General features: G+C 63.7%; 103 protein-coding genes, 2 tRNA genes, 1 other RNA gene and 4 pseudogenes (2 of these 110 running past the window's edge). 41 read left to right on the top strand and 69 right to left on the bottom strand.

The annotated features are described in order from the left end of the window. From ACVJGD_RS17300 to ACVJGD_RS17335, 8 genes are all read left to right on the top strand, one after another. Window positions 1-2,737, top strand: the 3' portion of a protein-coding gene (locus ACVJGD_RS17300) for an efflux RND transporter permease subunit (RefSeq protein ID WP_456635477.1). The gene continues 455 nt to the left of window position 1, outside the view; 2,737 of the gene's 3,192 nt are visible here — the last part of the coding sequence; its start codon lies off the left edge, out of view; the stop codon is at window positions 2,735-2,737. A 7-nt stretch (window positions 2,738-2,744) separates the two neighbouring features. After that, the gene (locus tag ACVJGD_RS17305; RefSeq protein WP_456635478.1) at window positions 2,745-3,305 is read left to right on the top strand and encodes a sigma-70 family RNA polymerase sigma factor; all 561 of its coding nucleotides are present in this window, start codon (window positions 2,745-2,747) and stop codon (window positions 3,303-3,305) included. A gap of 201 nt (window positions 3,306-3,506) precedes the next feature. After that, complete coding sequence (locus tag ACVJGD_RS17310; RefSeq protein WP_456635479.1) at window positions 3,507-3,794, top strand: hypothetical protein; 288 nt, start codon at window positions 3,507-3,509, stop codon at window positions 3,792-3,794. Between the two features lie 84 nt (window positions 3,795-3,878). Then, the gene (locus tag ACVJGD_RS17315) at window positions 3,879-4,130 is read left to right on the top strand and encodes a hypothetical protein (RefSeq protein ID WP_456635480.1); all 252 of its coding nucleotides are present in this window, start codon (window positions 3,879-3,881) and stop codon (window positions 4,128-4,130) included. A 151-nt stretch (window positions 4,131-4,281) separates the two neighbouring features. Continuing rightward, entirely contained in the window at window positions 4,282-4,923 is a 642-nt protein-coding gene (locus tag ACVJGD_RS17320; protein WP_456635481.1) for an NrsF family protein, read from the top strand. A 59-nt stretch (window positions 4,924-4,982) separates the two neighbouring features. Continuing rightward, window positions 4,983-5,687 carry a c-type cytochrome gene (locus ACVJGD_RS17325; RefSeq protein WP_456635482.1) on the top strand — a complete coding sequence of 235 codons (705 nt, stop codon included), beginning with the start codon at window positions 4,983-4,985 and terminating at the stop codon, window positions 5,685-5,687. Between the two features lie 10 nt (window positions 5,688-5,697). After that, window positions 5,698-6,309, top strand: coding sequence for a class I SAM-dependent methyltransferase (locus tag ACVJGD_RS17330; protein WP_456635483.1), 612 nt, complete (start codon window positions 5,698-5,700; stop codon window positions 6,307-6,309). Between the two features lie 57 nt (window positions 6,310-6,366). Further along, on the top strand, window positions 6,367-6,849 hold the full coding sequence (locus ACVJGD_RS17335; protein ID WP_456635484.1) for a DUF411 domain-containing protein: 483 nt from the start codon (window positions 6,367-6,369) through the stop codon (window positions 6,847-6,849). A gap of 31 nt (window positions 6,850-6,880) precedes the next feature. Here the strand turns inward: ACVJGD_RS17335 and ACVJGD_RS17340 are convergent, their stop codons facing one another. After that, window positions 6,881-8,170 carry an MFS transporter gene (locus ACVJGD_RS17340; RefSeq protein WP_456635485.1) on the bottom strand — a complete coding sequence of 430 codons (1,290 nt, stop codon included), beginning with the start codon at window positions 8,168-8,170 and terminating at the stop codon, window positions 6,881-6,883. 305 nt (window positions 8,171-8,475) lie between these two features. Between ACVJGD_RS17340 and ACVJGD_RS17345 the strand changes: the two genes are divergently transcribed. Beyond that, on the top strand, window positions 8,476-9,534 hold the full coding sequence (locus ACVJGD_RS17345) for an AI-2E family transporter (RefSeq protein ID WP_456635486.1): 1,059 nt from the start codon (window positions 8,476-8,478) through the stop codon (window positions 9,532-9,534). Window positions 9,535-9,733: 199 nt separating this feature from the next. On the opposite strand, the pseudogene ACVJGD_RS17350 reads toward ACVJGD_RS17345, so the two are convergent. Further along, window positions 9,734-12,386 (bottom strand): annotated as a pseudogene (locus ACVJGD_RS17350) (flavin-containing monooxygenase). Between the two features lie 350 nt (window positions 12,387-12,736). Then, window positions 12,737-13,327: a GNAT family N-acetyltransferase gene (locus ACVJGD_RS17355; RefSeq protein ID WP_456635487.1), complete on the bottom strand. Its 591-nt coding sequence runs from the start codon at window positions 13,325-13,327 to the stop codon at window positions 12,737-12,739. A 302-nt stretch (window positions 13,328-13,629) separates the two neighbouring features. On the opposite strand from ACVJGD_RS17355, the gene ACVJGD_RS17360 reads away from it, so the two are divergent. The 4 genes from ACVJGD_RS17360 (at window position 13,630) to ACVJGD_RS17375 (ending at window position 17,160) form a co-directional block, all read left to right on the top strand. Continuing rightward, a complete protein-coding gene (locus ACVJGD_RS17360) occupies window positions 13,630-14,448 on the top strand; it encodes a chromate resistance protein ChrB domain-containing protein (RefSeq protein ID WP_456635488.1) in 819 nt (272 codons plus the stop codon). Then, on the top strand, window positions 14,445-15,836 hold the full coding sequence (gene chrA / locus ACVJGD_RS17365) for a chromate efflux transporter (protein ID WP_456635489.1): 1,392 nt from the start codon (window positions 14,445-14,447) through the stop codon (window positions 15,834-15,836). The genes ACVJGD_RS17360 and chrA overlap by 4 nt, the downstream gene beginning before the upstream one ends. A gap of 82 nt (window positions 15,837-15,918) precedes the next feature. Beyond that, complete coding sequence (locus tag ACVJGD_RS17370; protein WP_456640278.1) at window positions 15,919-16,146, top strand: PepSY domain-containing protein; 228 nt, start codon at window positions 15,919-15,921, stop codon at window positions 16,144-16,146. A 69-nt stretch (window positions 16,147-16,215) separates the two neighbouring features. Then, complete coding sequence (locus ACVJGD_RS17375; protein WP_456635490.1) at window positions 16,216-17,160, top strand: DUF1259 domain-containing protein; 945 nt, start codon at window positions 16,216-16,218, stop codon at window positions 17,158-17,160. A 223-nt stretch (window positions 17,161-17,383) separates the two neighbouring features. Here the strand turns inward: ACVJGD_RS17375 and ACVJGD_RS17380 are convergent, their stop codons facing one another. Then, complete coding sequence (locus tag ACVJGD_RS17380) at window positions 17,384-17,536, bottom strand: hypothetical protein (RefSeq protein WP_456635491.1); 153 nt, start codon at window positions 17,534-17,536, stop codon at window positions 17,384-17,386. Window positions 17,537-17,767: 231 nt separating this feature from the next. Here ACVJGD_RS17380 and ACVJGD_RS17385 point away from each other — a divergent pair, with 231 nt between their 5' ends. Both ACVJGD_RS17385 and ACVJGD_RS17390 read left to right on the top strand, forming a co-directional pair. Beyond that, on the top strand, window positions 17,768-18,937 hold the full coding sequence (locus tag ACVJGD_RS17385) for an FAD-dependent monooxygenase (protein WP_456635492.1): 1,170 nt from the start codon (window positions 17,768-17,770) through the stop codon (window positions 18,935-18,937). A 527-nt stretch (window positions 18,938-19,464) separates the two neighbouring features. Beyond that, a complete protein-coding gene (locus ACVJGD_RS17390; protein WP_456635493.1) occupies window positions 19,465-20,445 on the top strand; it encodes a Bug family tripartite tricarboxylate transporter substrate binding protein in 981 nt (326 codons plus the stop codon). Between the two features lie 411 nt (window positions 20,446-20,856). Here ACVJGD_RS17390 and ACVJGD_RS17395 read toward each other — a convergent pair whose 3' ends face one another. Then, window positions 20,857-21,828, bottom strand: coding sequence for an MBL fold metallo-hydrolase (locus ACVJGD_RS17395; protein ID WP_456635494.1), 972 nt, complete (start codon window positions 21,826-21,828; stop codon window positions 20,857-20,859). An 89-nt stretch (window positions 21,829-21,917) separates the two neighbouring features. Here ACVJGD_RS17395 and ACVJGD_RS17400 point away from each other — a divergent pair, with 89 nt between their 5' ends. Continuing rightward, complete coding sequence (locus ACVJGD_RS17400) at window positions 21,918-23,579, top strand: winged helix-turn-helix domain-containing protein (protein WP_456635495.1); 1,662 nt, start codon at window positions 21,918-21,920, stop codon at window positions 23,577-23,579. A gap of 398 nt (window positions 23,580-23,977) precedes the next feature. After that, window positions 23,978-25,486, top strand: a complete 1,509-nt coding sequence (locus ACVJGD_RS17405; protein WP_456635496.1) for an amidohydrolase family protein — start codon at window positions 23,978-23,980, stop codon at window positions 25,484-25,486. Window positions 25,487-25,558: 72 nt separating this feature from the next. Here the strand turns inward: ACVJGD_RS17405 and ACVJGD_RS17410 are convergent, their stop codons facing one another. Next, complete coding sequence (locus tag ACVJGD_RS17410; protein WP_456635497.1) at window positions 25,559-25,918, bottom strand: YybH family protein; 360 nt, start codon at window positions 25,916-25,918, stop codon at window positions 25,559-25,561. Between the two features lie 215 nt (window positions 25,919-26,133). Further along, window positions 26,134-26,517 carry an SHOCT domain-containing protein gene (locus tag ACVJGD_RS17415; RefSeq protein WP_456635498.1) on the bottom strand — a complete coding sequence of 128 codons (384 nt, stop codon included), beginning with the start codon at window positions 26,515-26,517 and terminating at the stop codon, window positions 26,134-26,136. 909 nt (window positions 26,518-27,426) lie between these two features. On the opposite strand from ACVJGD_RS17415, the gene flhA reads away from it, so the two are divergent. Both flhA and ACVJGD_RS17425 read left to right on the top strand, forming a co-directional pair. Next, complete coding sequence (gene flhA, locus ACVJGD_RS17420) at window positions 27,427-29,655, top strand: flagellar biosynthesis protein FlhA (RefSeq protein WP_456635499.1); 2,229 nt, start codon at window positions 27,427-27,429, stop codon at window positions 29,653-29,655. Window positions 29,656-29,966: 311 nt separating this feature from the next. Further along, complete coding sequence (locus tag ACVJGD_RS17425; RefSeq protein ID WP_456635500.1) at window positions 29,967-30,161, top strand: hypothetical protein; 195 nt, start codon at window positions 29,967-29,969, stop codon at window positions 30,159-30,161. A 216-nt stretch (window positions 30,162-30,377) separates the two neighbouring features. Here ACVJGD_RS17425 and ACVJGD_RS17430 read toward each other — a convergent pair whose 3' ends face one another. The 4 genes from ACVJGD_RS17430 to fliI form a co-directional block, all read right to left on the bottom strand. Continuing rightward, complete coding sequence (locus ACVJGD_RS17430) at window positions 30,378-31,280, bottom strand: anti-sigma factor (protein ID WP_456635501.1); 903 nt, start codon at window positions 31,278-31,280, stop codon at window positions 30,378-30,380. 37 nt (window positions 31,281-31,317) lie between these two features. Then, window positions 31,318-31,863 carry a sigma-70 family RNA polymerase sigma factor gene (locus tag ACVJGD_RS17435; protein ID WP_456635502.1) on the bottom strand — a complete coding sequence of 182 codons (546 nt, stop codon included), beginning with the start codon at window positions 31,861-31,863 and terminating at the stop codon, window positions 31,318-31,320. 180 nt (window positions 31,864-32,043) lie between these two features. Further along, entirely contained in the window at window positions 32,044-32,460 is a 417-nt protein-coding gene (gene fliJ, locus ACVJGD_RS17440) for a flagellar export protein FliJ (RefSeq protein WP_456635503.1), read from the bottom strand. Between the two features lie 108 nt (window positions 32,461-32,568). Then, window positions 32,569-33,894, bottom strand: a complete 1,326-nt coding sequence (fliI, locus tag ACVJGD_RS17445) for a flagellar protein export ATPase FliI (RefSeq protein ID WP_456635504.1) — start codon at window positions 33,892-33,894, stop codon at window positions 32,569-32,571. A 369-nt stretch (window positions 33,895-34,263) separates the two neighbouring features. Between fliI and ctrA the strand changes: the two genes are divergently transcribed. Both ctrA and ACVJGD_RS17455 read left to right on the top strand, forming a co-directional pair. Next, entirely contained in the window at window positions 34,264-34,965 is a 702-nt protein-coding gene (gene ctrA, locus ACVJGD_RS17450) for a response regulator transcription factor CtrA (protein WP_016848562.1), read from the top strand. A 179-nt stretch (window positions 34,966-35,144) separates the two neighbouring features. Beyond that, window positions 35,145-35,729: a DUF4126 domain-containing protein gene (locus ACVJGD_RS17455; protein ID WP_456635505.1), complete on the top strand. Its 585-nt coding sequence runs from the start codon at window positions 35,145-35,147 to the stop codon at window positions 35,727-35,729. A gap of 37 nt (window positions 35,730-35,766) precedes the next feature. Here ACVJGD_RS17455 and ACVJGD_RS17460 read toward each other — a convergent pair whose 3' ends face one another. The 7 genes from ACVJGD_RS17460 to chpT all read right to left on the bottom strand — a co-directional run bounded on the left by ACVJGD_RS17460 (window position 35,767) and on the right by chpT (window position 43,462). After that, window positions 35,767-36,378, bottom strand: coding sequence for a dioxygenase family protein (locus ACVJGD_RS17460; RefSeq protein ID WP_456635506.1), 612 nt, complete (start codon window positions 36,376-36,378; stop codon window positions 35,767-35,769). Between the two features lie 359 nt (window positions 36,379-36,737). After that, complete coding sequence (locus ACVJGD_RS17465; RefSeq protein ID WP_456635507.1) at window positions 36,738-37,610, bottom strand: CheR family methyltransferase; 873 nt, start codon at window positions 37,608-37,610, stop codon at window positions 36,738-36,740. Further along, window positions 37,607-38,770, bottom strand: a complete 1,164-nt coding sequence (locus ACVJGD_RS17470) for a protein-glutamate methylesterase/protein-glutamine glutaminase (RefSeq protein WP_456635508.1) — start codon at window positions 38,768-38,770, stop codon at window positions 37,607-37,609. Before ACVJGD_RS17470 ends, ACVJGD_RS17465 begins: the two co-directional genes overlap by 4 nt. A gap of 85 nt (window positions 38,771-38,855) precedes the next feature. Continuing rightward, window positions 38,856-39,221 (bottom strand): response regulator, encoded by a 366-nt coding sequence (locus tag ACVJGD_RS17475; protein WP_027578766.1) that lies wholly within the window; start codon window positions 39,219-39,221, stop codon window positions 38,856-38,858. An 81-nt stretch (window positions 39,222-39,302) separates the two neighbouring features. Continuing rightward, window positions 39,303-39,773, bottom strand: a complete 471-nt coding sequence (locus ACVJGD_RS17480) for a chemotaxis protein CheW (RefSeq protein ID WP_456635509.1) — start codon at window positions 39,771-39,773, stop codon at window positions 39,303-39,305. Window positions 39,774-39,785: 12 nt separating this feature from the next. Next, window positions 39,786-42,527 (bottom strand): hybrid sensor histidine kinase/response regulator, encoded by a 2,742-nt coding sequence (locus tag ACVJGD_RS17485; protein WP_456635510.1) that lies wholly within the window; start codon window positions 42,525-42,527, stop codon window positions 39,786-39,788. Between the two features lie 290 nt (window positions 42,528-42,817). Next, window positions 42,818-43,462, bottom strand: coding sequence for a histidine phosphotransferase ChpT (gene chpT, locus ACVJGD_RS17490; RefSeq protein WP_456635511.1), 645 nt, complete (start codon window positions 43,460-43,462; stop codon window positions 42,818-42,820). Window positions 43,463-43,699: 237 nt separating this feature from the next. On the opposite strand from chpT, the gene cysQ reads away from it, so the two are divergent. Next, window positions 43,700-44,524 carry a 3'(2'),5'-bisphosphate nucleotidase CysQ gene (gene cysQ, locus ACVJGD_RS17495; RefSeq protein ID WP_456635512.1) on the top strand — a complete coding sequence of 275 codons (825 nt, stop codon included), beginning with the start codon at window positions 43,700-43,702 and terminating at the stop codon, window positions 44,522-44,524. Between the two features lie 28 nt (window positions 44,525-44,552). On the opposite strand, the pseudogene ACVJGD_RS17500 reads toward cysQ, so the two are convergent. Beyond that, window positions 44,553-45,078, bottom strand: a pseudogene (locus ACVJGD_RS17500) (YHS domain-containing (seleno)protein). A gap of 92 nt (window positions 45,079-45,170) precedes the next feature. On the opposite strand from ACVJGD_RS17500, the gene ACVJGD_RS17505 reads away from it, so the two are divergent. From ACVJGD_RS17505 to ACVJGD_RS17530, 6 genes are all read left to right on the top strand, one after another. Next, window positions 45,171-45,773, top strand: a complete 603-nt coding sequence (locus tag ACVJGD_RS17505; protein ID WP_456635513.1) for a DUF1134 domain-containing protein — start codon at window positions 45,171-45,173, stop codon at window positions 45,771-45,773. Between the two features lie 117 nt (window positions 45,774-45,890). Next, a complete protein-coding gene (locus tag ACVJGD_RS17510) occupies window positions 45,891-47,186 on the top strand; it encodes a hypothetical protein (RefSeq protein WP_456635514.1) in 1,296 nt (431 codons plus the stop codon). A gap of 128 nt (window positions 47,187-47,314) precedes the next feature. Further along, window positions 47,315-47,389 (top strand) — tRNA-Val (locus tag ACVJGD_RS17515). 657 nt (window positions 47,390-48,046) lie between these two features. Continuing rightward, entirely contained in the window at window positions 48,047-48,346 is a 300-nt protein-coding gene (locus ACVJGD_RS17520; protein WP_456635515.1) for a helix-turn-helix domain-containing protein, read from the top strand. Window positions 48,347-48,363: 17 nt separating this feature from the next. Then, complete coding sequence (locus ACVJGD_RS17525) at window positions 48,364-48,642, top strand: hypothetical protein (RefSeq protein WP_456635516.1); 279 nt, start codon at window positions 48,364-48,366, stop codon at window positions 48,640-48,642. 531 nt (window positions 48,643-49,173) lie between these two features. Continuing rightward, window positions 49,174-50,514 carry a hypothetical protein gene (locus ACVJGD_RS17530; RefSeq protein ID WP_456635517.1) on the top strand — a complete coding sequence of 447 codons (1,341 nt, stop codon included), beginning with the start codon at window positions 49,174-49,176 and terminating at the stop codon, window positions 50,512-50,514. A gap of 114 nt (window positions 50,515-50,628) precedes the next feature. On the opposite strand, the gene ACVJGD_RS17535 is transcribed toward ACVJGD_RS17530, so the two are convergent. The 17 genes from ACVJGD_RS17535 to ACVJGD_RS17615 all read right to left on the bottom strand — a co-directional run bounded on the left by ACVJGD_RS17535 (window position 50,629) and on the right by ACVJGD_RS17615 (window position 66,654). Continuing rightward, window positions 50,629-50,704 (bottom strand) — tRNA-Lys (locus ACVJGD_RS17535). Between the two features lie 169 nt (window positions 50,705-50,873). Next, on the bottom strand, window positions 50,874-51,428 hold the full coding sequence (locus tag ACVJGD_RS17540; protein ID WP_456635518.1) for a Spy/CpxP family protein refolding chaperone: 555 nt from the start codon (window positions 51,426-51,428) through the stop codon (window positions 50,874-50,876). A gap of 113 nt (window positions 51,429-51,541) precedes the next feature. Next, window positions 51,542-52,867, bottom strand: coding sequence for a TRAP transporter large permease (locus tag ACVJGD_RS17545; protein ID WP_456635519.1), 1,326 nt, complete (start codon window positions 52,865-52,867; stop codon window positions 51,542-51,544). Continuing rightward, window positions 52,864-53,439, bottom strand: a complete 576-nt coding sequence (locus tag ACVJGD_RS17550) for a TRAP transporter small permease (RefSeq protein WP_456640279.1) — start codon at window positions 53,437-53,439, stop codon at window positions 52,864-52,866. Before ACVJGD_RS17550 ends, ACVJGD_RS17545 begins: the two co-directional genes overlap by 4 nt. A gap of 149 nt (window positions 53,440-53,588) precedes the next feature. After that, window positions 53,589-54,590 (bottom strand): TRAP transporter substrate-binding protein, encoded by a 1,002-nt coding sequence (locus ACVJGD_RS17555; RefSeq protein ID WP_456635520.1) that lies wholly within the window; start codon window positions 54,588-54,590, stop codon window positions 53,589-53,591. A 1,122-nt stretch (window positions 54,591-55,712) separates the two neighbouring features. Next, window positions 55,713-56,309: a lytic transglycosylase domain-containing protein gene (locus tag ACVJGD_RS17560; protein ID WP_456635521.1), complete on the bottom strand. Its 597-nt coding sequence runs from the start codon at window positions 56,307-56,309 to the stop codon at window positions 55,713-55,715. A gap of 167 nt (window positions 56,310-56,476) precedes the next feature. Next, on the bottom strand, window positions 56,477-56,959 hold the full coding sequence (locus tag ACVJGD_RS17565; RefSeq protein WP_456635522.1) for a hypothetical protein: 483 nt from the start codon (window positions 56,957-56,959) through the stop codon (window positions 56,477-56,479). Between the two features lie 168 nt (window positions 56,960-57,127). Further along, complete coding sequence (locus ACVJGD_RS17570; protein ID WP_456640280.1) at window positions 57,128-57,490, bottom strand: tetratricopeptide repeat protein; 363 nt, start codon at window positions 57,488-57,490, stop codon at window positions 57,128-57,130. Then, window positions 57,439-58,998 (bottom strand): adenylate/guanylate cyclase domain-containing protein, encoded by a 1,560-nt coding sequence (locus ACVJGD_RS17575; protein WP_456635523.1) that lies wholly within the window; start codon window positions 58,996-58,998, stop codon window positions 57,439-57,441. Before ACVJGD_RS17575 ends, ACVJGD_RS17570 begins: the two co-directional genes overlap by 52 nt. A gap of 289 nt (window positions 58,999-59,287) precedes the next feature. Then, on the bottom strand, window positions 59,288-59,977 hold the full coding sequence (locus ACVJGD_RS17580) for a hypothetical protein (protein WP_456635524.1): 690 nt from the start codon (window positions 59,975-59,977) through the stop codon (window positions 59,288-59,290). 138 nt (window positions 59,978-60,115) lie between these two features. Then, window positions 60,116-61,675, bottom strand: coding sequence for a 2-isopropylmalate synthase (locus ACVJGD_RS17585; RefSeq protein ID WP_456635525.1), 1,560 nt, complete (start codon window positions 61,673-61,675; stop codon window positions 60,116-60,118). Window positions 61,676-61,784: 109 nt separating this feature from the next. Then, window positions 61,785-61,907 (bottom strand): hypothetical protein, encoded by a 123-nt coding sequence (locus ACVJGD_RS17590; protein WP_456635526.1) that lies wholly within the window; start codon window positions 61,905-61,907, stop codon window positions 61,785-61,787. Between the two features lie 261 nt (window positions 61,908-62,168). After that, window positions 62,169-63,107 (bottom strand): polyphosphate kinase 2 family protein, encoded by a 939-nt coding sequence (locus tag ACVJGD_RS17595; RefSeq protein ID WP_456635527.1) that lies wholly within the window; start codon window positions 63,105-63,107, stop codon window positions 62,169-62,171. Window positions 63,108-63,117: 10 nt separating this feature from the next. Beyond that, a complete protein-coding gene (locus tag ACVJGD_RS17600) occupies window positions 63,118-63,819 on the bottom strand; it encodes an NUDIX hydrolase (RefSeq protein ID WP_456635528.1) in 702 nt (233 codons plus the stop codon). 10 nt (window positions 63,820-63,829) lie between these two features. Continuing rightward, the gene (locus ACVJGD_RS17605; RefSeq protein ID WP_456635529.1) at window positions 63,830-64,858 is read right to left on the bottom strand and encodes an ABC transporter substrate-binding protein; all 1,029 of its coding nucleotides are present in this window, start codon (window positions 64,856-64,858) and stop codon (window positions 63,830-63,832) included. Window positions 64,859-65,041: 183 nt separating this feature from the next. After that, the gene (locus ACVJGD_RS17610) at window positions 65,042-65,830 is read right to left on the bottom strand and encodes an ABC transporter permease (RefSeq protein ID WP_456635530.1); all 789 of its coding nucleotides are present in this window, start codon (window positions 65,828-65,830) and stop codon (window positions 65,042-65,044) included. Continuing rightward, the gene (locus ACVJGD_RS17615; protein WP_456635531.1) at window positions 65,830-66,654 is read right to left on the bottom strand and encodes an ABC transporter ATP-binding protein; all 825 of its coding nucleotides are present in this window, start codon (window positions 66,652-66,654) and stop codon (window positions 65,830-65,832) included. Before ACVJGD_RS17615 ends, ACVJGD_RS17610 begins: the two co-directional genes overlap by 1 nt. Window positions 66,655-66,779: 125 nt before the next feature. Here ACVJGD_RS17615 and ACVJGD_RS17620 point away from each other — a divergent pair, with 125 nt between their 5' ends. Then, a complete protein-coding gene (locus ACVJGD_RS17620; protein ID WP_456635532.1) occupies window positions 66,780-67,568 on the top strand; it encodes an ATP-binding cassette domain-containing protein in 789 nt (262 codons plus the stop codon). Then, window positions 67,565-69,124: an ABC transporter permease/substrate-binding protein gene (locus ACVJGD_RS17625; protein ID WP_456635533.1), complete on the top strand. Its 1,560-nt coding sequence runs from the start codon at window positions 67,565-67,567 to the stop codon at window positions 69,122-69,124. The genes ACVJGD_RS17620 and ACVJGD_RS17625 overlap by 4 nt, the downstream gene beginning before the upstream one ends. Window positions 69,125-69,254: 130 nt before the next feature. Here ACVJGD_RS17625 and ACVJGD_RS17630 read toward each other — a convergent pair whose 3' ends face one another. From ACVJGD_RS17630 to ACVJGD_RS17650, 5 genes are all read right to left on the bottom strand, one after another. Further along, on the bottom strand, window positions 69,255-70,076 hold the full coding sequence (locus ACVJGD_RS17630; protein ID WP_456635534.1) for a DUF2182 domain-containing protein: 822 nt from the start codon (window positions 70,074-70,076) through the stop codon (window positions 69,255-69,257). Window positions 70,077-70,122: 46 nt separating this feature from the next. Beyond that, window positions 70,123-70,752, bottom strand: coding sequence for a DUF1326 domain-containing protein (locus ACVJGD_RS17635; RefSeq protein WP_456635535.1), 630 nt, complete (start codon window positions 70,750-70,752; stop codon window positions 70,123-70,125). 352 nt (window positions 70,753-71,104) lie between these two features. Then, window positions 71,105-72,814, bottom strand: a complete 1,710-nt coding sequence (locus ACVJGD_RS17640) for a sulfatase-like hydrolase/transferase (protein WP_456635536.1) — start codon at window positions 72,812-72,814, stop codon at window positions 71,105-71,107. Between the two features lie 177 nt (window positions 72,815-72,991). Then, the gene (locus ACVJGD_RS17645; protein WP_456635537.1) at window positions 72,992-73,243 is read right to left on the bottom strand and encodes a hypothetical protein; all 252 of its coding nucleotides are present in this window, start codon (window positions 73,241-73,243) and stop codon (window positions 72,992-72,994) included. Window positions 73,244-73,533: 290 nt separating this feature from the next. Next, on the bottom strand, window positions 73,534-73,785 hold the full coding sequence (locus ACVJGD_RS17650) for a hypothetical protein (RefSeq protein ID WP_456635538.1): 252 nt from the start codon (window positions 73,783-73,785) through the stop codon (window positions 73,534-73,536). 240 nt (window positions 73,786-74,025) lie between these two features. Between ACVJGD_RS17650 and ACVJGD_RS17655 the strand changes: the two genes are divergently transcribed. Beyond that, window positions 74,026-75,195 carry a DUF2336 domain-containing protein gene (locus ACVJGD_RS17655; RefSeq protein WP_456635539.1) on the top strand — a complete coding sequence of 390 codons (1,170 nt, stop codon included), beginning with the start codon at window positions 74,026-74,028 and terminating at the stop codon, window positions 75,193-75,195. Window positions 75,196-75,473: 278 nt separating this feature from the next. Here the strand turns inward: ACVJGD_RS17655 and ilvC are convergent, their stop codons facing one another. From ilvC to miaA, 9 genes and pseudogenes are all read right to left on the bottom strand, one after another. Next, window positions 75,474-76,493 (bottom strand): ketol-acid reductoisomerase, encoded by a 1,020-nt coding sequence (ilvC, locus tag ACVJGD_RS17660; protein WP_456635540.1) that lies wholly within the window; start codon window positions 76,491-76,493, stop codon window positions 75,474-75,476. Window positions 76,494-76,644: 151 nt separating this feature from the next. Next, window positions 76,645-77,250: a LysE family translocator gene (locus tag ACVJGD_RS17665; RefSeq protein WP_456635541.1), complete on the bottom strand. Its 606-nt coding sequence runs from the start codon at window positions 77,248-77,250 to the stop codon at window positions 76,645-76,647. Window positions 77,251-77,258: 8 nt separating this feature from the next. Then, window positions 77,259-77,378: pseudogene (locus tag ACVJGD_RS17670) on the bottom strand (EamA family transporter); the annotation flags it as partial. A 215-nt stretch (window positions 77,379-77,593) separates the two neighbouring features. Then, on the bottom strand, window positions 77,594-78,289 hold the full coding sequence (locus tag ACVJGD_RS17675; RefSeq protein WP_456635542.1) for a class I SAM-dependent methyltransferase: 696 nt from the start codon (window positions 78,287-78,289) through the stop codon (window positions 77,594-77,596). Between the two features lie 3 nt (window positions 78,290-78,292). Beyond that, window positions 78,293-78,835, bottom strand: a complete 543-nt coding sequence (ilvN, locus tag ACVJGD_RS17680) for an acetolactate synthase small subunit (RefSeq protein ID WP_456635543.1) — start codon at window positions 78,833-78,835, stop codon at window positions 78,293-78,295. 13 nt (window positions 78,836-78,848) lie between these two features. After that, window positions 78,849-78,986, bottom strand: coding sequence for a hypothetical protein (locus ACVJGD_RS17685; protein WP_456635544.1), 138 nt, complete (start codon window positions 78,984-78,986; stop codon window positions 78,849-78,851). Then, on the bottom strand, window positions 78,986-79,969 hold the full coding sequence (locus ACVJGD_RS17690) for a threonine dehydratase (protein ID WP_456635545.1): 984 nt from the start codon (window positions 79,967-79,969) through the stop codon (window positions 78,986-78,988). The genes ACVJGD_RS17685 and ACVJGD_RS17690 overlap by 1 nt, the downstream gene beginning before the upstream one ends. 9 nt (window positions 79,970-79,978) lie before the next feature. Beyond that, on the bottom strand, window positions 79,979-81,754 hold the full coding sequence (locus tag ACVJGD_RS17695; RefSeq protein ID WP_456635546.1) for an acetolactate synthase 3 large subunit: 1,776 nt from the start codon (window positions 81,752-81,754) through the stop codon (window positions 79,979-79,981). A 321-nt stretch (window positions 81,755-82,075) separates the two neighbouring features. Next, on the bottom strand, window positions 82,076-83,002 hold the full coding sequence (gene miaA, locus ACVJGD_RS17700) for a tRNA (adenosine(37)-N6)-dimethylallyltransferase MiaA (protein ID WP_456640281.1): 927 nt from the start codon (window positions 83,000-83,002) through the stop codon (window positions 82,076-82,078). Between miaA and serB the strand changes: the two genes are divergently transcribed. Further along, entirely contained in the window at window positions 83,001-83,891 is an 891-nt protein-coding gene (gene serB, locus ACVJGD_RS17705) for a phosphoserine phosphatase SerB (protein ID WP_456635547.1), read from the top strand. The two genes, miaA and serB, sit on opposite strands and share 2 nt — an antisense overlap. Window positions 83,892-84,024: 133 nt before the next feature. Here the strand turns inward: serB and ACVJGD_RS17710 are convergent, their stop codons facing one another. The 12 genes and pseudogenes from ACVJGD_RS17710 to ACVJGD_RS17765 form a co-directional block, all read right to left on the bottom strand. After that, entirely contained in the window at window positions 84,025-85,530 is a 1,506-nt protein-coding gene (locus ACVJGD_RS17710) for a Do family serine endopeptidase (protein ID WP_456635548.1), read from the bottom strand. Between the two features lie 347 nt (window positions 85,531-85,877). Beyond that, window positions 85,878-86,078 carry a DUF2065 domain-containing protein gene (locus tag ACVJGD_RS17715; RefSeq protein WP_456635549.1) on the bottom strand — a complete coding sequence of 67 codons (201 nt, stop codon included), beginning with the start codon at window positions 86,076-86,078 and terminating at the stop codon, window positions 85,878-85,880. Window positions 86,079-86,154: 76 nt separating this feature from the next. Beyond that, a complete protein-coding gene (gene hflC / locus ACVJGD_RS17720; RefSeq protein ID WP_456635550.1) occupies window positions 86,155-87,078 on the bottom strand; it encodes a protease modulator HflC in 924 nt (307 codons plus the stop codon). After that, the gene (hflK, locus tag ACVJGD_RS17725; RefSeq protein ID WP_456635551.1) at window positions 87,075-88,217 is read right to left on the bottom strand and encodes an FtsH protease activity modulator HflK; all 1,143 of its coding nucleotides are present in this window, start codon (window positions 88,215-88,217) and stop codon (window positions 87,075-87,077) included. The genes hflC and hflK overlap by 4 nt, the downstream gene beginning before the upstream one ends. 162 nt (window positions 88,218-88,379) lie before the next feature. Continuing rightward, entirely contained in the window at window positions 88,380-88,892 is a 513-nt protein-coding gene (locus ACVJGD_RS17730; RefSeq protein WP_456635552.1) for a dihydrofolate reductase, read from the bottom strand. Further along, a complete protein-coding gene (locus ACVJGD_RS17735; protein WP_456635553.1) occupies window positions 88,892-89,377 on the bottom strand; it encodes an N-acetyltransferase family protein in 486 nt (161 codons plus the stop codon). The genes ACVJGD_RS17730 and ACVJGD_RS17735 overlap by 1 nt, the downstream gene beginning before the upstream one ends. Before the next feature lie 10 nt (window positions 89,378-89,387). Beyond that, window positions 89,388-90,182: a thymidylate synthase gene (locus ACVJGD_RS17740; protein WP_456635554.1), complete on the bottom strand. Its 795-nt coding sequence runs from the start codon at window positions 90,180-90,182 to the stop codon at window positions 89,388-89,390. Between the two features lie 171 nt (window positions 90,183-90,353). Further along, the gene (locus ACVJGD_RS17745; protein WP_456635555.1) at window positions 90,354-91,337 is read right to left on the bottom strand and encodes a tripartite tricarboxylate transporter substrate binding protein BugD; all 984 of its coding nucleotides are present in this window, start codon (window positions 91,335-91,337) and stop codon (window positions 90,354-90,356) included. A 200-nt stretch (window positions 91,338-91,537) separates the two neighbouring features. Continuing rightward, the gene (locus tag ACVJGD_RS17750; RefSeq protein WP_456635556.1) at window positions 91,538-93,052 is read right to left on the bottom strand and encodes a tripartite tricarboxylate transporter permease; all 1,515 of its coding nucleotides are present in this window, start codon (window positions 93,050-93,052) and stop codon (window positions 91,538-91,540) included. Between the two features lie 7 nt (window positions 93,053-93,059). Further along, window positions 93,060-93,824, bottom strand: a complete 765-nt coding sequence (locus tag ACVJGD_RS17755) for a tripartite tricarboxylate transporter TctB family protein (protein ID WP_456635557.1) — start codon at window positions 93,822-93,824, stop codon at window positions 93,060-93,062. Between the two features lie 88 nt (window positions 93,825-93,912). Continuing rightward, window positions 93,913-94,445, bottom strand: a pseudogene (locus tag ACVJGD_RS17760) (chromate transporter). Continuing rightward, window positions 94,442-94,948 (bottom strand): chromate transporter, encoded by a 507-nt coding sequence (locus ACVJGD_RS17765; protein WP_456640282.1) that lies wholly within the window; start codon window positions 94,946-94,948, stop codon window positions 94,442-94,444. Before ACVJGD_RS17765 ends, ACVJGD_RS17760 begins: the two are co-directional and overlap by 4 nt. Window positions 94,949-95,143: 195 nt before the next feature. Between ACVJGD_RS17765 and ssrA the strand changes: the two genes are divergently transcribed. The 6 genes from ssrA (at window position 95,144) to ACVJGD_RS17795 (ending at window position 100,156) form a co-directional block, all read left to right on the top strand. Continuing rightward, window positions 95,144-95,506, top strand: a transfer-messenger RNA (tmRNA) gene (gene ssrA / locus ACVJGD_RS17770). A gap of 165 nt (window positions 95,507-95,671) precedes the next feature. Next, a complete protein-coding gene (locus ACVJGD_RS17775) occupies window positions 95,672-96,193 on the top strand; it encodes an SspB family protein (RefSeq protein ID WP_456635558.1) in 522 nt (173 codons plus the stop codon). A 72-nt stretch (window positions 96,194-96,265) separates the two neighbouring features. Next, entirely contained in the window at window positions 96,266-97,687 is a 1,422-nt protein-coding gene (fumC, locus tag ACVJGD_RS17780; protein WP_456635559.1) for a class II fumarate hydratase, read from the top strand. Between the two features lie 327 nt (window positions 97,688-98,014). Next, entirely contained in the window at window positions 98,015-98,203 is a 189-nt protein-coding gene (locus tag ACVJGD_RS17785; RefSeq protein WP_456635560.1) for a DUF4169 family protein, read from the top strand. Then, complete coding sequence (locus ACVJGD_RS17790) at window positions 98,200-98,463, top strand: ribbon-helix-helix domain-containing protein (protein WP_456635561.1); 264 nt, start codon at window positions 98,200-98,202, stop codon at window positions 98,461-98,463. Before ACVJGD_RS17785 ends, ACVJGD_RS17790 begins: the two co-directional genes overlap by 4 nt. 118 nt (window positions 98,464-98,581) lie before the next feature. Then, window positions 98,582-100,156: an ABC-F family ATP-binding cassette domain-containing protein gene (locus tag ACVJGD_RS17795; protein ID WP_456635562.1), complete on the top strand. Its 1,575-nt coding sequence runs from the start codon at window positions 98,582-98,584 to the stop codon at window positions 100,154-100,156. A gap of 77 nt (window positions 100,157-100,233) precedes the next feature. Here ACVJGD_RS17795 and ACVJGD_RS17800 read toward each other — a convergent pair whose 3' ends face one another. Beyond that, a complete protein-coding gene (locus ACVJGD_RS17800) occupies window positions 100,234-100,638 on the bottom strand; it encodes a nuclear transport factor 2 family protein (RefSeq protein ID WP_456635563.1) in 405 nt (134 codons plus the stop codon). 128 nt (window positions 100,639-100,766) lie between these two features. On the opposite strand from ACVJGD_RS17800, the gene ACVJGD_RS17805 reads away from it, so the two are divergent. After that, window positions 100,767-101,342 (top strand): bifunctional transcriptional activator/DNA repair enzyme AdaA, encoded by a 576-nt coding sequence (locus tag ACVJGD_RS17805; RefSeq protein WP_456635564.1) that lies wholly within the window; start codon window positions 100,767-100,769, stop codon window positions 101,340-101,342. Between the two features lie 142 nt (window positions 101,343-101,484). On the opposite strand, the gene ACVJGD_RS17810 is transcribed toward ACVJGD_RS17805, so the two are convergent. From ACVJGD_RS17810 to ACVJGD_RS17820, 3 genes are all read right to left on the bottom strand, one after another. After that, complete coding sequence (locus ACVJGD_RS17810; protein ID WP_456635565.1) at window positions 101,485-102,606, bottom strand: cysteine desulfurase family protein; 1,122 nt, start codon at window positions 102,604-102,606, stop codon at window positions 101,485-101,487. Between the two features lie 89 nt (window positions 102,607-102,695). Then, on the bottom strand, window positions 102,696-103,988 hold the full coding sequence (locus ACVJGD_RS17815) for an MFS transporter (protein WP_456635566.1): 1,293 nt from the start codon (window positions 103,986-103,988) through the stop codon (window positions 102,696-102,698). 4 nt (window positions 103,989-103,992) lie between these two features. Continuing rightward, window positions 103,993-104,733: an MBL fold metallo-hydrolase gene (locus ACVJGD_RS17820; RefSeq protein ID WP_456635567.1), complete on the bottom strand. Its 741-nt coding sequence runs from the start codon at window positions 104,731-104,733 to the stop codon at window positions 103,993-103,995. 73 nt (window positions 104,734-104,806) lie between these two features. On the opposite strand from ACVJGD_RS17820, the gene ACVJGD_RS17825 reads away from it, so the two are divergent. Then, the gene (locus tag ACVJGD_RS17825; protein ID WP_456635568.1) at window positions 104,807-105,475 is read left to right on the top strand and encodes an ArsR/SmtB family transcription factor; all 669 of its coding nucleotides are present in this window, start codon (window positions 104,807-104,809) and stop codon (window positions 105,473-105,475) included. A 336-nt stretch (window positions 105,476-105,811) separates the two neighbouring features. Here the strand turns inward: ACVJGD_RS17825 and ACVJGD_RS17830 are convergent, their stop codons facing one another. Continuing rightward, entirely contained in the window at window positions 105,812-109,501 is a 3,690-nt protein-coding gene (locus tag ACVJGD_RS17830) for an AsmA family protein (protein WP_456640283.1), read from the bottom strand. Between the two features lie 128 nt (window positions 109,502-109,629). Next, a complete protein-coding gene (locus tag ACVJGD_RS17835; protein ID WP_456635569.1) occupies window positions 109,630-110,862 on the bottom strand; it encodes a cytochrome P450 in 1,233 nt (410 codons plus the stop codon). A gap of 142 nt (window positions 110,863-111,004) precedes the next feature. Here ACVJGD_RS17835 and ACVJGD_RS17840 point away from each other — a divergent pair, with 142 nt between their 5' ends. Further along, window positions 111,005-111,643 (top strand): TetR/AcrR family transcriptional regulator, encoded by a 639-nt coding sequence (locus tag ACVJGD_RS17840; RefSeq protein ID WP_456635570.1) that lies wholly within the window; start codon window positions 111,005-111,007, stop codon window positions 111,641-111,643. A gap of 251 nt (window positions 111,644-111,894) precedes the next feature. Here the strand turns inward: ACVJGD_RS17840 and ACVJGD_RS17845 are convergent, their stop codons facing one another. Next, a protein-coding gene (locus ACVJGD_RS17845) for an MFS transporter (RefSeq protein ID WP_456635571.1) crosses the window boundary here: on the bottom strand, window positions 111,895-112,895 show its 3' portion. Its footprint extends 310 nt past the window's final position; the window shows 1,001 of its 1,311 coding nt (coding positions 311-1,311); the start codon falls outside the window, past its right edge — the gene reads right to left on this strand; the stop codon is at window positions 111,895-111,897.

The raw sequence follows: 112,895 nt of genomic DNA on the forward strand, positions 1-112,895 counted from the left end.
CGACACCCGCACGATCCAGGACTGGAATCTCAAATTCGCGCTCGCCAAGGCCGAGGGCGTCGCGGAGGTCGCTGGAATCGGAGGCTTCGTCAAGCAGTACAACGTGATCCTCGATCCGCAGCGGATGCGCGACCGCGGCATCACCATGCAAAGGATGCGCGAGGCGATCCGCGCCAGCAACGCCGATGTCGGCGGCCGCACCGTCGAACTGTCCGAATTCGAATACGTCATCCGCGGCAAGGGCTACATCAAGGATATCAACGACCTCGGCAATATCGTGCTCAAGACCAACAACGGCACGCCGGTGCTGCTGCGCGACGTCGCGCGCGTCGAGCTCGGCCCGGATGAGCGGCGAGGTATCGGCGAGCTCAATGGCGAGGGCGAGGTCGCCGGCGGCATCGTGCTGCAGCGCTTCGGCCTCAACGCGCTCGACGTCATCGAGAACGTCAAGAAGCGCTTCAAGGAGATCGCGACCAGCCTGCCGAAATCGGTCGAGATCGTGCCGGTCTACGACCGCTCGAACCTGATCAACGCCGCCATCGATACGCTGAAGCATACGCTGGTCGAGGAGAGCATCGTCGTCGCCCTCGTCTGTATCGTGTTCCTGCTCCATGTCCGCAGCGCGCTGGTCGCGATCCTGATGCTGCCGGTCGGCGTCTTGATGGCGTTCGGCGCGATGAAGCTGCTCGGGATCGGCTCCAACATCATGAGTCTCGGCGGCATCGCGATTGCGATCGGCGCCATGGTGGACGCGGCGATCGTCATGATCGAGAACGCGCACAAGCATCTCGAGCGTGCCAAGCCCGGGCAGTCGCGCGTCTCGATCCTGATCGATGCCGCCGCGGAGGTCGGGCCGGCGCTGTTCTTCAGCCTGCTGATCATCACCGTCTCCTTCATGCCGATCTTCACGCTGGAATCGCAGGAGGGCCGGCTGTTCAGCCCGCTCGCCTTCACCAAGACCTTTGCGATGGCGGCCGCCGCGCTGCTGTCGGTTACGCTGGTGCCGGCGCTGATGGTGATCTTCGTCCGCGGGAAGATCGTTCCCGAATACAAGAATCCGATCAATCGCGCCCTGATCTGGATCTATCGCCCCGTCATCAAGGGCGTGCTGCGTGCCAAGACGCTCGTTGTGCTGCTTGCGCTCGCCGTCCTCGCTGTCACGCTCTGGCCGGCGCGACAGCTCGGCACGGAATTCATGCCGAACCTGAATGAAGGCACCCTGCTCTACATGCCGACCACGCTACCCGGCATCTCCGTGACGAAGGCTGCCGAGCTGATGCAGATGCAGGATCGCATCATCCGCTCATTCCCCGAAGTTTCGTCGGTCTACGGCAAGGCCGGACGCGCGGCGACCGCGACCGATCCGGCGCCGACCGAGATGTTCGAGACCATCGTCAACCTGAAACCGAAGGAGCAGTGGCGGGCGGGCGTCACGGTCGACAGCCTGATCGCGGAGATGGACAAGGCGCTGCAATTCCCCGGCGTATCGAATGCCTGGACCATGCCGATCAAGGCCCGCATCGACATGCTCTCGACCGGCATCCGCACGCCGATCGGCGTCAAAGTGATCGGCACTGATCTCGTCGAGATCGATCGTCTCGCCAAGCAGATCGAGCAGGTCCTCAAAGCCGTGCCGGGGACATCATCGGCCTATGCCGAGCGCGGCATCGGCGGCTACTACCTCGAGATCACCCCGGACCGCACGGCGCTCGCGCGCTACGGCATCATGGTCCAGGACGTGCAGGACACGATCGCGACCGCGCTGGGCGGACAGACGGTGACGACGACGGTCGAGGGCCGCCAGCGCTTCACCGTCAACATGCGCTACCCGCGCGATCTCCGCGACAATCCGAAAGCGATCGGAAGCGATATCCTGGTGCCGATGCCGGCGGGAGGCGCGGTGCCGCTCGGCGAGGTCGCGACCATCCGGCCGGCGCGTGGGCCGACCTCGATCCGGACCGAGAACGGACAGCTTGCGACCTACATCTATGTCGACATCCGCGACCGCGACCTCGGCGGCTATGTCGCCGACGCGCAGCGCGCGGTGCAGGCGAGCATCCAGTTTCCGCCGGGCTATTACGTGATCTGGAGCGGCCAGTACGAATATCTCGAGCGCGCTATGGCGCGCCTGAAGATCGTCGTGCCGGCGACACTCGCGATCATCTTCGTCCTGCTCTACCTCAACTTCCGCTCGGCCACCGAGTCCATGATCGTGATGCTGTCGCTGCCGTTCGCGCTGGTCGGCGGCCTCTGGCTGATGTGGTGGCTCGGCTTCAACCTCTCGGTCGCCGTCGCCGTCGGCTTCATCGCGCTCGCGGGTGTCGCTGCCGAGACCGGCGTCGTGATGCTGATCTATCTCAACCAGGCGCTGGCCGAGATCAGGGAGCGCTGCGCCGCCGAGGGACGCGCCTTGACTAGGGCCGACCTGCGCGAGGCCATCATGGAAGGCGCGGTCGAGCGCGTCCGGCCGAAGATGATGACGGTGGTCGCGATCATGGCCGGACTGCTGCCGATCATGTGGAGCAGCGGCACCGGCTCCGAGATCATGCAGCGGATCGCGGTGCCGATGATCGGCGGCATGATCTCCTCGACGCTGTTGACGCTGATCGTGATCCCCGCGATCTTCGGCATCGTCAAAGGCTTCGGCCTGCCGTCGGACGACCAGAACCAATCACAGCCGCCGACCTCCACCGGATCGCGCGTGGAACGTGTCCGCGTTCCAGAGCCTGCAGAATGAGCGATCCATGACGACAGCTCATGAGACCGAGCTCAAGGCGCTGATGTTGGCGAGCCAGCGTGGCGATGCGGCCGCCTACCGCTCGCTCCTATCGAAGCTCGCCCCTCACCTGCGCGGCTACTACAAGCGGCGGCTTGCCGTTACCGGACGCAGCGCCGAAGAAGCGGAGGACCTGGTGCAGGAGACCCTGCTGGCGATACATCTCAAGCGCCACACCTACGATCCCGATGCGCTGTTCACGCCTTGGCTGCACGCGATCGCACGCTACAAGCTGATCGACCATCTTCGCCACGACAGGATATCGACAAGAGGCGTCCCGATTGACGACCATCAGGATCTGATGGCAGCCGACGATCACGCTTCGACCGAGGGGACGCACGACATGGCAAGACTGCTCGCTCGCCTGCCGGTGAAGACGCGTCAGGCGATCGAGGCCGTCAAGCTGGAAGGCAAGAGCGTCTCCGAAACTGCCGCGCGCCATGGCATGTCGGAATCTAACGTGAAGATCAGCATCCATCGCGGCTTGAAGGCGCTGGCCGCTTTCATCGGAAGGGACCGCGATGGCTGATCGAAGGTCAGGCCCTCCAATTTCCGCATATCAACCCGACGACGCACCGAGGCCGATGAACTCCGAGCGATCGAGGCCATCACGACGGCCTCGATCGCTCGTTTTCACCACCGCGTGATCACGTAACCGGCTGACGAAAAGCTTCGAACTCCTTTGCAGAAGCGCGCATGAGGCGCCCTTCAAATGACAAGGGAGCAGACAATGTCGACGAAGTTTACCAAACCCGTCCTTGCGATTTCATTCCTGGTATCGCTGGTGGCGATGTCGGCGACCGCGAATGCAGGCGCGACGATTTCCGACAAGCGCTATTGGCCGAGCGAGGTGGGACCCAGCTCCTACTACAACACCCAACATGCTTCGCGTAACGCGTTCGCCGCGATCGGGCCTGTCGCCTCGCCTGCCATCGCTGCGCCGCGCGTCGCCGGCGAATCCGCCTTGCGCCACGTGGGCGGGCCGAAATCCTCCGTTGCACCGTCGCGAGGCTTCTAGTGCGAGCGCGCTCACAGCGCTCTTCACCGACAAAATCCAACGCGCGGGGATCTGCCCGCCTTCTCCAATCCGGAGCTTGCCGAGATGACCACGCTGTCGAAGATCGTGATCGCCTACGTGTTGGTCCGCCTGGAAGACAGGTTCTTCCAGGCCGGAAGAATTCCGGCCGCGTTCCCGGGCGGAGGACTGGTGAGCGCCCTGTGGCAGTTCGACTGGTCGGCCTCCGCAAATCCGTTGCCACCAATCGCGTTCCTTGTGGGCCTCCTTCTGTTCACCAAGACGATCACCAGCGGCAACGAAATCGGTGGCCTGCCGGGTGTGCGGATGAAGGAGTGATGTCGCCGCGCCACGGCTCTGTGCCGATCTTCACGCTCGCGTGATCGCGTAACCGGATCATGAAAGGCATCGAACTCATCGGCAGGGGCGCCCCGTGATAGAAAGAATGAACCGCGGATGGCGCTCCGCCGGAGGGGCGGGAGAAGCGAGCATGAAGACCGACGACCTCGTTGATGCCTTGAGCGCGCGCATCGCTCCCGTGGACTCCCGGGCGGTCGGCCGGCGCATCGCCCTGGCGGCCGGCGTCGGATTGGTTCTTGCCGTCGCCGCTATCCTGCTCGGGCCCGGCCCGCGCACCAGTCTCGCCGCCGCTGGCGAATGGGCCTTCCTGCTCCTGAAGATCGCCTTCGCAGGGACCATCGCCTGCACCGCTGCAATCTATCTGACCAGGCTGTCCCGTCCGGGCACCACGCTGAAGCATGGCATGCTGGTCGTCATCCTGCCGTTCGTCGCGATCGTGGCGCTCGCGCTACTGAGCCTCGGCTCGGCGCCCGCCTCGCACTGGGATCAAATGGTGACGGGTGAGGCGTGGCTGGAATGCCTGCTGTCGATCCCGGTCATCGCGATCGTGCCGTTCGCGCTCACGATGTGGGCGGTGCGCCAGGCGGCGCCGACCGACCTGCGCCGGGCGGGCGCGTTCGCCGGCCTTGTCGCCGGCGGCATCAGCGCGGTGGCCTACGCGCTTCACTGCACCGACGATTCACTACCCTTCGTTGCGGTCTGGTACGGCGGAACGATCGTGCTGTGCACGCTCGCGGGGGCGGCGCTCGGGCCACGGCTACTGCGGTGGTGAACGCCTCTGCATACCAGGCTCAAATTTGGAGAAGCCGCCAGACGGTGAGGAGGAGTAACATGGATCGCATGCTTTTTGCGGCAATCGCGTTTGTTCTCGCCTCTTCGCCGGGCCGCGCGCAGCAGGACAGTCTATCTCGCGGCGAGCAGGATTTTCGCGCCTGTGCGCCGTGCCACTCGCTCGAGCCCGAGCGCAACATGACAGGTCCGAGCCTCGCAAATCTATGGGGCCGCAAGGCGGGCAGCCTGCCGAGCTTTGACCGCTACTCCGACGCACTGAAAGTTTCCGGGATCATCTGGGACGACCGTTCATTGGACGCTTGGCTGAACGCCCCCGAGCGCATGGTCCCGGACAATGCCATGCCGTTCGAAGGCATCAAGGATGCTCGCACTCGCGCCGATCTGCTCGCTTTCCTGAAGGAAGCCACCAAGCCCGGCGCCGCCCCCCTGCAGATGGCTCAGCGCGGCATGGGCGGTATGAGCGGAATGATGGGAGGTGGACGCGTTCCGAACCTGAAGAGCCTTCAACCTTCCGAGCATGTCACAGGCATCACTCACTGTCGGGACACCTATCGGGTGACCACTGCCGACGGCAAGACACGCGCATTCTGGGAACGCAATCTCCGGATCAAGACGGACTCCAGCAAGGACGGTCCGGAGAAAGGGATGCCGGCGACGGTTCCGGCAGGCATGATGGGCGATCGCGCAGACGTGATTTTTGCCGCACCCGACGAGATCAGCAAAATGATCGAACAGCGATGCTAGGACGAGCCGGATGGGTTTCTACAACGACGTCATTCTTCCGAGGCTTTGCGATCTTGCGATGCGTAACAAGGAGCTTCTGCCCTACCGGGAGAGGGCGATAAGGGCGGCAGAAGGCCGCGTGCTCGAGATCGGCATCGGGTCCGGTCGCAATCTCCCGTTCTACGGCGCGGCCGTGACGCAGGTTGTGGGGCTCGAGCCCGGTTCGAAGCTCCTCAACATGGCGCGCCACGCTCCACATCAGGATATTCCCATAGAGTTTGTCGAAGCTTCGGCCGAGGCGATTCCGATCGAGGGCCGTAGAATCGATACCGTCGTGACGACTTGGACAATGTGCAGCATTCCCGACGTCGACCGCGCTCTCGCGGAAGTCCGGCGGGTTCTGAAGCCGAGTGGAAAGCTTGTCTTCGTCGAGCACGGGCGCGCGCCCGAACCCCGTGTGCAATGGTGGCAAGATCGCCTGACGCCCGCATGGAGGCGCATCTCAGGCGGTTGCCATCTCAATCGGGACATTGCCGACGTCCTTCGCAGGAACGGCTTTCATGTCGAGGAGATGCGCACCGGCTACATGAATGGACTGAAGCCTATGACCTTTATGTATGAGGGCCTGGCAAACCCTCGTTGAGGGCGATCTGTGCAACCGGCAAAGCGAACGCCATGTGGACTGAAAGAGGAGCAGAACATGGGACACAGCGCATACCCCGTCACACGCCGATCGTTCGGGGGCATCCTGGCGACCTTAGCGGTGACGGCATCTACCGGCGCCGTAGACGCGAACGAAACCACCATCACGGTGCACAAGGACCCGAACTGCGGATGCTGTACGGGCTGGGTGCAGCATCTGCGCGACGCCGGATTCAAGGTGCGAGTGGACGAGACCTCCGACCTGGAGCCGGTCCGCGTCCGACTTGGAGTGCCACCGGAATTGGCCGCGTGTCACACGGCAGAAGTGAACGGCTACATCGTCGAGGGACACGTGCCGGCAGCGGCCATACGACGACTGCTTTCCGAGCGGCCAAACGTGAGGGGTCTCGCGGTGCCTGGAATGCCGGTCGGATCGCCGGGCATGGAAGGTGATCGGCCCGAGCCCTACACTGTAATCTCGTTTGGAGCGGATGGCCCCAAACCGTTCATGCGCTTCCTGGGCAAAGAGGCGATCGGCTGATTTGTCGTCAGTCGCCGACCGCGCCCTCACCTCACTTCGCCAGCGGCTTTCCCGCCGTCTCGGGCGCCATCGCGATGAACGGCAGGCCGATCACGTAGATCAGCGACAATAGCGAGATCGCGAGGGGATAGCTCCCGGTCGTTGCCGCGAGCGCGCCGATCAGGGTCGGGCCGGCCGCGCCCAATACACGCCCCATGCTGAAGGCAAAGCCGGAGCCGGATCCCCGCAAGGCGGTCGGAAACATCTCCGGCAGCCAGATCGTGAACAGGCCGAACACGCCATTGGTGAAAAAGCCGAGCACAGGAAGCAGGACCAGAAACAGCGCGAGGTTGTCGAGATGCTCGATGGCGATCTGATAGCTCACCACCACCGAGATCAGCGAGCCCATGAAGAACAGCAGCGCGGTCCGGCGGCGGCTTGCGAGATATCCGGTGATCCATGGCATCAGCAGGCAGCCGATCAGCGTGCCGACATTGGTGATGAGACCGGCCACCGCGCCCATCTGCTGCGCATGGGCTGGCGTCGCGCCTGCCGCAACAAGCTTGGTGATCACGACCGTCGGCGCCCAGAAGTTGGATGACCACAGGCCGAAGATGATGCAGGCCATCATCAGCGCGGCCGCCCAGGTGGTGCGCGCCTGCGCGCCCGAGAACAGCGCCACCACGGATGTGTTCGTCTTCGCGCGGCTGTGGGCCGGCTCGGGAATGTTGCGGCGCAGATAGGCGATCAAGAGCGCCGGCAGGATGCCGAGCATGAACATGCCGCGCCAGCCGAGCAGACTTCCGCCGATCAGCGTGACGGCGGCGGCGAGAAACAGCCCGGTCGGCGTTGCCGTATGCAGCCAGCCGGCCAGTCTCACCCTTGTGTGTTCGGGCACGGATTCCTGCAGCAGCGGCGTTCCCGCCGCCCATTCGCCGCCGACACCGAATCCGGCCATGAAGCGAAACAAGGCGAACATCACGACGCTGGTCGCAAGCCCACACAACGCCGTGAACAATGAATAGACCAGCACGGTCCAGCACATGATCCGGACGCGGCCATAGCGATCCGCCGCCCAGCCCCAGACCATCGAGCAGGCCCAGCCGAGCATGAAGATCGAGAACAGCAAGCCGCCATAGATGCCGATATTGGCGCGGCTCGCCTCGATCCCGCTCGCCGGCAGCAATTCCGAGAGCGCGCCGACCAGGATGTAGCTGTACATGGAGGAGTCGAAGCCATCGAGCATCCATCCGAACCAGGTCGCCCAGAACACTTTTCTGGGCGATACCGCCCCGCCCTCCTCGATCGGCGATGCGATCGTCTCGATGGTGCTCTCGGTCATGTTTCCTCCACGTTTCTTTTTCGGAGGAGACTATTACCGCGTTTGAAAGATGCGACATCTCCGGCAAACGGGACGGAGGCATCTTGTGGGAGAATGGCAGCAGGCTGCGCGTGAGCAAGTCATCTTCAGTCCGGGGCGATGCGCAGCATCGAACCCGGAATCTCGCGCCGCAATTTCGAGATTCCGGGTTCGCCGCTAGCGCGGCGCCCCGGAATGACGGTAGGAGATTGCAACCAGCGCTACGCGCGCGTCGCGTTCGTTGTATGATAGGCAGCAAAGCTGCAAGCAAGAGAGGCGGAAGGACCGTGCGACGGATTGAAGACCAAGGTTTCCTGCTGCTGCTGTTCGTCGTCACCCTGGCGTTCGCCTGGATCCTGCAGGCGTTTTATGGCGCCGTGCTCTGGGCCATCGTCGTGGCCGTCATCTTTGCGCCGGTCAACCGGGCGCTATTGAGGTCGGTAGGCGGAAGGCAGACCCTCGCCGCTTCGATCACGGTCCTGCTTATCATCGCGATGGTGCTGCTGCCGCTCGCGATCATCGCGACCTCCCTGGTTCGGGAAGCTACCGGTCTCTACGCGAAGATACAGTCCGGGGAATACGACTTCTCCGGTTACATTCAGCGGGTTTTCGATGCGCTGCCGGCGTGGGCGACCGGCTGGCTTGATCGGTTCAACCTGGGCGATCTTTCGGCGCTGCGCGAGACGTTGACGTCCGGCCTCATGAAGGGCGGACAGGTTCTGGCGCCTCAGGCGCTCAGCATCGGGATGAACACGTTCGACTTCGTGATCAGCCTCGGCATCATGCTGTATCTTCTGTTTTTCCTGTTGCGCGACGGCAAGGCGATAGCGGACCGGATCAAGGAGGCCGTTCCTCTTGAGGCCGATCGGAAGTCCGCGCTGTTCACGAGATTCGCCGATGTCGTCCGCGCCACCGTCAAGGGTGGCGTGCTGGTGGCGATGGCCCAGGGCGCACTCGGCGGCCTGGCGTTCTGGTTCTTGGGCGTTCACGCGCCAATCCTATGGGCCGTGCTGATGGCCTTCCTGTCGCTATTGCCGGCGATCGGCGCCGGGCTGGTCTGGATTCCCGTTGCCATCTATTTCCTGGCAACCGGCGCCATATGGCAGGGCCTCGGGCTGATCGCCTATGGCGTGCTCGTCATCGGCCTGGTGGACAATGTGCTGCGTCCCTTTCTGGTCGGCAAGGACACCAAGCTGCCCGACTACGTCGTGCTGATCTCCACGCTGGGCGGCATCGAGGTGTTCGGCCTGAACGGCTTCGTCATCGGCCCGCTGATCGCCGCCATTTTCATGGTGGCGTGGGACATCTTCGCCGCTTCGAGACGAACATCGCGCGACAACGCGTAGGATGGGTAGAGCGCAGCGAAGCAATCACGGCGTCGTCCCGGGCTTGACCCGGGACCCATAACCACAGGCCTTTGTTGTGCGGCTCCGCTGTAACTGCTTGCTCACGCCACAACAGCTCCCTGTGGTTATGGATCCCTGCTTTCGCAGCGACGACAGCCGTAGGATGGGTAGAGCGGAGCGAAACCCATCCTATGTTGTCCTACTCCGCGGCCGCAGCGATAGGCACCATCCCCTCCTCACCCAGCCCGGCAAACCGGCGCAAGGCTTCGGCCATCCGCACACGCCCGCTGACGCCGGTGATGATCACGTCAACCATCGTGAAGGAACAGTGGAAATGGCCGCGGGCGTCGAGCTGCTCGACCGGCACGCCGGCAGCAGCAAGCGCTTCGGCATAAGCGAGCCCCTCGTCGCGCAGCGGATCGAACTCGCAGGTTACGGCGAAGGCCGGGGGCAAAGCCCTCGAGCCTGCCGCGCAACGGCGAAGCGCGCGGATCGGTCCGATCCGCAGGCGAGCAGTAGATGTCCCAGAACCAATACATCAGCGAACGCGTCAGGAAGTAGCCTGTCGCGTTGTCGGTGTAGGATCGCCGGTCGAACGTGCAGTCGGTGACCGGACAGATCAACAGTTGCCCCGCGATTTCTGGACCGCCGCGATCGCGCGCGAGCTGGCAGGTGACGGCCGCGATGTTTCCGCCGGCGCTCCAGCCGGCGACCAGCACCGGTCCCGGCACGCCGCCGAGCTCGGCCGCATGCTCGGCAATCCAGCGCGTCGCGGCAAAGCCGTCCTCGGCCGCCGTCGGGAAGCGGTGCCAGGGCGCATGCCGATAGCCGACGCTGACGAAGATCATTCCGCTCCGCCGGCACATGTCGCGGCAGAACGGATCGTCAGATTGCTCGTCGCCCAGCACCCAGCCGCCGCCATGGAAATAGACCGCGATCGGATGCGGCCCCGGCGTCGCCGGCCGATAGAGCCGGTACGGCAGCGGACCGTCATTGCCGGGTAGCGTGCCGTCGACGATCTCGCCGACCGGCCGGCCCGCGGGACGGCCCTTGTTGAACTCATCGAGGAAGTCGCGCGCGCCCTGGGCGCCAAGCTGTTCGATCGGCGGCAGCTTCATATCCTCGAGCATCCCGAGCACGAGCCGCACATCCGGTTGCAGGCGTACCACCTCGCCGTCGTTGCATTGCTCTGCAACGTCGGGCCCGGTGAGCCTGAAGCCGAGCATGCCGCGGCTCACGATCTCGTTGCAGATGCTGCGATACGGGCCGACGCCGCCACAATAAGGCATCACGCCCCACGCCTTGCCCGGAACGTTTGCGCCCGTGTACCAGGTGTTGGCGAGCCGATGCAGCGTGACCATCGAGCAGTCGGCCATGTGTCGCGCCCAACCGGCCTGGGCCGTGTCGGTGGCCTCGATGGTGGTGAAGCCCGCTTCGCGCAGCGCGATCAACCGGTCGACCACCCAGTCGATATGCTGCTCGATCGAGACCGCCATGTTCGACAGCACCGACGGGCTGCCCGGCCCCGTGATCATGAACAGGTTGGGGAATCCGGCAACGGTCAGCCCGAGATAAGTCTGCGGTCCCTCAGCCCAGACGTCGGACAGCGATTTTCCGCTACGTCCGGTGATCGGATGCACGGCCTTGATGGCGCCGGTCATGGCGTCGAAGCCGGTGGCGAACACGATCACATCGAGATCGAAGCTGCGCTTGTCGGTCGTGATGCCCGAGGCCGTGATCGCCTGGATCGGCTCCTGCCTCAAATTCACCAGTGTGACGTTGGGACGGTTATAGGTGGCGTAATAATTGGTATCGAGACAGGGACGCTTGGCTCCGAACGGATGATCATGCGGGCTCAGCGCTTCGGCCGTATCGGGATCCTTCACGACCGCGCGGATCTTTTCGCGGATCAGGTCAGAGACCAGCGTGTTGCCATCGACGTCCACACCCTGATCGGCCCAGAGCTGGGTCAGGACGTGGACAAGATCGCCGGCGGCCCACGCCTTTTCGAAGCGCTCGCGCCGCTCGGCATCGCTCAATTGCCAGCTCACGACGGTCTGCTGCGGATATGGAACGCCGGTGAGTGACCAGCGGGCCTGCTCGCGATAGCCGGCACGGTCGCCCTCCAGCATGCCGAGCCGATCTGCCGGCGGGGGACCATTATGCGCGGGCAGCGCAAAGTTCGGCGTGCGCTGGAAAACGGTGAGCTGCGCCGCCTGCTCCGCGATCAACGGGATCGACTGGATTCCTGACGAGCCGGTGCCGATGACGGCAACGCGCTTGCCGGCGAGGTTCACACCCTCATGCGGCCAGCGGCTGGTGAAATAGACCTCGCCCTTGAAGTCCTTGACGCCATCAATCTCCGGCGGCTTGGGCGCGGAGAGGCAGCCCGTCGCCATGATGTAATAACGGCAGGACACGGCCGCGCCATTGTCTGATGTGAGCAGCCAGCGTTCCGCGCTCTCATCCCACGTCGCCGCGGTGACTTTCGTGCCGAAGCGGATATGGCGCCTGAGATCGTAACGATCGGCGACGAAGCCGAGATAGCGCAGGATCTCAGGTTGGGTGGCGTATTTCTCGGACCATTGCCAGGCGCTCTCCAGCTCCGGATCAAACGTGTAGCTGTAGTCGATGGTCTGGATGTCGCAACGTGCGCCGGGATAGCGATTCCAGTACCAGGTGCCGCCGACGTCGTCGGCCTCCTCCAATGCCACCGTCGTGAAGCCGGCCTTGGCCAACCGATGGAGAAGATAGAGGCCCGCAAAGCCGGCCCCCACCACTGCGACGTCGACTTGTTGCGCCGTGCCGTTTGTCGCCTCTGAAGCACGTGCTGCAACCACTGCGTCTGGCATGCCATCCTCCCGCGCATTTGATTTTTCGTGAGGCTACATCCGCTTTCCCCGGTCTGTCATCGGACAATTCAATCTTTGGTTGGTGCGCTGCAGCTACCCTTTGTTCTTGTTCGGAAACAGCCGAGCACGATGCGGCGCTGACGTGCGGCAAAGAACGGATGCAGACCCTCATGGTGAGGAGCGCGTCTTCGCGCGTCTCCGGACGATGCTTCGCATCGCCTTGGGAACCATGAGGCCCAGATCTCGCCCGGAACTCATCCCTCGAGACGGCCGCAGTGCGGCCTCCTCGGGATGAGGATGAGGGAGAATACGTGGCCGGAATAAGACTTAGTGTTGGTGAACCAGCGCCCTTAGCGAGCTCGACGCAGCATTGGAAACAGCGGCGGCGATGCGCCCACCTGGACCGTGCCAAGCACCTCGAAGCCATATCGCTGGTACAGCGGGATGTTGGCCGGGTTGGTGGATTCGAGATAGGCGGCAACATGATCCCGATCGAACAGCCGAGCGGCGTCCTCCAGCAGCGCCCCACCGAAGCCCTTGCCGCGATACAGCGGATCGACACCGATCAGCGGCAGATACCAATGAGCTTCGTTGGGATGATAGGCGGCCATCCCCTCGAAGACCGCGGCCATCTCGGACTCTCGCCCTGCCGGCATGGTTGCTGCAAGTGCTGCCTCGTCGGGTTCTATGCCCGGCGGCAGCCACAGTGCCACCCCTGCATAATCGTCGACACGGCGTGCCGTATCCTGTTCAAAAGCGCGTCCGCCGAATGCGCGCACAAGGGCCCGGAACGATGCGAGATACTGGTCCGGATCGGGATAGGTCCAACGCGCCACCGGATCGGCGCTGAAGGCAAGCACAAGAAGGGAAATCGCCCGCTCGATATCGGCTGAAGCAACGGTGGCGATGACCGGACTGGAAACTGCGTTCGCGGGGCTCATCAGATGACCTCCACTCCGGCCCAATTGCCAGGCTCTAGATCAAGATCGAACCACAAATCTGGGGCGTCAATCAGGAGAGGCGGTCAACAAGACGTGCGTTATCGGTTCGTCACAACGCGTGCCGGTGGCGCGGAACCGATCGGAACCATCCGATCAGGGGTTCGTCATGACCGTCTAAGCCGCGCGCGGTGTCGATTGACATGGTCGGCCGCAAGGAGTTTATTTCCCCTACGGGGATTAGGCGATCTCCCCGCGAGGCGACATGCCCAAGAATCGCGTCCTTAACTGATGAGGGACGCAGCATGTCTTCATACACCTCCATTTCCCCCGACAAGCTTTCACGACTGATCGGCACCGCCAGCGTGCCTGTTCTGATCGACGTTCGCGTCGATGAGGACTTCGCGGCGGACCCGCGCCTGATCCCGGGCGCGACGCATCGCTCGCATCTCGAGGTTCACGACTGGGCACGAGACCTGGCCGGACGTCCGACCGTCGTCATCTGCAACAAGGGCCAGAAGCTCAGCGAAGGCGCCGCCGCCTGGCTCCGCCACAATGGCATCGCCGCCGAGATCCTCGAAGGCGGCCATCTCGGCTGGAAACAGGCCAATCTGCCGACCGTCCCCGCCGACAAGATTCCGAAGCGGGACGCACGCGGGCGCACGGTCTGGGTGACGCGATCGCGGCCGAAGATCGATCGCATCGCCTGTCCGTGGCTGATCCGCCGTTTCGTCGATCCGGCCGCGGTCTTCCTGTTCGTCACGCCTGCGGAAGTGGTTGCGGTCGCCGAGCGCTTTTCTGCCACGCCGTTCGACATCGAGAACGTGTTCTGGAGCCACCGCGGCGAACTCTGCACGTTCGACGTGATGGTGCAGGAATTCGGCCTCGCGACGCCCGCACTCGAACGGCTCGCCATCATGGTGCGCGCGGCCGATACGGCGCGTCTCGAGCTTTCTCCGGAGGCGCCGGGCCTGCTCGCGGCCTCGCTCGGCCTGTCGCGCATGTATGACGACGATCTCGAGCAGCTCAACGCCGGCCTTCTTCTCTACGATGCCTTCTATCGCTGGTGCCGCGATGCAACCAAGGAGACGCACAACTGGCCCACCAGCAAGGTGAAGCCATGACCGACCTCACCGCAGATCAGAAAGCCACCTCGCACGAGGACGCGCACGGCATCGCCTTTGCCGATGCGCTTCGGGTCTGGCTGCGCGTCGCGATCTTGAGCTTCGGCGGACCCGCCGGGCAGATCGCGGTGATGCATCACATCCTCGTCGAGGAGAAGAACTGGATTTCGGAAGGTCGTTTCCTGCATGCGCTCAACTACTGCATGCTGCTGCCCGGACCCGAGGCGCAGCAGCTTGCGACCTATATCGGCTGGCTCCTGCACCGGACCGTCGGCGGGATCGTGGCGGGCGGCCTGTTCATCCTGCCCGGCGTCTTCGCCATCATGGGACTCAGCTACGTCTATGCCGCCTATGGCAATGTCGGCTTCGTCGAGGCGCTGTTCTTCGGCCTGAAGGCGGCCGTCCTTGCGATCGTGATCCAGGCCGTGGTCCGCCTCGGCAAGCGCGCACTTCGCAATCCGGTCATGATCGCGATCGCGGCGATCGCGTTCGTCGCGATCTTCTTTTTCGCGGCGCCGTTTCCGCTGATCATCATGGCTGCCGGCGCCATCGGCTACATCGGCGCCCGGCTCGGCAGGCCGGAATTCGCTGCAATCGAGCATGGCGGAAAGAATGCCGCCGCGATCGACAGCATGCTCGACGAAGCGGTCCCGGACCACGTTCGGCCCAACGCGTCGCGGGCGCTGCGCGTTGGCGCCATCTGGCTTGCGCTCTGGCTCATTCCGGTCGCCGCGCTGCTCGTTGGGCTCGGTCCGTCCAACGTCTTCAGCCAGGTCGCGATCTTCTTCAGCAAGATGGCGCTGGTGACGTTCGGCGGCGCCTATGCCGTGCTGGCCTATGTCGCGCAGCAGGCGGCCGACTACTATCACTGGGTGACCCCGCGCGAGATGCTCGACGGCCTCGGCATGGCCGAGACGACGCCCGGACCGCTGATCATGGTCGTCCAGTTCGTGGGATTCATGGCCGCGTTCCGCGAGGCAAGCGGGCTGTCCCCGATGCTGGCCGGCACGCTCGGAGGGCTGCTTGCGACCTGGGTCACCTTTACGCCCTGCTTCCTCTGGATCTTCCTCGGCGGTCCCTACATCGAGACCATGCGCGGCAACAAGGCGCTCGCCAGTGCGCTCTCGGCGATCACCGCCGCGGTCGTCGGCGTCATCCTCAATCTCTCCATCTGGTTCGCGCTGCACACGATCTTCCGGCAGACTTTTCCGGTGCAAGGCTTCGGCCTCTCCTTCGATGCACCGGCGCTGAACAGCGTGGACTGGCCGGCGCTGGCGCTGTCGATAGCGGCGGCGACTGCGATCTTCCGCTTCAATATGGGGATGCTCGTCGTCCTCGTGGCGTCCTGCATCGCCGGCGTCCTGTTGCGGCTGACCGGCGTCATCTGACCGAAGCGCATGAGGAGCTCAGCAGGATGACAATGACAGTGAACAAACGGGCTGGAGGCAAAACCTGGGAGCAAAGACCATGATGCGACTGATCTCTGGCGCAGCCCTTTGCCTGACGATCGCGGGCGCGCTGTCGCCTGCTTATGCCCTGACGCGAGAAGAACTCGTCGCGAAGCTAGAGGCCGCGGGCTACTCGCAAGTCGGCGAAATGAAATCAACCGCCGAAGGCACGATCGTGAAAGCGGTCAAGGACGGCAAGGAAGTCCACATCGTCGTCGACAGCGGCGGTCAATTCAAGGAGCGGCGATAGAGCCGCGCTCCACGGCCGCGCGCACAACCATCTCCAATGCAAGAACTCCAACAAGAGGAGCCAATCCCCATGACCATGAAAACTCGTCTTGCCGCCATCGCGGCAGCCCTGCTGTTGCCGAGCCTTGCCGCAGCGCAGCCGGTCGACTGGAACATCTTTGCGGAGCCGTTCATCTCGGACGCTCATGCAGAGGCGATCGACTGGAAGAAGGTGGACGCTGCGCTCGGCAAGACCGCTACCGTCAGCGGCGAGGTCCATCGCTATGGCCTGCCGCGGTCCGATCTGCACGTCACCCTCGACGGCGTCGCGATCAAGCCCGCGCTCGCGCTTGGCGGCTGGGTGGCTTTCGCCCCCATGGACGGCCAGGCGATGGTGATGGGCGATGTCGTCCTGCTCGAATCCGAGATCACGCCTGTCATGACGAAGCTCTTGAACAGCGGCGTGGACATCACCGCTGTTCATAACCACATCCTGCGTGCCTCGCCCGCGACATTCTACATGCATGTCGCGGGACATGGCGATCCGGCGAAGCTGGCCACCGCGATCCGGGAAGCGCTGTCGACCGGCAGCAAGACGCCGTTCGATCCGCCGGCAACCACCGCAGGGCCCGCGCCCGCCGTCGAGCTCGACACCGCGAAGCTCGACGAGATCATGCACGCCAAGGGGACGATCGTCGGCGGCGTCGATCAGTTCGCCATCCCGCGCCGCGAACCCGCGACCGAAGCAGGCATGACGGTCACCCCCGCGATGGGCGGCGCCAATGGGATCAACTTCCAGCCGACCGGCGGCGGCAAGGCCGCCATCACCGGCGACTTCCTGGTCACCGGCGATGAGGTCAATCCGCTGATCCAGGCTCTGCGCGCCGGCGACATCGAGGTGACCGCGATCCACAGCCACATGCTCGACGAGCAGCCGCGGATGTTCTTCATCCATTTCTGGGCCAACGACGACGCGCTGAAGCTCGCCCGAGGAGTCCGCGCCGCGCTCGACAAGACCGCTGTGGCGCAGAAGTGAGAGATCGCGCTCGAAAGCCGCGGCGGATCACCACCGCCCTCATCCCGAGGCGCCGTGCAAGCGGCGTCTCGGGCAAATCGATGATTCAACTCCGCCTGTCCCGGCCGCGAACGACGCGCGGCTCGCGATCGCCACAAACGTTGCGGTGAGATGCGGTGGACACAGCCGTTGCGACAGACGAACGCATCATCTGCGGGCGGAGGAGCGCGCTCCCATCGGGAGCCTAGGCGGCAACGCGACCTGCCTCCAACTGAAACTCCAAGTCCTCGATAAGCTGCGCCAACCGTTCGCGCGTGAACAGATCGGTCGGTTCCTGTGCCAGCCTTCGGGTTTGCGCAAGTTTCTGTTCCAACTCTTTACGCTCGCGGCGCATCATTTGGAGCTCCTTGCTACATGGGCTAAGTTGGTCAAATTGATCAATAGAAGTTTACAACTTGTTAAGACAGTGACCCCCGCCTGCTCGTTCAGTTGACGCCTGCTTCCGATCTGCAAGAAGCAGGACGCGTGAACAACCCTATACGGAGGTACAGGGCCGACCGTCACATTCGACGGATTGCGATGGTACCTACCTAGGCAGATCATACGCTCCCTAAGTAAGCGAGTTCCCATGAAAGTCGTGGTCATCGGCGGAGGGATCGGCGGAAACTCAGCGGCGCTGCAGCTTCTGAGGGCTGGGCTCGACGCGCATGTCTACGAGCAGGCGCCGCACATCGCCGAGATCGGCGCAGGCATACAGATCAGCCCCAACGCGTCCCGACTCTTGCTGCGGCTCGGCCTCAAAGCGGCGATGGATGCCGTCGGGGTCCGACCGGGTGCAATGCATCAGCGGCGGTGGGACAATGGACGTACCTTGCAGCGCGCACCGCTCGGGCTTGAGGTCGAGGCGGCCTTCGACGCGCCATACTACCACTTCCACCGCGCCGACCTTGTCAGCCTTCTGGCCGATGCGCTGCCGCAAGGGCATTTGCATGTCGGCCACAAGCTTACGGGGGTAGAGCAGAAGGGCGAGCGCGTAGTCGCGCAGTTCGAGAATGGCGCGACGGCAGAAGCAGACCTTCTGGTCGGCGCCGATGGCATCCATTCGCGCGTGCGCGATCTCGTCTTCGGTCCCGAGAGGCCACGTTTCACTGGCTGCGTCGCTTGGCGCGCTCTCGTGCCTGCCGAGCGCATCAGGCATCTCGACATCGAGGTTGCGTCGCATAGCTGGTTGGGACCGGGCGGCCATGTTGTGCACTACTGGGTCGCGGGCGGGCGGATGATGAACGTGGTCTGCGTCTCCGAGTACGGCGACTGGACACGGGAGTCCTGGACCGACAAAGGCGAGGTGGCCGATGTGCTGGCGCGCTATGAGGACTGGCATCCGACGGTACGCCGGCTGATCGCGGCTTTTCCGGAAACCTTCATCTGGGCGCTGCACGATCGCGCCGAGCTGCCGCGCTGGAGCGCCGGTCGCTTTACGCTTCTGGGCGATGCCTGTCATCCCATGCTACCGATGATGGCGCAGGGCGCCGCGCAATCGATCGAAGACGGCGCCGCGCTCGCGGCGCTCCTCAAGGCCTCGCCTGATGACATCGCGGGCGCTCTGGCGCGCTATGAAGCGATACGCAAGCCTCGCAGCACGAGGCTGCAGCAGGCCAGTGCCGCCAACCGCACCCGCTTCCATCTACCCGACGGCGACGACCAACGCGCCCGCGACGAAGCAATGGCCGCGTCCGGCGACCGCTCGATCGCCAATATTGGCTGGCTCTATGCGCATGATGCCGAGCGGGTGGACTGAACACCGCCTCTCAAAGAACGAACTGAAGACTGTAATTCCCGCCGCGTTTTCGATCTTTCGCTCGACACAGCCAGGGTCGCAAGCTGCAGTGCGCCCCCCGATCGGATTCACTCTTGGGGACGCGCAGGACGTACTTGTTCGCGCCATTGGCGCGGTTGACCGATTGTCCAGACCGGTCTGGTCATAGCTGACAGCCCATGTACCGCCCGGGCTGATTTGATGAAACCGCCCGCGCCTTGTGTGCCGCAGTCGTCTGGCCGTCCAGCACGGCACGGGATCGCGGATCTCATGCCGGACAGTCTGCAAGACCTGGCCGCCCGCCCTCCCGGTCGCGGATGGGAGCGACCATACGCCCCGGTCGTCGACCTTGTCCGGATGATCCATTTGCTGGATCATGCATGGATCTTGCATACAGCTAGAAGGCTCACTGTCCTCTCCACTCCGGTTGATCCACCCGGAATCAAGAAGAAGAAAAAGGCGCTGCCGACGAGAGGACGTGACCTCGCACCATCGGGGAGGAGACTGACGTGAGGCTGAAACCAATTGGCTACACCTTGTTTGCGCTTCTGGCGGGCCTTTTTGTCCTGGCCGGCCACGCCTGGGCCGACTCGTGGCCTCAGAAGCCGATCACCTTCATCGTGCCATTCGCGGCCGGCGGCGGCACCGACGCCTTTGCCCGCCCGCTCGCAGCCCAGCTTGACACCCAGCTAGGCAAGCGCGTGTTGATCGAAAACCGCGCCGGCGCAGGCGGCACGGTGGGCGCTTCGGCGGCCGCCAAGGCCGCGCCGGACGGCTACACGTTCTTCATGGGCGCGGCGCATCACGCCATCGCGCCATCGCTCTATCCCAATCTCGACTACGACATCGAGAAGGATTTTGTCGCGGTGGCCCTGATCGCGCGGCCGCCGCAGGTGGTGGTCGTCAATCCCGACAAGGTTGCGGCCAAGACACTCGCCGAGTTCATCACCTACGTGCGCGCCAACCCGGGTAAATTGAATTACGGCTCCGCCGGGGCCGGCACCACGCATCACCTCGCGGGCGAGCTGTTCAAGATCCTGACCAAGACAAACATCCAGCACGTCCCCTATCGCGGGGCCGGGCCCGCAATGCAGGATCTCATCGCCGGCCACGTCCCCGTCGTGTTCGACGGGCTCGGCTCGTCGGCCGCGCCGATCAGGGCCGGGCAGTTGCGGGCGCTTGCGGTGGCCGCGCCAAAGCGGGTGGCGGCGTTCCCCGATCTTCCCACGGCCAATGAAGCGGGCCTGGCTGGTTATGAAGTGTCGACCTGGTACGGCCTGTTCGCACCGAAGAACACGCCGCCGGAGATCGTCAAGCAGATGGTCAAGGAGCTGCAGAAAGCCATGAAGACAGCGTCAATCAAGGAGGCCTGGGAGCGCAACGGCTCCGACGTACCCGACGTCACCGGTTCTGCGTTCGCGACCATGGTGTCCGCAGAAGTCGTGCGCTGGCGCAAGGTCGTGAACGAGGCCGGAGTAAAGCTGGACTAGAGCGTTTTCGAGCGAAGCATACCCTCGGACTTGATCCGAGGGTGGACACCGGTTCGCATAGCAACCAAGTTTACGCAGACTGCGTAGACTTATCTGCGCAGAAAACGCGTGCATCTGGGGTGATGACTGCCGCGTACGGGCGCGAGCAGCCGGCCGCGCGACCGCGAAACGTCAACCGCGTTGCCTCGCAGAGCCGCTGCGGGCCAAGAAGCCGACGATGCGGCTTACCCCAAGCTCAGTCCGCTCTACATCTGAAATCGGACTTTGGCGGCTTCAGCGGCCAGGTCGGCTGCGGGCCATGAGCGGACCTGTCGGCGAATAGGCCGTAGCCATTCGCGTGCCGGCAAAGGGCGGCGCGCATAAAGAGGCTAGTCCGATAAGCACCTAGTAGCAGGCTTCAAGCGGATGGCGTCACGGCTTAGAGGGCCTTCGGACTTCAACCCTCTCTCCAACCTCGATTAACATCAGATCTTCACCAAGTTCCACTGGACCCGAGTAAGTCTTCCGCGTTGGCGGAATCAGATCTTGCTCGGCGGCGTTTGGCAACACGATGTGTGAATACACTGCCAGCTTAGGCTTTGTCCGAGCGAACACCTCGCCCGCTTGCTCGGGCGTGGTGTGGTGCGCGATGATGTTTGCTGTCTGCGCCGGCGGAACTCCAATGCGCTGGAATGTCTCTGGTGAGACAACGTTGTGAACCAACAGATCAACGTTCTGGGCGTGCCGAATGAGATTTTCAGATAAGCGAGTGTCTCCGGAAAGCACAACAGACCGGCCTGAATAATCGATCCGATAGCCGAAAGCAGGCTTCACCGGCGTGTGGTCCACTTCAAACGCGGTGATCTTCACGCCGCTGTTCTCATATACGACACCCTCGGTGATGTCCTCGGCGAGGATAACCACGCCGTCTCGTGGTGCTCGGTCGTCGGATAATCGAATCCGGATATCATACTCGAACGCCTGCTCGAGGAACGACATCATGCGCTTGGTCCCACTTGGCCCCCGCACTTGCAATGGTCGATCCCGCCCTGGCCGGCCCACAAGCCAACCGGTCAGCCACAGATCCGGGAAGCCGACCACGTGGTCTGAGTGCAAGTGAGTGAGAAAGACGGCGTCTATTCCCTGCCACGGCACCTTGACCTGGTTGAGCCGCTGAAGGGCACCCCGGCCTGCGTCGAAAATGAACTTCTGTCTACCCGCTTCCACGAGGGTGCTCGGCCCGAACCGGTTCATAACGGCCGGAGGGCACCCTGTGCCCAGGAGGGTAACTTTGAATTCTTGGCCTTGGACAACCGCCGGGAAAATGGCGAAGGCAAATAGTGCGATTCCCAAAAGGCTGAAAACTGAACGGCTTAGCGCGGCGAAGAAGATTGGGCGGATCATGGATGCGCGCCTCTTGCTCGTTGCATTTTTTTGGGAATCGGCCGCCCGGAAGCTGTCGCTATCCCACGCTGCACCATGATGCTGTACGATTGACCTTGCGTCCCGAAATATTGCCGAAATTTTCCGAAAGAGACCTGCAAGAGGCGGCCTTGCTTAAGTCATCGCAGCATTCAATCGTTCTCGGCGACCGGACCATTGACCTTGGCCGCGAGCTGTTGATCGATGGACGCGGCGATATAGTGCCCTTGCGCCCTCGGGCCTGGCTGTTACTTCGGCTTCTCGCCACGCGAGCCGGGCATTTGGTAGCCAAAGACGAAATCATGGATGAAGTCTGGCCGGACTGTGAGGTTACGGAGGACTCGCTCGTCCATGCCGTTGGCGATGTCAGGCGGGCTTTGGGAGAGGTCGATCGATCGGCCTTAAGGACCCTGCCGCGCCGCGGCTACATGCTGGCAATCAGCGGAAACCCGATTGCCGGCGCAGACCTTTCGATCGCCGCGGAGCTAGAGCGCCCTGACCTTGAGGAAGCGTCGACTTCATCTGCGATGCCGCATCTGTCCATCGTTGTTCTACCGTTCGCAAACCTCGGCGGTGATCCTGAGCAAGAGTATTTCGCTGATGGTGTGACGGACAGCCTTACAACGGACTTGTCACGCATCGCCGGCGCGTTCGTCATCGGTCGCAGCACCGCGTTCTCTTTCAAGGGAAAAGCGGTGGACGTAAGGGAGATCGGCCGTGAGCTGAATGTACGTTACGTGCTGGAAGGGTCGGTGCAATACGGTGGCAACCGCTTTCGCCTGAACGCCCAATTAACCGACACTCAAACCAGAACCCATCTGTGGGCCGAGCGCTTCGACAAGCCGGCTGCTGATTTGCTGGATATGCAGGATGAGATCGTATCGCGACTGGCCAATACGCTGAATGCCGAACTCATCAAAGCCGAAGCGCGGCACGCAGAACGGTCACACCGCCCGGACGCCATGGATTTATACTTTCAGGGTAGGGCTTTCCTGAACAAGGGAGTGACACCTGCTTTCTTGGCGCGAGCAAAGGAATTCTTCGTGCGTGGCTTGGCCCTTGATCCCGACAATATCGAAGCGGCAGTTGCCGCGGCTCAGGTCGATGTATCAATGGGTTCATCCTTTATGACCGATGACGGATCAGTACATTTCAAGACCGCGGAGAGCGCACTGAACAGCGTGTTGTTACGTGCCCCGAATCATCCGAGAGCCCACATGCTCCTCGGCGCAGTTCAAATTCGGACAAGCCGCGCCGCCAAAGGTATAGCTGAATGTCATCAAGCACTGGCCCTGGATCGGAATCTAGCCGATGCACATGGGTTCATCGGGCTTGGAAAGTATGTGCTGGAGCGTGGCGAGGAGGTAGAGGGGCACGTTCAAGATGCACTGCGACTGTCCCCGCGCGATACACGCGCCTTTCTTTGGTTCATGTTTGTCGGGATGGCTAAGTTGATGACCAAAACGGACCTTGGGGCACTCGACTGGCTTCGCCGGAGCATTGAAGCCAATCCCAATCACGCGCTTTCTCATTTTCACTTCGCCGGCGCGCTGGCGATGATGGGAAACCTGAAGGAGGCACGATCCAGCGCAGAGGCCGGCTTGGCACTTGATCGCAGCTTCACCATACGTCGATACCGCATCAACGTCTTCCGGTTCGACAATCCAGAATGGATGGCCAGGCTTGAGCAATTGTATGAGGGCATGCGAACGGCCGGGATACCAGAAGGGTAATGTCCGCTTAGGGTCAAAAGCCGACGTTGCGGCCACCCCAAGCTCAGCCCGGGTTACATCTGAAAGTGGACGTTGTCGGATTCAGCCCCCAAGTCGGCTGCGGGCCAAATCCGGAATGCCTGTCTGCTCGCAGCCGCGGCGACGAAGGATTGGGACAGCGAAGCTGCCGGATTACGTCGCTTGCGCTGGTACAAGTTTGGGCGTTGAGTCCACGACCTAAGCGGGTGCCACTGGTCCTATCAAATTCTCAAGCAGTCTTTCTGTCCTGATCGCTCGATGCGGACAGAACGCCGTATGCCGGGCGCATCTACCTCCAGCGGATCGGAAGTGGCCACGCGCTCGGGCCACGTGAGCGCAATTGGCATTGGTCCATGCCAACAAAGCCGGGGAGGAGAACGATGAGCAGTTGGCTTAGCGAACGAGAACAGCGCCTCGTTGCCGGCGCAGAAGCAGCATCGGCGGCAATGCCGATTCCGACCCAGATCGTCTCAAACGGCGAGTATCTCCCGCCTCCCCAGAGCGCCCTTCAAAAGAAGGTTGAAACTCGAATCAACGAGCTTGCAGATGCCAACGGCAAGCGGCTGGGCCTGAGCCGCCGGCAGTTCCTGCACACGAGCTGCGGCATGGCTGCTGCCTTTCTAGCCATGAACGATATCTACGGTAATGTCTTTCAAGTCGCGCCCGCCGAGGCCCGCGAACCTGATTTGATGCTCGCCCGGACGCAAAAGCTCGCCGAGCAGTTCATCTTCGACGTTCAGACTCACTTTGTCTGCGACGACTTCGACCACAAGGAGCTGTTGGGACTGGCGCAATTTGCGAGTGACCACTGGAATCCGAAGATGAAGGAGGAAGGCGTGTCGTCGCTCGCCCGCTACAAGTTCCAGAACTACGTCAAGGAAATCTATTACGACAGCGACACCAATATGGCCCTCCTGAGTGGAGCACCGTTTGACGATCCGAGCTGGTGGCTGCTGTCCAACGAGCAGATCGTCAAGGCGCGCGAACTCATCAACGACTTCGCTGGCTCCCGGCGCCTGCTGGCGCACAGCGTCATAACGCCCAAACAGCCCGGCTGGATGGAGGAGGTCGACAAGGCGATCGAGGTCTACAAGCCGGATTCCTGGAAGTCCTATACGATCGGCGATCCGCTGGCGCCCTCCAAGTTCCCGTGGCGGCTCGACGACGAGCAGGTGATGTACCCGTTCTACGAAAAGGCGGTGAAGGCGGGCATCAACACGCTTTGCATCCACAAGGGACTGCTGCCGCCCGATTACGAGAAATCGTTCGCCGGCGTCTGGGAATACGCAACCGCTTGGGACGTCGGAAAGGCAGCCAAGGATTGGCCGCAGATGAACTTCGTGATCTATCACTCGGCGCTGCGGCCGTTCCTCGAGTTGCCGGACAAGGCATGGGCGGATTTCGAACAAACGGGCCGCATTCAGTGGGCCTCTGATCTTGCGGAAATCCCGCAGAAGTTCGGCGTCACCAATGTCTATGCCGAGTTAGGCACGTCCTTTGCCAACTCGGCGGTCGCGCATCCGAAGTTCTGCGCCGCGCTGGTCGGCACGCTGATCAAGGGCATGGGGGTGGATCATGTCATGTGGGGCACCGATTCGGTTTGGTACGGCTCGCCGCAATGGCAGATCGAGGCGCTACGCCGGCTCGAAATCCCGGATGATATGCAGAAGAAGTACGGGTTTGCGCCGCTCGGCGACGCGAACAGCACCGTCAAGCAGCAGATCTTCGCCGGCAACGCGACCAAGTTCTACAAGATCAAGCTGAAGGCGGCTGACAACAGCAGCATGCCGGCCTTTTCCGAGGACCGCCTGGCGGCGCTCAAGACTGAGTACACCTTGGGGGCCAAGGACCCATCGAACCTGCGCTACGGATACGTTCGCGCCGCGTAGAGCACGATCCGGAAAACTGGACACCGGTTTTCCCTCGCGACAAACGCGAAGCGTTTGCGCGGAGAACATGCTCTAGGCGGCGCAAGGAAACAGCAGGTCGCAGCTTGTGTAGAGTATTTTGCCCGACGGACTGAAACGAAAGCGAATGCGGACCGGCTTGCCTTCATGGCTTTGATAATCGACCTGAACTCCGTCGGCGGTCAGGGTCATGTCATCGAGCGTGTAGGCGGATGCCGACTTGCTTTCGAGCTTCGACTTCCAGTAGTCCGTGATGGACAGGCGTCCCGTCAGGCTTACGCGTTCGCAATCGCATACCAGCGTCGCTTGCTCATCATATAGATCGAGCAAAGCATCGAGTTGTCCTGAACGGCAGGCATCGAGCCAATCGACGACAATGCCTAAAGGATCGAAATCGTCCTGCGAAAGCGACATGGTTTCATCCCGAGCAGTCGCGCCTCCCGAACTGTGGTTAGATGATCGACGATGAATAGGGCTTGAACGCACTATCGGTAGAACTACGGACGGGTTCCGTGCGCTCTGGGATGAATCCGCTGGCGACGCTCTTTTGCCACGTCCACGGACATGCCGATAGATCTGGGTTCGGGCAGCACAGCAAGGATATCAGCGCGAGGAAGAGCCGGGCAGCGTTACTGTACGAGCCGAGCGCGCAGTCGTGCAAATTCGGCGTCGCTGATCGACCCTGCCTGTTTCAGCCGACCGAGCTTTTCGATTTCATCTGCGACGCTGAAGCCAATTGCGCTCCTGAGCTCGTCGCGCGCCTGCCGAGCTTGTTGCATGTTACGCTCCGCCATGCCCCTTCCCTGAAAGATCAAGTATGCAAGCATGAAGATGAATGGAAACACTATCCATCCTATCACCCATATTGCCTTGACCCAGCCGGAAATGTCGTGGCGTCGGAATAGATCGGAAGCGACAGTAATGAGCAGCCAGAACCACACAATGAAGAAGAATATGGTGAGGACGTCTAGCAGGAAATTTCGATAGGTGAAGCCCTCCTGAAAGAAGAACATTGCAATCCTCCTTTGCCTGCCAGCCACTCGACGCAAGAATTCCAGCCGACCCGGTATCATTCCTTAAAGCGCAATCCCGCTGCCCGCTTTTGATTTAGATCAACGCATCGAAGCAAGCAGGTGACGACGGGTAACCGGACCCTCACGTTCAATGCTGGCGACTCGCCGCTGATCACGGCGCACGTTCCGACCGTCAGCCAGATCAGGCAGGCGAATGTTGCTGCTGCTATACCAACACCTTGAGAGAAGCGGTTCGAACACGAGACAAGACACACGAATTTCTACAGCGATTTCAACCTGATTTGCCCTGTCCAGTCCTCGCGCAAAAAACATTCCGCTTCCGTCGTCGGGCAAATCAGTGATTTAACTCCGCGCGTCTCAGCGCGAATGAGGGGCGGGTCGCGATCGTCACGAACGTTGCGGTGAGATGCGGTGGACGTGATGGGTGTGACTGACGAGCACGCCCATCACGGACGGCGAAGTCGTGTGGTTCTGGCGCCCCGACGCTGGCGCTAAGTTTTTTTGCGCGAAACAAGTTTCGCGCAAGAGATGACGGTGGCAAGAAAGCCCGGTCACCGGGAAGAGCACGAAGTAAGCCGTAAACCATCGCGCAGGGAAAGCCGGAGTTGCTCCGGTTGACCTGTGGTCCTACCCCCGTGCTTTTTGTTGCACGGGGCCCACGGGTGCAACCGGCACCCGGCTTTCCCTGCGCCCTCTATTCGATGAGAGGGTGGAAAGTAACGCAAAGCTCGGACGCATCGCGCCGCGAGAATGCGGACTCACATCCTCTCCGCTGTTTGACATTTGGATCAGAACCTCCCCGTTAACCCTTTACTAACCATACGCTGGGCAAAAATTGCCGGGTGAAGTCGAGTGTCGTCGGTCGCGTAGAACGGGAGGAGATCCCCCGTGGACGCCAGCGCGGTGCCTCACTTTCGGAGCGGCGGCCCGCAAGCCGCTGCGCAGACATTTGGCGGCCGCGCTCGGCAGGCGCGGGGGGATCGGGCTACCATGGTCGACGTGACGGCGGGTCAGGGCACGGCATCCGGCGGCTTCTCCTTGGCCGACATCACCAACGTCCTGAAGCGCGGCGATATCGCGCTCGCGTTCGGCATCCTCACCATCCTGGTGGTGCTGATCCTGCCGCTGCCCTCGATCGTGCTCGACCTGTTCCTGGCGATCTCGATCACGCTGTCGGTCTTGATCCTGATGACCGCGCTGTTCATCCAGGCGCCGCTGGAATTCTCCTCGTTCCCGACCATCCTCTTGATCTCGACCATGCTGCGGCTGTCGCTCAACCTCGCATCCACGCGGTTGATCCTGTCGCGCGGGCACGAGGGCACGGCGGCGGCCGGCCACGTCATCGAGGCCTTCGGCAACTTCGTGATGGGCGGCAATTTCGTGATCGGGATCATCGTGTTCGCGATCCTGGTCATCGTCAACTTCGTGGTCATCACCAAGGGTTCGGGCCGCATCGCCGAAGTCGCGGCGCGCTTCCACCTGGATTCGATGCCGGGCAAGCAGATGGCGATCGACGCCGACCTCTCCGCCGGCCTGATCGACGAGAAAGTCGCCAAGGAGCGGCGCAAGGAGCTGGAGGACGAAAGCGGCTTCTTCGGCGCCATGGACGGTGCCTCGAAATTCGTCCGTGGCGACGCCATCGCGGGCCTGCTCGTCGTGTTCATCAACGTCGTCGGCGGCATCATCATCGGCGTCGCCCAGCAGGGGCTGGGCTTTGGCGAGGCCGCGCGCACCTACACCGTGCTGACCGTCGGCGACGGCCTGGTGACTCAGGTGCCGGCGCTGATCGTCTCGACCGCCGCGGGCCTGTTGGTGTCGAAGGCCGGCGTCTCCGGGGCCGCCGACAAGGCGCTGATGAATCAGCTCTCGGGCTATCCGCAGGCGCTCGGCATGTCGGCTGGCGTGATGATCGTGCTGGCGCTGCTGCCGGGCATTCCGATGATCCCGTTCCTGGCGCTCGGCTCCGGCGCCGCCGCGCTGGCCTGGACCGCGCGCAAGCAGAAGCATGCCGCCAAGGCCGCCCAAGTCGCCGCTGCGGCCGCCCCCGCTGCTGCGGCAGCGGCAGCCGCAGCGGCTGCCGAGGAGCCGATCTCGAGCGCGCTCAAGATCGACGACCTCAAGATCGAGCTCGGCTATGCGCTGCTGCCGCTCGTCAATGGCCCTGACGGCACCGACCGATTGACCGAGCAGATCAAGGCGCTGCGCCGCTCGCTCGCGGTCGAGATGGGTTTCGTGATGCCGGCGGTGCGCATCCTCGACAACGTCCAGCTCGAGGCCAACACCTACGTCATCAAGATCAAGGAGGTCGACGCCGGCACGGGGCGGATCTGGCCGAACCAGTTCATGGTGATGGACCCCGCCGGCAACCAGGTTGCGATCCCCGGCATCCACACCGTCGAGCCGACGTTCGGGCTGCCTGCGACCTGGGTCGACGCTGCGCTGAAGGAAGAGGCCTCGCTGAAGGGCTACACCGTGGTCGATGCCGCCACCGTGCTGTCGACGCACCTGACCGAGCTGCTCAAGAACAACATGTCGGACCTCTTGTCCTACGGCGAGGTGCAGAAGCTGCTTAAGGAGCTGCCGAAGGAACAGGGCGAGCTGATCAAGGACATCGTGCCGAACCAGGTCACGATCTCCGGCATCCAGCGCGTGCTGCAACTGCTGCTGGCCGAGCGCGTGTCGATCCGCGACCTCTCGACCATCCTCGAAGGCATCGCGGACGCGCTTGCCTTCTCGCGCAATCCGGCGACCATGGTCGAGCATGTCCGCGCCCGCCTGGCGCGGCAGATCTGCGCGCAGAACACCTCCCACAACGGCTATCTGCCGCTGATCGCGCTGTCGGCGCGCTGGGAGCAGGCGTTTGCGGAATCGATCGTAGGCACCGGCGAGGACAAGAGCCTTGCGATGCAGCCGTCGAAACTGTCGGAGTTCATGACCGCAACCCGCAACGCCTTCGAGCAGGCCGCGCGCGAGGGCGAGGCGCCGGTGCTGGTGACCTCGGCTGCGATCCGGCCTTTCGTTCGCTCACTGGTTGAACGGTTCCGCTCGCAGACCACCGTTCTGTCGCAGGCGGAGATCCATCCGCGGGCGCGCCTGAAGACGGTCGGTAGCGTGTGAGGGTTGCGCAAATCAGTTGCAGAGCGCCGAAGCATTTTCGTCACATGCAACTGGTTTGTGGAAAATGGCTTAATTTCAACGGCTTACCGACGACGCGCAGCGTTTTCCATCTAAGGCATTGCAATAACTAGATAATATTCTCTTCACCGCCAACTTCGATCGCGTCGGATCACGTCTATTCACGGGCTTGTGATCGCCTCTACGGAACGGAATCCGCGATTCCTATGTTGGGAAGGCGCGACGATGTTGAACCTGTCGGAAGAACTGTCCGACACAAGTTAAAGCGACAGGGAAGGCGGCAGGAGACTTCCATGAACCACTCGATCTACAGCGCGGATCGGACGACCCATCTCAAGATTGTGGTCGTTGCACTCGTAGCGGGTGTGGTCGTGGCCGGCCTTGGCATCATGGCGCGCAGCAGCGTGGATGAGTACCAGACCGCGCGGGTGATGAAGGCCGGCAAGCCGGTGGCCATCACCTCATCGAACAATTCGCTCGTACGCTAGAGCAGGAGAGGAATTTACGGAATTCACGTGGTTCTTTACAGCCCCCCAAAGGCCACGTGGATATTAAGACCCCCAACTACCCCCAAGTTGACTATCGAAAACGCCCGCTCCCCACGGGCGTTTTCTTTTTCGAGCATGATCCGGAAAAGTGGAGACCGGTTTTCCCTCGCGACAAACGCGCAGCGTTTGCGCGGAGATCATGCTCAAACTAATGAATCAGCGGTTCGGCGCCGGCGCCCCCGGCGGCACGCTCTCGATCAGTCTGCCGGAAAAGATCGGTGCCGAGGTCGGGCTGCCCGTCGGCGATCCGCCCGCCGGCTCGACGGTGACCGCGTAGGTCGCGTCACTGATCGTGGCGGGATCGTAGGATGACAGCACCGGGCGCTCGGTGAACTCACTCGCGCCAATCACGCCGAGCGAGCGCGGCTGCGGCAGCTTGTCGGAGATCAGCCAGAGTTCGAAGCTCTTGCCGGGCTCCTCTGTCGCGCCGACCCGGCGCACCGTGAAATTCCTGGTGGCGGCATCGACGGTCAGGATGAAGGCCGGTGAGTTGCCGTCCTGCTGCAGCACGGCGACATATTGCCCGGATGGCGGCGCTGCCGGCGTCTTCACTTCCACGATCTGCGTGCGGGGCTTGGGACGGATGGCGTCAGGCAGGGAATCCGGCCGGTAGACCTGAAGCCCCAGCACCACCAGGAGCGCCGCCGCGATCGCGCTTACCGCCGACGCCACACCGCGCCAGCGCCTCAGCCGGCTTGCGAGTTGGACGACCCGACCGTCGTCGATGATCGGAGCTTGCTGAACATGCGCCTCCGCGACGACCGCAGGCTCGACGGGGGGTGGCTGAACTGGCGGCGCCTCCGGGGCCAGTGCCAAGGGCGCTTGCGGCGCGGAGGACTGCCCGATCGCGCTCCGGATGTTCTCCCACACGACCGGCGGCGGCTCGACCAGGCCCACCATCTGGTTGAGCGGGCCGAGCCTGAATTCCCAGGCCTGCACGAGCGCGGTGAACTCCTTGTCCATCGCCATCATGGTCTCGACCTGCGCGCGCTCCTCCGCATCGAGGGTGCCGAGCGCATATTCCGCGGCGAGCGCGATATGGTCCTCGTTATCGGCCATCACACGACGTCAACCCAAACCTTCAAAATCCAAGCCTTCAAAATCCAAGACACTCCCTGATCTCCAGCAGGCTGCGGCGCAGCCACGTCTTCACCGTGTTCACCGGCGTCTCGAATTTGGCGGCGAGCTGCTCGCGGCTCCAGCCGTTGTAGTAGGCGAGCAGCACGAGCTTCTGCCGGTCCGGCTCCAGACGGCCGACGCATTCGAGCAGCCGGCGCAATTCCTCCGTCATCTCGCGTCGCGCCAGCGGATCGGGCGTCTCGGCCGCGACGTCCATCGCCGCAGGCTCTTCCTCCAGCGAGGTTTCACCCTTCTTGCGAACCAGGTCGATGGCGCGGTTGCGGGCAATGGATGTCATCCAGGTGATCGGCGACGCGAGCGCCGGATTGAATTGTCCCGCGCTGCTCCAGATCTTGACGTAAGTATCCTGAATGACCTCCTCGGCAAGATCCTGTCGCCGCAAGATACGCAGGACGACCCCGAAGAGTTTCGCCCGCGTGGCCACGTATAAGCGCTCGAAAGCGGCCTCATCCCCCTTCGCAACGGCAGCGATCAGCCAGACCAGCTCAGCCGGCGTCAGCATTCAGCATCCCCCAAAATCGCGATCCCTGTTCGCCTGATGCCGGGAATTAGTCCTAACCCTTCGTAGCATAGTTCGGCATGAAGCGGTCCACCAGCCGATTGGACCAGGGACCTTTCCAAAGCAAAACCCGAGCCTTGCGGCCCGGGTTCGGTTCCCGTCCGACGTGCGGAGTTTCAGGGATCAGGCGACGCCGAGGCGCGCGCGCATCAAGCCGATCGAGTCCATGTCGGCCTGCTCGCGGGCGCTCTCTTCGGCGCGCTCGCGCGCCTGGTCGCGCTCATCCAGGAGCTCGACCTTCTTGAGTTCCTCGAAGGCTTCGCCGAGCTGCGCCTTGGCCTCTTCGAGCTGGATGCGCAGTTCGTCCGCGGAGCGGGTCAGGTTTTCGCGGCGCTGGATCGCAGCCTTGGCATAGGTCGGATAGGCGAAGTGGGAGGGATCGTTGATCCCGGCTCGCTCCTGCTCGACCTGAATCTCTCGCTCAAGCTCCACTGACATGCGGTGGAAATCGGCGATCATGCCTTCGATCTGGGTGACCCTGCGGCGCTTCTCGTCGACCTGAAACTTCTTCAGGCGGATCAGCGTGTCACGTGACTTCATCGACTCATACTCCCCAGAAGTCCCGATTTTGAACGCGGGACAAGGCCGGCTCCCCCCGGGCCCCGCCGGCGCAGCTAATGACGTGCGGCGGATGATGGCCCGACAAAGTTAGCGTTCCGTTTCCAAATTCGAGAGGATTTGCGCAAGTTGCCGGTAGCCGTCGGCCAAACCGACCGACTCGCCCTTGGCCTGGCGCAGGAAGGCCTCCAAAGGCTCGTGCAGGCGGATCGCCTCGTCCACTTCCGGGCTGGAACCCGCCCGGTAGGCGCCGAGCCGGATCAACTCCTCCATATCGGCATACGTCGCCATCACCTGCCGCGCCCTGGTGATAACGGGGAGAAACGCCGGATCGGCCGAACGCGGCATCGTGCGCGAGACTGATTTGAGGATGTTGATCGCAGGATAGCGCCCGCGCTCAGCGATCGAACGCTGCATCACGATGTGACCATCGAGGATGCCGCGCACGGCGTCCGCGATCGGCTCATTATGGTCATCGCCATCGACCAGCACCGTGAAGATCGCGGTGATGGCGCCGACCCCGGTCCCCGGCCCTGCCCGCTCCAGGAGCTTCGGCAGTTCGGTGAACACCGTCGGCGTGTAGCCCTTGGCGGTGGGCGGCTCGCCGGCGGACAGGCCGATCTCGCGCTGTGCCATGGCAAAGCGCGTCACCGAGTCCATCAGGCACAGCACCTCCTTGTCCTCGTCGCGAAAAGACTCCGCGATCGCGAGCGTGAGATAGGCGGCCTGCCGCCGCATCAAGGCCGGCTCGTCGGAGGTCGCGACCACGACCACCGAGCGCGCGAGGCCCTCCTCGCCGAGGTCCTCCTGGAGGAATTCCTGTACCTCGCGGCCGCGTTCGCCGATCAGCCCGATCACCGAGATGTCGGCATCGACGTTGCGCGCCAGCATCGACAGCAGCACCGACTTGCCGACGCCGGAGCCGGCGAAGATGCCGAGCCGCTGGCCGCGGCAGCAGGTCAGGAAGGTGTTGAGCGCGCGGATGCCGAGATCGAGCGGGCTGCCCACCCGCTTGCGCGAATGCGCCGGCGGCGGTGAGTTACGGAAGGGAACGGGAGAGGCACCCTGCGGCAGTGGCCCCTTGCCATCGATCGGCTCGCCCATCGCGTTGACGACGCGGCCGAGCCAGGCCGGCGACGGCCGCACGAAGCCGGCGGCATTGGCGATGACGGCACGGCAGCCACGCCTGACGCCTTCGAGACCACCGAACGGCATCACCACCGCGTTGCTGCCGGAGAAGCCGATCACCTCCGCCGGGATGAAGCGATTGCCGCCAACGTCGATCACGATGCGGGCGCCGACCGACATCGCATGGATAGGCCCGGCGATCTCAACCATGAGCCCGCGGACGCCGACCACACGGCCATAAATATTGACGCCGTCGATGTCGCCGATCTGTTCCGCGAGCGCCTTCATTGCGAAAACCTTAAGTTTCGCCGATTTCTGCGCATCCGCTTAACTTCGTGTTTACCCGCATCATTAATCATTGCGTCACTGTCTTTGGGTGACTGAGGTCGCTTGCCTGTTCAGAAGAAGGGCGAGTCGCGAGAGTCGGTTAGTACCGCCTCTTAATGTGGAGCTTGAACGAGAACGGATGAGAAAAGCTGCTTCCACGCAATATCTTAGGGCGATTCGAAAAAAATTGCACTGTGGACCTTGCGAATGGGAATCAGTTTTTGTTAACCATGTCTCGTCAGGATCCGAATCAGTTGTGCAAAGGCGTTTTGTGAGTGCCGCAAGTGCGGCCGACCTGACGCCCAGGAGCGGCGACTAAAGGGGACTGGCATGCGCGTTTTGCTGATAGAAGATGACAGCGCCGTCGCGCAGTCGATCGAATTGATGCTCAAATCCGAGAGTTTCAACGTCTATACGACGGACCTCGGCGAAGAAGGCGTCGACCTCGGCAAACTTTACGACTACGACATTATCCTTCTCGACCTGAACCTGCCCGACATGTCCGGCTACGACGTGCTGAAGCAGCTCCGGGTCTCCAAGATCAAAACCCCCATTCTGATCCTCTCCGGCCTCGCCGGCATCGAGGACAAGGTCAAGGGTCTCGGCGTCGGCGCCGACGACTACATGACCAAGCCCTTCCACAAGGACGAACTGGTCGCGCGCATCCATGCGATCGTGCGCCGCTCCAAGGGCCATGCCCAGTCCGTCATCCAGACCGGCGACCTCGTGGTCAATCTCGACACCAAGACGGTGGAAGTCGGTGGCCAGCGCGTGCATCTGACCGGCAAAGAATACCAGATGCTGGAGCTGCTCTCGCTGCGCAAGGGCACCACGCTGACCAAGGAAATGTTCCTGAACCATCTCTATGGCGGCATGGACGAGCCGGAATTGAAGATCATCGACGTCTTCATCTGCAAGCTGCGCAAGAAGCTCGCCAACGCTTCCGAAGGCCGCAACTTCATCGAGACCGTGTGGGGCCGCGGCTACGTGCTGCGCGAGCCGCACGAGGCCGACGAGCGCATCCCGGCCTGATCCCCGATCTCGCTGCTCCGACGAAAACCCCGCCGAAACGGCGGGGTTTCTGTTTTGCGCCGGCCTCAAACTGGACGGCAAGATTCCTCGCCATGGCGATCTTCAACCCGGCGGGGATAATCGGAACTTCGCAAAAGCTGCTACGATGAACCGAACCGGGCTGATGGAGTTTGCGGCACATGTCGAACTTCGATCTGGCACTGTCGGTTGGCCTTGGCATCGGCTTGGCCGCCGCAACCGGCTTCCGGCTGTTCCTGCCGCTGCTGATCCTGAGCGTGGCCGCTTACACCGGACATGCGAACCTGAATGAGGGCTTTGCATGGCTCGGCACACCTGCCGCGATCATCATGTTTGGCACCGCGGCCATAGCCGAGATCGCCGCGTTCTACATTCCCGGTGTGGACAACCTGCTCGATACGGTGGCGACGCCCGGTGCCGTCGTCGCAGGGACGATCGTTTCCGCCGCTGTTATGACCGACCTGCCGCCCATGGTGAAATGGACGGCGGCCATTATCGCGGGAGGCGGCATTGCCGGCATCACGCAAGGTTTGACCGCAATGCTCAGGGCAAAATCCACCGTCTTCACCGGCGGTCTTGGGAATTCTGTCGTTGCAACCGCCGAACTCGGGAGCGCCTCGCTGATCTCGCTTCTGGCGCTGGCAGCGCCGCTCGCCGCGCTCGCGCTGGTCATCCTGTTTTTCTGGCTGGCATGCCGCCTGCTTCGGGGCGCGACCCGGGGATCACATCGGGCAAACGAACCATAAGGGGTCATCGGTCTGGTTGTGAACTGCGCCGATCGGCTCAAGCGACGTTCACGACGAAATCATAGCGGCCGATCTTGCCGTCGGACGCGTTGTCGATGCGCATCAGCAAGCGGCGGTCGAAGATGCCGTCGCGGCTGTTGGCACGCGCATCGTCCGGGAAGTAAAGCTGCGTGGTGAGGACCCGCTGACCCGGCGCCGCGATCTTGACGTGGAAGTGGCGTGTGCGCCCGGGATAGATGCCCGGCACGATGGTCTCGAAAACATATCGTCCCTGCGCATCCGTGACCTGGTATCCCCGTAACCTGTAGCCGGTATTGTCATAGGCGCCACGCGCGTCCGCGTGCCAGAGGTCGACGACCGCGTTCGCGACAGGCTGGCATCGCCTATCGATAACAAAGCCGATCAATGTGATGGCCTCGCCCGTTGCATCGGCCCGGAAGTCGCGCTTCAGGGGCGTGCGCGGCGTGTAGAATGGCCCTTCAGTCTGGGAGATGGTGGGCGCGTTGTCGGCACCGCATGACGGCGTTTCGGGCAGCAGTTGCGCTCGTGCCGAATCGAGCTGCCACAGCTCCGAAACGGCGATGCCGAGCGAAGTTGCAGCCAGCCAGCGACCGATGGCCTGACGCCGCGTCAACAGATGATCTTTCATCTGGCATTGCCGATCTGTTTCCATGGGCACCGCCGAGATTTGCACGATGGCTTATCGGGCCAAGATGGTACGGCCGAGATTGGCCGGCATCACGCTGCAGTCAGTCAAAGGTCCGTGATTTGCTTCGCCAAAACAGGTGTCGTCCGAAACCGGGGTTTGTTCGGTAGGCCGGCTGAGGGAGCGCCACCTTGTCCTCCGCCAACACGTCCCCGCTTCCTGCCCACGCGATCCTTTGAGGGATGGCTCTGCGTCATTGCGAGCGCAGCGAAGCAATCCATACCTCCGCAAGTGGTGAAATGGATTGCTTCGCTCCGCTCGCAATGACGGCCAGGGGTGACGGAGTTGTAGGATGGTAGACTCTAGCGCGCCGCGGAGGCGACCGCCTTGAGTCCGATCGGCGCGCCGGCGCGCGCGACCGGTGCCGTGCCAAGGCAATAGAGACCGCGGCGGTCCGGATAGGGCTTGAAGACGCTGGTGATGCCAACCACGGATTCGGCCGCCCCCAGCGCCAGCACGCCGTCGGGCTCGAGCATTTTTGCAAGCCGCGCGAAGATGTCCATCTTCGTTTCCTGGTCGAAATAGATCAGCACGTTGCGGCAGAAGATCACGTCGAAGATGCCGAGATGGGAGAAGTCTTGCAGCAGGTTGAGCTGGCGATGCTGCACCATGGCGCGGATATCGGCATTGAGCTGCCAGAACTCGCCGATCTGGGTGAAGTATTTGACCAAGAGCTGGATCGGCAGGCCGCGCTGCACTTCGAACTGGCTGAAGATGCCGGCCTTGGACTTCTCCAGGACCGCCTGCGACAGGTCGGTCGCGACGATCTCGGTGCGCCAGCCCGAGAGCGGCGCGCCCATTTCCTTCAGGCACATCGCAATCGAGTAAGGCTCCTGCCCGGTGGACGATGCCGCGCACCAGATACGCAGCGAACGCCGCCCGGCGCGCGCCTGCAGCAGCGCAGGCAGCACCGCCTGCCGCAGATGGTCGAACGGAATCTTGTCACGGAAGAAGAAGGTCTCGTTGGTGGTCATCGCCTCGACCACTTCCGACGTCAGCGCCTCGGCGCCGCCGCCCTTCATCCTCTGCACCAGTTCCGGAATGCCAGCCAGCCCCGACTTGCGCGCGAGCGGCACCAGCCGACTCTCGACCAGATATTGCTTGTCGGACGACAGGTCGAGACCGGACCGCTCCTTCAAGAGCTTGCGCAGATAATCATAATCCAACGGCGTCACGAACGATCTCCAGCAAACAACCGGTTAAGTTTCGGCCCGATCTCCTTGAGCGGCAGCACGGCCGCGCAGATCCCCGCATTCGCCGCCGCGCCGGGCATGCCCCACACGACGCTGGTCGCCTCGTCCTGCGCAATCACGCTGCCGCCGGCGGCGACGATGTCCTTGCCGCCGCGCATGCCGTCTGACCCCATGCCGGTGAGGATCACCGACATGATGCCGCCCTGCCAGACGTCGATCGCGGAGGTGAACATGGGATCAACCGCGGGCTTGCAGAAATTCACCGGCGGCCCGTCATCGAGTGCGATCGCGATCTCGGCGCCGCGGCGCGCAACCCGCATGTGGCGGCCGCCCGGCGCGAGGTAGATCTGGCCGGCCTTGACGGTCTCGCCGTCAACAGCCTCATGCGCCGGCCGGCGACTGGCACGCGCGAGATGCTCGGCCAGGATCGTGGTGAAGGTCGGCGGCATGTGCTGGGTGATCAGCACCGGAAAGCGGTCGATCACCGGTCCGATCTCGGCGACCAGCGCCATCAGCGCCTGCGGTCCGCCGGTCGACGAACCGATCAACAGCACCTTCGGCGCCAGCATGCCGAACGGGCGGCGTGCCAATCCCTGCTGCGCCGCCGCCGGACGGGTCGCGGCTTCGCGCGCCTTGTCCTGCGCCAGGGCCAATGCGGGGTTCGCGACGACGGTGGCCGCGGGCCGGCGTAGCCTGGCACCGAGATGGCGGATCTTCTGGATCAGGTCGTGTCGAAAGGTTTCGGCGGCGCCAGCCTCGCGCGTGCTCTCCGGCTTCGGAATGTAATCGGCCGCGCCGAGCGACAGCGCCTTCAGGCTGATCTCCGCGTTGCGACGGGTCAGCGTCGAGGCCATGATGATGACGAGGTCGCGCTTCTTGGCGAGCAGCTTCGGCAGCGCCGAGATGCCGTCGAGCTCCGGCATTTCGATATCGAGCACGGCAACATCGGGATTGACGCGCTCGAGCTGGTTGACGGCGTCGAGACCGGTGCGGAAAGAGGCCGTCACCTGCATGTCGGACTCGGCACCGATCCAGCGCGAGATCATGCCGCGGATGACGACGGAATCATCGACCACCATCACCCGCAACGGCTCCTCCCGCGTCGAGGTTCGGGCCGGGGCATTTGTCAACGCAACACTCATCACTTCACCAACGGCTCAACGGCACGGCTTCTCCGGATCATGCTCTCATGCCGATGGCCTTCAGCCGCCGGAGCGAACACGACACTCAGATCAGGCCGACCTCCTGGAACTTCGCGGTGACGATGTCCCTGTCGAAAGGCTTCATGATGTATTCGTTGGCGCCGGCATGCAGCGCGCGGGCGATATGCGCGACGTCGTTCTCGGTGGTGCAGAACACCACCTTGGGCTGATCGCCGCCGGGCATGCGGCGCAGATTGCCAAGGAATTCGTAGCCATCCATCACCGGCATGTTCCAATCGAGCAGCACAGCGGTGGGCATGGCGCGCTTGCAGGCCTCGAGCGCCTTCTCGCCGTCCTCGGCTTCGACGATCTGGAAGTCCAGGCCTTCCAGGATGCGCCGCGCGACCTTGCGAATGACGCTGGAGTCATCGACGACAAGACAGGTTCTCATGTTGGGCCTCTACTTCCTCATCCCGCAAGGGACGTTTCCGTTTCAGTTTCTCAATAGGCTTGCCTGCCTGGAGCGCGATGACTAGGCCGCCTTCGCATCCGGCATCAGTTCGAGCACGCGGTCGACGTCGAGGACGACCATGAGCTGACCGTCGAGGCGATGGACGCCGCCGGCGAGCTTGGCCATGCGCGGGTCGAGGTTGACGGGATTCTCCTCGCGGCTGTCATCGGGCAGCCGCAGCACCTCGCCGATCTGGTCGATCAAGAGGCCATAGGATTCGCCGCGGAGGTCAACGCCGACCGCCATCGGCGGCTTGCCGTCATCATTCTTCGGCAGGCCGAGCCGCGCGCGCATGTCGACCACGGTGACGATGCGTCCTCGCAGGTTCAAGACGCCCGCGATCTCGCTGGAGGACAGCGGCACGCGCGTCAGCCGCTCCGGCATGAACACGTCCTGCACGCGTGAGATCGGCAGGCCGAACAATTGCCCGCCGATCACGGCGGTGACGTATTCGGCCATGGTGCCTTCGATGGTGTCGGTCTTGGTGGTCATCACATCGATTCCTTATGCCGCTTTCTTGATCTCGGCGGTCTGTTCCTTCAGCGCCGCGATCAGGCCGGGACGGTCGAATTTGGCCACGTAATCATGGAAGCCGGCTTGCCGCCCGCGCTCGATCGCGGCCGGCGAGACCATCGCCGACAGCGCGATGATCGGAACGCCACTCAAATGCTGATCGGAGCGGATGCTCTCGGCGAACTCGAACCCGTTCATGTCAGGCATCTCGATGTCGGTCAGCACCACGTCGAACGCCTGCCCCGAACGCAGCACGGCAAGTCCTTCCTGCGCGTTCGGCGCAGTACGCACCTTGTAGCCGGCGGCCTTCAGGACCGGGGCCAGCATGTTGCGGAAGAACGCGCTGTCGTCGACCAGAAGCACCGATTGCGCGTTGGAGGACGGCCGCATCTCCTTGCGGCTGAACCAGTCGGCGAAGGCCATCGGCAGGAAGTGGCCGACGTCGATCACTTCGGTCGCCTGGCCCTTGATCACGGCCGAGCCGAGAATGCCATCCTGCGAGCCCGCGACCTCGATGTGCAGCCGCTCCTCCACGATGTCGATGATCTCGTCCACCACAAGGCCCATCGAGCGGCCGTCGTCGGCGAACACCAGGATCGGCTGCGAGCCGGAGGTCTGCACACTGACATCAGCCATCTGCACCAGCGGCATCAACTGATCGCGGTATTGCACCATGTAACGGCCGTTGGAGAGCTCGATCTTGTCGGTGGCGATTTCCTCGAGACGGGTGACGAGGCCCAGCGGCACCGCCTTCGGCTGGTTGGTGCCGGCGCGGAACACCAATAGCGAGGTGAGCTGCTCGCCGCCGACATGGGCCGCGGCGCTATCGTCCGCCATCTCATGGGCGGAGGAGCCGGCGGCGCCGAGCGCCTTCGCGATGCCGTTGGGGTCGATGATCATGATGACCGCGCCATCGCCCAGGATGGTGTTGCCGGAGAACATGTCGATGTGGCGCAGCTTGGTCGACATCGGCTTGACCACGATTTCCTCGGTGTGGAAGACGCCGTCGACCACGATGCCGAAGGTCTGGCTGCCGACCTGCGTCACCACGATGAAGCCATTCTCGGGGTCGCTGGACGATCCGTCGTCAATCATGAGCAGCTTCTTCAGGTGCATCAGCGGCAGCAGCTTGTTGCGCAGGCGCAGGACCGCGGTGTCCTTGATACGCTCGATGCGGTGCTCGGAATTAGCCCGTGCGCGAACCAGTTCAACGACGGAAAGCTGGGGGATCGCAAAGCGGTCGCCGCCTGCTTCCACGATCAGCGCGGACACGATGGCGAGCGTCAGCGGGATCTTGATGGTGACGGAGCAGCCCTCGCCCGCAACCGACTTGATGTCGATGGTGCCGCCGATCTGGTCGATATTGGTGCGCACCACGTCCATGCCGACGCCGCGGCCGGAGACGGAAGTGACTTGCGCAGCGGTCGAGAAGCCCGGCGCAAAGATGAACTTGTGGATCTGCGCTTCGGTCATCTTCTCCAGCTCGGCCTCGGTGACGAGGCCATTGGCCAGAGCTTTCGCCTTGATCCGCTCGGTGTTGAGGCCGCGGCCGTTATCGGCGATGCAGATGATGATGTGGCCGCCCTCGTGATAGGCGGAGAGACGAATGGTGCCCTGCTCCGGCTTGCCGGCCGCCGCACGCTCGGCCGTGGTCTCCAGACCATGGTCGGCGGAGTTGCGCACCATGTGCGTCAGGGGATCCTTGATCAGGTCGAGCACCTGGCGATCGAGCTCGGTGTCCGCGCCGTGCATCTCCAGTTCGATCTGCTTGCCGAGTTCGCCCGAGAGGTCGCGCACGATGCGCGGCAGCTTCTGCCAGGCGTTGCCGATCGGCTGCATGCGCGTCTTCATGACGCCTTCCTGCAGCTCGGCGGTGACGTTGGAGAGCCGCTGCAACGGCACCTTGAACTCGGTGTCCTCGTTGCGGCGGGAGATCTCCAGGAGCTGGTTGCGGGTCAGCACCAGCTCGGAGACCATGGTCATCAGGTGCTCCAGCGTATCCACGTTGACGCGGATCGACTGGTTGGCGACCTTGTCGGACTCGTGCATGTCGCCTTCGGCGGCGGCCGTCTTCCTCGGCGCCTTCTTCTCCTTGGCAACTTCTGCGGCCGGCTCGGGCGCGGCGGGCTTGGCCGCGGGTGCGGCAGCAGGTGCGGGCGGCGCCACTTCGGTGGCGGTTTCGCGGAACGCGCGCTCGAGCTCGTCGAGCGAGACTTCACCCGGACGCAGCGGACGTTCGAGCGTCTGCACCACCAGCGAGCCCTCCGTCACCGCGGGCTGCAGCGGCGGGGCGGCCATGACAGGCGCCTCGGGCTCGGCCGCAGGTTCGGCACCGGCCTCCGCCGCCATCGCCTCGAAACTGCGCTCGGCCATCTCGTGCAGCTTGACGATGAGGTCTTCGTCCGATCCTTCCGGCTCGGCCTCGGTCGCCTCCAGTCCTGCGAGGATCTCCTTGATGCGGTCGATGCTGGACAGGATCAGCGTCACCGCTTCCGCCGTGACCGGCATGCCGTCACGGAATTTGCCCATCAAGGTCTCGCCGGCGTGCGCCAGCGCTTCCAGTCGCGGGAGGCCCAGGAAGCCGCAGGTCCCCTTGATGGTGTGCACCAGGCGAAAAATATTATCGAGAATCTTCGCGTTGTTCGGCTCTTGCTCGAACTTCACCAACTGATTGTCGACCGTGTCCAGGCTCTCGCTGGTCTCGGTCAGAAACTCTCGCATCAAATCGTCCATGAACCTGGCCTTCGTACGCAGCGGCACGCGACATCGACGCGCCTTACCGAACTTGGGCCAGCTTCCATGCAAAGCGTTTAAGTTTGGTTGAGTATGTGGAAAAGAACGGGATCAACAAAGAGATAAGAAGAAAAGATCGAAATCAACGCCGAGTTGCGAACAATTGGTTAACGCTATGGCCGCCGCCGAAGCACGCGACGCGCTCGCTGCGCGCCGCTGGTCGCACTCTATTTTGTTGTTCGAGCATGATCTCTTCCGCGCCTGCGCGCCAGGAGATCATGCAGCAATCGTCAGGACGCGCTGACCACCACCGTCTCGCCCTCGGGGGCGAGCCTGACGGTCAATCCGCAGGCCTGCGCCAACAGCCTCGTGTAATAAGGCTGCACTGCATGGGCATCGACCGCGGCGGCCGTGCTGCCCAGCATATCGACGATGTTCTGCGGCACACGGGAGTTCAGCCCGGCCGCGGTGATGCGAAAGCTCATCGCCTCGCCCTCGCCGACCGGATCGATCGTCAGCGTACCGCCGCGCGGAATCGTCTGCTGCGCGATCAGCAGCATGTTCAGGAGCAGCTTGGCGCGGTTCTTGGGCAGCAATAGCCGCGGCAGATTCCAGGTCAGCGTCACCTTGCCGTCTTCGATGTGTCCCTTCGCCATGGCCTGGGCGTCACCGAGATCGATCTGGGCGCCCGACGAGCCGGCGGCACCGAAGGCGAGCCGGCAGAACTGCAGGCGGGCGGACGCGGTCTTGGCGCTCTTGCGGATCAGGTCGAGCGCAAAATCGCGGTCCTCGGGTTTCGGATTGTCGTCGAGGACCTCAAGGCCATTGACGATCGCGCCGACAGGACTGATGAGATCGTGGCAGACGCGCGAGCACAACAGCGCCGCCAGTTCGAGGGCATCGGGAGCGGGACCGGGAGACGAAGTGCCAGACATGAAGTGTTCCTGGAATGCCGCGGCGCGCGGACGAGAGCGAATCACGCATGCTTTTGGGCTTGATACACTGCGGAAGCGCATGCTGCCAGCTTGCGGCGGAAGTGATATGGGAACTAGATCATGATCCGATTGGACGGAATCGGATCATGATCTCATCTCTTTGTTCGAGCATGATCTTTTCGGAAAACCGGTTTCCACTTTTCCGGATCATGCTCTGGTGGCCTGTGAGAACCGCTTATGAATGAGGCATGCCCGCCCCTGATCGACGGCAATGCGGCGGCCGTGCTGATCGAACCGTTGACGGAGCTGGTGATCCGGGCCGGCGAGGCCATCCTCGCGGTCGATCGCAGCTCCATGAAGGTCGAGGGCAAGAGCGACGGCTCGCCGGTGACCGAGGCCGATCTCGCAGCCGACCGCATCATTGTCGAGGGTTTGGCGACGCTTGCGCCAAACGTGACGTCGCTCTCCGAGGAGCGCACGCGTCTAGCCAGGCCCCCCTACAGGGGCAGCTTCTTCCTGATCGATCCGCTCGATGGCACCAAGGAATTCGTCGCCGGCCGCAACGAGTTCACGGTCAACCTTGCCCTGGTGACCGAAGGGACGCCGCTGCTCGGCATTGTCGGAGCGCCGGCCCTGGGGGTGATCTGGCGCGGCATCGTCGGCCGCGGCGCGGAGCGGCTGATCGTTCGCGATGGCGCGCCGCCGGTTGTCGAACCGATTCGCACCCGCCCCCGCCCGCCGCGCGAAAAGCCGTGGACCGTAGCGGTCAGCCGCTCCCATGGCGATGCGCGCACGGAAGCCTTTATCGCCGAGCGGGGCGGCGCAGTGCGGGCCGAACTCGGCTCCGCGGTGAAATTCGGACGGGTGGCCGAGGGCAAGGTCGACATCTATCCCCGCCTTTCGCCGACCTCCGAATGGGACGTCGCGGCCGGCCATGCCGTGGTCGCCGCCGCCGGCGGCAAGATCACGGATTCGCAGGGAGCGGCGCTGCGCTTCGGCCTCCGGGATGATTTCATCGTGCCGGAATTCATCGCCTGGGGCGATCCCGCCGCGGCGCCTTAGAATCGTGCGCCTGAGCTACTCGAGGAGGCTACTGCGCCAGCGTCTGCTCCAGCTCCGGCCAGCGGGAGGTGGCGTCTTTCAGGAAGCGTCCGGGATCGCCGACAAAGGCGTCACGATTGTCTTCCCGGCCGAACAGATAGAGCCGCTGCCCGGCCACTGCCCAGAACCGTGGATTGCCGGCATAGGTGACGCCGCGGCCGAGATCGACCGGGTCGTAGCCGCCGAATTGCGGGCCGTAGATCTCGGGATGAGCGACAAAGGAGGCGCGGTTGCCTTCATTGCGGAAGCGCCACACCGCGCCGGCCTGCGCAACCTCAAAGTCCGGCAGGCCCTGAAGGGCAGCGGCATCGGTGAAATAGGCCACCGGGTCGAATCCCTCGATGGCAAGGCCGGAATAGTGATTGACCACCACCCGCTCGGTCGTTGCGGCCCGGACTGCCGAATCAATGCCGATCAAAGCTAAAAGGGCCGGTGACGAAGACGAAAAAGGCTATTCCGGGGCGCCGGCGATATCTTTCCTGCCGTTGTACCGTCATAGTTGCTATCGATAACATTCGAGTCGAGGGGACACTGGGCGCAACCTAGAGCCGGGCTTGTTGGCGTCAGGTTAAGGCGGCGACCAGAATTTCGATCGCAGGGGTTCTTTATGAGTTTCGCATCACGCCTTGCCGCGGCAACGCTCGCCGCGCTGATGTGCTGGATCGCGCCGGTTGCCGCCCAGCAGGCCCCGCCGCAATACCCGCCACCGCAGCGCGAGCCGAGTCCGAATACCTATGGGCCGGACGAACTTGTTGCCGCCGGCCACAAGTTCTTCGGTAACGTCTCGCGCGGGCTTGCCTCCGTCATCGAACGCGCAGTCAGCCAATGGGGCCTGCCCAATGGCTACGTGCTCGGCGAAGAAGGCTCCGGCGCTTTCGTCGCCGGCCTGCGCTACGGGGAAGGCACGCTCTACACCAAGAATGCCGGCGACCTGCGGGTCTATTGGCAGGGGCCCTCAGTCGGCTTCGACTGGGGCGGCGATGGCGCCCGCACCATGACGCTGGTCTACAATCTGCCCTCCACGCAGGCGATCTACCAGCGCTTCGTCGGCATCGACGGCTCGGCCTATATCGTCGGTGGGTTTGGGATGACCGCGCTGACGGCCAACAACATCGTGCTCGTGCCGATCCGTTCCGGTATCGGGCTGAGGCTCGGCGCCAATGTCGGCTACCTGAAATATACCCCACGCGCGACCTGGAACCCATTCTGATCCCGCCGTTAACGTCTTGACGTGAATCCGTAACCGCGGACAGGCATTTGGCTGGCCTTTCGCCGGCGGCCCGTGGCATTGTGATTAACGGTTTGTTATCGTGGGAGTAACCCGTTCATGGTCGAACCGATCATGTATCTGGCGATCGGTTTTCTGGTCTCGATGCTGTGCGGTCTGATGATCGTGCCGCTGGTGCATAACCGGGCGGTGCGCCTGACGATCCGGCGCCTGGAGGCCGCAACCCCGCTGTCGATGGCCGAGATCCAGGCGGACAAAGACCAGTTGCGCGCGGAATTCGCGATGTCGGCGCGGCGGCTGGAGATGAGCGTCGAGCAGCTCAAGAGCAAGACCACGAGCCAGTTGGCCGAACTCGGCAAGAAGACCGACGCGATCAACCGCATGAAGATCGAGCTCGGCGAGAAGAATGCCGCGATCTTCGCCCTCGAGGCGCGCGAAAAGGCGATGAAGGAGCAGTTCCGCGCCACCGAAGGGGAGTTCGGCGCCAAAACCGAGCAGTTGCGTGCTGCAGAGCAGGCGCTGACGGATAAGCAGAACGAGCTGCGCAAGATCAATGCCGAACTGAACGACCGCTCGATGACAGCGGACAGCCGCCAGATCGAGCTGGTGTCCGTCCGCACCCAGATCGAGGAATTGAAGGACCGGGTCAGCGACGCCGAAAAGGACTTCGCCGCAACCCAGGCCCGCTTGGCCCAGGAACGCAGCGAATCCGAAGCCGCGACCCGCGAGCTCGCGGAAGCGCGGGGCCGGGTCGAAAATCTGAGCCAGCGCGTCACCGACCTCGACGGCCAATTGACCGTCCAGGTCAAGGAAGCCGAGATGCTCGGTAGCCGCGTCAATGAACTGGAGGGGCAGCTTGCGGCCCAGGGCAAGCTGCTGGCCGAACGGGAATTCGAGAGCAACCAGCTCCGGCAGGCCAATGAGGCAGCCGAGCGCACCACAAAGGAACTGCGCGACGAGATCGCGGCAATGAACGGCGGCAAATCGCCCGCCCTCGAGAAGCTGAAGAGCGAGAAAGCTACGCTCGAAGAAGAGCTGCGTGTCGCCCGTGACGAGCGGTCAAAGCTGCAGCGCGACATCAATGCGATCCAACAGCAGGCGGAGAGCTCCTGGGCGACCGAGCGCATGGAGAACGCGCTGCTGCGCGAGCGCATCAACGACATTGCCGCCGAGGTGGCGAAGCTGGCGATCCAGCTCGAGGGGCCGAATTCGGCGATCGAGGCCATGCTGGCGGCGGAGCCGGCGGTGCCGGCCAAAGCGGGACCGAAGGCCGCCAATGGCGCCGCGAACGGCGTGCCCGCCGCAAGTGGCCTGCCCGAAGGCGGCGGAACGCTCGCCGAACGCATCCGGGCGCTGCAGTCCCACGCCTCCCGCGCCCGTCAGCAGGGGGCATAAGGCTCTTTGGCGCTTTGGGGTCGGCTTTGGCTTGACACCCCGCCCCTGCCCTTCGTAAATCGCGGGCTCCGGCCGCAAGGCCGTCTCCGATCGGCCGCCGTTCCGGCTTTCGATCGCGCCGAGATCCCGGACGCATAGCTCAGCGGGAGAGCGTTCCCTTCACACGGGAGAGGTCCAAGGTTCGATCCCTTGTGCGTCCACCATTAATCCTTTATATTGAATGGCTTATCGGCTCAATTCCCTCATGGTGTGCCCGGAAAGACTGGGGCACACTAGGGGCACATGGCGGCGGTCCGCCACCTCCCCCATCCTCATCCCATCCGATTTGCCGAAAATCGCCGGACCGGGTTCATCGAAGGGCGGCGTCGACACACTGCGGCTTGCGGATGGCTCCGATCTTGGTCAGCTCGCTCCCAAGACGGCGCGATGCCACGATAACGCGAGGTGTTGGGTTGCCTTACATCCGGGAGTACGTCCGGGATCAACGTGCTCGGTGCCGGAATGGTCCGGCCTGAAGTACGTAGTTTAGTTCTGTGAGTGGCAACACGATCGGCCCGATCGGTTGATGCCCCGTCAGTGATGCTCCGCAATCACCCTTCCAGGGAACGTGAATAGTCGGGCCACAGTGAGGCGTACTCCGGCACCGTCTTAACGAGCTACTCGTGCGGGCCGTCGCTGACGAGAGCCCGACGCTCTGACTTACTTGTCCGATTTCTACTCCAGTCTAGCCGAATACCCGAGGGACACCTCGTTGCTCTTTTTTCCGCAGCTTTCCTTGGTTATCCATACCGACGTTTCAGCTCCAGCAGGGCCCGGCTAACAGTGACAATCAGGCTAGCGAACTTTGCTTGAGGGGCGCCATGAACGAAAGCTATAGTTCGTCACAAGTCGCAAGCATGCTGGGTATCTCGCTAGACACATTCTATCGCACTCGGGAGTGGCGGCATGAGCACGAACGTTTGCCAAGACCGATCAGCGAGCGCGGCAAGCTTCGCTTCGAAAGGACTGGCATCGACGCCTGGTTCAAACGGCATCATCCCCTCCATCCCAGTGCTCCGGATAATGACCTCATCGCACTGCCAGATCCGGTGACCGACGATGAGCACCGCGCGCGCCTTGCCTCTGCATACGGCAACGGAGCAACGCCGGCGCACTCGTGATCGAAGAGAGACCCGACATGAGCCCAGAGGCATTTCCGCTGCCTTGGCGTGAAGGCTGGCCGCGAGCGTTCGAATGGAAGCGAGATTCGGATAGTCGCTTCGGCGGCAAAACACGTGGCCCGACGATGGGCTGTACGCGCGATCAGCTGGTTGCTGAGTTATGGCGCCAAGGCGCTAAGAGCGTGGTCATTTCAACGAATGTCGCTTTTCGGGAGGATGGTCTGCCCTCCGCCGACCAGAAGGCGATCGCCGATCTTGGCGCGGCAGTTTATTTTCGCACTGAAGGCTATTGGTGATGGCTTGCGATCGCGTCAGTACTATCGCCGGCAATCTCCAGTCCCTAACGCTGGCCATTGAGGCTATGCGACATCGCGAGCGGCATGGCGGCAGCACAATGATGGAGAGCGCCCTTTAAAGCTTTGCGGCCTTCGCCGCACCCGGCTGGAAGAGGCCATCGCGCGAGGTGTTCGGCGCTAGACCGATTGGAGCGGTGACATCACGGCACTATTTCGAGAGCGAGCTCAACGTCGCCTATGCCGAAGCTCGACGAGAGCTTGGCTCTGGCCCCAGGCGCTGCTCGGTACGGGTTGACATCGTCGGCCGGGCGGATTCCAATAAATCCAGCAACTCCCGGGGCTCCCATGGCCGACCCTCGATTTCCGTATGTCGACTGGCGCAGCGGTCGGCCACGCGCAAAGCACGGACCGCGTCAGCGCGCCCTTGGTTTTGTCGACACCGACCTCCGCCGTCCGCCTGTCGATGAGAAAGGCCGCCCTATTGGCCCATGGTTCACGCTGGAGGAAGCAAGGACCTTCTCGGACAAAAGAGTGGCTGAGGTCGCCGCTGCGCGGATCTCGTGCCGCATCAAGCCGCAGCCTGAACGCAAGCGCGTCACGATCGACCATCTGCTCGATGACTGGATCCGCTCCGACGAATTCAAAACCAACTCGCCGGCGACCCAGGAGTCATATCGCAAGGCAGTGCAAGCTATCCTCTACAAACCGATGACGCCGGCCGAGGCCGCGGTATTCCGCAAAAAGGAGCGCGCGGCAAAGCTCCTCGCCGTCACGCCGCCGGCACGAGAGCGGGAGACCATCGCCGATGTCACGCCTTCATCGCTCGGCCGTCCTGAGCTGCGCGCCTTCTACAACTACATCAAAATCGAGCGAGGCCATCACATGGCGATCGGCGTGATCGCCGCGCTATCGGCAGCGCTGACCTGGGGCCAGGAGAGCGTGCAGTGGCGGCTCGGACCTAATCCGCGCATCGGCATGGAATTCAATCATCCCGCCGGCCGCGTGGTGCTGGTGACGATGCCTGAATTCGCCGCTTGGGTTGCGGCGGCCGATGCGATCGACCGCTACTCGATCGGCGATAGCTTCTATCTCGCTCTATTCACCGGCCAGCGACAGACCGATCGGCTCGCGATGCGGGACGAAAGCCAGGTCGAGGGCCGCCATGCTTTCCGCCAGAGCAAAACCGGGGAGCTCGTCGACATCAAGGAAGCGCCGCAGCTCACGACCAGGCTCAGCGGGTCCCGCGCGCGAGCCAAGGCGATCAAGCTGCGGTTGCAGCTCGATATCGTGCCACCGGAATTCGTGATCGACGAAGATACCGGCCAGGCATACGACGAGAACGCGTACCGACATTGGGTGGCGACGACGCGTACGCTCGCGGCCTTCGGCTTCCTCAAGCGTGAAACGCCGCAGGCCGCGATCAATCGCGCGCAGCGGCTGGCTGAAGACCTCAATGCGGCGTTGCCGACGTTATTCAAGCCCTATCCGCTCGAGGAAGACCGGGACAAGCCGACGCGCGCGCGTACGATCGACGGCCGCAGCCGCGCCCTCTCCGAGTGGATGGCAGGGCGGGCCATGCGCGACTGCAATGGCGACGAGAGTGCCTGGCGGCTCAAGCCATGCCCGTCGCTCTATTTCGTCAATAGCGCCGGCGAGCTCGACCGTAAGCATGACCAGGATCTCCGCGACACCTGCGTCATGCTGCTCGATCGCGGCGGCTGCGACCTGCTCATGATCTGCGATATCACCGGACACAGCTACAAGAGTGCCCAGACAATCGTGAAGCACTATCGTGCCCGCAACCCCGGCCGCGCTGACGCCGGCATCGACCGTCTGGTGCTGCAGGTCAGAAAAGAGGGTATGGCTGGCTGATCGTGCGACCGGTCGCACGCCGTGCGACCACGACCGCTCGAAATCGGTCGCACGGACACACTTTGTTCTCAGTGCGAAAAGCCGAAAACGGATGTCGGATCAGTTGCTTAAGTGTGGTGGGCGCACCAGGGCTCGAACCTGGGACCCGCTGATTAAGAGTCAGCTGCTCTACCAACTGAGCTATGCGCCCGGAACGGGTCCGGAAAACCTCGCTGCGAGGGCCGTCGTTTAGCAAAGCGACCTGCCGATGTCCAGCAACGTGGACGAGGTTTTCCCGTGCTTTGGACGGGCACCCGGGAACATGAAAAACCGCCGGATTCCGGCGGCTTTTCCGATGGTTAGGTCGCCAATCCGCGGGCTCAGAGCCGGCCGGAGCCGTCCCGGTCACCGTCATCCCGGTCATCCCGGTCGTGACGGTCGAAGCCGCGCTCGAAGCGGTGGCGGCGCCAGCCCTCGCCGCCGAACCGGCGGCCCATATGGGTCAGGAAGGTGAGCCGGCGCTTCTGGCCGTCGTCGAGCGTCTTGTAGAGCGGATCGGCGGCATCGGCGATCTTCTTCAAGGCGGCGGCGCTGGCCGCCATGTTGTCGGCCCGCTCGCGCAGGCGGGTAACCGGATCATCCGGCTTCTGCTGCGCATCCGCGTTCTTCTCCGCCTCCATCCGCGCATTGGCCCGGTCGATCCGGAGCTTGGCGAAATCGCGCACCGCGGCCTCGACCGGCGGCCACAGCTTCTCTTGATCGGCGTTGAGCTTCAGCCCGGCGTGAACCGCCGCGATCCTTGCATCGAGAAAGGCCGCGCGGTCTTCCGGGTTCATCCGCATCGGGCCATGCATCCAATGGCGATGCTGGGCGTAGGCGGCGGTCGAGCCGGCGATAGCGAGCGCCGCGACGCCGGCGAGCAGAACTTTCTTCATGCGAACCTCCTTTGGAGCTTGCCTGAAGATGAGACCGCCCTGCCCGCGCCGCAACTTACAGTTTGGACAGGGAACGTTCCCTTACCAAGATGTCATCCCCCATGGTTAAGCGTTCACAACATGCCGAGCGCGCGCGGCAGCCACAGCGAGATCTCGGGAACGTAGGTGACGAGGCCGAGGAAGATCAGCATGGTCAAAAGCCAGGGCCACACCGCGATCGTCAGTTCCGTGATGCCCATCTTGGCGATGCCGGAAGCGACATAGAGGTTGAGGCCAACAGGCGGATGGCACATGCCGACCTCCATGTTGACCACCATCAGGATGCCCAAATGCACCGGATGGATGCCGAGCTTGACCGCCACCGGAAACAGGATCGGCGCCATGATCAGCACGATCGAGGACGCCTCCATGACGTTTCCGGCGAGCAGGAGCAGCACGTTGACGACCAGAAGGAACATGATCCAGCCGACGCCGGCCGCGGTGATCCATGCCGCGATCTGCTGCGGAATGTTCTCGTTCGCCATCAGGAACGAGAACAGCACCGCGTTGGTGATGATATATAGGATCATCGCGCTCATATTGGCCGAGCCGAGCAGCACCTTCGGCACGTCCCTCAGCGACATGTCGCGATAGACGAAGACGGCGATGACGAAGGCATAGACGGCGCTGACAGCGGCGGCCTCCGTGGGCGTAAACCAACCGGCATAGATGCCGCCAAGCACGATCAGGATCAGCAGCAGGCCCCAGACGCATTTACGGAACGCAACGAAACGCTCCGCCCAGCTCGCCCGCGGCAGCCGCGGATAGTCGTTGCGCCAGGCGCGGTAGAAGGTCGTCATCCCCAATAGCGCGGCGAGCATCAGACCGGGGATCACGCCGGCGATGAACATCTGCCCGACGGAAGCCGAAGAGACGCGATGGCCGGCCGGATCGAGCGCGATGCTGCCCCCGGTCGCCACGCAGTAGATCACCATCACGATCGATGGCGGGATCAGGATGCCGAGCGCGCCCGAGGTCGTGATCACGCCGGCGCCGAAGCGCTTCGGAAAACCCTGGTTCACCATCGCCGGCATCATGATCGAGCCGATCGCGATCACGGTCGCCGGAGACGAACCGGACACCGCGGCGAACAGCGCGCAGGCCATGACGCCGGCAAGCCCGAGCCCGCCATGCCAATGCCCGACCATGGTGGTCGCGAAATTGATCATGCGGCGCGCAACGCCGCCATGGGTGAGGAAATTGCCGGCCAGGATGAAGAACGGGATCGCCATGATCTCGAAATTGTCGATGCCGGTGAACAGTTTCAGCGCGACCGACTCCGTCGGCACGTTGGTCATGGTGAAGATGAAGGTGAGCACCGTCAGGCCAAGCGCGATCGAGATCGGCATGCCCGTCAGCATCAAGGCGATCAGGAGGCCGAAGATGAAGAGGCTGGTCATCGCGTCACCTCCGCGACGCCAGCCCCGGGCGCTTCGACTTCAACGCCCTCGACATGGGCGACGTCGTGATGCGGCAGTTGACCGCTCCAGTAATAGTTGTAGGCGACCTGCAGGAAGCGGAAGCACATCAAATAGGAGCCGAGCGGAATGCAGAGATAGACGATCCAGCTCGGTATCTCGAGGTCAGGCGAGACCTGGTCGGTGTGCATCAGGCCATAGACGAATTTCGCGCCCATGGTGCCGATCACAGCGGTGAACAGGGCGCCGCAGAACAGGCCGAACAGCACCACGATGTTGCGCCAGGGCGATCGGAGCTGGTTGACGACCACGTCGACGCCGACATGGATGCCGGTGCGCACGCCATAGGCCGCGCCGAACTTCGCTACCCACACGAACATATAGATGCACAATTCCTGCGCCCAGGACAGGTTGATCGGGAACAGGATCGGATACAGGAAGGGAATGCCGATCAGATAGCGATGGCACACGGCCACGAAGATGATGAGAGTCGCGGCCGCCATCAGCGTCGCGATCAGTACCTCCTCAAGCCGGTCGAGGATGCGGAGCAGTATCAATAGTCCCCCCGTCTACGGTGAATTTGTCATGCACGGGGCTCAGGCGCGAAAGGCGTCTTTGCGCAGACCGTCCGGGCATCCACAAAGACGTGGATGGCCGGGTCGAGCCCGGCCATGACGGAGAGTGCGCCCCCAATCAACGCGTCTCAGTTGGTCGCGCCCTTGGTCTCCTTCAGGAACTCATCGATCAGGCCTTGGCCGACCCGTTTGGCGACGTCCTTGTAGACCGGCTCCATCGCCTTGCGCATCGCGGCGTCCTGCTCTGCCGTCAGCGTGATGATCTCGCTCTTGCCGGTCTTCTTGATCTCGGCGAGCGCGTCGTCGTTCTCCTTCTGCGACTGGCCGTTGCCATAGGCGGTCGCTTCCTTCATCGCCTTCTCGCACTGCTCGCGGATGTCGGGCGGGAGACCTTCCCAGAACTTCTTGTTCACGACCACGATGTAGCCGATATAGCCGTGGTGGGTGTTGGTGATGTACTTCTGCACCTCGTGCATCTTCTGGGTATAGATGTTGGACCAGGTGTTCTCCTGGCCGTCGACCACGCCGGTCTGCAGCGCCTGGTAGACTTCGGAGAATGCCATCACCTGCGGGATCGCACCGAGGTTTCGGAACTGCGCCTCCAGCACCTTCGACGACTGGATCCGGAACTTCAGGCCGCGATAGTCCGCGGGCTCGATGAGCTTCTTGTTGGCGCTCATCTGCTTGAAGCCGTTGTCCCAGTAAGCGAGGCCGATCATGCCCTTCGGCTCGAGCAATTTCAGAAGCTTCGCGCCGAGCGGACCATCGGTGACCTTGCGCAGGGTGGGAAGGTCGGGAAGGATGTAGGGCAGATCGAACACCTCGAATTCCTTGACCCCGATCGGGCCGAATTTGGCGTTCGAAGGCGCCAGCATCTGCACCGCGCCGAGTTGGAGCGCCTCCAGCTCTTCCTTATCCTTGTAGAGCTGCGAGTTCGGATAGACCTCAACCTTCACCTTGCCGTTGGTGTATTTCTCGGCCAGTTCCTTGAACTTCTCGGCCGCCTGTCCCTTCGGCGTGTTGGTCGCCACAACGTGGCTGAACTTGATGACGATCGGATCGTCCGCCGCTGCCGGCCCGGCTAAAGCAAGCGCCGCAACCGACGCCGCAGCCAATATCAACTTACGCATGTCTCCTCCCGCGTTCTTGGGGAGCGCGCCAACGATCCTCGCGCCCCGAGTTTCTGTATGCCAGCCGAACCAATACAGAGAAGCAGGGCAAATTGCCATTGCTCGTTAGCAGGGGCTGACAACGAGGCGCATGCTGCGCCGCACGCAAAAGTGCGACATCCTGTCCGGGGCGCTCACGATTGACCATCGTGCTGTCGCGTCGTTCGCGGCTGTCGTCCCGTCGAAAGCGCGAGCCAGGGACGATGGGGGGAAGAGGTTCGGATTCAAATGTCAAACAGCTTTCCGCTGTCATCGTCCGGCTTGACCGGACGATCCAGTATTCCAGGGGCGTCTGAGCTTAAGTTGAGAGGCTGCCGGATACTGGATGCCCGCCTTCGCGGGCATGACGGCGGAGTTGTGAGGGATGTGAGTCTGCATTCTCGCGGCATGACATGCCCGAGGTTTGCGTCCGTTTCACCCTCTCATCGAGCAGAGGGCGCAGGGAAAGCCGGGTGCCGGTTGCACCCGTGGGCCCCGTGCAACAAAAAGCACGGGGGTAGGACCACAGGTCAACCGAAGCAACTCCGGCTTTCCCTGCGCAGTGGTTTTACGGCTTACTTCGTGCTCTCCCCGGTGACCGGGCTTTCTTGCCACCGTCACCCCAGGGGATGTTTCCATCCCTCAGGGCTTAGCGCCAGCGTCGGGGCGCCAGAACCACACGACTTCGCCGTCCGCGTTACATGCGCTCGTCAGTCGCACGCAACACGTCCACCGCATCTCACCGCAACGTTCGTGACGATCGCGAGCCGCCCCTCATTCGGGTGAGACGCGCGGAGTTAAATCACTGATTTGCCCGACGACGGAAGCGGAATGTTTTTCGCGGAAGGGCTGGACAGACTTTTGGTGATTTGCCCGACGGGTTGTTTTGTCGCACCCAAACGAGCCACATCGTCATTGCGAGCGGAGCGAAGCAATCCATAGCGCCGCAAGCGGAGGCATGGATTGCTTCGCTGCGCTCGCAATGACGGAGGCTGTCATTCCGGGGCATCGCGAAGCGATGAGCCCGGAATCCATTGAGCCGCAAGCGCTAACGGAGAAATGGATTCCGGGCTCGCGCTGCGCGCGCCCCGGAATGACGGCGTCTCACGAGCGCCCGGGGGCGTTAGCCACCGCCATCTTGCGATCGGCCCAGATCTTGAGATCGCGCACGGTCAACATCTTCAGGAACGGATTGGCATTGACCAGTTTCTCGCGGGTGGTCCGGCCTGTCACGTCAGCGGCCGCCATCAGGGTGGCGGCGTCGGCGCTCTCTGCGGCGGTCAGCAACGCCACGGCACCTGCCGGTCCGGCAAAATGCACAAGGTAGAGAGAACCCGGCGTGATCGGCAGGCCGCGCTTGCTCAGCATCGCAGCATTCTGCTCGATCGTGCGTGCAGTGATCTCGCGAGCGAGGCCGGCGTCCCGGCGTAGCTCCAACACTTCCTTGTCGCTGCGTCCCTGGATCAGATCGCGGCGGTGTCTTCGAACGGCTTCGAGCCAGGTGTCGTCGAGGAACTGGGCGGCTCCGGTCGCACTCGAACGCTTGTTCTTGGCATTCGGGTCGCCGTTTGATTCGGCTGCGACGATGCGCTCGACCAGCGCCCTGATGCCCGCCTGGTCGATCGCCTCGTCCTTCAACTGGACATCGCGAAACAAGACCAGGCTTGCGGGGACGGCCATCGCGATCGCCACCGCCAGCATGATGACAATGCCTTCCACCGACCACCACGACCGCGCCGTCACAATGGTCCGACGCTCATCCGGGTCGGGTGGTCTGATCTCATCAGCACGGCCTGCGTCCTTCGACCTATGCATGGGCGTCCGCGGCTTAGTGTCAGCCGTCTCGCCGAAGCAAAAGGATTGTTGGGCTAGGTTTGACATCCCAGTGGCAGGCTCAATGCCTTGAATAGGCCGTCGAAGGCGCCGGGCTGACAGGACCTGGCCTCGACAGTCGGTTTCGAACGCGTGGTCTTCGCCGTTGCCTTGGCAATCTGGTGCTTGGGCTGGTGCTTGGAATGCTCCTTGGAAAGTTCCTTGAGCTGCTCCTTGGTCTGCTCCTTGGGCCGAGGTTTGGGCAGCATGACCGCGGCCTTTCCGGCGGGGGCTGCGCGCTCAGGCGGCTCAACGACCGGCGCAGGTTCCGGCACGACTGCGGCGGCGGGTTGAACCGGCGGCGCGATCGGTTCGGGCGAGAAAATCCGCTGAGCCGATGCCTGCTGTTGTGCATGCGGGATTTCGACCCGGTCTGCCGCCGTCAGCGTATCGCCAGAGGCGGCGAAGCCCAGGGTTGTCTGAGCAAGCTGCGCATCGACAGCCTTCGTCGCGCGCGGTGGAGTCTGGATCTCCATCACCGCAAGTGCGCCGAGGCCAACAAGGATGAGAGGCCGCCCTCATCTGATCTCGCGTTTCATCGGAGATCCAAGGCTAGGTCTTAATGCGGCGGCTTGGCGGCGGATGCGAACGTCTCAGAACGGTGAGTGAAAAAGATCAGGGATTAAGGTTAACGCGCAGCCATCCTCTCACTCCGGCAGGCCCGCTTTGCGCAAGCCCTCGGCAATGCGCTGAATCTCGGCAAGGAAGGTGACATTATCCGACCACCCATTCCCATCCTGCAACCAAAGGGCAACAGTGTAATTCGGCCTGAGCCGACGGAGCTCGACGACAGCGGCTTGAGCTTCACGCTCGTGTCCAGTCAGCGCATGAGCAGCGGCGAGGTCTGCGTAAGCAATCCAGAAGGGGCTCACCGCGATAGAGCGGCGGCACCAATTGATCGCCTCGTCATATTGCCCAAGATGGGTGTACGCATGGCCGATGTAGAAGTACCACGTGCTCAGCAGCGGGTCGCGGGGCTGAGCTGAATTGCCATTTGAAGCGGGGCGAATGCCTCCGCGGAACGGCCGACGCGGATCTTGGCGGCACCGAGTGCGCCATGGGCCGGAGCGAGGCTCGGGTTGATCGCGATTGCCTCTTCGTACTCACCGACCGCGGCCTCAACATTCCGACCTCTGGCCCGCTGGATTTCTCCCTTTACAAAATGGGCCATTGCGTCATTGGGAAACTTTGACAGGACCTGACCTACTGCGTTCTCGGCACGCTGCAGCCAGTCCGCCGGCGCATCGGTCCAGCGATAGTTGACCTCCATTGCCAAAGCATCTGCCAGGCCGACCAGTGCCTTCGGGAAGCCGGGATCGATCTGAAGCGCGCGCTCGAAGAGGGCGCGAGCCTCCGCCAACTGCTTGCGCGAATAGGGCTGGTTCAGCACGGCCCACCCGCGCATCGTCAGATCGACTGCGTCCGGCCTATTAGGTCGTGCGGCCTCCGCATCGCGGCTTTCATGATTGATCAGTTCAAGATCAAGCCGCCGCGCCAGCCGTCCTGTAATGACATCCTGAAGTTGCATTGACTTGGACCAGTCACCGTCGACGCGCTCCGACCAGACCTCGGCGCCGGTCCGGGCATCGATCAGCCGGGCGTTGATCCGAACCATCGTCTCCGCCCTGCGCAAGCTGCCATCGAGTACGTAGCGGACACCGAGTTCGCGGCCAACACGCTTTGGGTCGACGTTCTTGTAGGCGCGCGCAGTGTTCGGTGCGATGACAAAACTGTCCTGGATCCGTGAAAGATCCGAGCTCAGATCGTCAGTGATAACTTCGGCAAAGTAATCCTGCTCGGGCTCGTTGCTTAAGTTGGCAAAGGGCAGCACGACGATAGAGAGGCGATGATCCAGCGGCTGCGGCTCGCCTCGATGGATGTACCAATAGGCCGCACCGCCGCTGGTCGTGAGAAGGATCAGTGCTATCGTCAGGACCATCCGAACGCGCCGCACACCAAGCAGGCGCCGCACGCGCGACGGGAAGTCGCCAGTTGGAAACGAAACCGGCGGCGGCGTGTCGGAGCGCAGCAACGGAGACTGTGAACTTGCCGCTGCGTCGCACGGCCGTGTGCGATAGACGCGCACCGGCCGAGCAATATTCTTGAGCTGCTGCTCGCCGGTGTCCTCCAACGGAATATCGAACTTGCCCCGCGCATCCTCCTGCACGCGGGCGGACACACAGATGCCTCCTGGCTCGGCGACCCCTTGCAAGCGGGCCGCCACGTTGACCCCATCACCGAAGATGTCACCTCTCTCGATGACGATGTCTCCCTGATGAATACCGATCCGGAACTCGATACGCTTGTCTTGGGGTACCCCGGAATTTCGCTCGGCCATGCACCGTTGGACCTCAACGGCGCAGCGGAGGGCGTCGATTACACTCGCGAACTCAGCAAGCAGCCCGTCCCCAGTTGTCTTGACGATCCGGCCACGGTGCTCTGCAATCTTGGGGACCATAAGTTCACGATGGAGGAGCTTGAACTGGGCAAGGGTGCCCTCCTCGTCAGCGCCGATCAAACGGCTATAACCCGCGACGTCTGTAGCCAGGATCGCCGCGAGCCTACGTCGGACTCGCTCCCGCTCCACGCCCAGTCCTCCTCAGGAGGTACCTAGAGGAGATTACCACAAGTTCCCGGGCCCCGCGATATCAGCTTTTCCGCGGCTCATGAAGGTCGAGCGAACCTGGGTCAGCGTGCGTGAACGCCCCCTTTTGCGTGCCGCTGCGCGGAGCCCTTTGCTTAAATCAGCGACGCATGCGCAAAACCGCGCCTCGCGGCATTAGAGTTGCGCGAGGCGCGTTGCTCTATTACGTACCGGGCGTTTTGATGACCAGTTTTACGTTGTAGAGGTTGACGCCCTTGAACGGGTTCGGCGCGCTTTCGAAAGCGCCCGTGCCCGTAGCGTTCGCATAGGTACCCGTGCCCGAGAGGATGTTATACTCGCCCGTCGACTTGCCGTCTTTGGCCGCGCCAGTATAGCGCGCCGTGATCGAGCCATCCTCGAACGTGTAAGTGCTGTAGCCGAAAAAGGAACCTGAGCCTTTGAGCATGTCTGAGGCATTGACGAACTCTTTCACTCCGATACGGCCGTCCTTGAAGACGGCGACGCCGAACAATTTGCCGGACGCGACCGTCTGGCCTTCGATGTTTGCTGCCTCTGTTACTTTGAAATCGATCGGCTTAGTGACGAGCTTGAACTCAAGCACCTGCTCACCAGCGAGAGCATTCGAAGCCGCGGCGACGGCAAGCGCGGCTGACAAAAAATAAGAAGCGGAGCGCATTCGCATGGTTTCCCCTCCAAAATAAATGGAAAAAATAACGTCACGCTTTTGCGGGACGTCGATTTCTAGCACAACCATAAGGAGAGATAGGCCAGTGGTCCTGACGCGGATCTTGGTTTTTCTGAGAGCCAACCCCTCGCCGGCCTGGGCTTTCGGATAGATCAGCGCGAAGCGTTCGCCGCAATTTCCCGTAGCGTCGGGGCTCTTTCCACACAAAGAGTGTTCATCGCGGAGACACCCTCACCCCAGCCCTCTCCCGCAAGCGGGAGAGGGAGCGCAGAGAGCGGAGTGTTAGACGGTGGGCACGCTTCGCTTTGCCCACCCTACGATTCACGATGATACAGACCGAGGCGATCAGCCCGCGACGGCGGCGGGGATGTCGCGCTGGCGCTTCATGACGATCTTGTTGAGGGCGCCGAGATAGGCCTTTGCCGAGGCAACCAGCGTGTCCGGGTCGGCGGCGCGGGCGGTCATCGAGCGGCCGTCATGGGCGAGACGCACCGACACCTCGGCTTGCGCGTCGGTGCCTTCGGTCACCGCGTGCACCTGGTAGAGCTCGAGCTTGGCGTCGTGCGGCACCAGGCGCTTGATGCAGTTGAAGACGGCATCGACCGGGCCATTGCCCTCGGCTTCCTCGATCCGGGTCTGGCCGTCGACATCGAGCTTCATGGTCGCGCGCTGCGGGCCATGGGTGCCGGCGATCACGGTCAGCGACGTCAGCTTGATGCGATCGTGGGCGGCCGCGATCTCCTCGTCGAGCAGCGCCTCGATATCCTCGTCGTAGATGTCCTTCTTGCGGTCGGCCAGCGCCTTCATCCGCGCGAATGCATCTTCCAGTTGGTTCGGGCCCAGTCTGTAGCCCATCTCCTCCAGCTTGTGGACGAAGGCATGGCGGCCGGAGTGCTTGCCGAGCACCAGCGAGGATTGCTTCAGGCCGACCATCTCGGGCCGCATGATCTCGTAGGTGGAAGCATCTTTCAGCACGCCGTCCTGGTGGATGCCGCTCTCATGCGCGAACGCGTTACGGCCGACGATCGCCTTGTTGTATTGCACCGGGAACGAGGTCGCCGCCGAGACCAGCTTCGAGGCACGCGTCAATTGCGTGGTGTCGATCTTGTTCCAGTACGGAAACTTGTCGTTGCGGACGTTGATCGCCATCACGATCTCTTCGAGCGCGGCGTTGCCGGCGCGCTCACCGATGCCGTTGATGGTGCACTCGACCTGGCGCGCGCCGCCGACGACGCCGGCCAGCGAATTCGCCACGGCCATGCCGAGGTCGTTGTGGCAGTGGACCGAGAACACGGCCTTGTCGGAGTTCGGCACGCGCTCGATCAGCGTGCGCATGAAGTGCGTGTACTCGTCGGGCGTGGTGTAGCCGACGGTGTCGGGGATGTTCACCGTGGTGGCGCCGGCCTTGATCACGGCCTCCACGATGCGGCAGAGGAAATCCATCTCGCTGCGGGTGCCGTCCTCGGCCGACCATTCGACGTCGTCGATCTGGTTGCGGGCGCGGGTGACGTTGGCGATCGAGGTCTCGATCACCTGCTCCGGCGTCATGTTCAGCTTCACCCGCATGTGCAGCGGCGAGGTCGCGATCACCGTGTGGACGCGGCCGCGCTTGGCGAATTTCACCGCTTCGGCGCAGCGGTCGATGTCCTTCGGATGGGCGCGGGACAGGCCGGCGATGACTGCGTTCTTGGAGCGGCGGGCGATCTCGCTGACGGCCTGGAAATCACCTTCGGAGGTGATGGGGAAGCCGGCCTCGATGACGTCAACGCCCATGTCGTCGAGCAGCTCGGCTACCTCGAGCTTCTCCTCGAAGGTCATGGTGGCGCCGGGGCACTGCTCGCCGTCACGCAGGGTAGTGTCGAAAATGATTACGCGGTCCTTCTCGGACTTGTTGGCGGTGGTCATCTGCAAAGTTCCTTTGGGTCGATCGCGCTATCTTATCACTGAGCGCTGAAGGGTTTCTGATGTTCTCACGCAACCCCTGAGTGCCCAGGCGCAAATGCCCAGACGGCCCTCAGGGGCCGATAAGAAGCAGAATCCCGCCAAGAAGGAGGGTCGGCAGCGTCGCAGCCGGAATCGCGGGGGCGGCTTCGGCCGTTCCCGTCAGGATTCCATCGTTTTCGCTGCGAATCAGCATTGCCGGTACCCTTTGGAGGCCAAAATCCTCGGCCAAAACCGTTGACGGTTGGTTGCCGAGGCGACCTTCGCGGCCCGTTTCTAGACGAAGAAAGCGGCCGGCCGCAACGGTAAAAAGATGGTCAGTAGAGCTGACCTATTGCCGACTCCGCTGTCATCGTCCGGCTTGACCGGACGATCCAGTATTCCAGAGACCGGAGTTCGAGCCGAGAGGCCGCCGCGTACTGGATTCCCCGCCTTCGCGGGGAATGACGGCGGAGAGTTACTTCGCGTTCTTCCCTGCCTTCCCCGCCCCGCCCTTCCCTTCCGCCAGCAAGGCCTCGCGGACGCGCTTGAATTCGCTGCGCTCGGTCTTGTCGACCTTCGGGAAATGCAGGTCGAGCTTCTCGAGCGCACTGACGATGGTGGAGCCGATCACCACGCGGGCGAACCATTTGTGGTCGGCCGGCACGACGTGCCAGGGCGCGGCGCGGGTTGCGGTATGGCGGATCATGTCCTGGTAGGCGGCCATGTAGCGGGGCCACAGCGCGCGCTCATTGACGTCGGCCATCGAGAATTTCCAGTTCTTCGCCGGCTCCTCCAGCCGCTCCAGGAAGCGCGCGCGCTGTTCCTGCCTGGAGACGTTGAGGAAGAATTTCAGGACCACGATGCCGTTGCGCGAGAGATAGCGCTCGATCGCGGAAATATCCTCGAAGCGTTCGCGCCAGATGTTCTTGGTCACCAGCCGCGGCGGAAGCTTTTCCTTGGCGAGGATTTCGGAGTGCACGCGCACCACCAGGCATTCCTCGTAATAGGAGCGGTTGAAGATGCCGATGCGGCCGCGCTCGGGCAGCGCGATCATCGAACGCCACATGAAGTCGTGGTCGAGCTCCTTGGACGACGGCTGCTTGAAGGAGGTGACCTCGCAGCCCTGTGGATTCACGCCCTCGAACACGCTCTTGATCGCGGAGTCCTTGCCGGCCGCGTCCATGCCCTGGAAGACCAGAAGCATCGACCAGCGGTCCTGGGCGTAGAGCTTCTCCTGGAAATCGTTCAGCCGCCTGCGATTGGCCTCGATGATCTCCTCGCCCGCGGCCTTGTCGATGCCGCCTCTCTCATTGGTCTTGAGCGATTTGAGGTGAAAATGGTCCGATCCGTCGACGCGGAACGGCGCCACGAAGGGTTTCAACTCGTCGGCCAGCGACTGCGGTTTCTTGCTCATGAACCCTTTCTCACCTGCTCAGGTGCATCTCGATGAACGCGGTGACGAAGCGCGGCATCGCGGCGGTGAAGTCAGATGCATCCCGCACCAGACGGATCGCCGCCAGTTCGGGGTCTTCCTGCAAGGCGAGATTGCCTTCGATCCGCTCGCGCAACGCATCGCCGGGCATGTCGACATAGAGTATCCGCATCATGGCGATGGCGGCGCCGGTGAACACGCAATCCCAATGCGCATCGGGGCGATAGTCGGCGGGCACGAGCCCGGTCTCCTCCTCCACCTCGCGCGCGACGCTGCCGGCGATATCGAGCACCTCACCCCTGATGTCGTCGAGATCAGGCGTGCCCGACGGGAAGTAGACCCGTCCGGGGTTCGAGGTGTGATGGCCCATTTCGCCGAGCACGAACGCGCCGTCGCTCGAGAGCAGCGCGCCCATGCCAAAGCCGTTGAACACGCCCTTGTCAGGAAAGCCCCAGTCGCGCCAGGCGAGGAAGCTCGCGAAATCGGTCTCGAAATAGCTCGCGCTCAAGCGCTCGCCTTCGAACGTGGCGCTGCGGCCGAGCAGCACGCGGCCGTTCCAGAGGTTCGGCCGTTCGCGCTGCGCATCAGTGAAATGCGCATCGATCTCGGCGCGGCGCGCTTGTGCGAACGGCCACGCCCATGGCTGCACCTTGAGGTCCAGCGCGGTGACCCGATGAATGGAGGGGGGCGTCATCGACGCTGGGCTACTTCGCACCCTGCCCCGTGGTCTTCTTCGCCTGCTCGACGAACCTGTTGGTGTAGGTCTTGCTGACGTCGATATTGGCCTTGGCGACCTCCGGCGAGCCTTCGCTGAACACCGCCAGCACCGCATCCGCACCCTTCGGGTCCATCTTGCCGGTCTCCGAATACATCGGAATCGTGTTCTTCAGCGCGGCGAGATAGAGCTCCTTGTTCTTGCCGACCATCTGCTCGGGCATCTTGGCCATGATGTCATCAGGCGAATGCGAACGGATCCAGGCGAGCGTGGCGAGGATCGCGTCGGTGAGCGCCTGCGCCTCCTTCTCGTGTGCCTTGACCCAGGCCGCGGTCGAATAGAGCGCGCCGCCCGGATATTCGCCGCCGAACACGGCGAGCGTGTCGTGCTGGGTGCGGGTATCGCTCAGGATCTTCAGGTCGGCATGGCTGCCCTGCAGCACCGTGACGGAGGGATCGAGCATCACGGCGGCATCGATCTGGCCCTGCTCCATCGCCGCGACCGCGGTCGCGCCCAGTCCGACGCCGATCACGGAGGCGCTGGTGGGATCAAGCCCGTTTTTCTTGAGCAGATATTTCAGGAAGAAATCGGTCGAGGAGCCCGGCGCGCTGACGCCGACCTTCTTGCCGGCGAGATCCTTGATCGAATTGATCTCCGAGGTGTGCTTGGGCGAGACCACCAGCACCAGGCCGGGATAGCGGTCATAGACCACGAAGGACTGCAATTCCTGCCGCTTGGCGGCGAGGTTGACGCAATGATCGAAATAGCCGGAGACGACGTCGGCGCTGCCGCCGAGCACGGCTTTCAGCGCATCCGAGCCGCCCTTGAGATCGACCAGCTCGACCGCAAGCCCCGCCTTCTCATATTCGCCGAGCTGCTTGGCAAGCACCGTCGGCAGATAGCACAGGCAGGCGCCGCCGCCGACCGCGATCGTGACCTTGCTTTGCGCTGCGGCGAGACCCGAGGTCAGCACCAGCGCCAGCAGCGCGCCGGTCAGGCGGGCGAACAGTTTCCTCATCGATTTTTCTCCGTTCGGTTAGCGGCAGGATAGAGCAGCGGGCCGACGTTGAGAAGGCGCCTCTCCACCGTCATTGCGAGCACAGCGAAGCAATCCATGCCTCCGCAAGTGGAAAAATGGATTGCTTCGCGGAGCCTGTCATCGGGCGGCGCTACGCGCCGACCCGTTGGCTCGCAATGACGGTTAGCCCCTGCCCTCCGCCACCGTCGGCCGCCAGACCAGCAGCCGCCGCTCGACCAGCGTCACGGCCATGTCGATCAGGATGACGAAGGCCGACAGCACGAACATGCCGGCGAACACGCCGGCGACGTCGAACACGCCCTCCGCCTGCTGGATCAGATAGCCAAGGCCGGCGGCGGCGCCGAGATATTCGCCGACGACGGCGCCGACCACCGCAAAACCCACGGACGTATGTAGCGAGGAGAACATCCAGGACAGCGCCGACGGCCAATAGACATGGCGCATCAATTGCCGCTCGCTCATGCCGAGCATGCGGCCATTGTCGAGCACGGTCGTGCTCACTTCCTTGACGCCCTGATAGACGTTGAAGAACACGATGAAGAAAACGAGGGTGACGCCGAGCGCGACCTTGGACCAGATGCCGAGGCCGAACCACAGCGCGAAGATCGGCGCGAGCACGACGCGCGGCAGAGCGTTCGTCATCTTCACGTAAGGGTCGAACACCGCGGCGACGCGCGGCTGGCGCGCGAACCAGAACCCGATGAGGATGCCGAGGGCCGAGCCGATCACGAAAGCGAGAATCGATTCCCAGAGCGTGATCGCAAGATGCTTCCAGATCACACCGGTCGAGAACCAATTGACGATCTGGCTGAACACGTCGACGGGATTGGAGAAGAAGAATGGCGGCAGCAGGATGCGGCCGAACACCGGCACGGTGGCGAAGACCTGCCACAGCGCCAGCGCGACCACGGCAACCAGGACCTGGCAGAGGAGAAGCGCGGCGCGGGACATCAATCGGCTCCCCCGCGTTGCGTTGATTGCGCGTAACCCTTCATCACCTCTTCCTTCAGCACGCCCCAGATTTCGCGATGCAGTTCGTGAAACTGCTTGTCCAGCCGCACCTCGAAGATGTCGCGCGGGCGCGGCAGCTCCACGCGCCAGTCGCCGATGATGCGCGAGGAAGGGCCGGCCGACATGATGACGACGCGGTCGGCGAGCGCGATCGCCTCCTCGAGGTCGTGGGTGACGAACAGCACCGCCTTGCGGTCGGCGGTCCAGAGTTCGAGCAGGAGATTGCCCATCACCTGCCGGGTCTGGGCATCGAGCGGGCCGAACGGCTCGTCCATCAAGAGGATCTTCGGATCGCGGATCAGGACCTGCGCGAGGCCGACGCGCTTGCGCTGGCCGCCCGAGAGCATGTGCGGATAGCGGTTGGCGAACGCCCCCAATCCGACCGAGGTCAGCCAGGCCTGCGCCTGTTCCAGCGCCTTTGCCCGCGGCGCGCCCTTGATCTCGAGCCCGATCGCGACATTGTCAATTGCGGTCTTCCAGGGGAACAGCGCATCGGCCTGGAACAGGTAGCCGGCATCGCGGTTCAATCCGGTGAGCGGCTGGTCGAAGATCCTGACCGAACCCGCGGCCGGCTTGAGGAGGCCCGCAGCCACGTTCAGCAAGGTCGACTTGCCACAGCCGGTAGGACCCACGATCGCGACGAATTCGCCATGCGCGACCGCAAGGCGCGCCTTCTCGACGGCGGTATAGATGCGGCTATCTGCCAGGCGAAACGCCACCGTCGCATCCTGAAGCGCCACCGCTGTTGGCTGGGCCTTGTCCACCACGTTCCCTCCCGGTTCGGGAGGATGCCTTAGCCTCTCGTGCGGACAAGTTCAACGCAGCATCGCAACGTGCTAGTTGATCTGTGATCTCTTAAGGCGGGACGCAGCGCGAGGTTTGAACAGCATTGTCCAACGGACCACTCATTGCCTACACCAATGTCGGCAAGACCTTTGCCAACGGTGACGTTGTCGCGGTCGACGACGTCTCGCTGGAGGTCGCCGAGGGCGAGTTCCTCGCGATCGTCGGCGGCTCCGGCTCGGGCAAGACCACCTTGCTGCGGCTCGCCAACCGGCTGATCGAGGCCGACAGCGGCAGCGTCACGGTCGAGGGCGAGGACGTGCGCAACGTCGATCCGATCCGCTTGCGCCGGCGCATCGGCTATGTCTTCCAGAGCGGCGGGCTGTTTCCGCATCTGGCCGTCGGCGCCAATATCGGCATCACGCCAAAACTGCTCGGCTGGCCGGCGGCGGAGATCGCAGCACGCGTCGACGAGCTGCTCGATCTGGTGCAGCTCGACGGCGGGCAATATCGCGACCGGCTGCCGGGCGAACTCTCCGGCGGGCAGCGGCAGCGCGTCGGCGTCGCGCGGGCGCTGGCCGCACGGCCGCGCATCGTCCTGATGGACGAGCCGTTCGGCGCGCTCGATCCCCTCACCCGCGACGCGCTCGGCGATGATTTCCGCGACCTGCATCGCAGGCTCAAATTGACCACGGTCATGATCACCCATGACATGACGGAGGCGCTGTTGCTCGCCGACCGCGTCGCGGTGATGCATGGCGGCAAGCTGCTCGCGCAAGGCACGCCGGCGGAGCTTTCCGAAAGCACCGATCCTTACGTCGGAAAACTCCTGCACACGCCGCGCCGGCAGGCGGAACGGCTCGGCAAATTGCTGCCGCGGGACGGCGCCACATGAGCCTGTTCTCCGATCCGCGCTGGACCGAGGCGCTCGCGCATCTGCCGGATTATCTCGGCAACCATGTGCGCGTGAGCCTGGCAGCGCTCACGCTCGGGCTCATCGTCAGCCTGCCGCTGGCGATCGCCGCGCGCAACCGGCCGCTGCTGCGCGGCGCGCTGCTCGGCTTTGCCTCTATCGTGCAGACCGTGCCGGGGCTCGCGCTTCTGGCGCTGTTCTATCCGCTGCTACTCGTGCTGGCGGCGCTGACGCTGTCGTGGTTCGGCTTCGATTTCTCCGCCTTCGGATTCCTGCCGGCGGTGCTGGCGCTCGCGCTCTATTCGATGCTGCCGGTGCTCCGCAACACCATCACCGGGCTGTCGGGCGTCGACCCGGCGCTGACGGAGGCGGCGCAGGGCGTCGGCATGACGCCGCGGCAATCGCTGTTCATGGTCGAGCTGCCGCTGGCGCTGCCGGTCATGATGGCCGGCATCCGCACCGCGGCGGTGTGGGTGATCGGCACCGCGACGCTGTCGACGCCGATCGGGCAGACCAGCCTCGGCAATTACATCTTTGCGGGGCTTCAGACCCAGAACTGGGTGTTCGTCGTGTTCGGCTGCCTCGCCGCCGCCGCGCTCGCGCTTGCGGTCGACCAACTGCTGGCGCTGATCGAGAACGGCCTGCGTTACCGCAGCCGGCTGCGCGCCGCGCTCGGCGGCGTCGGCATCGCGGCGCTGGTCGCAGCGACGCTGGTGCCAACGATGGCGCGCTCGGCGTCGAACTATATCGTCGGCGCCAAGACCTTCACCGAACAATATGTGCTGGCGGCGCTGATCGCCCAGCGGCTGAACGCGGACGGCCTGTCCGCGACCACGCGCGCTGGTCTCGGCTCCAGCGTGATCTTCGATGCGCTGAAAGCCGGCGATATCGACGTCTATGTCGACTATTCCGGCACGCTGTGGGCCAACCAGTTCCACCACACCGACGTGCGGCCGCGCGAGGAACTGCTGGCCGATTTGAAGTCGATCTTGGCGAAACAGGACATCACGCTGTTCGGCGAGCTCGGCTTTGCCAACGCCTATGCGCTCATCATGCCGAAGCAGCGCGCGCAAGCGCTCGGCATCCACACCATCGCCGATCTCGCCGCGCTCGCGCCGTCAATGTCGATCGCCGGCGATTACGAATTCTTCTCGCGGCCGGAATGGGCCGGCATCAAAGAGACCTATGGGCTGTCGTTCCGGACGCAGCGGCAGATGCAGCCGGATTTCATGTATGCCGCCGTCGCCTCCGGCGAGGTCGACGTGATCGCGGGCTACACCAGCGACGGGCTGATCGCGAAATACGATCTCATGGTACTCGGCGATCCCAAGCACGCGATCCCGCCCTATGACGCGGTGATGCTATTGGCACCCAAGCGCAAGGATGATGCAAAGCTGCGCGCGGCATTGCAGCCGCTGCTCGGACGCATCGACATCGCCGCGATGAGGGAGGCGAATTTGCGTGCCGCCGGCAATGACGGCTCCTCATCGCCGGACGCCGTCGCACGCTGGCTATGGGAGAAGATCGGGAGGAAGTGAGGCTTTGCAGGGTGGGCAAAGCGCAGCGTGCCCACCCTCAAGCACTCCGCAGGGAATGGTGGGCACGCTTCGCTTTGCCCACCCTACGCCACTGATGGCAAACCGAACTGAACATTGAGCAGGTTGCTCATCACTGCGGCAAGGACACCAGCAGCCAAGCGCCGGCGGCCACGCATGCAATGCCGGCAGCACGCGCGATCCATCGTCCGACCGGCGTCAGTTTCTCCAAAAGGACAAGCAGCGCCAAAAGCGCAATCCAAAGCACGTTCATCACCCCGCCTACGAACAGAAGCGCCATCAAGACCCAGCAGCAGCCGACACAATAGCCTCCGTGCCGAAGCCCCAGCAGCAGGCAGCCTCGCGGGTTGTCGCGAAAGCCGCCGTGGCGCATCAGGAATAGAAACGGCGACTGGCAATGGGCGAGACAGACGTCCTTGAGCGGTGTCCACTGATAGACTCCTGCCGCGATCAGCACGATTGCGCCGAGCAGATTGCTGGCGATCGCCATCCGGGAATCCAGCAGGGCTGCCCGCTCGATCACCCACTGGAGAAAGGTTGCTGCCAGCGAAAAGCCGCTCCAGGCGAGGAGATAACCGGCCGCAAACCAGCCGGTCGCGGCGAACGGCTTGCCCTGCGCCTTCCCCTGTCGACCCACGCGGGCGTACATGAGGATCATGGGCGCTGCCGAGGGCGCCATCATTCCGACCATCATCACGACCCACATCAGGAACACATACGAGAACTCGGTCGCTCGCCATGGCTCGCTCGCCGGCAACATGATTCCGATCCCGGCCGGGATCATGCGGAACCCGGTCATGTCCATGCCACCCATGTCCATGTCGTTGGCAAGCCAGACCACATAGCTCCATGCCAGCGCGACAATGGTCCCGATCGCGCCGCCGACGACCCAGCGATCGCGCCGCAGCACGATTTCCAGGGTGCTGTCGGTCATTTGCGATTGACGTTGCCAGCCTTGTCGCAGAGCCGTAGGAGCTGCATCACGCCTGGTTCGACCAGCGGATCGGCGCATAGAGGCCGTTCTTGCCGGAATTATCCCAGCGCATGCCATGATCGCTGAACGTATTGCCGGAAGCGCCGACTGCCAACGCCATCTTGTCGGGGCTAACGGGATGGCCGATGTTCGCCCACATTTCCCCGCTCGGATGCATGCTCGGCAACGGGTCGACGGACATGTGCAGAATACCCGGGATTTCCGCGGACCGCGTCTTGCCCTCGATCCGGAATGTGATCGGGACCTTGCTCACCCCCAGGTTCTTGCTGATCAGCGGTGTGAACGCGGCCATCGGACCACCGGCGGCGCCGGTGAAGATCGCGACGAGGGCCTCGGTCTGATCATCGTCGGCGCGCTGATCGATATAGGTGGCCAGCGACCAGTCTCCGTCTGCCATGACCCCAGGCGCGTGGAGGATAACCAGCACATTGAGTCCATCGAGCGTGATGTCGCCATAGCGGCCACTCTCGACGTGGAAGATCAGCGGTACGTTGCAAAAGCCCTCGGTTGGTCGCGAGGTCAACGGGGCCGCCGCTGACACAAGGCACGGACACACGATGCTGCAACTGCAATTCTCGAAATAGTCACCGGAAAGGTGCCATGGGACGTCCGCCATCGCTCTCTCCCGCTAGGCCGAACCCGACAGATTGCTTCCGAATGATCTACGTGTAGTTGAAAATTACGCTGCGCGGGGAAGAACCGCAAGCCGATTCCACGGTGGGGATCCTTTGGACCTGCTCGTACACGTGCCGCAGCGGCGCGGAGGCGCTGAAGCTGTAGGGTGGGCAAAGCCCAGCGTGCCCACTATCAAGCACTCCGCAAGAATGGTGGGCACGCTTCGCTTTGCCCACCCTACGCCTCCGTCATTGCGAGGAGCGAAGCGACGAAGCAATCCATGCCTCCGCTTGTGGCGAGATGGATTGCTTCGCTTCGCTCGCAATGACCGAGAAGGGACGACGGCACGCCCCCTACAACCCCTTGATCATGCCGGCGTCGATCAGGAGGCGGTTGAAGCGGCGCGCCTCGGCGCCGTCCTTGCAGGCGTAGAACAGGCCGTTGCAGCGGAGCATGATGTTCTTCTGCTCCTCGAACGAGGGATCGAGCGGAATGCCGGCGGCCTCCTGGATCACCAGCGGCAGATAGGCGGCATCGATCGTATCCATCACGGCCTGTGACTTCACCGGTTCGAAATTGATGGCGTCGATCGCGTAATAGGTGGCGTAATAGCGCGGATCGTACTTCTCGAGCTTCTTGCCGACGCCGGCCTCATCCAGGCTCGGATCGAGAAGATGCGGCGCGAATTCCGGCTGGTGATCGCCGTAGCGCACGATCAGGAACGGCTGGGCCGGAAACTTCTTTTTCAGTCCCGCAATGAAGGCGGCGTAGTCGCTGGCGCTCATCGCCTGCCGGCGCAGATATTCGTCGATCACGGGCGCGTTGCCGAGCGGGCGCCAGGACGGCGTGAGGTCGGGGCGCAAATGCGTCTGCCACGGGAAATGGTTGGCGGCGAGATAGACGAAGGTGAACAGCGGCGCGCCGGGCGGCTGCTCCGCCATCAGCCGCAGCGCCTTGTCGTAGAAGAAGCGGTCGGGCTCGACATCCTTGGCGCCGAGATCGCGCGCGTCGTAGAAGCGCTGGATGCCGGTCGTGGCCTGGAAGCTGCGCGCGCTCATGAAGGCGCCGAACGCCGGATAGAGCGAAAGCGTGTTGTAGCCGCAGCGGCGGAGCGCAAGCGGCAGCCCGCGCTCGACGCGACCGGAAGCGATGCGAGTGACAAAATAGGCGAAACGGCCGAAGGAACGCGAGGAGAGCCCGGCAAGCACGTTGTATTCGGTGAACCAGCTCGGCCCGCCATTGCTCTCGGCCAGGAATTTTCGCTCGACGCCGTCATAGGACTTGAACTGCGCGCCATAGCCCGGCGGCACCTTGACGCCTTCGGCCGCACGGATATCGAAACTCGATTCATCGTGGATCAGGATGATGTTCGGCCGGCGACCGGCCGGATGGCAGGAATCCACCAGCGGGATCTTGAGACGCCCGCTCGCGACCGCATCCGACTCCATGAAGCCGTAGCTGATGAAATCGGAAACCGCCGTGACGCCCGAACGCGCGAATTTCGAGAGATAGCCGTCGTCGTAATAGCCGCGCCAATCCTCATCCGGCCAGATGACGGCGTATCCGGTCAGTGCGGCAAGGCACGCCAGCTTGCAGGCCAGCGCCGGCAGGCGGCGGACGCGGAACGGATCGAGCCACCACAGCGCATACATCAGGGGCAGCGTGACGAGACCTGCGCCAATCAGCGACCAGCGCAGGTTCGGGAAGATCGTCAGCAGGAAGTGCGCGGTGTCGTGGTCGATCACCATCAGGTCGACGAAGTTCGCGGTCATCTGCACGACCTCGTGCTTGAACCGCGAGAGCAGCACCAGCACCACCACCAGCGTCAGCGACAGCGCGCCCGATAGCGCCGGCCGCCGCAGCAGCGCGATGAAGAAGAAGTTCAGGGTGCCCCAGGACAAGAGGAAGCACAGCCGCGAGCCGAAATCGGTCTCGGTCTGCACCATGATCGCGAACGCCGCCATCTGTGGCGCGGCGACGGCGAGCAGGCGCCAGACACCGATCGCGGCCAGGCCGCCGGCGATGGCGGCGATCGAAGAACCTTGATTTGGCGCGGGCGCCATGGGTGACGACGCAACATTCCCCGGCGCGGTAGTTCGCCTTGACTGGAGGTGACCAGGAGACGGACGACGCAGCCGGACCCGCGTCGCGTCACAAAACCGTAATGTAAGCGTCATGAATGCGCAATGAATTTGCGGCCACCGGCGCGACGCACGGTAAATCCGCTAGCCAGGGCTCGTTCAGCGCTTCGCGATCCCGTCGATGAAAAGGTCGATGATCGTTTCTGCGGTACGTTCGGCATCGTCATCCGCGACACCCCAGCGCGGGAAATGGCCGTCGATGTTCATGCGGGCAAAGCCATAGACCAGGGCGCGGCCGGCGATCTGGACCCGCTTCAGATCGGACGCGCGGAGCTGGCCTTTGGCGAAGGCTTCCGCCAGCGTCCGGCCCGCCCTCGTCCACCAATTGCAGCGCGGCGTCGACCAGCGCATGCCGGAGGTCGCCGTGGTGATAGGGCTTCGTTGCGGCCGCCGGCGCATTGCGGCGGCGCGGTTTCGCGACGGAGGATTTCGTGGCGCGGCGCATGCCCTCCCCTAGCATCACCGGATGCTGCGCCCCCTCTCCCGCTTGCGGGGGAGGGCTGGGGTGGGGGTATCTCCACGACTCGCGCTATCGCGAGTGGAGAGAGCCCCCACCCGGCGCTTCGCGCCGACCTCCCCCGCAAGCGGGAGAGGTGAAGCCAGTTCGCGGATAGGCCGATTCAACCAAGTGGCATCATGCTCTAGGACTCACCGTCCCCGACGAGATGGAATCTGCGGCCGAGCTGGTGGTGCACGGTGATGACGCCGCGGTCGACGTCGCTGATCAGGCTGTCGCCGAGCACGACGTTCGGGATTTCCCAATTGCGGCCCGCGCTGGCGTGCGGCCGCACCGAGACGGCGACAACTTGCGCCGTCTCGCATCCGGGCTGGCTGCGCAACGCCTCGTTCGCGAGATGAGTGAGTTCCGCGGTGCTCTTTCCGATCGTCGCCATTGCTACTCCCGAGAAGCCGAGCGTTCGGTGTGCAACAGGCCTGCGGCGCGTTTTGGGCAGCTCAGGTGCATCAATACCGCGCGGCGAGTGCAATCCGGCGATCTTGAGTTGAACGGGTTACGTCCTGCTAACCTTCTCGGCGAGCACAGGCGGGGTGCGGGTTCCAGCTTAACGCAGGTGTAAGACCGCGCTTGTCATTTTCCCGGCCAACCTGAGAAACCTGCAACAAGAACAATGCCAATGATGGTGCAACAGCCGGCTCACTCGATCATCGCCGAACTCGAGGAAGCCGTGAGAGACGGCTCGTCGGCGAAGCGGATCAAGACCCTTCGGCGGGTGACCGACCTCTTCCTGAACGACGGCGACCGCTTGAACGACGAACAGGTCAAGGTGTTCGACGACGTCTTGTGCCTCCTGATCACGCGCGTCGAGAGCCGCGCCAAAGCCGAACTCAGCAAGCGCCTCGCGCCGCTCGACTACGCGCCGTTCGAGGTGATCCAGCACCTTGCCAAGGACGACAAAATCGAGGTCGCCGGCGAAGTGCTCGCGCATTCGAGCCGCGTCTCCACCGAAACCCTGGTCGAGGTTGCCAGCACCAAGGGACAGGATCACCTGCTTGCGATCTCCGGCCGCGCCAGCCTCCCTGAGGAGGTCACCGACGTGATCGTCGATCGCGGCGAGGTGCGCGTAATCCGCCGGCTCGCCAACAATGCCGGCGCGCGCTTCTCGGAGGCCGGCTATTCCGGCATCGTCGCGCGCGCGGAAGGCGACGACGAGCTGGTCGAGATCCTGGGATTGCGCATCGATCTTCCGATCCAATTCCTGCGCGAGCTCCTGAGCCGCGCCAAGGACACCGTGCGCGCCCGCCTGCTCTCGATCGCGCCGCCGGCACTGCAGGACGACATCCAGCAGGTGCTCGACGAGATCGCACGCGAGGAGCCTGCGATGCGACGCAGCTTCGGCATTGCCGAACAACTCGTCAAGCTGATGAAGGAGCTCAACGAGCTGGACGATGCGGCGGTGTTCAAGTTCGCCGAAGCGGGCAAGTTCGACGAGGTGATCGTCGCAATCGCGCTGCTCAACGACGTGGCGCCCGAGATGATCGGGCGAGTGATGGAAGGACACCGCTCCGACCTGATCCTGATTCCCTGCCGCGCGGCCAGGCTGAACTGGCCGACGGTGGAGACGATCCTGCGCAACCGGCCGGGCGGCGCAGCCGATCTCCGCGGAGACAATGGAGCAGGCACAACGGGATTTCCGCCGCCTGTCGATCGAGACCGCCCAGCGCACCGTGCGCTTCTGGCAGCTCCACAACCGGATCGAGAAGCCGGCGGAGGGGCGGCTGGGCGCGAACTGAGTGTGGCCGCGGTCATTGCAAGCGGCGCATTCCAACTTCTCCCCTCACCCTGAGGAGGTCGCGTAGCGACCGTCGCGAAGGGCGAGGCCACCAGCGGGGCCTCATGGTTCGAGACGCGCTACGCGCTCCTCACCATGAGGGGAAACATCGCCATCGCCTTGTCATTGCGAGGCGCGATAACACAATGACGCCGTCGTCCCGGGCTTGACCCGGGACCCATAACCACAGGCGCTTGTGGTGTGCTCCGCCCTAACGGCTTGGTCGCGCCACAACAACTTCCTGTGTGGCTATGGGTCCCTGCTTTCGCAGGGACGACAGTCGTACGCTCGGCTTAGTTCTTCGTCTTGTCGACCAGGGCGCCCTTCTTGATCCAGGGCATCATGTCGCGCAGCTTGGCGCCGACTTCCTCGATCGGGTGCTGGGCGAGCTTGGCGCGGGTGGCCTTAAACGAGGTCTGGTTGACCTTGTTCTCCAGCATCCAGTCGCGGGCGAACTTGCCGCCCTGGATGTCGGCGAGAACGCGCTTCATCTCGGCCTTGGTCTCCGCGGTCACGATGCGCGGGCCGGTGACGTATTCGCCGTATTCGGCGGTGTTGGAGATCGAGTAGTTCATGTTGGCGATGCCGCCTTCATAGATCAGGTCGACGATCAGCTTCACCTCGTGCAGGCACTCGAAATACGCCATCTCCGGCGCGTAGCCGGCTTCGACCAGCGTCTCGTAGCCGCCCTTGATCAGCTCGACCAGGCCGCCGCAAAGCACCACCTGCTCGCCGAACAGGTCGGTCTCGCATTCTTCCTTGAACGTGGTCTCGATGATGCCGGCGCGGCCGCCGCCGATCGCCGAGGCGTAGCTCAGGCCGAGATCATGCGCATTGCCGGAGACGTCCTTGGCAATCGCGATCAGGCAGGGCACGCCGCCGCCGCGCTGATATTCGGAGCGCACGGTGTGGCCGGGGCCTTTAGGCGCGATCATCAGGACGTCCAGATCGGGGCGCGGATCGAGCAGGTTGAAGTGCACGTTGAGGCCGTGCGCGAACACCAGCGCCGCGCCCTTCTTCATGTTGTCGTGCAGGTGCTCGCGATAGATGTCGCCCTGCAATTCGTCGGGGGTGAGCATCATCACGAGGTCCGCCCATTTCGCGGCGTCCGCGACGCTCAGCACCTTGAAGCCGGCGGCCTCCGCCTTCTTGGCTGAGGCCGAGCCCGGACGCAGCGCGATCGCCACCTCCTTGACGCCGGAATCCTTCAGGTTGAGCGCGTGGGCGTGGCCCTGGCTGCCATAGCCGACGATGGCGACCTTCTTGCCCTTGATCAGGTTCAGGTCGGCATCGCGATCGTAGTAAACTCGCATCGTGGTTTCCTCTTTAAGGGGTGGCCGAACATCGGCCGATGGATTGGGCTTACAGGTGGATCAAGACCGCCGGCGCCCGGAAATTTCCGGCGTTGTGTAGAGCATTTTCCCCTTCAGGGGAAACCCCGTTCTCGCATGGCGCAGTGCGGCATCATGCGTCCATGAAGACCGGGTAGAGCGAGGCAAGCAACAGGATCGCCATCACGATATTGAAAGCACGCACCGCAAGGCGCGAGGTCAGGATCGGCCGCAACGCGGTGCCGAACAGCGCCCAGGCAATGCAGGACAAGGTGCCGAGGATCAGGCTCAGGCCGACCTGGATCGCGATATTCAATGGGAATTCGGCAATCGCCGCATAGGCCGTGATGGTGCCGATCACCATCACCCAGCCCTTGGCGTTGACCCACTGGAACATCGCCGCACCCCAGAACGTCATGGGACGACTGCGGCCGTCGCCGGATTCCGGCGAGGACGGCTCGGCCATCGCGATCGCGGCGGCGAGATAGATCAGGTAGGCGACGCCGATATATTTCAGGATAGTCTGCAGCACGGGATAGGCGATGAAGACGGTGCCGAGGCCGAGCCCGACGGCACCGACCATGAATGCAAACCCGACCGTGATGCCGGCCATATGCGGCACCGTGCGGCGGAAGCCGTAAGTCAGCCCGGAGGACAGCAGCATGATGTTGTTCGGTCCCGGCGTGAAGAACATCACGACAGCGAACATCACGAAAGCAACGAGAAGCGACTGCGACATGGCACCACTCACGCGATTTTCGCCAGGGATTGTGGACGTCTTGAAAGCAGCATGATGGCGATGCCGCCGATCACGGCAGCCATGGCCGCAAGCCGCAGCGGCCCGAACCTCTCGCCGAACACGATGCTGGGAAGCGCGATGCAATTTGGTTGAAATCGGCCCATCCACGAACTCGCTCTCCTCCCCCGCTTGCGGGGGAGGTCGGCGCGTACGCGCCGGGTGAGGGCTCTCTCCACTCAAAGAGTGTCAATCGCGGAGACACCCCCACCCCAGCCCTCCCCCGCAAGCGGGAGAGGGAGCGCAGTTCCGTCGTGGAGGCAAGTCGATCCAAATTGACCACGCCCTAGCTCTTCTGTTCCGGCTTCGGTTTGCGCAGCAGATAGGTGCCGTGCAATGGCGCGTGGTAGTCGGCGGAGACCAGGGTGAAGCCGACTTCGGTCAGCATGCGTTCCATGACCCAGCCGAAGGTCGAATATTCGTCGCGCATGTGCGTCATCACGCCCTCGCGCTCGAAATCATGGTTCTTGATGGAAAAATCGGCCCAGCCCTCGACGTCGCGTTCGAGGCCGTCGGGCATGCTGACGAACACGATGTCGCGGAGGTAGAACTCGGAGCCCGGCTTCAGCGCGTTGAAGATCCGCGACAGCGCCACCGCTTTCCAGAAATCCGGCAAATGATGCAGCGTGAATTCGCTGACGATCAGGTCATAGGAATTCGGCTGATAGGCGAAGCTCAGAAGGCCCGCCGGCTGGGTGCGGATGCGCGCCCTGCGGTCACGCGCGTAGATGTTGGCGAGCGTCAGCATCGCCGGCGAGATGTCGATGGCATCGACATCGGCGCCGATCAGCGCCGCCTCGCAGGCGAGCACGCCGTTGCCGCAACCGATATCGGCGACGCGCCAACCCGGCTCGACGCCGAGCATCTTGAGCGTCTGGCGGGCGCGGAGATCGCTGTCGTCATGGCGGCCATAGATCGAGGCGACCGCGGTATCGATGCCGACCCGGCGTCTTTGCGTGTAGTACCAGTCGCGCGCCAACATGATTCACATCCCTTCCGGCCCGCGCCCGATCGCGGCAACGCCCGTGCGTGACACCTCGACCAGGCCGAGCGGGCGCATCAGGTCGATGAACTGATTGATCTTGGCGGTGTTGCCTGTGATCTCGAACACAAAACTCTCGGTAGTGGCATCGATCACGCGGGCGCGGAACGCATCCGCCAGCCGCAGCGCCTCGACGCGGTGGTCGCCGGTGCCGCGCACCTTCACCATCGCCAGCTCCCGCTCGATCGAGCGGCCGGTCAGCGTCATGTCGACAACGCGGTAGACCGGGATCATGCGGTCGAGCTGATGCTTGATCTGCTCGATCACCATCGGCGTGCCCGTGGTCACGATGGTGATGCGCGAGAGATGTTTCTGACTCTCGGTCTCGGAGACGGTGAGGCTGTCGATGTTGTAGCCGCGGCCGGAGAACAGCCCGATCACGCGCGCGAGCACGCCCGGCTCGTTCTGCACGAGCACCGATAGCGTGTGGGTCTCGTTCGGGTCGTGACGCTCTTCGAGGAAGTAGGCGGATGCGGGCTGGTTCATGGTCGTCCCCATACTAGTTGCTCGTCATGCCCGCGAAGGCGGGCATCCAGTAGTCACCGGCGCCTGAGAACAGCACAGAGGCCGCGGCGTACTGGATCGTCCGGTCAAGCCGGACGATGACGGTAGAGTTTTCGGCTAGCGCTTGCGTCATCACATCACCACCTGTTCGCCGATGGCGGTGTCCGTCCCGACCCACTGGCGGAACAGATCGAAATCGATATTGCCGCCGCTCAGGACCAGGCCGACGCGCTTGCCTTGCAGCCTGTCCCGCTCCTGCAGCGCAGCCGCGAGCGCGGCGGCGCCGGCGCCTTCGGCAAGGTTGTGCGTGTCGGTCCAGTAATAGCGGATGGCGGCGCCGACCTCGTCGTCGCTGACCTGCACGATGCGGGAAGCGCCCTTGCGGATCACGGCGAGCGCGTCGGCGTCGGGAATGCGGGTCGCCATCCCGTCGGCACGGGTGTTGGCGGTCTCGGTGGTGACGATGGTGCCGGCCGCGAACGACAGCGCATAGGACGGCGCCTCCGTCGACTGCACGCCGACGATCTCGGTCTTCAGGCCGAGCAGATCACGGACGCGGATGCAGCCGCAGATGCCGGAGCCCTGCCCGATCGGCACATAGAGCAGGTCGAGATCGGGTGCGACCTTGAACAGCTCCAGCGCATAGGTCGCAACGCCCAGCACCAAGTCGGGATGGAACGATGGCACCATGTGCAGGCCGCCGCTTTCGGCGCGCCGGACCGCCTCCTCGCGCGCGGCCTGAAAATCCTGGCCGTGCTCGACCAGCTCGGCGCCGAAGGCGCGCATGGCGCGGTTCTTCTCGACCGAATTGCGATGCGGCACGTAGATCGTCGCCCGCACATGATGACGACGCGCGGCGAAGGCGAGACTCTGGCCGTGATTGCCGCGCGTCGCCGAGATGATCCCGGGCGTATCGGGCTGCTCGCGCTTCAACCGGTCGAGATAGACGAGCCCGCCGCGCACCTTGAAGGCGCCGGTCGGCGTGTGGTTCTCATGCTTGACGACGACGCTCGTTCCCAGCCGCTCGGAGAGCAGCGGCCAGGCATGCACGGGCGTCGGCGGCACCGCGGTGCCGACAATCGCCTGCGCGCGCTCGAGCTGTCCAAGATCGAACATCAGCCCATCTCACACCAGCGCCTTGCCGCCGGCGAAGGCGGTCGCGGTCGCATCGTCGGTCGCCTCCTCCGGGAGCAGCATTTCGTTGTGCGCCTTGCCGGAGGGGATCATCGGGAAGCAATTCTCGAGCGCGGCGACGCGGCAGTCGAACAGCACCGGGCGCTTGATCGCGATCATCTCCTTGATCGCGCCGTCGAGATCGGCCGGCTTGATCACCTGCAGGCCGACGCAGCCATAGGCCTCGGCGAGCTTGACGAAGTCAGGGAGCGCCTCGGTATAGGAATGCGACAGGCGGTTGCCGTGCAGGAGCTGCTGCCATTGCCGCACCATGCCCATGTACTGGTTGTTCAGGATGAAGATCTTGATCGGCAGTTCATACTGAACCGCCGTCGACATCTCCTGGATCGTCATCTGCACCGAGGCGTCGCCGGCGATGTCGATGACGAGGCTGTCGGGATGCGCCACCTGCACGCCGACCGCGGCCGGCAGGCCATAGCCCATGGTGCCGAGCCCGCCGGAGGTCATCCAGCGGTGCGGCTCCTCGAAGCCGTAGAACTGCGCCGCCCACATCTGGTGCTGGCCGACCTCGGTCGTGATGTAGGTATCCTTGCCGCGCGTCAGCTCGAACAGGCGCTGGATCGCGTGCTGCGGCAGGATGATGTCGTTGTTCTTGCGGTAGGACAGCGAGTTGCGCGCGCGCCATTGCGCGATCTGCTGCCACCACGCCTTGATGTCCGGCCGCTTCGCCTCCGCCTTGAACACCTGCAAGAGGTCGCCAAGCACGTTGGCGCAATCGCCGATGATCGGCACGTCGACGGGGATGTTCTTGTTGATCGAGGAAGGGTCAATATCAATGTGGATCTTCTTCGAGCCCGGCGAGAACGCATCGGTGCGGCCGGTGATGCGATCGTCGAAGCGCGCGCCGACGCACAGCATGACGTCGCAATCATGCATGGTCATGTTGGCCTCATAGGTGCCGTGCATGCCGAGCATGCCGAGCCAGTTCTTCCCCGAGGCCGGATAGGCGCCGAGACCCATCAGCGTCGAGGTGATCGGGAAGCCGGTGAACTCGACGAGATCGCGCAGCAGCTTGGAGGCCTCGGGGCCGGAATTGATGACGCCGCCGCCGCTATAGATCACCGGCCGCTTCGCTGACGCGAGCAGCGCCACGGCCTTGCGGATCTGCGCCGCATCGCCCTTCACGCGCGGCGAGTAGGAGATGTGCACGTCGGACTTGCGCGGCGGATGATAGGTGCCGACCGCGAACTGCACGTCCTTCGGCACGTCCACCACGACCGGGCCCGGACGGCCGGAGGTCGCGACGTAGAACGCCTCATGCAGGACCTTCGCGAGGTCGTTGACGTTGCGCACCAGCCAATTGTGCTTGGTGCAGGGGCGCGTGATGCCGACCGTGTCGCATTCCTGGAACGCGTCGTTGCCGATCAGATGCGTCGGCACCTGGCCGGTGATGCAGACCAGCGGGATCGAATCCATCAGCGCGTCGGTGAGCGCCGTCACCATGTTGGTGGCGCCGGGGCCGGAGGTCACCAGCACCACGCCAGGCTTGCCGGTCGAGCGCGCGTAGCCCTCGGCGGCATGGCCGGCGCCCTGCTCGTGGCGCACCAGGATGTGCTCGACCTCGCTCTGCTGGAAGATCTCGTCATAGATCGGCAGCACCGCGCCGCCGGGATAGCCGAAAAGGTGTTGCACGCCATGATCGATCAGCGCGCGGACGATCATCGCGGCTCCCGTCATCTGGTTCGGATCGTGGCTTTTGTCTTTCATGGCTGGCTCCGGATGCGCTGTTTCTTGCGCCGCGTTAAGTCTCTGTTTTGGGAAATAAAAAAGGGCCCGAGAGGCCCCATGCACACCGCCTGTCTGTCAGATGGCCGCTAGCCATCCCCGGCGGTGTGCCTGGGTACGACGACGATGAGTTTGGTAATAATGTTACGCATAGAGCGGCTCAGGCTTCCCAAAGGTTGCGCGACCATAGCGACCAATGCCCGAATGTCAAGGCAGGGACGCTTTCAGCGCGGTTTTCGTAATGTAGCGGGGTTCCTGACATTCGGCGAGTGCGAAATTTGCAGGCCGTGCCACACGTCGCGGTCATAGCTGGGCTTCCAGCCATCCCCGCGCGGCATCCGGCGCCATCCATTCGAATTCCGGCAGTTGGTGGCGAAACCAGGTGAATTGCCGTTTGGCGTAATGGCGGGTATCGGCGCGGCCGATCTCGGATGCCTCCTTGCGGGTGATCTCGCCTTTCAGGTGCCGGATCAGGGCCGGCACGCCGTGGGCTTTCATCGCCGGCAGCAGCGGATCGAGATGGCGTGCCGCAAGCTTGGCGACCTCTTCCAGCGCGCCCGCGTTCAGCATCGCCTCGAACCGGGCATCAATTCGCGCATAGAGCTGGTCGCGCTCGGGCGCGAGGAACAGGGCGGAGAATTCGCCTGATGGCAATAGCGGCGGCAGGCCGTCGCGATGCCAGTCAGTCAGCGAGCGGCCGGTCGCCTCGACGACTTCGAGGGCGCGCGCGATGCGGGTGCGGTCGCGCGGCTTCAGGCGTTCGGCGTAGGCGGGGTCGCGCCGGGAAAGTTCCGCATGCAGCGCCTCGACGCCGTCGCGCTCGAGCCGCGCGCGGACGCCCTCGCGCACCTCGGCAGCGATCGGCGGCACCGCCGACAGCCCGCGGATGAGCGCCTTGAAATACAGGCCCGAGCCGCCGATGAAGATCGGCAGGCGGCCTTCCGCGCGCACTTCCGCCAGCACCTTCGCGGCGTCCGCGACCCAGGCGCCGGCGGAAAAATTCACGCTCGCGTCGACATGGCCATAGAGCCGGTGCGGGACCAGGGCCTCCTCCTCTGGCGTCGGCCGCGCCGTGATGATGCGAAGGTCGCGATAGACCTGCATCGAGTCGGTGTTGATCACGGCACCGCGAGCTGTTTGCGCAAGATCCAGCGCCAGCGCCGACTTGCCGCTGGCGGTCGGCCCTGCGATAAGCACCGCTCTTGTCCCAGCTCTTGAAGCCGCTGCCATGTCGCTTGTCGCCACCCTCATCTGCAATCCCGCCAATCCGGCGCTCGACTCCACCATTGTCGACGGCGCGCTGGCCGTCCTGCCCTCGCCGGGCGCGGCGCAGTGGCTGTTCGACGAAGTCGCCGTCGACATCCCCTTTGACGGCAGCGAGGACATCAAGGCGATCGAAACCCGCCTGCAGCAGGCGCGCGGCGACCTGCCCATCGACATTGTGGTGCAGCCTCGCGCCTTCCGGCGCAAGAAGCTTTTTCTCGCCGACATGGATTCCACCATGATCGGCCAGGAATGCGTCGACGAGCTCGCCGATTTCGCCGGGCTGAAAGAGCACGTCTCGAAGATCACCGAACGCGCAATGCGCGGCGAGATCGCCTTCGAGCCGGCGCTGCGCGAGCGCGTCGCGCTATTGAAGGACCTGCCCCTGAGCGTGGTCGACGAGGTCCTGGAAAAGCGGATCACACCGACGCCGGGCGGCCGCGAACTGGTGATGACCATGCGCGCCAACGGCGCCTGGACCTGCCTGATCTCGGGCGGCTTCACGCTGTTCACCAATGCGGTCGCCGCCAAGATCGGCTTCCAGGAGAACCGCGCCAACGAGCTGATCGCGCAGGGCGGCAAGCTCGTGGGCGAGGTGAAGGAGCCGATCCTCGGCCGCGCCGCCAAGCTCGCCACGCTGATCGAGCTGCGCGAGGCGTTCGACCTCGATGCCATCGACACGCTGGTCGTCGGCGATGGCGCCAACGACCTCGGCATGATCGAGGCCGCCGGCCTCGGCGTCGCCTATCACGCCAAGCCCGCGGTCGCAGCCGCCGCGGCGGCGCGGATCGACTATGGCGACCTCACCGCGCTGCTGTACGCTCAGGGCTATCGGCGCGATGAGTTCGTCGCGTAACGTCTCGGCCGTCATCACCCGCGAAGGCGGGTGATCCAATATTCCATCACCGCCTGTTATTTGCGCCAGCGATGACTGGATACTCCGCCTTCGCGGAGTATGACAGTTGAGCGTGGGATGGTGGTGTGCAGCGCTACTGCACGCTCAGCGCCACGAAGCGCAGTTCGCCGTCGCCGTTGGAGACGAGCAGGAGGATCGACTTCTTGCCGTCCTTCTTGAGCTGGTCGACGCGCTTCTTGATGTCGGCGGCGCTGGCGACCGCTTCCTGCGCCACCTCGACGATGACGTCGCCGGCGGACAGCCGCTTTTCGGCGGCATCCGAAGCACCGTCGACGCCAGTGATGATCACGCCCTTCACGCTGTCCTTGATCTTGTACTTGGTGCGGAGATCCTTGCTCAGCGCCGCAAGATCGAGCCCGAGCGCCTTTTGCGTCACCGGCTTCTCCGCCGGCTCGTCCTTGGTCTTGGCGTTGGCCTGCTGCACCTTTTCGGTGTCCTCGAGCCGGCCAAGCGTGACCCGCTTGGTCTCCTCATTGCCCTTGCGGATGACGATGACGTCGACTTCCTTGCCGACCGCGGTGTCGGCGACGACGCGCGAGAGATCCTTGGGATCCTTGACGTCCTTGCCGTCGAACTTGACCACGACGTCGCCGGGCTCGATGCCCGCGGGTTTCGCCGGCCCCCTGTCGTCGACGCCGGCAACCAGCGCGCCACGCGCCGGCTTGATGTTGAGGCTGTCGGCGATCTCGTCGGTGACCTGCTGGATTCGCACGCCAAGCCAGCCGCGGCGAAGCTCGCCATATTTCTGCAGTTGATCCACGACAGCGGCGACCGTCTTCGACGGCACGGCAAAGCCGAGGCCGATCGAGCCGCCGGTCGGCGAGATGATGAGCGTGTTGACGCCGATCACTTCGCCATCGAGGTTGAACAGCGGTCCGCCCGAATTGCCGCGATTGATGGCGGCGTCGGTCTGGATGTAGCTGTCGTAGGGACCCTGGCTGATGTCGCGGTTGCGCGCCGACACGATGCCGGCGGTCACCGAGCCGCCGAGACTGAAGGGGTTGCCGATCGCGATCACCCATTCGCCGAGCCTGAGTTTGTCGGAATCGCCGAACTTCACCGCGGTCAGCGGTTTCGGCGGCTTGAACTTCAGGACGGCAAGATCGGTCTTCTTGTCGACGCCGACCAGCTCGGCCTTGACCTTGGTGCCGTCGTTCAGGATGACGTTGATCTCGTCGGCATCGGCAATCACGTGGTTGTTGGTCACGACGATGCCGGCGGTGTCGACGATGAAGCCGGAGCCGAGCGAATTGGTCTTGCGCGGCTGAAACTCGCCGTTCTTTTCGCCGCCCTTGCCGCCACCGGGACCGCGGCGGTTCTTGAAGAAGTCGTCGAAGAACTCCTCGAAGGGCGAGCCCGGTGGCAGTTGCGGCATGGCGCCGCCGCCCTTGGCCTCCACCGTCTGCGACGTCGAAATGTTCACGACGGCATCGATCACCTTTTCGGCGATGTCGGCGATGCCTTCGGGTCCCCGCGCGAATGCCGCAGGCACTGAGGCAAGCACGCCGGCGGCGCCGATTGCGATCGCGGCTCCCATCAGGCGCAGGCGACGGCTCAAGGCGGGTCTGGCACCGGTCATGTCAGCTTCTCTCCAGGAAACACGATATTGCGGCCACAGTGCGCCCGAACGGGGTGGCCGCGCAAGCATTTGAGACAACCATTTCGGCGAAAAACCGACGCCTTGCGGCTCACGATTGCGTTGGGCCGATAAGTTCCGGACGACCAGTTTTCGCCGTCATGGCCGGGCTTGTCCGTCTTCGCTGTCGCTTCGCCGGACCAACACTGGAGCGCCCGGCGCAGCCGGATCCCGGCCATCGACGCGCTTTCTTTGTAGTCAGCCAAGAACGCGGATGCCCGGGACATCTGCGCGAAGACGCGCTTCGCGCTTTTGCCCGGGCATGACGACGCCTGTGTTCGCAGCGATAGCTACCGCCTCACCAGCCAGATCAGCAGCAGGCCGCCCACCGCCGACCCGATCCCGACCACGCGCAGGACATTGTCCGGGGTTGCCATCGCGCTTTTCATCGCGCGCCGCATCCAGGTCGGACTTGCCGCGAAGATCAGGCCTTCCAGCACGAACAGAATTCCCACACCGATGAGGAAGTCGGCGAACGCTATGGACCTCATCGGATGGCGACCTCCCGTGCGGGCGTTTCTTCTTGGCCAAGGGGGGCGAAGCCGATGCTTCGCCCTCGTGATGCGGTTACTGCTGCTTCGGCGCCGCGGCAGCCGAAGCCGACGGACCGGCGGCCGGCGAACGGCCGGATGCACTGCCGAAATACTTGAAGAAGTCGGAGTCCGGGCGCAACAGGAAACGCGTGTCGTTGGCGCGCAGGCCGTTCTCATAGGCCGTCATCGAACGGTAGAATCCGAAGAAATCGGCATCCTTGCCGTAGGCTTCGGCAAACAGCCGGTTGCGCTCGGCGTCGCCCTCGCCGCGCACCTGCTCCGCGGACGAATTGGCTTCGGCGACGATGACGGTCGCCTCGCGGTCCGCCTTGGAGCGGATCTCCTGCGCCTTCTGGCCGCCCTGGGCGCGGAATTCGGCCGCCTCGCGCTGGCGCTCGGTCTGCATCCGCTGGTAGACCGCCTGGCTGTTCTGCTCCGGGAGGTCGGCGCGGCGGATACGGACGTCGACCACCTGGATGCCATAGCCGTCGGCTTCGTGGTCGAGCTGCTCGCGGATCCGCTGCATCAGCCTTTCGCGCTCGTCGCGCACCACTGTGATGAAGTTGACCTCGCCGAGCACGCGGCGCAGAGCCGCGTTCAACAGCGTCGTCAACTGCACGTTCGCCGCCTGGATCGTGCCAATGCTCTGATAGAAGCGCAGCGCGTTCTTGATGCGATAGCGGGCGAAGGCGTCGACCACCAGCCGCTTCTGGTCGGAGGCGATCACTTCCTGCGAGGGGTTCTCCAGGTCGAGGATGCGCTTGTCGATCGAGATCACGGAATCGATGAACGGCGCCTTGAAGTTGAGGCCGGGCTGCGTGACGACGCGGACGGGCTCGCCGAGCCGGACCACCAGGACCTGCTCGGTCTGCTGCACGGTGAAGACCGAGCTGTAGCCGATGATGATCAGCACCAGCAGGATGATCAGGGCGGCAATGCCGGTGACGGGAGACCTCATCGCGTGCCTCCGCCCTGCTGCTGGCCGGTGGTGGCGGACGGACGCCGCGGCGTCAGCTCGCTCAGCGGCAAGTACGGCACGATGCTCTGGCTGGAGGCGCCGCCACCATCATAGACCAGCTTCTCGGAACCGCCGAGGATGCGTTCCATCGTCTCCAGGTAAATGCGTTGCCGCGTCACGTCGGGCGCCTTCTTGTATTCGTCATAGACTTTCAGGAAGCGCGCGCTCTGGCCCTTGGCTTCCGCCACCGCCTGCTCCTTGTAGCCCTCGGCCGCCTGCACGATCTGGGCGGCGCGGCCGCGCGCCTCCGGCACGACGCGGTTGGCATAGGTCTGCGCCTCGTTCTGCAACCGCTCGAGGTCGGCGCGGGCGGCCTGAACGTCACGGAACGCGTCGATCACCTGCTGCGGCGGATCGACCTTTTGCAGTTGCACTTGGGTGATCTGGACGCCGGCCCCGTAGGTATCGAGCGTCTTCTGCATCAGTTCCTGCACGTTCTGCTCGGTGGTGGTGCGCGCGCCGGTGAGGATCGGCTGGATCTGCGACCGGCCGATCACCTCGCGCATGGCGCTTTCCGCCACCGCCTTCACGGTGCCTTCGGGATTCTGGATGTTGAACAGGAAGTCGCCGACGCCGTCGGGCTTGATCCGCCACAGCACGGTGAAATCGACGTCGACGATGTTCTCGTCGCCGGTCAGCATCAGGCTCTCTTCCGGCACGTCGCGCATGGTGCGGCCGCGCCGCGCCGGGTCATCGATCAGGGTCATGCCGATCGAAATGGTGGAGACGCGCAGCGCCTTCGGCAGCAGCACGGTCTCGATCGGATAAGGCAAATGATAGTTCAGGCCCGGCTGCACCGTACGCACATGCTTGCCGAAGCGGAGGACGACTCCGAGTTCTTCCGACTGGACCCGGAAGAAGCCGGACAGGCCCCAGATTACGAGCGCGCCAACGACGACGAGCGCGATCCCCATGCCGCTGAAATGCCCGCCGGGCAGGAGCTGCTGCAGCCGGTCCTGGCCGCGGCGCAGGAGGTCCTCAAGATCCGGCGGGCGCGGCCCGACCGATTGCGGACCGGAGCCCCATGGGCCCTTCGGACCCGAGCCCCATGGCCCCCCACCTTGATTCTTCCACGGCATTAAAGCTTCTCCTCGGCAAGCCCGGGATGGATGATGGACGCCCGGCCTCGTCAGTCCGCCCGGCTTTATAGGGGACCGAATGGCCCCTTACAACGCAAGCTTCCAGGCCGAACGAGCTATGCCTGCGGACATAATTGTCAATGCAAACATTGGCTAGCGGGGTTAACGCCTGACACGCCGACGATATGTCACATAGGAAAAATCGACGCTGTCATCCGGCCCGGCGGGATTCCGCACCCGCGCCACTTCTTCCCATTTCGCCGCATCAATTGTGGCGAAATACGTATCACCTTCGGGTCGCGCATGCACCTCGGTGATTTCAAGCCGGTCGGCGCTATCGATCCATTGCGCGTAGATCTCCGCGCCGCCAATGACGGCGATTTCAGTGGCGAAACGCCGCATCGCATCGCCGAGCGCAATCGCGCGGGCGTTCTCGAACGACTGGGTGACGACCGCGCCGCGGGCACGATAATTGACGTCGCGCGTCACGACGATGTTGGTCCGACCAGGGAGCGGCCTGCGCAGGGACTCGAAGGTCTTGCGCCCCATCACCACCGGCCTGTTCATGGTGATGGCCTTGAACCGCTGCTGGTCGCTCTTCAAGCGCCACGGGATCGCATTGTCGCGCCCGATCACGCCATTCTCGGCGACCGCGGCGATGAGCACGATCTCCATCACCGCGCACCATTCGCCAGCGCCTGCAGCGCCGGACCGGTGACGCGGCACAGCGTCCAGTCGTCCATCATGACGGCGCCGAGCGACTTATAGAACTCGATCGAGGGCGTGTTCCAGTCGAGCACCGCCCACTGCAATCGCTCCCAGCCGTTCGCGATGCACTCGTTTGCAAGATGGACGAGCAGCGCCTTGCCGATGCCCTTGCCACGCAGCGCCGGGCGGACGAACAGGTCCTCCAGATAGATGCCGTGCTTGCCGGCGAAGCTGGAGAAATTGACGAGCCAGAGCGCAAAGCCCGCCGGCTCCCCGTTCCACTCGGCGATATCGCAAGTCACCCGCGGATTGTCGCCGAACAGCGCCGCGGCGATGTCGGCTTCGGTGGCCTTCACCTCGTGGAGCAGCTTCTCGTATTCGGCGAGTTCGCGAACGAGCGCGTAGACGAGGCCTGCTTCATCGGCACGCGCGCGGCGGATGGTCAGCGACATGCTTGAGCGCTCACACCGCGACTTCGGCCTTGATATGCGGGTGCGGGTCGTAGCCTTCGAGTTTGAAGTCCTCGTAGCGGAAGGCGAAGATATCCTTCACCTCGGGATTGATCTTCATTGCCGGCAGCGGCCGGGTCGGACGCGTGAGCTGCAGCCGCGCCTGCTCGAGATGGTTGGAATAGAGATGCGCGTCGCCGAGCGAGTGCACGAAGTCACCGGGCTTCAATCCCGTCACCTGCGCCACCATCATGGTGAGCAGCGCGTAGGAGGCAATGTTGAAGGGCACGCCGAGGAAGACGTCGCCGGAGCGCTGGTAGAGCTGGCAGGACAGTTTGCCGTTCGCGACATAGAACTGGAACAGGCAGTGGCAGGGCGGCAGCGCCATCTTGTCGACGTCGGCCGGATTCCAGGCGCTGACGATCAGGCGGCGCGAATCCGGATTGCGCTTGATCATCTCGATCACGTTCGCGATCTGGTCGATGCTGCGGCCGTCGGGCGCCGGCCAGGAGCGCCATTGCGACCCGTAGACCGGGCCGAGATCGCCATTGGCATCGGCCCATTCGTCCCAGATGGTGACGCCGTTGTCGCGCAAATATTTGATGTTGGTGTCGCCGGCCAGGAACCAGAGCAGTTCATGCACGATCGCCTTCAGCGGCAGCCGCTTGGTCGTCAGCATCGGAAAGCCAGCCGACAGGTTGAAGCGCATCTGGTGGCCGAAGATCGACAGCGTCCCGGTGCCGGTGCGGTCGTGCTTCTCCGCGCCGTCGGCGAGGATGCGTTCGAGCAGGTCGTGGTACTGGTTCATGGCGTAAGCCTGGGCCTTTCGGGAAGGGCGAATGTACCGGCCGCAAACGACCGTGGACACGGCGATTCGGCCTTCCCTGGCGATTGTACCCGGAAAAATGATGACCCGTTCTTAAACAACAAGGGGCGGAACCCGTATCCCGCCCCTCTCCTATCGGACTGATTGCGTTGATTAACCAGCCGGCTTGAGCACCGGGGTCCACTTCTTGATCTCGTTGCCCACCAGCGTCCCCAGCGCCGCCGGCGTGCGGTCGGCCGGCTGCGGGATGACGCTGCCGAGCTCGAGCAGGCGCTTGCGGACGGTCTCGTCATCCAGCGCCTTGACCGCAGCCGCGTTCAATTTGGCGATGATCGGCGCCGGCGTGCCCTTGGGCGCGAAGATCGCGTTCCAGGCCTGAGCCTGGAAGGCCGGCAGGCCGGCCTCCGCCGTGGTCGGGACGTTCGGCAGCGACGGGTTCCGCTCGGGGGTTGCAATCGCATAGACCTTGATGGTGCCGGCATTGATCTGCGGCACGGCATTGACGATCTGGTCGCACATATAGTCGACCTGCCCGGCCACCAGCGCGTTCATCGCCGGGCCCGTGCCGTTGAACGGCACGCCAACCGGCTCGATGCCGAGGATCGAGTTCAGGAGCTGGCAGGAGACGTGCGAGACCGAACCGACGCCGGCGTGGGCCGCGTTGACCTTCTCGGCATTGGCCTTGACGTAGGTCACGAATTCCTTGAGGTCCTTCGGCGGAAAGTCCTTGCGCGCCAGGATCAGGATCGGCGTGCCGGCCAGGAGCCCGACCGGCTCGAAGCTCTTCTCGGGATGGTAGGCCAGATTGGGATAGAGCGGCACCGAGGCCGCATGCGTCCCCATGTGCCCCGTGATCAGCGTATAACCGTCATTGGCAGCACGCGACGCGCGCGCGCTCGCGGTGGTGCCGCCGGCGCCGACCACGTTCTCGATGATGATGCTTTGGCCGAGCGTCTGCGCCATATGCTGGGTGACGATGCGCGCGATGACGTCGGTCGGGCCGCCGGCCGCGAACGGCACGATCATGGTGATGCTGCGCGTCGGATAGTCCTGCGCGCGCGCCGGCGCCACAACAGCCGACAGCAGGGCTGCCAGCACCACACAAGCGCCCGCGAACGAGCGACCGTACCAATTCATCGAAATCCCCTGAGAGCGTTCCCGTTAAAAGAAATGACGGCCAGGAGCGTGTAGCGACGCTTCCCGTCGCACGCCCCAGTTTTCTCCTCGAGCATGATCCTTTCCGGGTCATGCTCTCGACCGTCATTTTCCTTTCACAACGAACTTCCCCGCAAGTCGATACGACTTCCGCCTGCGGCACGCCGCCGCAGGCGAGAGCCTCACCCCTCGGATTCCACGAACACCTCGTCGCGCTTGGCGCGCAAGGCCGGCAACACCGCCAGCACCAGAAGTCCCGCGGCGATCGCGAGCAGCACCGCCGACAGCGGGCGGCTGACGAACACGCTCCAGTCGCCGCGCGAGATCAGCAGCGCCCGGCGCAGGTTCTCCTCCATCAGCGGCCCGAGCACCATTCCGAGCAGCAGCGGCGCCGGCTCGAAATCGTGCTTGATCAGCCAGTAGCCGACCAGACCGAACACGCCGGCCAGGATGACGTCGACCGGCGCGTTGTTCACGGAGTAGATGCCGATCGCGCAGAAGATCACGATCGAGGGGAACATCAGCCGGTACGGCACGCGCAACAGCCGCACCCAGATGCCGACCAGCGGCAGGTTGATGATGACCAGCATCAGATTGCCGATCCACATCGAGGCGATCATGCCCCAGACCAGATCCGGCTGCTTCTGCATCACCTGCGGTCCCGGCACGATGCCATGGATGGTCATCGCGCCGACCATCAGCGCCATCACCGCGTTCGGCGGGATGCCGAGGGTGAGCAGCGGGATGAACGAGGTCTGCGCCGCGGCATTGTTGGCGCTCTCCGGCGCCGCCACGCCCTCGATCGCGCCGCGGCCGAACCGCGACGGATTCTTGGCGAGCTTCTTCTCCAGCGTATAGGCGGCGAAGGAGGCGATGACGGCGCCGCCGCCCGGCAGGATGCCGAGGATCGACCCCAGCACCGTGCCGCGCCCGATCGCGGGCGCGGAGTCGGCGAGGTCCTTCTTCGTCGGCATCAGGCCGGTGATCTTCTGCTGCACGAGGTCGCGGCTCATCTCGGCGCCGTGATCGAGGTTGCGGATGATCTCCGCGAAGCCGAACACGCCCATCGCCACGGTGGCAAAGCCAAGGCCGTCGGCGAGCTCGGGGATGTTGAAGGCCATGCGGGAAGCGCCCGTCTCGATGTCGGAGCCGACCATCGACAGCAGCAGCCCCAGCACGATCATCGCGATCGCCTTCAGCACCGAGCCTTTTGCGAGCACCACCGCGAAGATCAGGCCGAGCACCATCAGCGAGAAATATTCGGCCGGTCCGAATGCCAGCGCGAGTTTTGTCAACGGCGCGCCCAGGATGGCAATCAAGACGGTGGCGACGCAGCCGGCGAAGAACGAGCCGATCGCGGCGATCGCGAGCGCCGGGCCGGCGCGGCCCTGTTTTGCCATCTGGTGGCCGTCGAGGGCGGTGACGACCGAGGTCGCCTCGCCCGGGATATTGACCAGGATCGAGGTGGTCGAGCCGCCATATTGCGCGCCGTAATAGATGCCGGCGAGCATGATCAGGGCGCCGACCGGCGGCAATCCGAACGTGATCGGCAACAGCATCGCCACCGTGGCGATGGTGCCGATGCCCGGCAACACGCCGACCAGCGTGCCGACAAGCGCGCCGATCAGGCACATCAGGAGATTGATCGGCGTGAAGGCGACGGCGAAACCGTGGGCGAGGTTAGCAAAAAGGTCCATCACGCTCTCACTGGATCAGGAAACGCGGAAACATCGGCATCGGCAGCCCCAGCACATAGGGGAAGAGGATCGCGCAGCCAAGCGTCAGGCAGGCGCCGACAATGGCGGCCTCGATCCATCGGGTCTCATGCGAACCGAGCGCTGCGATCATGAAGCTTGCGAAGGCGGATACCACCAGGCCGAGCGGACGGATCGCCAAGGCAAAGAAGATGATCGCGGCGCAAACGAACAGCGGCCCGCGCCAGGAATAGTGCGCCAGTTCCGGTCCCTCGGTGAAGAGGCCCATGACGGCGATGCCGGCGCCGAGCGCGACCAACAATATGCCAAACATCCGCGGCGCGGTGCCGGCGCCGAAGGAGAAGCCGCGCATGCCCTGCAGATCGCTCGAGGCCCATAGCGCCAGCAGCGCCAGCGCCATCAGCACGACGCCGCCGATATAGTCCTGCGGCGCGCGGATCTTGACGAACAGCGTGACGATCGCAACCGCAAACAGCGGGTAGGAATAGATCAGCGCCAGCAGCACTTCCGAGGAGAAGCCCTTCTTGGCGTCGGCGGCGACCGATCCGAACACCGCGTTGGGCGCGGCGGACAATAGCGCTGCGCCATGCGCGAGCAGCACCTGTGCCGGACCGCGGTGTGTGGACAGTCCGACGATCGTACCGAACGACCACACCAGCTCGAAAAGCTGCGGCGCCAGTGCCAGCACGACAATGCCGAGGGCGGCCTTCGTGTTACGTGTGCTTGACGCCGTTTGGCCCATCGTCTCGGCCATGCATGTCTCCTCCGCGCCCGCACCGCGGGCCCTGTTATTCTATCGGCTGGAATTGTACCCTAACCCCGGCCTTGCCTAGCGATTTTCGTCAGATAACGCCAGCAAAACCGAGGACACCCCCGGCCAGCAGCAGCCAAAAAGGATTGAGCCGCGTCGCGAAGGCAACAATGGCTGTTATCACCGTCGTCAGAGCGGCAATCCAACTTTGGTCGGAAGTGCGTGCCAAAATGAAGCCGCTGGCGGCCATCAACCCGATCGAAAGCGGAACCAGCGCCGCCTGGATGATCGCCGGCCAGCGCGAATGGCTCGAGCGCGTGAGCAGCCGGCTCACATAATAGGCAAGCAGCGCGGTCGGCCCGCACATCGCGAGCGTTGCCGCCAGCGCCCCGAAAATGCCGGCGACGGAATAGCCGATCAGGGTCACGATCAGCACGTTCGGACCCGGCGACAATTGCGAGATCGCGAACACGTCGGCGAACTCCTTGTCGGTCATCCAGTGCGGACCTCGACCGCGATCCGATGCATTTCGGGAATGGCGGCATTCGCGCCGCCGACGGCAAAAAACGACATCAGGCCGAAGGTCCAGACCAGCGTCCAGATCGGGTTGGCATCCTGGTTCATGCCCGCTGCCCCCGACGCATCAAGAGGGTGACCGCAAGGCTCGCGGGGACGGCGACCAGCAGCACCTCGGCCAACGGCAGCCGCAACACCCCGATGGCGACGAAGACGGCTGCGAGGACCACGAGGCCGGCGATATCGCGCCGCTTGACCAGCGGCATCGTCATCTTGAGCATCACCGACAGCAAAAGGCCGACGGCGGCGCAGGCTACGCCGGCAAGCGTTCGCCGCAGCGCTTCGATCTCGCCATAATTCTTGTAGAGCGCCGCCAGCCCGATCGCGATCAGCATGGGCGGGCCGACCAGGCCGGCAAAGGCCGCCATCCCGCCGGCGAGCCCCCGGAAGCGGGAGCCGAACACGAACGACAGATTGACGATGTTCGGCCCCGGCAGGAAATGGCACAGCGCAAAGGTCTCGTTGAACTCGTCCGCGGTCATCCAGCGGTGCTGCTCGACGATGCCCCGGCGCGCCCAGACCAGGACCCCGCCGAAGCCGGCGAGCGACATTTTTGCAAAGGCCACGAACAGTTCCCCCAGGCTGGGCTGGATGGGGCGGGTGTGCGGCGGGAAGGTCCGGGACGGGGGCGGCAGCCGGCGGGGAATCGGAGGACATGGCAAAAACCCTAAAATGCCCGCCCCTGTCGGCCAAGTCGGTAAACCGAAGCCGTTCCATGCGTGAAACGCCGGGATGGGACCGCCAAGGGCCTGTTTTTCCGTCGCTTTGCATCCTATATTGGGGGTGCCGGCTTGCCGGCTATGGAAATAAACGACCGTCGAAATAAACCATTCGGACCCGGGGGCGGTACCCGGCGCCTCCACCGGAGCCCATGCGGACCAACGGCCGTGGGTTCCGGAGGGGGCGAAATAGGATCGACGAGGGCGTAAAGGGCGTGTTTTTTCTCGGTATGGTTCCGCCGATATCGGGCCAATGCAATAGTTGCCAACGACAACTATGCTCCGGTTGCTCAGGCTGCGTAACGCAGTTTGAAAGACCACTTTAAAGCCCTAGCGGGTTAAGCTCCGCTAGGCGGGGTTCGGAGGCACCTGGCAACAGAAGCCTCCACTTCACATTTGCATCTTTAAGGTGCGTGCATCCGAAGCAGGCGCTTGCGCCGCAAATTCGATCCCGAAGGCCTGCTGACCTTGGCTTGTGGCCGGGATACCATATAGCTAAAGGCGAGTCGGGCGACCGGCATCCGGCCGGACATTTTCGAACGCGACAGGACCATCATGGCGACCGATCACATCCGATATGACGTGCTGGCGCGCGACGCGCTGCGCGGGGTGGTGCGCCACGTGCTCGCGGACGCCGCGGAGCATGGACTTCCCGGCGAGCATCATTTCTACATCACCTTCATCTCCAACGCCGACGGCGTGAAACTGTCGCCGCGGCTGCTCGCGCAATATCCGCAGGAGATGACGATCATCCTGCAGCACCAGTTCTGGGACCTGGTGGTGACGGACGAGAGGTTCGAGGTCGGGCTTTCCTTCGGCGGCATTCCGGAGCGGCTCGTCGTTCCCTTCGCTGCCGTCAAGAGCTTCCTCGATCCCTCCGTGAAGTTCGGCCTGCATTTCGAACCGTCCGAAGAGGACGTCGCGCCCGAGAAGCCCGCGCCCAATCTGCCGGCGGCTTCGCCTGCGCCACCGCCGCCTGCTCCGGCAGCCGAAGCTGCCGCGGAAGAGAAGGAAGACTCGGAAAAGCCGAGCGAGGGCGCCGAGGTGGTGCGGCTCGACCGCTTCCGCAAGAAATAATCTAAGCACGCATCAATCATCGACGCTGTAGAATGAACGTGGCGCCGCTTCACGGCGCAACGGACATTGGAAATGGCTCGATCAACATCCTCCTCACAAAAAAACAAAACCACCCGCGTCGAGACCGACAGTTTCGGTCCGATCGATGTCGCCTCCGACCGCTATTGGGGCGCGCAGACCGAACGCTCACGGCAGAATTTCCGCATCGGACACGATCGCATGCCGATCGAGATCGTGCACGCGCTCGGCGTCGTGAAACTGGCGGCAGCGCTCACCAACCGCGAACTCGGCCTGATCGACGCACGCCGCGCCAATGCGATCACACGCGCCGCGAAAGAAGTGATCGAGGGCAAGCTCGACGATCATTTCCCGCTGGTGGTCTGGCAGACAGGCTCGGGCACGCAGACCAACATGAACCTCAACGAGGTGATCGCCAACCGCGCCAACGAGCTGCTCGGCTCTGAGCTCGGCGCCAAGAAGCCGGTTCATCCCAACGACCACGTCAACATGAGCCAGTCGTCGAACGATTCGTTTCCGACGGCGATGCACATCGCGGCCGCGCAGGGAATTTTCGGCAGGCTGATTCCTGCGCTGAGCGAACTGCATCGCGAGCTGCGCCGAAAGGAGAAGGCGTTCGCGAAGATCGTCAAGATCGGCCGCACCCACACCCAGGACGCGACGCCGCTGACGCTCGGTCAGGAGTTCTCCGGCTATGCCGCGCAGGTCGAGAGCGGGATCGCGCGGCTGCGCACGGCGGCGAAGGATCTGCTGCCGTTGGCGCAGGGCGGCACGGCCGTCGGCACCGGCCTCAACTCCAAGCCGCGCTTTGCGAGGCTGTTCGCCAGGCACGTCGCCAAGATCACGAAGCTGCCGTTCATCAGCGCGCCGAACAAGTTCGAGGCGCTCGCCTCCAACGACGCCTACGTCCTCGTGCACGGCGCGATCAATTCGGTGGCGACAGGACTGTTCAAGATCGCCAACGACATCCGCTTCCTCGGCTCGGGCCCGCGCTCAGGCCTCGGCGAACTGATCCTGCCGGAGAACGAGCCGGGCTCCTCGATCATGCCGGGCAAGGTGAACCCGACGCAGTGCGAGGCGATGACGATGGTATGCACTTACGTCTTCGGCAACGAAACCGCCGTCACCATCGCGGGCAGCCAGGGACATTTCGAGCTGAATGTATACAAGCCGGTGTTGGCATATTGCATGATGAGTTCCGTTGAGCTGCTGTCGGATGTCGTCCGTTCCTTCACCGAGCATTGCGTGGTCGGGATCCGTGCCGACGAGAAGCGCATTGGCGAGTTGATGCAGCGATCGCTGATGCTCGTCACCGCACTTGCGCCGAAGATCGGATACGACAACGCCGCGAAAGTCGCGAAAGCAGCACACGCACGCGGCACCACGCTCAAGGAAGAGGCGCTGCGGCTCGGCTATGTATCCGAACGTGAATTCGACTCCCTGGTGCAGCCGGACAAAATGACACATCCGGGCTGAGCCGATCCGCGACTTGCATGATTTTCCCGGGAAAAACCGGTCACCACGTAACGTTGCCGCGCTAACAAAATTAGCGCGGCCTCGCGTGATATAATTATAGACCATAACGCCTAAAGAATGAGACTGATTGCGAGGGGCGTTGCGTTGACGCATAGGACAGCAGCGAAATATATGGTTTTCGCGGGGCGAAGCTGACCTTTTGATGCTATCACTAGGCGCTATATAGGGATTTCGGATGGGCACCTGCTCTGCTTGCGCGCAATTTGGCTGCGCCTATTTCGCCAACAGGCATTTGCACCTTTCGGATCGCTGGATGATGGGGCGGGCATGGGGCACGTGATCAACTTGAACCGAGTAAGAAAACAAGAGCAGCGCAAAGAAGCTGCAAAGCAGGCTGAAGCCAACCGGGCGCGATTTGGTCGCACCAAGTCCGAACGGCAAGCGGACGAGCTTCGCAAAGCGCGCGAGAAGAACCTGCTGGATCAGCATCGCATCGACGGCGGAGACGCGTCATGAAATCTCCCGTCGTCAAACGTTCGATCGTGGTCGCCGGCCACAAGACCAGCGTCAGCCTGGAAGAAGCGTTCTGGAATGGCATGAAGGAAATCTCCGGCCTGCGGAACATGACGCTGTCGGAGCTGGTCGGCGAGATCGACAGCAATCGCCAGCAGGGCAACCTGTCGTCGGCGATCCGGCTTTTCGTGCTGGAGTATTTCCGTTCGCGCGCAATTGCCGCGACGACGGTCCAGGCACCGGACAACAGGCCGCAAGCCTGATCCGCTGCAGACAGCCGGTGCTCAGGCACCGGCTTCACCGACAAACCTGAGTGGAGAGCGAAATGGATATCGCCAAGCAAACCGCGCCGCGAAACCTGTCCATTTTCGGAAGCTCTCCATGCCTGCCTTTGTCGTCCTGGATTCCATCTCGCTTCACACGCCCGACGGCCACCCGCTGTTCGATGAACTGACGCTCGCGATTCGACGCGAGCGCATCGGAATCGTCGGGCGCAACGGCTGCGGCAAATCGACACTGCTGCGCCTGATCGCGGGCGACGTCGAACCATCGGCGGGATCGATTCACCGTGCTGGATCGATCGGCATGCTCGCGCAGATCGCCGACGAAAGTCTGACGGTGGCCGAAGCCGTCGGCGTCGATGGCGAGCTTGCGCGGCTGCGCCGGCTCGAGCGCGGCGACGGCACGCTCGAGGACGCCGCCGCGGCCGACTGGACGCTGGAAGCACGACTGCAAGCCGCGCTGACCGAAGCGGGCCTGCCCGCTCTGCCGCTCGATCGCGCGGCGGCCTCGCTCAGCGGCGGCGAGCGGACGCGCGTCGCGCTGGCGGGCCTGCTGATCCAGGCACCTGACGTGCTGCTGCTGGATGAGCCCACCAACAACCTCGACGCCGACGGCCGCGAGGCCGTGACCCAATTGCTCGGGCGATGGCCAGGCGGCATCGTAGTCGCAAGCCACGACCGTGCGCTGCTCGCGCAGGTCGACCGCATCGTCCAATTGAGCCCGGTCGGCGTCACGATCTTCGGCGGCGCGTGGCCGGCTTTCGCCGAGCAGCGCGATGCGGCGCGCTTGCGCGCAGCGACCGAGCTGGAGCGGACGACCGATGCGCTGCGCAGCGCCGAACGCGCGGCGCAGAAGGCGCGCGAAAGAAAGTCCCGCCGCGACAAGGCCGGCCGCGCCTGGCGCGCCAAGGGGATCGAGGACAAGATGTTCATGGACCGCGAGAAGGAGCGCGCTGAGGCGAGCGCCGCCCGCGAAGGCCATCTCGCCGCGCGCCTGATCGGCGAGCGCGCGGATGCCTTCGATGAGGCCCGGGCGCGGGTGGAGATCGTGACGCCGCTGTCGATCGACCTGCCGAGGACCGCCCTCCCCGCCGGCCGCGAACTCGTCACGTTCAACGAGGTGGCGATGGCCTTTGCCGGCCGCCACCTGTTCGGCCCGCTGTCGTTCGAGCTGCGCGGCCCCGAGCGCGCTGCGATCGGCGGCGCCAATGGCGCGGGCAAGAGCACGCTGCTCCGCCTGATCACCGGAGCGGCGCAGCCGCCTGCCGGCACGATCCATCGTCGCACCGACCGGATCGCGATGCTCGACCAGCATGTCGGCCTGCTCGATCCCGGCACCAGCATCTTGGACAATCTGCGCCGGCTCAATCCGGAATTGTCAGCCAATGAGGCGCATGCCGCGCTGGCGCGATTTGCCTTCCGCAACAGGGCCGCGTTGCAGATCGTGGATACGTTGAGCGGCGGCGAGCGCCTGCGCGCAGGATTGGCCTGCGTGTTCGCGCGGCCGGAACCGCCGCTGCTGTTGCTGTTGGACGAACCCACCAACCATCTCGACCTCGCCGCGATCGAAGAACTGGAAGGCGCACTGCGCGACTTCGATGGCGCGCTTGTTGTCGTCAGCCATGACCGCGCCTTCCTGCAGGCGATCGGCATCGAACGGGAGATTACTCTTTGATGTTTTCTTCGAACCAGAGGGCGAGCTCGGTTTCACCTCGAATGTGACCGAAAGCCATCTTCAGAGCGGCTCGAAAATCATCTGCCAGCCTTTGCGGGTGTCCATATATATTCGCGAACCAGCTTGATGCGGTCCCCCAAGAGGACAAAGACGAAGCAATAGTCATTCTCGTAGGGCTTGCCTCCAGGAAGAGTAGCTCGCATCCGCTCCTCGACGACCACGGTATCGCCATCGGCATGAATGCCCAGAAACGAGATATCGATGTTCGAAAACAGATGATGCATTTCCGAGGCAATAAACTGTGCGATCTGGTTTGGTCCGATCATGTGGTCGGGGTGTTTGAGAGCAGTCGCCGTAGCATTTCCTGCAGGTGCGATCCATTCGGCATCGGGAGTAAACAGCTCCGCGATCCGCCCGGCGTCACGGGCTTTGAAGGTCTTCCAGGCGTTGATGACAACCTCTTTGGGCATCGGACCGTTCATTTTGCTTCTCCAGCGTTCAGCGGATCTGTTCCTCCTCTATAAGAAGCGCGCACCGACATCGCTGGCCGGAATCGGACCCGATCATCTCGAGGCTGTTCCACCTGCCGCAGCCCGCGCTAGAATGAGTGATGCTCAGTTTTGAGGTATGCAACACCGCACGCTTGCGGCGCGATCCGCGCTATGACGGCCGTTTCTTCACGGCCGTGAGAACCACGCGAATCTACTGCCGTCCGGTTTGCCCAGTGAAGCAGCCGTTGACCCGCAACGTGACCTACTATCCAACCGCGGCAGCGGCCGAGGCCGCGGGATACCGGCCTTGCCTGCGCTGCCGTCCGGAAACCGCGCCCTTCTGTGCTGCCTGGAACGGCACGCGCTCAACTGTCGCGCGCGCCTTGAGACTGATCGATGGTGGCGCGCTGGATGGCGGTTCGGTTGCTGCACTGGCAGGACGGCTCGGGGTAAGCTCGCGACACCTTGCGCGCCTGTTCGAGCGGCACGTCGGGGCCAGTCCTCAGCAGGTCGCAAAGACCAGGCGTGTACAGCGGGCGAAGCGCCTGATTGACGAGACGAATGAACCGTTGGCCCAGATTGCCTATCGCGCCGGCTTTGGCAGCGTGCGCCGGTTCAACGCCACCTTTCGCGAGCTCTATGGACGCTCGCCGTCCAGCGTTCGCCCCCGCCGCAAGGTATTTTGCCTGACCTAGGCACGGCTAATGTTAGTCGGCTCGTGGACCCAAGCGATGCCGAGATCGGCTTCTGCATTGCTCTGAACAGCAGACGTTCGCGCTCGCCAAGGTGGTGTGCGTGTCACGTGCCGGCGACGTCTGACCGGCCGCACGCAAGCCACTAGGTCGACGCGATTGTCGTCAGTCGTGCGACGACGCTGTCGATCTCGTCGATCGTGGTGCCCCTTCCGAGACTGAAGCGAATGGCGCCCATTCCGGCTCTCTCCGATACGCCCATGGCAGCGAGGACCGGCGAGAGCTCGATCCGCCCCGCATGACACGCCGAACCCGTCGTTGCTGCAACACCGTTCAACTGCTCCAGTATCTCCGCGCCGACCTTGCCGACGAACGACACGTTGAGGGTGTTGGGCAGGCGCTGTACGGCATGGCCATTAAGCACGACGCGATCACCCAATCGATCTTGCAACGCCTGCCAGAAGCGATCACGTAGAGCCTTGATGCTTTCCGTCCGTGCAAGATCCGCAGCCATCGCGCAAGCCGTGCCTAGTCCAACAGCAAGCAGCGCACTTTCGGTCCCGGCACGCCGGCCTAGCTCATGCCCGGCGCCATGAATCAAAGGTTCGAGTTCAAGACCGCGTCGGACATAGAGTGCGCCGACACCTTTCGGGGCGTAGAGCTTGTGACCGGCGATCGACAGCAGATCGACGCCGAGCTCGTTGACCCTGGTCGGGATTTTTCCTACCGATTGCGCTGCGTCGGTATGAAAATGGATGCCGCGCTCCCGCGCGATCGCACCGATCTCCTCGATTGGCTGGATGGTGCCGACCTCGTTGTTCGCGTGCATGATGCTAATCAGGATTGTCTGTGAAGTGATGGCGCGCCGCACGTCCTCTGGATCAACCCGGCCTGTTCTGTCCACCGGGAGGCAGGTGACCGATCCGCCGAGCGGTTCGAGAAACCGGCAGGGAGCAAGAACGGCGGGATGCTCGATTACCGAGGTGACGATGTGCGCTCCTCTGCGGTTCGGCGCGAAGAACGTACCCTTGATCGCCAGGTTGTTCGCTTCGCTGCCGCCGCTCGTGAACACGATCTCGTCAGGTGCGGCGCCGAGCAGTGCGGCAACCTGGCCGCGAGCCTGTTCCAAAGCAGCTTTTGCCGGCGTGCTGGCCCAATGGCCGCTGGACGGATTGCCAAAGGCCTCGGCCAGGAACGGCCGCATGGCTGCCGCCACAGCCGGATCGATCGGCGTGCTCGCGTTGTAGTCGAGATAGATCGGCGTCATATCGGTGAGCCTCCATCTGGAATTCGGCACGCCGCGCTGCGCCAAGTTGCGATCCGGAAGACCACTACCGCCGCAGGGCATCCGTCAGTTCATTTCGTGGCCGCATCGGTGCTTGCGGCAGGTCCAAGCCCTGCCGCACGTTCGCGCATAAACACCGCAACGACGACGCCGGAAATCAATGTTAGGGCGGCGATCGAACCGATTGCCGCCGAAAGCCCGAAGCTGTCCGCGATGAGGCCCGCCGACAGCGCCCCGATCGCGTAGCCGAGATCCCGCCAGAAGCGGTAGACGCTGAGTGAGCGGGCGCGCCAACTCGGATGTGATGCGTCGGAGACGGCGGCAATCAAGCTCGGGTACACCATCGCCGTGCCAAGTCCGAGGAGGAGGCTGCCGACGAGCCACCACTCGAAATGACTTGTCGCCGCCGTCAGGAACAAGCCCGCGGCCTGCACCCACATGCCGGCGACGATCAGACCTTTGCGGCCCCAGCGATCCGACAAAGGACCCGTCGCGATCTGCAGGACGCCCCAGGTTGCGGGATAGACAGCCTTCAATATGCCAATCCGTTCAACGGCGAGACCGAAAGATGCAAAGAACAGCGGGAAGATTCCCCAGCTCATGCCGTCATTGAGGTTGTTGACGAGGCCGGCCTGGGAGGCGGCAAACAGGTTGCGATCCCTGAATGACGTGAGGACGAATATCTCCTTGAAGCCGATCGGAGCGGCTTGCCGTGCATGGCCCGCGGTCTCCAACCGAACGTGCTCGCGCGTATCGCGCACCAGCAGGATCGAGAACGCCGCACCGAGGATCGCATAGGCTACACCGAGGTAGATCGGTGCCGGCCGCAGCCCATACTCCGACGCAAGATATCCGGTGAGGTAGGCGGTCACACCGACCGCGAGATAGCCGGAAAATTCGTTGAGACCTACGGCGAGGCCACGCGACTTCGGCCCGACGAGATCGATCTTCATGATCACCGTCATCGACCAGGCAAGTCCCTGGTTAATGCCGAGAAGGGCGTTGGCGGCGATGACCCATTCCCAGCTTGGCGCCCAAATGATCATGAACGGCACCGGCAGGCCGACGAGCCACCCGAGGACGAGAACGCGCTTGCGTCCCCAAGCGTCGGCGAGCTGTCCGGAAATCAGGTTGGCGCACGCCTTCACGAGGCCAAAGCTGACGATGAAGGAGACGACAAGCGTCGTCGAGCCGATGTTGAACTCCTCGGCCCCGATCAACGGTACGACGGTCCGTTCGATTCCGACCATCCCGCCGACAAAGGCGTTGATCAGCACGAGCAAGGCGAACTGCGGCCAGTTCGCCTTGAGCCCCAACCTGACCGACGAGGCGGCAGCTTGTGGAGCCGATACCGCTTCGCTCATGGGATCAGGCAGCGGCAGCGGTAACGCCTGAATTGGCAGCTCTGATCCTGGCCGCTTCCGGCGGAGCCGGCGGGATCTCCGCAACCATGAACCGAACAAACTCGGCTTCGTCCTCGATCATGAGCGCCTGGTTGTGCCGCTTCTCGAAGCCGATGGTCGACCATGGTTTCCCGCTCAGCCGGCGTCCGCAGATCGAACCAGCATAGGCCCCGGGCAGCACGTCGACGTAGTCCGCAAGCCCTTTCAGTCTCCGTGCACTGCGGAACAATTGTCTTGCGCCTTCTTCGGCGCTTACGGCGAGTTCGGTGCGGCCGAGATCGCCGACCATGAGGGTGTGGCCGGTCAGGACAAACCAGGGCTCATCGGCGCGCGTGCGATCCGTGACGAGCAGACAGATGTGCTCGGGGGTGTGACCTGGCGTGTGCAGCACCGTCGCCGACACGTTGCCGAGCGGAAGAACTTCGCCGTCTTGCACACCTTTGTATGGAAACGAAACGCCCGCCTCCGTCCAGAGCACATACGCCGCTCCGGCCGCATCGGCGAGAGCCCGGCCCGCCGAGAGGTGGTCGGCATGAACATGCGTATCGATGACAAAGTGAATGCGCATGCCGGCATTGTCGGCAGCTTGCAGATAGGGCTGGATATCGCCGACGGGGTCGACCACCGCGCCGGCTGCCTTGCCACCGCAGCCGAAGAGGTAGGAGATGCCGACTGGATCATTGTGCAAGAATTGACGCAGGATCATGGGCTTGCACTCCTCTCTGTGAGCGGATATTAACATTCAATCGATCTGCTGAATGATATATCGAAGGGATGCCGTGTCAAGCACCGGACCGAAACAGGCGATCTATGAGAACCTTGCCGAGGTGGCGCAGGCTTTGGGCCATCCGCACCGGCTTGAGCTGTTGGAGCATCTGGCCCAGGGCGTGCGCAGCGTCGAGGAGTTGTCCGCCCGGACGCATCTGACGTTTGCGAACACCTCCCGCCACCTGCAGATACTCAGGCGTGCGCGCCTCGTCGAGACGGAGCGTCGCGGCAAACATGTTCTGTATCGCCTGGCCGGCGATGCCGAAGTGGTCACTCTGCTCAAGGCTCTGGGTCGCGTTGGCGAACGGAATGTTGCCGAGATTGGTCGTGTCGTCACCGATTACTTTCAGGCGCGCGACGCGCTCGAACCGGTCTCGCGTGACGACCTGGTCGCGAGGCTGCGCGATGATCTTGTAACGGTGCTCGATGTGCGCCCCGAAGACGAGTTCGCGCTGGGCCATCTTCCGGGGGCACTCAACATTCCGCTCGCCGAACTGGAACGACGCTTGGGTGAACTTCCGAAGCGCCGTGAAGTCATTGCCTACTGCCGTGGCCCCTATTGCGTCCTTTCTTTCGAAGCAGTCGCAGCGCTTAGGACTCGTGGCTATCGCGTCCGCCGGCTCGAAGACGGCTACCCCGAATGGAAGGCCGCTGGTCTGCCGACCGAATCCGTCGCCTGAGACAAGCGAATCCCGGTGAATCATGGACACCAAGATTGATCGCGCCGACGGCGCTTGGCCGATCCTCGAGGGCAAGGATCACGAGGCGCCTTCAGTGTTCCGGGCGGAAGCGTTGCTGCGAGAAGCTCGCCGCCAGAAGCAACTGCCCCTCATTGCAATTCCCGAAATCAGAGGGAGCCACAGCGACGCTCGCGGTCGTTGCTGCTGCAATCCGAGCATGGTCTGCTTCAGATCAAAGATTGGACGTCGGTTGATACTGGCGACCTCAGTCGCTCCGCGAGTAAAGCGGACATGGAGTTCGTCGCCTCACGCCACCACGTTGATGAGGACACGGGCTTAGTTCTGCGCGGCCGGACGCTGCGGCGGGTTGGCGACCTGCGGCGTCAGTGCGAGCGGCGGACGGGGTTTTGGTTTTGCTGCACCCGGCGGTGGCTTGACGTCGATCGGCGGCGGCAACGGGGCGAGCTGCGGTTGGCTTGCGACCGACGCGGGCGGATTGGCTGATGGCGCGCTGGCCGGAGGCTGGACCTGTGGCGGACGCGGTGCGCTTGTTTTCGGCTTTTGCGCTCCCTTGCGCGGATCGCGCGCCGGGGCCGGCACATCTGCTGATGGCGGCGGGATTGCCGCGCTCGCATCGGGCGCTTCGGCCGGCTCCTGCGGAGGGATCAGCGGCGGCGTCGGCTGGAATGTTGGAGGCGGCTCGCCGCGCTCAATCGCATCCAATCGCCTGGTCTCGCGGTCGATCGCGCGCACCGCGAGCCAGGACGACAGCGCCGCGACATCGACGCTGCGGGTGAGGCTGTCAGGCGTGCCCACCGCAAACAACTGGATCTCCGGCCGGCTCGCCGAAGTGATCGCGGTCGGCACCAGCGCGGCGCGGATGTCGGCCTGGTCGGCCGGAATGTCGTAGCCGCCGGAGATCGTGGCGTTGACGCCATTGGCCGCGAGCGTGCTGGCGCCGACACGGATCCGCCCGTCGCGGATGTTGAACGGGATCTGGGCTGAGGCGACCGACAGCACACCATTTGCGAGCGCCGCCTCGACGATCTGCTTCAGCCGCGCGTCATCAGAGACCTGCCCGTTCTCGCTGGCGCGGATCGCAACATCGAAGGCGCGCGGATCGAGGCCGGCAACACGCGCACCTTCCAACGTGACCGTGCCGCTGCCGGACACCGCGCCGGCCAGGGCCGCGCCGCTGCGGCCCTGGCTCATCAGCGTCATCTGCAGCGAGGCGCGCCCTTTTGGCATGCTGAGATTTCGATAACGCAGCGCCGTGCCATCGACGCCGCTGAGCTGCACGCTCGCATTCACGGTGATGCCGTTCGCACCCGGCCTCGCATCGATGGCGGCGCTGAGATCGCCGCCGCCGATCTTGCCCTTGACGGCATCAAAGGTCAGCGCCTGGCCGTCGCTCTTGATCGTGCCGCTCACCGGCTGCAATTCGCTGCCGCCCGGCAGCTCGCCGCGCAACGCCTGGAAGACGATGTTGCCGCGCCAGCCCTTGTTCACGCCGCCGCCAAGCGGCTCGGCCGGATCACGCCCGCCGGCGCCGATCGCAAACGCAAACACCGGCGCAAGCGTGACCTGGTCGAGCCCGATCTCGCCCTCGATGTTCTTCTCGTCCCCTATGGCGAGCGCAATCCGGCCGCGCAGCCGCGAGCCGCCGATGATGCTGTCGAGGTCGTCGAACGAGAGCTTGTTGCCGGCAAGCGAGACACGCGACGACAGGCGGACGCCGTTCACCGGCGTGTCCGACGGCTTGAGATCGAGCAGCGGGCTGATGTCGGCGCTCCTGACCCGCAGGTTGATGCTGGCCTTCTTCGCCTCGTCCCACGGCTCGGCCGAGCCTTCGGCGTCCGCATCAAGCCCGGCGCCCCGGATATTCGCTTTCAGCCGCAACGGCGCGCGCCAGGCGCCATTGACCGAGCCTTCGAATTGCGCGGGGCCGTCGCCGACCGTGATGACGCGATCGAGGCCGAGCAGCGCCAGCATCGCACGCCCCTGCCCCGCTGAAAGTCTGGCGTCGACGCCGAGATCGCTGCGGCTGAGCGCATCGAGATCGGTGCTGCGGATCGCGGCCGTTTGCGGCTTCGCCGTCACCGTGGCGGAGCCCTTGAGCTGAGGCGCGTCGAGATCCAATGCGGCGCGCAGGCTGCCGCGATCGGCCTGCCCCTTGTCGAGATCAAGCGCGAGCTTCAGCCGCGCCGGACCGGGGATCGACGCCAGCGTCGTGAGGCGCGGTGCGGCTGATGGCGCGAATGATGAGACGAGGCCGGTCAATTGGCTGAACGACGCCGCGTTTGCGCTGAGCGCGAGCTTTCCGGTCGCATTGATGCGATCGAAATTGCCGCTGCCCTCGATCGTCACGCTGTCTGGCTGGCCGACCTTGAGCCGCTCAAGTGAGACCGTCTTCGGTCCATAGCCGAGCTTGGCCTGCAACGGACGCAGCTCCTGCCCGGCCGAAATCGCGCGCCCGACGTCAAGCGAGAGCTGCGCTTCCTCCGGCCATTCCGCCTGCGGCCCCGCCAGCGAGCGAATGACGGCGGTGGCCGCATCGAGATCCAGACGGTCGGCCTTCACGTTGGCGTCGACCTTCGCGCCGGTATTGCCGGTGGGATACGACACCGCTATTCGTCCGGCGATCGCGCCGCCATCGATCTCTGCCTTCATGGCATCGACGGCAAAACCGCTTGCGGCGAGCGTGACGTCGCCGCGCAGCTTGAGCGGTTTCTGGTTGCGCGGCGGGAGATCGTTGCGCCCCTGCAGCCAGACCATCAGCGCGTCGGGATCGGAAGACTCGACATTGAGGGCCGCCTTGAAGCTGTCGGACTGCGCGTTCTGCGGGCCAGCACCGCTGAGCGAGACGCGCGTGGCGCCCGGGGCGCGGAAATCCAGCCGCCGAACCGTCCAGCCCTTGTCGTCGCCATGAAGCTCGGTTGCGATATCCTGCAGCGGTCGCCCACCGAGCATGATCTGCTCGGACGAAAATTCGATCTGCGACGGCATCGCGACGTGCGGAACGCCGGAGAGCAGCGCGCGCAGCGCCGGCAGCGCGCGAATCGGTTCGGCATTGTTGTCCTTCGTGGCGAAGCGGTCGACGTCGAGCTGTCGTGCCGAGAGCGCTGCGCGCAGCAGCGGCGAGGCGCCGAAGCGGATGTCGCCCACGCCTGCGAGCTTCAGCGCGCGCTCTTCATTGCCATAGCTGATCTCGATCTGGTCGAGCCGCGCCGCCGAATAATCGGCCTTGACCCTGGCTCCGACGCGCCATGGCGTCGGCGCGCCATCATCGTTCTTTGACGCTGGTGGCGTGGCCAGCGCCACCACGCCTTCGAAGCGCGGCGCGCGGGCCTCGAAGGTGAGCACGCCGTCGAGATCGGCCGACAGCGGGCGCTGGCCGGGATCGATGTTGACATGCACGCGGGTGCCGTTGCCATCGGCGCTCTGGCCGGAGGAAATCCGGAACGGATAGCGGGAGCCTTCGAAGGTGAAATTGCCGTCGCCGCGGATCGCGCCGGCAAGCGAGCGGACATCGCCGCTGAAGGCGATGTCGCTCAGCTCCAGCGTGCTTCGGCTCGCGGCATCATGCAGGGCGATGCGGCCGGTGAGATTGACGCGATCGATCGCAAGCGAGGCGAAATCGAACGTGCCTTGGGAGGCCGGCCACTCGATCCGCCCCTTCTGGTCGAGACCGAGATCGAGTGACATGCCATTGACGGTGAGCTCGGTGGCGCGCCATTCGCCGCGCATCAGCGAACCCAGGCTGAACTCGACGTCGAGCTTGTCGGCCCGGACCTTGCCGCGATCGTTGCCGCCGCCGACCACAGCCGAACGCAGCCGAAGCTGCGGCGCCGGCAGCAGCCGCGCGTCAAGCTCGCCGCCGATGCGCACGGGCGCGCCGATGATTCGCGTCGCCTCGGCCTCGAATTGCGGACGGAACTGGTTCCAGTCGATGAAATACGGTCCGACCAGCGCGGCGATCAGCGCAAGGATGAACGCGATTGCCAGGCCGAGCAGCGTCGTCTGCACGGTGTCTCCCTTTGAGCCCCGCCCCGGCGCGCGTGGCCAATACAGCGCCGGAGCAGCCCAATATATAGAGACAAGTATGGCGAAGTCACAGCGGTATCGCGCTGCAGCCGCTGGCGAGAGCGGAGAAGTTACCAGCTCGCCGGGAGGCGCTTCAGACCCCGCAGCACGAAGGTCGGCCGCCACTCCGGATTTTCCGCGTCATCCAGCCGCAGGTCCGGCAGGCGGCGGAGCAGCGTCGAGATCGCGATCTCGGCCTCGATCCGCGCCAACTGGGCGCCAAGACAGAAATGGATGCCGCCGCCGAAGGACAGCGGTTTCACATTGGGACGGGTGATATCAAGCCGCTCCGGATGATCGGGATAGACCGCCGGATCGTGGTTGGCCGAGCCGAGCAGGCACAACACGGTTTCGCCCTTGGGGATGCGCTTGCCGCCGAGATCCTCGATATCCTCCAGCGCCGCGCGCCCGGTCATTTGCACCGAGGAATCATAACGGAGGAATTCCTCGATGGCGTTGGTGATCAGCCCGGGATTTGCCTTGAGCAGCGCGAGCTGGTCGGGGTTGCGATGGAGCGCCAGCAGGCCGTTGCCGATCAGGTTGACGGTCGTCTCGTGCCCGGCTCCGAACAGGAGGATGATATTGGCGGTCAGCTCTTCATTGCTGAGCTTGTGGCCATCCTCCTCCGCCTGCACGAGCTGTGTCGTCAGGTCATCGCCGGGCTGCTTCCGCCGCAGCTCGAAGAGCTGCTGGAAGTACATCTCCGACATCCTGGTTCTGGCGCTGCTCTGCTTGATCTCCTCCGGCGACAACGGCACCGGCTCGAGGATGCGGCCGCTGTCGCGCGAGCCGGTATGAAAGGTCTCGCGATGTTCCTCGGGGATCCCGAGCATGTCGCAGATCACCGTCACCGGCAGGCGGAACGCAAAATCCTCGATCAGGTCCATCCTTCCCTGCGGGATGATACGATCGAGCGTCTCATCGACGATCTCCTGGATCCGCGGCCGCATGTCCTCGACCCGCCGCGCCGTGAACGCCTTCACCACCAGCCCGCGCAGACGGGTTTGGTCGGGCGGATCCTGCTGCAACATCATCTGGCTCATGCTGCGGAAGATCGGCTCCTCCATGCTCTTGGGCCCGTAGCGGCGGATGGTGCGGCCGGCATAGTCCTTGCCAAAGCGCTTGTCGCGCAGCACGAGGCTCGCCTCCGCGTGACGGCTCGCGACGAAGGCGCCGAACGGCGTGACATGCATCGGGTCGTCGGTCCGCAGCCGCTCGTAATAGGGATAGGGGTTGCGGATGAATTCCGGCGCCAGGGGATTGAACAGCGGATCGTTGTTCGCTGGCCGAACTTGCTCGTTCATGGTGACCTCAATCGGTTGCCGCGTTGAGACGATTTCACATTGAACGCTACCGGCCGCCGCTTCGTGCGGGTCCAGGCGTTTCCACCCCTAAAAAACTCGATACACTCTTGTATCGAGTTGCATTGTGGCCTAAACAGGGCCGATGTCAAGAGTTAGGACCAGACCGACCAGGGATGACACCTGCGAAAAGCTGTTCGAGGCGGCGGCGCGCGTGTTCGAGGAACAGGGGATCAGGGGCGCCAGTATCGAGGCGATCGCGGCGGCCGCCGGTTTCACGCGCGGGGCGTTCTATTCGAACTTCAAGAGCAAGGAAGAGCTCATCATCGCGATGCTCGAGGACCATGTCGAGCAGACGATCCGGCGCAACCTCGATCTGCTTGCGCGGCACGACAGTCTTGCCGACTTCATCGATGCGCTGAAGAGCATGGATCGCAGCCGGCAGGATCCGCTCGGCCGTTCACCACTGTTGCACATGGAAATGATCCTGTTCGTCGCGCGCGCGGAGAAGCGCAGGCCCGAGCTTGCCAAGCGCCTGCGCGCCCGGCGCAAGCTGGTCGCCGAAATCATCGAGACCACGCGGAAGAACAGCGGTAGGAACGGCAAGCTGGACCCGGCATGGACCGCGGCGATCGTGCTCGCGCTCGAGGACGGTTTTCGTCTGCACCGCCTGATCGATCCGGAGACCACGCCGGCCGACAGCTTCCTGCGCGCCATCGGCGACCTGCAGCGCACGATCGGCAGCGCGGACCGCGCCGTAGCTGTAGCGCGGGTCGAGCGCTAGAGCATGATCCGATCGGGAGAATCGGTTGCGGGTTGACTTCACCTCTCCCGCTTGCGGGAGAGGTCGGCGCATAGCGCCGGGTGAGGGCTCTCTCCCCACGGAAAGTCCCGTCGCGGAGATACCCTCACCCCAGCCCTCTCCCGCAAGCGGGAGAGGGAGCGCAGCTTCAGCGCGGCTCCAAGTCAATCCGATCGGCGATTCCGCCAGCGTAACCCGGGACGCCGACATCAGCGCTTGCGAGCGGCCCCGGCTTACGCTGACGCTTCACCCGGGCTGCGGCTCTGCAACGTGTGCAAACGCCCTGCCACCGCACGGACCTTTCCCGGCGACGCCTGCCAGATCGCGAAGGCGGACAAGGCGCTCACGGCAATGCTGATCGCGAAGGCAGCCGAGTAGCTGCCGGTGACATCATACAATAGCCCCGTAACCCACGGGCCCGCGGCACCGCCTGCCAGCGCGGCCAGCATGATGGTGCCGAAGATGCTGCCGTAATGCCTGCCCTGGAAGATCTCGACCACGACCGGCCCCATCACCGAGGTCAGGCCGTAACCGAGCGCGCCTTGCGCGAACACCATCAGCCAAACCAGCGGCTGGACCGGCGCAGATTTCAGCGCGACCAGGCAGGCAAAACAGATCGCAAAGCCGGCGCAACTGATCGTCCACACCGCTTCGCGCCCGATCCGGTCGGAGAGATGGCCGAGCCAGATCTGGCCGGGAATGCCGAGCAGGCTGACGACGCCGAGCGACCACACCGCGACATTCGGGCTGAAGCCGATGTCGAGCAGGAACTTGGTCTGGTGCACCTGCACCGCGTACCAGATGTAAAGGCCGCAGAAATAGCCGAGCGCGATCCACCAGAAACGCGCGGTGCGGAGCGCGAGCGACAGCGTCCAGTCAGTGCCGGCCCACACGGGATCGACGATGTTCGACACCGGCTTTGCCGAGGCGGCGGTCGGCGCGGCGTCGCCATCAGGCCGCAGGCCGAGATCTTCGGGGCGCTTTCGCAGCAGCAGATTGATCGGCGCGAGCACGACCAGCACGAGGATGCCGATCGCGGTGCAGGCGGTGCGCCACCCGGTCTGCTCGATCATGTGCTGCACCCACGGCAGCAAGGTCACCGAGCCGATGCCGACGCCGGCGAAGGCGATCCCGATCGCGAGGCCGCGGCGGCGGATGAACCAGTTCGGCAGGAAAAACGATTGACCGGAGTAGCCGAGGCAGACGCTGCCCGCGCCGACGAGAACGCCGATGC

It is taken from the genome of Bradyrhizobium sp. USDA 10063, assembly GCF_054063735.1.

What these genes read in the sequence shown, in the direction of transcription:
- ACVJGD_RS17305 (WP_456635478.1), top strand. Translation starts at nt 2,745, where the DNA reads ATGACGACAGCTCATGAGACCGAGCTCAAGGCGCTGATGTTGGCGAGC.
- ACVJGD_RS17690 (WP_456635545.1), bottom strand. Translation starts at nt 79,969, where the DNA reads ATGTTCGATCTTGGACAGCTCGAGCGCGCGCAGGCGATTGTCGGCACC.
- ACVJGD_RS17360 (WP_456635488.1), top strand. Translation starts at nt 13,630, where the DNA reads ATGTCTTCATACACCTCCATTTCCCCCGACAAGCTTTCACGACTGATC.
- ACVJGD_RS17480 (WP_456635509.1), bottom strand. Translation starts at nt 39,773, where the DNA reads ATGACCACCAAGACCGACACCATCGAAGGCACCATGGCCGAATACGTC.
- ACVJGD_RS17470 (WP_456635508.1), bottom strand. Translation starts at nt 38,770, where the DNA reads ATGAGTGTTGCGTTGACAAATGCCCCGGCCCGAACCTCGACGCGGGAG.
- ACVJGD_RS17710 (WP_456635548.1), bottom strand. Translation starts at nt 85,530, where the DNA reads ATGACCGGTGCCAGACCCGCCTTGAGCCGTCGCCTGCGCCTGATGGGA.
- ACVJGD_RS17605 (WP_456635529.1), bottom strand. Translation starts at nt 64,858, where the DNA reads ATGAGGAAACTGTTCGCCCGCCTGACCGGCGCGCTGCTGGCGCTGGTG.
- ACVJGD_RS17525 (WP_456635516.1), top strand. Translation starts at nt 48,364, where the DNA reads ATGAGCCCAGAGGCATTTCCGCTGCCTTGGCGTGAAGGCTGGCCGCGA.
- ACVJGD_RS17425 (WP_456635500.1), top strand. Translation starts at nt 29,967, where the DNA reads ATGAACCACTCGATCTACAGCGCGGATCGGACGACCCATCTCAAGATT.
- ACVJGD_RS17715 (WP_456635549.1), bottom strand. Translation starts at nt 86,078, where the DNA reads ATGAGGTCCATAGCGTTCGCCGACTTCCTCATCGGTGTGGGAATTCTG.
- ACVJGD_RS17640 (WP_456635536.1), bottom strand. Translation starts at nt 72,814, where the DNA reads ATGGCGCCCGCGCCAAATCAAGGTTCTTCGATCGCCGCCATCGCCGGC.
- ACVJGD_RS17805 (WP_456635564.1), top strand. Translation starts at nt 100,767, where the DNA reads ATGCTCAGTTTTGAGGTATGCAACACCGCACGCTTGCGGCGCGATCCG.
- ACVJGD_RS17395 (WP_456635494.1), bottom strand. Translation starts at nt 21,828, where the DNA reads ATGATCCGCCCAATCTTCTTCGCCGCGCTAAGCCGTTCAGTTTTCAGC.
- ACVJGD_RS17655 (WP_456635539.1), top strand. Translation starts at nt 74,026, where the DNA reads ATGATGGTGCAACAGCCGGCTCACTCGATCATCGCCGAACTCGAGGAA.
- ACVJGD_RS17675 (WP_456635542.1), bottom strand. Translation starts at nt 78,289, where the DNA reads ATGTTGGCGCGCGACTGGTACTACACGCAAAGACGCCGGGTCGGCATC.
- chpT (WP_456635511.1), bottom strand. Translation starts at nt 43,462, where the DNA reads ATGTCTGGCACTTCGTCTCCCGGTCCCGCTCCCGATGCCCTCGAACTG.
- ACVJGD_RS17340 (WP_456635485.1), bottom strand. Translation starts at nt 8,170, where the DNA reads ATGACCGAGAGCACCATCGAGACGATCGCATCGCCGATCGAGGAGGGC.
- ACVJGD_RS17555 (WP_456635520.1), bottom strand. Translation starts at nt 54,590, where the DNA reads ATGCGTAAGTTGATATTGGCTGCGGCGTCGGTTGCGGCGCTTGCTTTA.
- ACVJGD_RS17775 (WP_456635558.1), top strand. Translation starts at nt 95,672, where the DNA reads ATGGCGACCGATCACATCCGATATGACGTGCTGGCGCGCGACGCGCTG.
- ACVJGD_RS17405 (WP_456635496.1), top strand. Translation starts at nt 23,978, where the DNA reads ATGAGCAGTTGGCTTAGCGAACGAGAACAGCGCCTCGTTGCCGGCGCA.
- ACVJGD_RS17635 (WP_456635535.1), bottom strand. Translation starts at nt 70,752, where the DNA reads ATGGCGGACGTCCCATGGCACCTTTCCGGTGACTATTTCGAGAATTGC.
- ACVJGD_RS17545 (WP_456635519.1), bottom strand. Translation starts at nt 52,867, where the DNA reads ATGACCAGCCTCTTCATCTTCGGCCTCCTGATCGCCTTGATGCTGACG.
- ACVJGD_RS17315 (WP_456635480.1), top strand. Translation starts at nt 3,879, where the DNA reads ATGACCACGCTGTCGAAGATCGTGATCGCCTACGTGTTGGTCCGCCTG.
- ACVJGD_RS17335 (WP_456635484.1), top strand. Translation starts at nt 6,367, where the DNA reads ATGGGACACAGCGCATACCCCGTCACACGCCGATCGTTCGGGGGCATC.
- ACVJGD_RS17410 (WP_456635497.1), bottom strand. Translation starts at nt 25,918, where the DNA reads ATGTCGCTTTCGCAGGACGATTTCGATCCTTTAGGCATTGTCGTCGAT.
- ACVJGD_RS17630 (WP_456635534.1), bottom strand. Translation starts at nt 70,076, where the DNA reads ATGACCGACAGCACCCTGGAAATCGTGCTGCGGCGCGATCGCTGGGTC.
- ACVJGD_RS17485 (WP_456635510.1), bottom strand. Translation starts at nt 42,527, where the DNA reads ATGGACGATTTGATGCGAGAGTTTCTGACCGAGACCAGCGAGAGCCTG.
- ACVJGD_RS17325 (WP_456635482.1), top strand. Translation starts at nt 4,983, where the DNA reads ATGGATCGCATGCTTTTTGCGGCAATCGCGTTTGTTCTCGCCTCTTCG.
- ACVJGD_RS17745 (WP_456635555.1), bottom strand. Translation starts at nt 91,337, where the DNA reads ATGAATTGGTACGGTCGCTCGTTCGCGGGCGCTTGTGTGGTGCTGGCA.
- hflK (WP_456635551.1), bottom strand. Translation starts at nt 88,217, where the DNA reads ATGCCGTGGAAGAATCAAGGTGGGGGGCCATGGGGCTCGGGTCCGAAG.
- ACVJGD_RS17750 (WP_456635556.1), bottom strand. Translation starts at nt 93,052, where the DNA reads ATGGACCTTTTTGCTAACCTCGCCCACGGTTTCGCCGTCGCCTTCACG.
- ACVJGD_RS17765 (WP_456640282.1), bottom strand. Translation starts at nt 94,948, where the DNA reads ATGTCGCTCGCCGGCTTCGGCGGGGTCCTGGTCTGGGCGCGCCGGGGC.
- ACVJGD_RS17740 (WP_456635554.1), bottom strand. Translation starts at nt 90,182, where the DNA reads ATGAACCAGTACCACGACCTGCTCGAACGCATCCTCGCCGACGGCGCG.
- ACVJGD_RS17510 (WP_456635514.1), top strand. Translation starts at nt 45,891, where the DNA reads ATGGTCGAACCGATCATGTATCTGGCGATCGGTTTTCTGGTCTCGATG.
- ACVJGD_RS17790 (WP_456635561.1), top strand. Translation starts at nt 98,200, where the DNA reads ATGAAATCTCCCGTCGTCAAACGTTCGATCGTGGTCGCCGGCCACAAG.
- ACVJGD_RS17540 (WP_456635518.1), bottom strand. Translation starts at nt 51,428, where the DNA reads ATGAAGAAAGTTCTGCTCGCCGGCGTCGCGGCGCTCGCTATCGCCGGC.
- ACVJGD_RS17695 (WP_456635546.1), bottom strand. Translation starts at nt 81,754, where the DNA reads ATGAAAGACAAAAGCCACGATCCGAACCAGATGACGGGAGCCGCGATG.
- hflC (WP_456635550.1), bottom strand. Translation starts at nt 87,078, where the DNA reads ATGAGGTCTCCCGTCACCGGCATTGCCGCCCTGATCATCCTGCTGGTG.
- ACVJGD_RS17380 (WP_456635491.1), bottom strand. Translation starts at nt 17,536, where the DNA reads ATGATGCGCCGCGAGCGTAAAGAGTTGGAACAGAAACTTGCGCAAACC.
- ACVJGD_RS17800 (WP_456635563.1), bottom strand. Translation starts at nt 100,638, where the DNA reads ATGAACGGTCCGATGCCCAAAGAGGTTGTCATCAACGCCTGGAAGACC.
- ACVJGD_RS17840 (WP_456635570.1), top strand. Translation starts at nt 111,005, where the DNA reads ATGTCAAGAGTTAGGACCAGACCGACCAGGGATGACACCTGCGAAAAG.
- ACVJGD_RS17650 (WP_456635538.1), bottom strand. Translation starts at nt 73,785, where the DNA reads ATGGCGACGATCGGAAAGAGCACCGCGGAACTCACTCATCTCGCGAAC.
- ACVJGD_RS17595 (WP_456635527.1), bottom strand. Translation starts at nt 63,107, where the DNA reads ATGAGCAAGAAACCGCAGTCGCTGGCCGACGAGTTGAAACCCTTCGTG.
- chrA (WP_456635489.1), top strand. Translation starts at nt 14,445, where the DNA reads ATGACCGACCTCACCGCAGATCAGAAAGCCACCTCGCACGAGGACGCG.
- ACVJGD_RS17430 (WP_456635501.1), bottom strand. Translation starts at nt 31,280, where the DNA reads ATGGCCGATAACGAGGACCATATCGCGCTCGCCGCGGAATATGCGCTC.
- ACVJGD_RS17560 (WP_456635521.1), bottom strand. Translation starts at nt 56,309, where the DNA reads ATGCTGGCGGTGGCGATCGCGATGGCCGTCCCCGCAAGCCTGGTCTTG.
- ACVJGD_RS17585 (WP_456635525.1), bottom strand. Translation starts at nt 61,675, where the DNA reads ATGACCACCGCCAACAAGTCCGAGAAGGACCGCGTAATCATTTTCGAC.
- ACVJGD_RS17735 (WP_456635553.1), bottom strand. Translation starts at nt 89,377, where the DNA reads ATGTCGCTGACCATCCGCCGCGCGCGTGCCGATGAAGCAGGCCTCGTC.
- ilvN (WP_456635543.1), bottom strand. Translation starts at nt 78,835, where the DNA reads ATGAACCAGCCCGCATCCGCCTACTTCCTCGAAGAGCGTCACGACCCG.
- ACVJGD_RS17685 (WP_456635544.1), bottom strand. Translation starts at nt 78,986, where the DNA reads ATGACGCAAGCGCTAGCCGAAAACTCTACCGTCATCGTCCGGCTTGAC.
- ACVJGD_RS17810 (WP_456635565.1), bottom strand. Translation starts at nt 102,606, where the DNA reads ATGACGCCGATCTATCTCGACTACAACGCGAGCACGCCGATCGATCCG.
- ACVJGD_RS17355 (WP_456635487.1), bottom strand. Translation starts at nt 13,327, where the DNA reads ATGAGCCCCGCGAACGCAGTTTCCAGTCCGGTCATCGCCACCGTTGCT.
- ACVJGD_RS17505 (WP_456635513.1), top strand. Translation starts at nt 45,171, where the DNA reads ATGAGTTTCGCATCACGCCTTGCCGCGGCAACGCTCGCCGCGCTGATG.
- ACVJGD_RS17375 (WP_456635490.1), top strand. Translation starts at nt 16,216, where the DNA reads ATGACCATGAAAACTCGTCTTGCCGCCATCGCGGCAGCCCTGCTGTTG.
- ACVJGD_RS17730 (WP_456635552.1), bottom strand. Translation starts at nt 88,892, where the DNA reads ATGGAGATCGTGCTCATCGCCGCGGTCGCCGAGAATGGCGTGATCGGG.
- ACVJGD_RS17785 (WP_456635560.1), top strand. Translation starts at nt 98,015, where the DNA reads ATGGGGCACGTGATCAACTTGAACCGAGTAAGAAAACAAGAGCAGCGC.
- ACVJGD_RS17435 (WP_456635502.1), bottom strand. Translation starts at nt 31,863, where the DNA reads ATGCTGACGCCGGCTGAGCTGGTCTGGCTGATCGCTGCCGTTGCGAAG.
- ACVJGD_RS17610 (WP_456635530.1), bottom strand. Translation starts at nt 65,830, where the DNA reads ATGTCCCGCGCCGCGCTTCTCCTCTGCCAGGTCCTGGTTGCCGTGGTC.
- ACVJGD_RS17815 (WP_456635566.1), bottom strand. Translation starts at nt 103,988, where the DNA reads ATGAGCGAAGCGGTATCGGCTCCACAAGCTGCCGCCTCGTCGGTCAGG.
- ACVJGD_RS17795 (WP_456635562.1), top strand. Translation starts at nt 98,582, where the DNA reads ATGCCTGCCTTTGTCGTCCTGGATTCCATCTCGCTTCACACGCCCGAC.
- ACVJGD_RS17755 (WP_456635557.1), bottom strand. Translation starts at nt 93,824, where the DNA reads ATGGCCGAGACGATGGGCCAAACGGCGTCAAGCACACGTAACACGAAG.
- ACVJGD_RS17645 (WP_456635537.1), bottom strand. Translation starts at nt 73,243, where the DNA reads ATGCGCTGGTCGACGCCGCGCTGCAATTGGTGGACGAGGGCGGGCCGG.
- ACVJGD_RS17590 (WP_456635526.1), bottom strand. Translation starts at nt 61,907, where the DNA reads ATGCTGATTCGCAGCGAAAACGATGGAATCCTGACGGGAACGGCCGAA.
- ACVJGD_RS17625 (WP_456635533.1), top strand. Translation starts at nt 67,565, where the DNA reads ATGAGCCTGTTCTCCGATCCGCGCTGGACCGAGGCGCTCGCGCATCTG.
- ACVJGD_RS17475 (WP_027578766.1), bottom strand. Translation starts at nt 39,221, where the DNA reads ATGAGAACCTGTCTTGTCGTCGATGACTCCAGCGTCATTCGCAAGGTC.
- ACVJGD_RS17385 (WP_456635492.1), top strand. Translation starts at nt 17,768, where the DNA reads ATGAAAGTCGTGGTCATCGGCGGAGGGATCGGCGGAAACTCAGCGGCG.
- cysQ (WP_456635512.1), top strand. Translation starts at nt 43,700, where the DNA reads ATGAATGAGGCATGCCCGCCCCTGATCGACGGCAATGCGGCGGCCGTG.
- ACVJGD_RS17415 (WP_456635498.1), bottom strand. Translation starts at nt 26,517, where the DNA reads ATGTTCTTCTTTCAGGAGGGCTTCACCTATCGAAATTTCCTGCTAGAC.
- ilvC (WP_456635540.1), bottom strand. Translation starts at nt 76,493, where the DNA reads ATGCGAGTTTACTACGATCGCGATGCCGACCTGAACCTGATCAAGGGC.
- ACVJGD_RS17835 (WP_456635569.1), bottom strand. Translation starts at nt 110,862, where the DNA reads ATGAACGAGCAAGTTCGGCCAGCGAACAACGATCCGCTGTTCAATCCC.
- fliI (WP_456635504.1), bottom strand. Translation starts at nt 33,894, where the DNA reads ATGAAGGCGCTCGCGGAACAGATCGGCGACATCGACGGCGTCAATATT.
- ACVJGD_RS17460 (WP_456635506.1), bottom strand. Translation starts at nt 36,378, where the DNA reads ATGAAAGATCATCTGTTGACGCGGCGTCAGGCCATCGGTCGCTGGCTG.
- fumC (WP_456635559.1), top strand. Translation starts at nt 96,266, where the DNA reads ATGGCTCGATCAACATCCTCCTCACAAAAAAACAAAACCACCCGCGTC.
- serB (WP_456635547.1), top strand. Translation starts at nt 83,001, where the DNA reads ATGTCGCTTGTCGCCACCCTCATCTGCAATCCCGCCAATCCGGCGCTC.
- ctrA (WP_016848562.1), top strand. Translation starts at nt 34,264, where the DNA reads ATGCGCGTTTTGCTGATAGAAGATGACAGCGCCGTCGCGCAGTCGATC.
- ACVJGD_RS17330 (WP_456635483.1), top strand. Translation starts at nt 5,698, where the DNA reads ATGGGTTTCTACAACGACGTCATTCTTCCGAGGCTTTGCGATCTTGCG.
- miaA (WP_456640281.1), bottom strand. Translation starts at nt 83,002, where the DNA reads ATGGCAGCGGCTTCAAGAGCTGGGACAAGAGCGGTGCTTATCGCAGGG.
- ACVJGD_RS17820 (WP_456635567.1), bottom strand. Translation starts at nt 104,733, where the DNA reads ATGATCCTGCGTCAATTCTTGCACAATGATCCAGTCGGCATCTCCTAC.
- ACVJGD_RS17370 (WP_456640278.1), top strand. Translation starts at nt 15,919, where the DNA reads ATGCGACTGATCTCTGGCGCAGCCCTTTGCCTGACGATCGCGGGCGCG.
- ACVJGD_RS17320 (WP_456635481.1), top strand. Translation starts at nt 4,282, where the DNA reads ATGAAGACCGACGACCTCGTTGATGCCTTGAGCGCGCGCATCGCTCCC.
- ACVJGD_RS17665 (WP_456635541.1), bottom strand. Translation starts at nt 77,250, where the DNA reads ATGTCGCAGTCGCTTCTCGTTGCTTTCGTGATGTTCGCTGTCGTGATG.
- ACVJGD_RS17310 (WP_456635479.1), top strand. Translation starts at nt 3,507, where the DNA reads ATGTCGACGAAGTTTACCAAACCCGTCCTTGCGATTTCATTCCTGGTA.
- ACVJGD_RS17520 (WP_456635515.1), top strand. Translation starts at nt 48,047, where the DNA reads ATGAACGAAAGCTATAGTTCGTCACAAGTCGCAAGCATGCTGGGTATC.
- ACVJGD_RS17600 (WP_456635528.1), bottom strand. Translation starts at nt 63,819, where the DNA reads ATGACGCCCCCCTCCATTCATCGGGTCACCGCGCTGGACCTCAAGGTG.
- ACVJGD_RS17455 (WP_456635505.1), top strand. Translation starts at nt 35,145, where the DNA reads ATGTCGAACTTCGATCTGGCACTGTCGGTTGGCCTTGGCATCGGCTTG.
- fliJ (WP_456635503.1), bottom strand. Translation starts at nt 32,460, where the DNA reads ATGAAGTCACGTGACACGCTGATCCGCCTGAAGAAGTTTCAGGTCGAC.